The sequence below is a fragment of the Oryzibacter oryziterrae genome (genome assembly GCF_021864535.1).
GTDB classification, from domain to species: domain Bacteria; phylum Pseudomonadota; class Alphaproteobacteria; order Rhizobiales; family Pleomorphomonadaceae; genus Pleomorphomonas; species Pleomorphomonas oryziterrae.
The window spans coordinates 55052-169703 of sequence record NZ_JAKJIC010000011.1 but is presented as its reverse complement, the minus strand read 5'-3'; the positions used below and the strand labels follow the sequence as shown (position 1 = coordinate 169703).

Below are 114652 nucleotides of genomic sequence, written 5' to 3'. Positions count from 1 at the left end.
CGTTGCCGGCCCGCCGATGCTCGCCCACAAGGCCGAGCACGAAGGTGTGCTGACCATCGAAGCCATCGCCGGCAAGCACGTCCATCCCATGGACAAGCGCAAGATTCCGGGCTGCACCTACTGCAATCCGCAGGTCGCCTCTGTCGGTCTCACCGAGAAGAAGGCCAAGGAAGCCGGTTACGACATCAAGGTCGGCCGCTTCCCCTTCATCGGCAACGGCAAGGCCATCGCGCTCGGCGAGCCGGAAGGCCTCGTGAAGACCATCTTCGACGCCAAGACCGGCCAGTTGCTCGGTGCTCACATGATCGGCGCGGAAGTCACTGAACTCATTCAGGGTTTCGTCGTCGCCATGCAGTTGGAGACCACCGAGGAAGACCTGATGCACACGGTCTTCCCGCATCCCACCCTCAGCGAGATGATGCACGAAAGCGTGCTCTCCGCCTACGGCCGCGCGATCCACATCTGATCGCGCAAGGTCTGACGATCTGGACCACGAGGGGGCAGGTGAAGGCTTGCCCCCTTTTTCTATGCGCTTGTCATTTTTCAGGCGCATAATTGCAATCATGCAATTTTTCGTCGTGACTTGCAGGAAATGACCATAAACAGACCGTAAACCATGTTCAGGGGTGATTATCCCCGCCCAAACTGACCTATGGCCGTGCTTCTGCGTTGGGTCATCGGCCAAGGCAAGGACGTTGGTGCGGCTGCCCCTGGAGGGTCATGCCCGCCCATTCAAGGAAGAACAGGAGCGTCAAATGTCGTCCCAATCGCTGATCATGTGGATTGTTATCGGCCTCGTTGCCGGCTGGCTTGCGAGCTTCGTCGTTGGTGGCGGTGGGCTGATCCGCTACCTGATTTCCGGCCTCATCGGCTCCTTCGTCGGCGGCCTGATCCTGCAGTGGACCGGCCTCAACATCCCCGTCGCCAGCCCCTTCATTCGCGATGTGCTGGTCTCCGCCATGGGCGCGATCGTGGTCATCCTCATCGCCCGTGCAGTGGTCTGACAGCGGAATCATCTTGAGATATCAAAGGGGCGCTGAGGGGATATCCTCGGCGCCCCTTCGTCGTTCAGCCTCGGCCGCGATAGCCGGCAACGCCCTGGTCGGGCACCCACACGCCCTCGGGCGCGGTGCCGGTCTGCCAGAAGACGTCGATGGGAATGCCGCCGCGCGGATACCAGTAGCCGCCAATTCTCAGCCAGCGAGGCTGCAGGAGCGAGGTCAGCGCCTTGCCGATTTCCACCGTGCAGCCCTCATGGAAGGCGCCGTGGTTGCGGAAGCTGAACAGATAGAGCTTGAGGCTCTTGGATTCCACCAGCCAGTCGCCCGGCACGTAATCGATGACCAGATGCGCAAAGTCCGGCTGTCCGGTCACCGGACAGAGCGAGGTGAATTCCGGCGCGGTGAATCGCGCCACATAATTCACATCCGGATGCGGATTGGGGACCTTGTCCAATACTCCGGCATCGGGATGATCCGGGATGGCGGAAGGCTTGCCAAGCTTGACGCTGGCGGGGTCGATGGCTGTCAACGGTAGCACTCCTGATCAGCCCGGCTAACGGAGGAAGTCCGTTTTTTCCGGGCAAAAGTGATGTCTCGACATGAGCGCGCGAGCTAAATCCTGCCGCGCACGGCGCGTCAAGAGACGCCCTCGAATCCCTCCTGAAGCGCCTCGGGTGTGGGAACGATTTCAAATAACGCCATCCGTGCCTTTTCGCATCTTTGCAGCGTCATCTTTGGGGGGTATAGAACCGGCGGGCGAAGCAGATTTTCACCGGTTTCACAACGGAGCTTACCTCTATGACAGCCATCATCGATATCGTCGGGCGTCAGATTTTCGACAGCCGCGGCAACCCCACCGTTGAAGTGGACGTGACCCTCGAAGACGGCGCCTTTGGCCGCGCCGCCGTGCCGTCGGGCGCCTCCACCGGTGCGCACGAGGCTGTCGAACTGCGCGACGGCGGCAGCCGTTACCTCGGCAAGGGCGTGACCAAGGCCGTCGACGCCGTCAACGACGAGATCTTCTCGGCCATCTCCGGCCTCGACGCCGAAGACCAGCTGCACATCGACAAGACCATGATCGAGCTGGACGGCACCCCGAACAAGGCCCGCCTCGGCGCCAACGCCATCCTCGGCGTCTCGCTTGCCGTTGCCAAGGCTGCCGCTGAATCGGCCGGCCTGCCGCTCTATCGCTACGTCGGTGGCCCGAACGCCCACGTCCTGCCGGTTCCGATGATGAACATCATCAACGGCGGCGTGCATGCCGACAACCCGATCGACTTCCAGGAATTCATGATCCTTCCGGTGGGCGCCGACTCCATCGCCGACGCCGTCCGCATCGGCACGGAAGTGTTCCACACCCTGAAGTCGGGCCTCAAGAAGGCCGGCCACAACACCAACGTCGGTGACGAAGGCGGCTTCGCCCCGAACCTCGGCTCGGCCACCGAAGCGCTCGACTTCATCGTCGCTTCGATCGAGAAGGCTGGCTTCAAGCCCGGTCAGGACGTCTACCTGGGCCTCGACTGCGCCTCGACCGAGTTCTTCAAGGACGGCAAGTACCACTATGAAGGCGAAGGCGTTGTCCGCTCGATCGAAGAGCAGGTCGCCTACCTCGCCAAGCTGGCCGCCAACTATCCGATCATCACTATCGAAGACGGCATGTCCGAAGACGATTGGGAAGGCTGGAAGCTCCTGACCGACACCATCGGCAAGACCTGCCAGCTGGTCGGCGACGACCTGTTCGTCACCAACTCGACCCGCCTGCGCCGTGGCATCAAGGCCGGTACGGCCAACTCGATCCTCGTCAAGGTCAACCAGATCGGCTCGCTGTCCGAGACGCTCGACGCCGTGGAAACCGCCCACAAGGCCGGCTACACCGCCGTCATGAGCCATCGTTCGGGCGAAACCGAGGACTCGACCATTGCCGATCTCGCGGTTGCCACCAACTGCGGCCAGATCAAGACCGGCTCGCTGGCCCGTTCGGACAGAATCGCCAAGTACAACCAGCTGATCCGCATCGAGGAACAGCTCGGCCCGCAGGCTTCCTACGCCGGCCGCTCGATCCTCAAGGGCTGATTGCTTCTGTGATTGCAAACAAGAAGGGCTCGGGAGACATCCCGAGCCCTTTGTCATTGAACTGCTATCGACTTCGGCCGAGCTACGCCTCTCGGCGCACGGCCTAGCCTCAGGCCGCCCTGTTGGCGCCCTGCTTGCTCAGGGAGACAATGCGGGCACATTCGCCGGCAGAGAGCTTCTCGGCAAAGGCAACACCAAAGAAGTCGCCGTTTACCCAGGCAACTGTGCCGTCAACGGTCCGTCCGATCGGCAGATCGACACGCAAACCATCACCCACGTCGAGCGGCAGGCGGCACTTGATCTTGAGACCGCTTTGGCTGACGTCACACATCCTGGCCTCGACCGATTGGCCTTGCGCACTGATCTGGCAGGGCAGGGCAACTTCGGTCCGGACCGACTTGCGGCGATCGGCCCGGTCCATGGCGTTGCGAATGATCATCGGCACTTCTTGGCGCAGCGCATGTGACGATTGTTCAATGGTGGTGGCGACGTCGTTGACTTGTATTGCCACGCCATATGACTCGGTGATGGCCGATTCCACGGTTGCGGCATGGTCGGCTACTTCGCTGACGGCGACATTGGCAGCACGGATCGACTCTGCAAAGCCGTGAACCGTATCTCGCTGTCCCTGCACCTGTTGCAGCATTCCGACTGTGGCGTTCTCCAGGCTCACCACGTTTGAGTTGATCGCCTGCAACGCACCGACGACCTGGCTGGTCGCCGACTGGATCTCCTCGATCTTGGCCGTCACTTCCTGGGTGGAGCGCTCCGTCTGAACGGCAAGTGACTTCACTTCATTGGCGACAACGGCAAAGCCCCGACCGGCGTCACCGGCACGTGCGGCCTCGATGGTGGCATTGAGCGCCAGCAGATTGGTCTGCGCGGCAATCGAAGAGATGACCGAGACAATCTGCCCGATGTCGTTGGCGGCCTTGGACAGAGCCTCGACGGTCGTCTGCGAAGCGGAAGCGGCCTCCAGCGCTCCTCGGCTGATCTCTGCGTTGCGCTCGATCTGTTTGGATATGGTGCCGACCGTGGTGATTACCTGATCGGAGAGCTGCATGGCTCTGTGGTTGAGCTCGGAAGAGGTCTTTGATGCATCGGCAATGGCCTGGGAAGCCAGCCGCGCTTCAGATAGCCGGCTCGACATGTCGCTTGCCTGCGAGCGCATCCGTTCCGAACCCCCAACCACGTCTTCAAGACCGATGTCGGTGGAGCGTTCCACTTCCTCGGCCATCTTGATGAGGATGGAGCGGCGCTGCTCGTCTTCGCGCACTTGATCTTCTTCACGCGCCTTGGCCAGAGCCGCAAGTTCGGCGGCCTGTTCAGCGAGGCGGTGCTCAAGCTTGATCGCATCAAGCTTGGCTTGAGCGGCGCTTCTGCGTAGCAGGAACCAGACGAACGCCATGGTCGCGGACGCGAAAAGGATCACACCGTAGCCGATCCAGGAAAAGGTGCGGATGAAGCTCACATCGGCGCTGTTCAGGAAGTCGTCGTTCGGACGGCCGACCCATAGCTGCCAGGGATTGGCCGAGTCCGCGGACGGGATCTGCAGAACCGTAGAGAAGGCAAGGCTCGGATCCGGCTGGGCCTTGACGACATAGTCTGCGGAGGCGGTCACCTGACCAGGGTCCCTGGACGACGCCACATAATGATAGCCGGCGTTGACCAGCGCAAAGTCCTTGTTCGGCAGCAGATCCTGCAGCGCCCCATCGAGGATGATTGCCGCAACCACGCCGTTGAACTTCTTGTTGTCATCAAAAGTGGGCACGGTGAAGAGCATGCCGGAACGCCCCTTGTCGTCGGTGGCCGACGTCATGCGGGAGTTGTCGCAGGTGATCACCTGCGGTCCGCTCAGCATCGGCACATTGATGCCGACCGCCTCGGAAATCTCCGGAATCTGCGACTTGAACTGGGCAATCTGGTTGACCAGGAGGCGATACTCTTCGTCCTCAAGTTCCGGAACAGCTGCAATGGCGGGATCCTGAGGCGCCCCGCTTTCCTTGGCCTTGCCAAAGGCCGGGATCAGCTCGTCGAACATCAAGGACGGCGTCTCGGGAGCACCGGTAACTGGATCGACCTTTGCGGGATCGAAGGATGCCGGGACAAGGTAAACTTCGGACACCGACACCGACGACGCCAGATTGTTGTAGATCTGCTGAATGGACTCGCGCGCGTCATTATCCAGGTTTTCGCCATGCCGCTGCAGCTTGCGCACGCTTGGCAAGAAGGAAATGGTGCGGATGTTGCGATAGACGCTGACGAGCGATGACTCGATGCGATCGCGAGCAAGGTCGGCGTTGGCCGTCTCCCGTTCGCTGTAGGCGTGTAAGGCGCCCTGCATGTCAAGCGTCGCCTTGTGTGCAACGAAGCCGGCTGCCCCCAAGCCGCAAAGACCAATAAAAACATATCCAAAGAACGTCTGACGATCCATTTTTCCTACCCGCTATGAACCTGGGCGAATGTTTGAATCTGAGACCTTTATGAATTGTTTAAATGTGATGCGTGAGTCAGGAATTAGATGAAAATAGTTCTTTTCTGGGTTGTAATTCTCCCGACGGGGAGATGAAGGGGGAAGTTCACAATTGTCCGGAAAATACAATGAAAGCAATATGATATTGCTTTTCTTCCTTGGGGTGCCGGCGGGGCGCTGCCCCACCGGTGATCCAGGTGTCAAACTTAACGGTTGAGGCGAGCTCCGCTGTCCGAGCCAAAGAAATGCAACTTATCCGATGCGATGGCGATTTCGACCGTGTCGGAAAGGGGCTCGCTCGGCGAAATGGCCATTGTCAGCTGCTGCCCCTCCACGGTGCCATGCACGAGACGTTGCGCTCCGAGTTCCTCGATGTAGCTGATCTTCAGGCTGACGCCAGACGACGCGTCCCTGGCAAGAGTGACGTCCTCCGGGCGAACACCCAGGGTGACGGCGCCGGCGATCCCCTCGGGCGCACAGGAGGCAACCCGCGTCTGGCCGACCCGGATATCCTGCCCGGAAACTTCAGCCGGCAGGAGGTTCATCGCTGGTGAGCCGATGAACCCTGCCACGAAGGTGGAGGCCGGCGCGTGATAGACCTCAAGCGGTGTGCCGATCTGCTCGATCTGGCCGCCATTGAGCACCACCAGCCGGTCGGCCAGGGTCATGGCTTCCAGCTGATCATGGGTCACATAGACAGCCGTGGTGCCGAGCCGGCGCTGCAGCTGGCGGATCTCGCCGCGCATGGAGACGCGCAGCTTTGCGTCGAGGTTGCTGAGCGGCTCGTCGAACAGGAAGGCGTCCGGCTTGCGCACGATGGCACGCCCCATGGCGACGCGCTGGCGCTGTCCGCCGGAGAGGGCCCGCGGCTTGCGGGTGAGATAGGGTTCCAGCTGCAGCATGCGCGCGGCTTCCTGCACGCGCGCCTCGATCTCGCTCTTGGGCGTGCCGTGATTGCGCAGGCCATAGGCGAGATTTTCATAGACCGACATATGCGGGTAGAGCGCGTAGTTCTGGAACACCATGGCGATGTTCCGGTCGGCGGGGTCGAGCTTGTTGACCACGCGTTCGCCGATGGTGATCGTGCCGGACGTGATGGTTTCAAGGCCGGCGATCATGCGCAGCAGCGTGGACTTGCCGCAGCCCGACGGCCCCACGAGCACGATGAACTCGCCATCGGCGATGTCGAGGTCGACACCCTTGACCACTTCCAGATTGCCCGCATAGGTCTTGCGGACGGCTTCGAGGTGAATGCGGCCCATTGCGGCCTCCTTGACTGAAGAATGAAACGGACGGACAGCGCGCGGCAGGCGCGCCGGTCGGTCACTTGTCGCTTTCGGTGAGGCCCTTGATGAACCAGCGCTGGAACAGGATCACCACGAGAACCGGCGGCACGACGGCGAGGATCGCCAGCGCCATGGCTTCGTTGTAGGCCGGGATCTGATTGCCGCCGACCCACACCTGCAGGATCTGCTTGATGCCGCGGACAATGGTGAAATAGTGCTCGTCCGTCGTCATCAGGGTCGGCCAGAGATACTGGTTCCAGCCATAGACGAACATGATGATGAACAGCGCCGACATCATGGTGGTGGAGAGTGGCACCAGGATGTCGATGAAGAACTTGAACGGCCCGGCGCCATCGATGCGGGCGGCCTCAAGCAACTCGTCCGGCACCGACTTGTAGAACTGGCGGAAGAAGAACGTTCCGGTCGCCGAGGCGATCAGCGGTACGATCATGCCCGCGTAGCTGTTGAGCAGGCCGAACTTCTGCACCACTTCGTAAGACGGGATGATGCGCACCTCGAGCGGCAGCAACAGCGTCGAGAAGATCAGCCAGAACACCGCCGTCGCAAAACGGAAGCGGAAATAGACGATGGCATAGGCGGCCATCATCGAGATGACGATCTTGCCGATCGCAAAGCCGAGCCCGAGGATGAGCGAGTTCCAAAGCATTGTCAGTCCGGTGACTTCCTTGGTGAAGCCGCCGGAGTGAGCCAGCACCTTGTCATAGGTCGGCACGAACCGGTCACCAAAGGTGAACTGCAGTCCGCTCATGTAGATGTCCACCGAGTCATGGGTGGACGTGAGAAAGGCAACCACCAGCGGCCCCATCATGATGACGGCGCCGAGGATCAGGATGAGGTGGTCCCAGATCGTGACTTTGCGCAACTTGGCTCTCCGTCAGTTGTAGTGGACGCGCCGCTCGACAAAGCGGAACTGCACGATGGTGAGAGCGAAGACGACGATCATCAGAACGACCGACTGGGCCGAGGAACCGCCAAGATCGTTGCCGCGGAAGCCGTCGGCATAGACCTTGTAGACCAGCGTCACCGGGTTGTTGGCCGGCTCGTTTTTGGTCATCACGTCCACAAGGCCGAAGGTGTCGAACATGGCATAGGTGATGTTGATCACCAGCATGAAGAAGCCGGTCGGGGCGAGCAGGGGGAAGGTCACCGTCCAGAAGCGCTTGAAGGACGAGCGGCAGTCGATGCTGGCTGCTTCCTGAACCGCCTTGGGAATGCTCTGCAATCCCGACAGGAAATAGATGAAGTTGATCGGGATCTGGTTCCAGACCGCCGCAACCACCATGGCGAAGGCCGTGTCGTAATAGTTGACGCCAACCCGCATGTCCCAGCCGAAGTCATGGGCGAGATGGGTGAAGGGGCCGATGTTCACGTCGAACAGCATGGCACCGATCAGACCGGTAACCGGCGGTGCGACGGCGTAGACCCAGATGATCAGCGTCTTGTAGACGGTCGCACCCTTGACCACCTTGTCCGCCTTGACCGCCAGGAGCAGCGACAGGCTGAGCGCGAAGAAGGCCACCAGGAAGGTGAAGACAGCGGTGAAGGCCGCGGCCTTGAAATACTCCGGATCGCTCAGGATCGTCTTGAAATTGTCCAGGCCCACGAAAGTGGAGCCAAAGCCAAAGGGATCCTCAAGGTAGAAGGAGGACCGGATTGCCTCGCCGGCAGGCCAGAGGAAGAACAGGCACACAATGGTGAGCTGCGGCAGCAGCAGCACATAGGGTACCCATCGGGATTGGAATTGCACGCGTTTCATTGAGGATGACGCCCGCTGAGGTCTTGATGCAGGAAAAGGCGCAAGGGGGAACCTTGCGCCTTGTTGCTTTTGCTGAAGCGGTCGGGGCCTTTGACGACCCCGAACCTATCGGCCTCAGTTGCTGGCAGCGGTGGTCTTGGCGAACTTCTCGAGCAGGGCGTTGGAGTCCGTCTCGATGGTCGCAAAGGCAGCGTCGACGCTCTCGTCGCCGTTGAGCAGCTTGACGAACTCGCGGTTCATCACGTCGCGGATCTGGACGTAGAAGCCCATGCGATAGCCCTTGTCCCACTCGGCACCCGGCAGCGACAGCTGCTTGATGCCGGTCTCGGCGTCGGGGGTCTTGGCATAGTAGCCGTCGGCCTTGGCCAGCTCATAGGCCGCCTTGGTCACCGGAACGTAGCCGGTTTCCTTGTGCCAGTAATACTGGATTTCCGGCGAGGTCAGGAAGGAGAAGAACTTGGCGGTGCAGGCGTTCTCGGCAGCCGCCTTGCCCGACATGGCAAACAGGGCAGCGCCACCGATGAAGCTGTGGACGCCGGCGCCCTTGATCGAACCCCAATAGGGCAGGAAGGTCGAGCCGAAGGGCATGCTGGCCGTCTTGGCGAGACCGCCAAAGGCGCCCGACGAGGCGAGGAACAGGGCGACCTTGCCTTCTTCGAAGGGCTTCTGGTTGTCCGGGCCGGGCACGCCGTAGAAGCCGAACCAGCCCTTGTCCTTCCAGTCCTTCACATGGGTCCAGTGCATCTTGATCTCGGGCGTGTTGATCAGGATCTTGGTACCCTCGGCACCCTTGTAGCCATTGTCATTGCTGGCAAACTGGACGTTGTTGCGCGAGAAGAAGTTCTCGACGAAGATCCAGGGCATGTGCGACTGCACCAGCGGCACATAGCCGGCGTCCTTGAGCTTCGGCGCAATCGCTTCAAACTCTTCCCAGGTCTTCGGCGGCTCGACGCCAGCCTTGGCCAGGGCTTCCTTGTTGAAATACATGATCGGCGACGACGAGTTGAAGGGCATGCCGATGAACTTGCCCGAGGCGTCGGCGTAGAAGTTGCGCACGCCGTCGATATAGTCGTCCGGATTGAGCTTCACGCCTTCCTGCTCCAGCAGGTCCTGCGCCGGGATGACGGCACCCTTGGCGTTGATGATCGTGGCCGAACCGGCGTCGAACACCTGCAGGATGTTCGGTTGTTCGCCGGCGCGGAAGGCGGCGATGCCGGCCGTCAGCGTCTCTTCATAGGTGCCCTTGAAAGCCGGAGTCAGGTGGCAGTCGGCCTGCGAGGCGTTGTAGCGGTTGGCGATTTCGTTGACGACGTCGCCGAGCTTGCCGCCCATGCCGTGCCACCAGGTGATCTCGGTGGCGGCAAGAGCCGTGTTGGACAGAAGAGCGAGCGAAATGCTGAAGGAAACCAAGCGCTTGATCATACGGGCTATCCCAGGGTCAGAGAAAACGATGGGGCAGGGATAGTGGCGCTGCATGACACTTGCGCAAAGGAAACATGACAGAATTATCAATGCCTGCACCCGGAAAGCGGAAGGGCAGGGAGCGGGTACACGCAAAGCTGAGCCGGATAAACCGCCTCCACTCCACAATACGAAGGGGTAATGTGCCGGCGCATTTGCCGGATTCGCGCGGCTGGGATATGGACGGTCAGTGTCAGTTACCGCCAGAGGCATCATGCAGCCCAACGCTATCGCCCCAGATCCCGTCAGATCCGTTCTGGGTGTGGACAAGTCCGCGCTCGGCCGCCCCTGGCGCGATCGCCTCGGTGAGCGGCGGGCGGCATTGGCCCGGCAGATTGCCCAGAAAACCGGGCTTCCCGACATTGTCGCCCGCCTTCTGGCGGCGCGGGATGTGGCGGCCGAAGAAGCGGAAGCCTACCTCAATCCGTCACTTAAGTCCTTGATGCCAGACCCTTTTGTGCTGACGGGGATGGAGGCGGCGGCCGGCAGGATTGCCGATGCGGTGAAGCGGGGAGAACAGATCGCCGTCTTTGGGGACTATGACGTTGACGGCGCCACGTCGGTTGCGATTTTCACAAGATATCTCAAGGCCTTGGGGCTGAAGCCGAATGTCTACATCCCCGACCGTCTGGCCGACGGTTACGGGCCGAACCCGCGCGCCGTTGGGGAGCTGGCCGCAGCGGGAGCCACGCTGCTGGTGACGCTCGACTGCGGCACGTCGAGTTTCGAAGCCTTTGAAGAAGCTCGCCGTTTGGGTCTCGACGTCGTCACGCTCGACCACCATCAGGCAGGTGTCGAGCTGCCACCGACTGTGTCTCTGGTCAATCCCAACCGCCAGGACGATCTCTCGGGCCTGGGTTACATCGCTGCCGTGGGTGTCACGTTTATGTCGCTCGTGGCGCTCAATCGCGAGCTCAGACGTCGCGGTTTGTTCGCACATGTAACAGAGCCCGATCTCCTCGCGCTGCTCGACCTCGTGGCGTTGGGTACGGTGTGCGACGTCGTCCCGCTCATCGCTCTCAACCGGGCTTTCGTGACGCGCGGACTGCACGTCATGAAGGCGCGCACCAATCGAGGGCTTGCGGCTTTGGCCGACGTGGTGAAGCTCAGTGGCCCGCCGACCCCCTATCACCTCGGTTTCATGCTGGGGCCGCGGATCAATGCCGGGGGCCGCATCGGCGACTCGGCCCTGGGCGCCAGGCTGCTGGCGATGGACGATCCCGTCGAAGCCGGGCGCATCGCTGTCGAACTTGATCGCCTCAACCGCGAACGCCAGGTGCTGGAGGCCGAAGCGCTCGACCAGGCGGAAGCCATGGTGGCCGTTGAAATCGGCGGGCGGGCACCATCGATCATTGTGGCGGCGTCCAGCGACTGGCATCCCGGTATTGTCGGCCTGGTGTCGGCGCGCCTCAAGGAACGCTATCGCTGCCCCGCCTTTGCCATTGCAATTGGCGAAGACGGCAAGGGCGCTGGCTCCGGTCGCTCCATCCCGGGCGTCGACCTGGGATCGGTCGTCCGCGCGGCCGTCGACATGGGGCTGCTGGTCAAGGGTGGCGGTCACAGCATGGCGGCTGGCCTCACCATCGAAACTGGCCGCATCGCCGAGTTCCGCGCCTATGCTGAAACGCAGGTGGAAAGCGGTGTCGCCGCCGCCCGCGCCGCCGAAGCCCTGGAAGTGGACGGCGCCCTGACCGCCGACGGTGCAACGGTGCAGCTGATCGAGACCATGGAGCGCGTCGGCCCCTTCGGTTCGGCCCAGCCCGAGCCGTTGTTCGTCTTCCCGGCGCACAAGGTGATCTACGCTGATGTGGTCGGGCAGAACCATCTGCGTCTCACCATCGCCTCTGCCAACGGCGGCAAACTCAAGGCCATGGCCTTCCGCGCTGCCGACCAGCCGCTCGGCGATTTCCTGATGAAGTCGCGTGGTGCCCCGGTCCATATAGCCGGCCATCTCGGACTGGATCACTGGCAGGGTGAGCCGAGGGTGCAGCTGCGCGTGGTGGATGCTGCCCCCGTGGGGCGGGGACTTTGACCGCGTTTTGGGACGCGTTGAACCACGTCCTCGAATTGCCATGATCGCGGTGATACCTTGTTTGCAGCGATTTTCATTCGGGTTGCGGCTCCCCGGCTTTGCCGATAAGCTCGCGACCAATCGTTTGCTGATTTGTTTTTTTGGTTTGTCTGGATTCCGCGCGTCCCGGGGGATGGAACCGCCGGAAGTCCATGTTGGCGGGAGCTTTCACAATGTTGAATTTGAAGTGGACCGGGCGTCTCGCGCGCGTCGTGCTGCTGTCTTCGCTTGCCTTTGCTGCCTTTGGTGGTGTGGCGAGCGTGGAGGCGGGGCAGCGCAAGGCGGTGATCACCGAGGGTGCCGACTATTTCGGCCGCGATCTCGGCACCGTGAAGGACGTCAGCCTTGAGGATTGCCAAAAGGCGTGCGTCGACGACAAGGAGTGCGTCGGCTTCACCTACAACAGCAAGGCGCGCTGGTGCTTCAAGAAGTCCGAGATCGGTGATCTGCGCAAGTTCGCCGGTGCTACCTCTGGCAAGATCGTTGAAACCGACGAGCCCGATGTCAATGTGGAGGATACCCGCCTCTCCGAAATCGAGTTCGTGCCGCAGGATTACATCGACGCCGCCCGCCAGCTCTTCGGTGACGTGACCAGTCAGGCCGTCAAGGAAAAGCTCGACAAGCTCAATGCCGCTGCCGACAAGGCCATAGACGCCGGCAACAACCTGGACGCTGCCAATGCGCTGCGCAAGGCGCTGGCTCTCGATCCGGAGAACGGCTCGCTCTGGTCCAAGTTCTCCGATCAGGCCATTCTCGTTCAGTCCAACGACTATAATGTCCGCGACAAGATGGTCACCGAATCCACCGGTGCGGCCATCAACGCCTATACCCGCGCCACCACGGTCGATGCGCAGGTTGAAGCACTCAACTCCCTCGCCAACAGCTTCGTGACGCGCGAGCTGTGGGATTTCGCCATCAAGACCACCCGCTACCGCTTGTCGCTGCAGGACGATGACGCCTGGCGCAAAGCCTATGAGAAATGGGTGGCCGAACACGGCTTCCGCGTCACCGACAATTCGGTCGACACGGAGTCGGCGACGCCGCGCATCTGCGTACAGTTCTCCCAGTCGATCAACTCCTCCGATCCCAACATCACCAGCTACATGTCGGTGGAAGGCGGGGACCAGTTGGATATCGAAGCCTCGGCCGACCAGCTATGCGCCGTCGGCGTGCAGTTCGGCAATCGCTACCATGTGACGGTTCGCCAGGGCCTGCCGGCGCTCGACACGGAAGAGAGCCTGCTCAAGACCGTCGAGCTCGACATCTATGTCCGCGATCGTGATGCGTCCATGCACTTCATGGGCAAGGGCTACGTGCTGCCCAAGGGGCCGGACGCAACCATTCCCATTGCCTCCGTCAACGTTGATACGCTGGACGCCCAGGTTCTGAAGGTTGGCGACCGCAATCTGGTCAACCTCATCGGCGAGGAGCGTTTTCTGAGCCAGCTCGGCTCATGGGACGTTGACGAGATCACCTCCAAGCAAGGCAAGGAGATCTGGAAGGGGACGGTTTCGGTCAAGCGCGACACCAACAAGGAAGTGGTCACCGCCATTCCCGTGGGTGAGCTGGTCAAGAAGCTGGAGCCCGGTGTCTATGCGCTGACCGCGCGCGATGCGGCCAGCAAGGACGAGTATGACGTCGGTGCCACCCAGTGGTTCGTGGTGTCGGACTACGGCCTGTCCACCATGAGCGGCAACGATGGCCTGCATGCCGTCATCCGTTCGCTGTCGACCGCCAAGGCCATCTCCGGTGTCGAGCTGACGCTGCTGGCCACCAACAATGACATCCTTGGCAAGGCCACCACAGACGACAACGGCTATGCCCATTTCGACGCCGGCCTGATCAAGGGGACCGGTGGCGAGGCTCCCGCCGTGCTGCTTGCCATGGGCAAGGACGAAGACTTCGCCTTCATCGACCTCAACAAGGCCGCCTTCGATCTCTCCGACCGCGGCGTGGAGGGCAGGGCGCCTCCCAAGCCGGTGGACGTGTTCGTCACCTCCGAACGCGGCGTCTATCGCCCCGGCGAGACGGTGAACCTCACGGCACTGGCGCGTGACGCGGCAGCTGCGGCCACCGATCAGGTGCCGCTGACGCTGGTGGTCAGCCGTCCCGACGGCAACGAGTTCCTGCGCCGCGTGGTCGACGATCAGGGCGCCGGCGGCCGGTCGCTGTCCTTCGATCTGCCTGGTGAGGCCCAGCGCGGCACCTGGCGCGTCGCCGCCTATACCGACCCCAAGGGCGAGTCGATTGCCGAGACGTCCTGGCGTGTCGAGGACTTCCAGCCCGAACGCATCGACTTCACGGTCAAGACGGATGCCAAGGTGCTGCATTCGGGCGAGTCTGTTGACGCGACCCTGAAGGCCGACTGGCTCTATGGTTCTCCGGCGGCCAATCTCGCCATCGAGGGCGAGGTCTATGTGACCCCGGCCGAAAGCATCCCCACGGCTCCTGGCTATCGCTTCGGCCTTGCCGACGATGAGTTCACGCCCATTGCCGAGAATGTGCAGTCCGACGGCACCGCCGAAGACGGCACCGCCACCGTGACGCTGGTGACGCCGGATGTGTCGGAGACCACGCGCCCGCTGCAGGCGGCGGTGCATATTCGTGTGCTCGACACCAACGGTCGCCCGGTGGAGCGCCGGATGACCATGCCGGTCTCCGATGGGCGCACGCGCATCGGCATCAAGCCGCAGTTCGCCGACAACATGGTGGACGAGAACGGCAACGCCCGCTTCGACGTGATGGCGCTTGACGGCGACAACAACCCCACTGCAGCTGAGAAGCTGAACTGGACCCTGTCGCGCGTCACCACCTCCTATCAGTGGTACCGCCAGGACGGTTCGTGGGACTATCATGCCGTCAAGTCGACGGAGAAGGTTGCGGAAGGTACCGTCGACGTGACCGCCGACGCGCCGGCCAAGATCGAGGCTCCGGTGAAGTGGGGTGAGTATGAGCTCGACGTGGCCGATGCCGACGACGAGCTTGTTCCTGTCTCCACCACCTTCGAAGCCGGCTGGTATGTGCCGGTGACGGCAGAGGACACGCCGGACCTGCTCAAGGTCTCGCTCGACAAGCCGCGCTACAAGATCGGCGACACGCTGACGGCTCACCTTGAGTCCAAGTTCGGCGGCGTGGCCGTGGTGTCGGTGGTCGACGACCGCTTGATCACCATGAAGACGGTGGAAGTGGCTGAGGGCGGCGCCAGCGTCGAACTGCCGGTTACGTCTGAATGGGGCCCCGGCGCCTACGTTTCGGCCATGCTGCTGCGTCCGCTCGACATGCAGGCCAAGCGCATGCCCTCGCGGGCCATCGGCCTTACCTGGGCCACCGTCGATCCGGGCGATCGTCTGCTCGGCGTCAACATCGACGCGCCCATGGAAATGCGGCCGCAGAACGATCTCAAGGTCGACGTGAAGGTGGACGGCGTTCGCGCTGGCGAAGACGCCTATGTGACGGTGGCTGCCGTCGACGTGGGCATCCTCAATCTCACCCAGTTCGCGCCTCCGGCTCCGGAGGACTGGTATTTCGCCCAGCGTCAGCTCGGCATGGAGTTCCGCGACGTTTATGGTCAGCTGATCGACACCACCATCGGTGCCCTCGGTCAGGTGCGCACCGGCGGTGACGGCGGTGGCATTTCCAAGCTGCTTGGACCGCCGCCGACCGAACGCCTCGTCGCCTTCTATCAGGGCGTCACCAAGGCAGGTGCCGACGGCATGGTGCATGCGTCCTTCAAGATGCCGGACTTCAACGGCACCGTGAAGGTGATGGCGATCGCCTGGTCGAAGACCGGCGTCGGTCACGGCTCACGCGATGTATTGGTGCGCGACCCCGTGGTGATCCAGGCCTCGCTGCCGAACTTCCTCGCGCCCGGCGACCGGTCGCGCCTGCAGCTGAACCTGACGCATGTGCAGGGTCCGAGCGGCGCCTTCAAGCTGGACGTCACCGCTGCCGGTTCGCTGGTGGAAGTGGACGACAAGCTCGCCCACAAGACCATCGAGCTTGCCGACAAGGGCAAGGCGGAGGTGCTGATTCCGATCTCCGGCAAGGCGGTCGGCGATGAGACCATCACCGCTTCGCTCACCGGGCCGGACGGCACGGTGCTCACCAAGACGCTGACGCTCGGCGTGCGCAACAACGAGCCGCCGGTCGTGCGCGTCTCCGACGTGTCGCTGAAGCCGGGTTCCGGCAAGATCACGCTCAACGGCGATCTCCTCGCCGACATGCAGCCCGGCACCGGCTATGCGACGGTGACGGTCGGCACGGTGGCGGGCATCGATTTGCCGGGTCTCGTCCATGAACTCGACAAATACCCCTATGGCTGCACCGAGCAGACCACCAGCCGCGCGCTGCCGCTCGTCTATCTGGACGACGTCATCCTCGCCGCCGGTCTCAGTTCGGAAGAGCCGGTGCGCGATCGCGTGCAGGGCGCCATCGAACGCGTCCTGGTCAACCAGGGTTCGGACGGCTCCTTCGGCCTGTGGTCGCCGGGCGAGTCGCAGGATCTGTGGCTCGACGCCTTCGTCACCGACTTCCTGACCCGCGCCAAGGAGAAGAGCTACGACGTTCCGCCGGTCGCCTTCGATCTGGCGGTGACCAACCTGAAGAACCGCGTCGCCTATGCCTCCGACTTCACCAACGGCGGCGAGGACGTGGCCTATGGCCTCTATGTGCTGGCCCGCAATGGCCGCGCGTCCATCGGTGATCTGCGTTACTACGCCGAGACCAAGCTCGACAGCTTCGGCACGCCGCTGGCGCGCGCGCAGCTGGGCGCCGCTCTGGCTCTCTATGGTGACGCGCAGGGCGCTTCGAACGTGTTCCGTTCGGCCCTCGGCCTCCTGGCCGATCATCCGGACAAGGCCCGCAGCTGGCGCACCGACTACGGCTCCGACCTGCGCGACAGCGCTGCCATCCTGGCGCTGGCCTCCGAATCCCGCCTGACGTCCGTCGACTTCGAGGATCTCAGCCGGCAGGTCGGCCAGCTCTACAAGGACAGCAGCTACACCTCGACGCAGGAACAGGCCTGGATGCTGCTGGCCGCCAACGCCATGCTCAAGGACGGCCTGAAGCCGGTCCTCGATGTCAGCGGCGAAAAGCATGAAGGCGTGTTCACCGCCAGCTACGGCGCCGGCAAGCTCGCCTCGTCCGACGTGGTGGTGGCCAATGCCGGCTCCACGGCCGTCAACGCCCGCATCACCGTGCAGGGCGTGCCGGTCAAGCCCGATCCGGCCGGCGGCAACGGCTACAGCCTGAGCCGCACCTTCTATGACCTGGAAGGCAACCAGATCGACCCGGCCGCGGTGCCGCTCGGTCAGCGCATGGTGGTGGTGCTCGACGTCACCTCGACCGAAAGCGCCTGGGCTCACCTGATGATCGACGATCCGCTGCCCGCTGGCTTTGCCATCGACAATCCGTCGCTGGTGCGTTCGGGCGACGTCAGTGGTCTCGACTGGCTGAGCACGCTCGACAGCGCGGCCCATGTGGAATACCGCACGGACCGCTTCACCGCCGCCGTCGACCTGTCAGGCAACACCTCGCAGTTCCAGTTCGCTTACATGGCCCGCGCCATCGCCCCCGGCAGCTTCAACCTGCCGGCCGCGACGCTTGTCGACATGTACCGTCCGGAAAAGCAGGCCCGCACCGACGCCGGCAAGGTGGAGGTCGTCGGCGCGCTTCAGTAAGCGCCGGCCTCAAATAGAAACGACCAGCAGGGCGGGCCTCGGGTCCGCCCTACGCATTTTTGCTAGATTTGATGCGGAGACGATCTTTTTAAAGCATCCTGGATCTGCAAGGATGTCCGCAGGCGTCGAGGGGAGGGCTTGGGGATGGCCCTTCGGGAGGATCGGCGCGGGAGGAGGGCATGCGGGTATACAACAACAGGGGATGGCTCCTTGTCGCCCCGGCCGGACTGATCATCTTCTGCATCGGCATCGTGCCGCTGGTCACCATCTTCAACTATTCGTTCTTCGATATCTTCATCCTGAAGCAGGCCTATTGGGTCGGTACGCAATGGTATGAAGAAATCTTCGGATCGAGCCGCTTTGGCCTCAGCCTCGCGCGCAGCCTGTTGTTTTCCGCGATCGTCCTCAGCGTCCAGATCCCGCTCGGCATCGCGCTGGCGCTGCTGCTGCAACGCGCTGGCCGGCTGCGGACGGGCATGCTGATGCTGTTCGCCGTGCCGCTTGTGGTGCCCTGGAACATGATCCCCGTGCTCTGGCTATCGCTGGTCGACGCGCACACGGGGCCGGTCGGCAGGGCGCTTGCCTGGCTTGGCGCCGGTTTCGACTACAAGTTCAACGCCCTGCATACCTGGACGCTGATCGTGGTGATGGACACCTGGCACTGGCTCGGCCTGGTGATCATCCTCACCTATGCCGGTCTGTCCGGCATTCCCGGTCCCTACTACCAGGCGGCGGCCATCGACGGCGCGTCGCGCTGGGCCGTGTTTCGCTATATCGAGCTGCCCAAGATCGGTGGCGTGCTCTCCATCGCACTGCTGCTCCGCTTCGTCGACAGCTTCATGATCTACACCGAAGCCTTCACCATCAATGCCGGCGGCCCCAACAACGCCACCACCTTCCTGTCACTGGACCTCGGCGAGGACATCAAGGCCTATAACTATGGATCGGCCGCAGCCCGTTCCATCGTCTACTTCCTGATCATCCTGACGATCGCCTGGGCCTTCCGCACCGCCACCGAACGGCGCCGCGCCTTCTCCGGGGAGGTGCGCGCATGAGCCTGGCAACTTCGTCCCAGCCACGCCAAGGCTTCGGCTTCTGGCTGGCCCTGGCCGCCGCTGTGGTCTTCATCCTGCTGCCGCTCGGCGAGGCGGTGCTGATCAGCTTTACTTCGACGATCCCACGCGACGGCATCGCCGAAGGCAGCTTCAGCCTGATCAACTATCTCAACATCGCGCGCACGCCGGAACTGGTGGCATCCATCGGCAACTCGCTTGTCTACGTCAGTCTCAACGTGGCGCTCTGCCTTCTGACGGCGCTGCCCGCCGCCTATGCCTTTTCACGCTACGCCTTCATCGGCGACCGCCACTTCTTCTTCCTGCTGCTGACTTTCCGGATCACCCCGCCGGTGGTGCTGTCGCTGCCCATCTTCGTGCTGTTTGCCCAGTTCGGACTGGTCAACTCGCCTTTGGGCATTGCCCTGGTGCATTGCCTCTTCAACGTCCCCATCGCCATCTGGATCCTGGAAAGCTTCATCTCGGCGATCCCGCGCGAGTTCGACGAGACCGCCTTCATCGATGGCCACTCGCTGCCCTCCTTCTTTCTGAAGCAACTGCTGCCTGCCATCGCGCCGGGCGTCGGCGTCGCTGCCTTCTTCTGCTTCATCTTTTCCTGGGTCGAAGTGGTCTTCGCGCGCATCCTCACGGTAACAGCAGGCAAGCCGATCACCATGGCCATCACTGCCCTGTTCGGCTTTCAGACCGACATGGGCCTCGTCATGGCCATGACGGTCTTCTCCCTTTTACCGAGCGTGGCGCTGATCTATTTCGTGCGCAACCACATCGCTAAGGGCTTCGTCATCCGGACGTGACTTGCGGTGGCGCGCAGTACAAATGAAAAAGGCCGGAGGCATCGAGCCTCCGGCCTTTCTGTCTGTCTTTTCCTGCCGATCAGAACTTGGGCTCGACGTTCCACACGTCCTTGGCATAGCCGCGGATCGTACGGTCGGAGGAGAACCAGCCGACCTTGGTGGTGTTGAGGATCGAGCGTTCCGTCCAGCGATCGGTGTCGCGATAGTCAACGTCGACGGCGCGCTGGGCCTGGAAATAGGACTGGAAGTCGGCGGTAACCAGGAACCAGTCGGTATGCCACAGGCGGTCGGCGACACCGTGGAAGCGGTGGCTGTCGTCAACGCTGAAGGTGCCGCTGACCATGGCGTCGATGACCGCCTTCAGCGTCGGGTCGCTGTCGATGGTGGCAACGGGATTGTAGCCATGCTGGCGGATGCCGGCCACGTCGTCGGCGGTGAGGCCGAAGATGTATATGTTGTCCGGCCCGACCCGCTCGGCGATCTCCACATTGGCGCCGTCCAGCGTGCCAATGGTGAGCGCGCCGTTGAGCGCCAGCTTCATGTTGCCGGTGCCCGAGGCTTCCATGCCCGCGGTCGAGATCTGCTCGCTGAGATCGGCGGCGGGGATGATTACTTCGGCCAGCGACACATTGTAGTTGGGCAGAACCGCGACCTTCAGCCGATCGCCGACGATCGGGTCGGCGTTGATCACCTTGGCAATGTCGTTGGCCAGCTTGATGATCAGCTTGGCCATGTGATAGCCGGGCGCCGCCTTGCCGGCGAACACCTTGACGCGCGGCGTCCACTCGGCACCCGGTGTGCGGCGGATCGCCTGATAGAGCGCAATGGTCTCCAGGAGGTTCAGCAGCTGGCGCTTGTACTCGTGGATGCGCTTGATCTGGATGTCGAACAGCGCGGACGGATCCACCTTGAGGCCGATGCGGGTCTCGATTTCCTTGGCAAGACGGATCTTGTTGGCGCGCTTGGCGGCAGCGAACTTCTCACGGAAGGCCGCATCGGTGGCGAACTGCGAGGCCTCGTCGATCAGCTCGAGATTGTCGACCCACTTGTCGCCGATGGACTCCAGCAGCAGCGCGCGCAGGCCCGGATTGCACTCGTAGAGCCAGCGGCGCGGCGTGATGCCGTTGGTCTGGTTGACGATGCGATCGGGGTAGAGCGTGTGGAAGTCCTTGAACACCGTCTGCTTCATCAGCTCGGTGTGCAGCGCCGACACGCCATTCACCCGGCGCGAACCGACGAAGGCGAGGCTGCCCATCTTGATCTCGTTGCCCCACTCGATGATGCGGATGGCGTCGAGATTGATCGGCAGATTGCGGCCCTGCACCTCGGCGAGGTGATGGTAATCGATCCACTCGATGATCTGCATGTGCCGCGGCAGTACCTTGCGGAACAGGCCGGTGTTCCAGCGCTCCAGCGCTTCGGGCATCAGCGTGTGGTTGGTGTAATGCAGGCAGTGGCGGGTGATGTCGAAGGCATCGGGGAAGGTCAGCCGATGCTCGTCGGCGAGGATGCGCATCAACTCGGCCACGGCAATGGCCGGATGCGTATCGTTCATCTGGATAGCGATATGGTTCGGCAGGTCGCGAATGTCGTCATTCTTGGCCAGAAAGCGCCGCAGGATGTCCTGCAGCGAGGCCGAGGTGAAGAAATACTCCTGCTTGAGCCGCAGCTCCTTGCCTTCCGGCGTGGTATCGTCCGGATAGAGCACGCGCGAGATCGTCTCGGCGCGGATGGTCTTCTCGGCGGCCGAGACATAGTCGCCATGATTGAAGCGACCAAGGTCGAGCACCTCGACGGGCTTCGAGGCCCACAGGCGCAGCGTGTTGACGTGGCGCCCCTTCCAGCCGGGAATCGGCGTGTCATAGGCGACGGCGTTCACCGTCTCTTCGGCATGCCAGAAGGTGCGGCCGTGGCCGTCGAAGGAGATGTGGCCACCAAACTTGATGGGGTAGGCGACTTCAGCCCGCTCGAACTCCCAGACATGGCCGGATACCAGCCAGTCTTCCGGCTCTTCCACCTGCCAGCCGTCATGGAAGCGCTGGCGGAACAGGCCGTGCTCATAGCGGATGCCGTAGCCATGCGCCGGCACGCCGAGCGTCGACATGGAGTCCATGAAGCAGGCGGCGAGACGACCGAGACCACCGTTGCCGAGCGCGGCGTCGCTCTCCTGCTGCAGATGAGCTTCGAGGTTGAGGCCGAGCTCTTCGCAAGCGCCGGCCACTGCCTCTTCAAGGCCGATATTGGCGATGGCGTCCTTCAGGAGACGGCCGATCAGGAACTCCATGGAGAGATAGTAGACGCGCTTCTTCTGGCCGTCATAGGTGGCGCGCGTGGCTTCGAACCAGCGTTCAACCACATAGTCGCGCACCGCGAGCGCAAGCGCTGTGCTCCAATCCTTCTCCGTGGCGTGCCCGGGATCCTTGCCGACAAAATAGGTCAGCTTTTCAAGGATCGCCGCCTTGAGGGCGGCCGCAGTGCGCTCGCGGGACGGCACGGCTGGCTCGGTAATGGGTTCGATCTTGGATGTTGCGTTCATCGAAATCTCTTGTCTTACCGCACTGTGGCGGAAACCGATCCTTGCGGGGGACGGTCCCGACGGCAGCGTCAACGATCGCGCCAGGCTGGATGACAGTCGTCTGGCGACGAACTCATGGCTTGCCAGTGCTGCGAGATTTGACCTTACGCAAAGCGTCTGTCCATATCCAAGAAGACACACACGTGCAATTTACGCAAAAATCGCAGGTGATTTATGCGCCTAGTGCATGATGTTCGGCGTTTTGGCTTCCAGGTATGCGGAAATATGGGTCTTATTGCGCCCGGGCAATCAGATCGTCCGCATTGAGCCAGAAGACCTCGCCTTCGGATTCGGCCGTATCGAGCCACAGGAAGGGCAGGTCGGGATAGTCGAGCTCCAGGATCTCGCGCCCGGTGCCGATCTCGCACAACAGCCCGCCACCCGGGTTGAGATGCTGTGCGGCGCTGTCGAGGATGCGGCGGACGATGTCGAGGCCGTCGAAGCCGCCATCGAGCGCCATGGAGGGCTCGGCGAGATACTCCGGCGGCAAGGCTTCCATGGCCTCCTGATCGACATAGGGCGGATTGGTGATGATCAGGTCGTAGGTGCGGCCGGTCAGCGGGCCAAACAGGTCGCCCTCATGGAGGTGAACGCGGCCGTCGCCCAACTGATCCACGTTGATTGCCGCCACTTGAAGTGCCTCCGGCGAGAGATCGACAGCATCGACCTCGGCGTTGGGGAACACCATGGACGCCAGGATCGCCAGACAGCCCGAGCCGGTGCAGATGTCGGCCACCGACGCGACCTGCAGCGGCGAGGGGATCAGCGTCGAGCCGCTCTCCGGTCCGACGCGGTCGGAAAACAGGATCTCGCCGATGAAGGACCGGGGCACGATCACGCGCTGATCGATATAGAAGGGGATGCCGTGGATATAGGCCTTGTTGACCAGATAGGGCGTGGGCACGCGCGTCTGCACCCGCGTCTCGATGCGGTTGACGACCAGCTGCCGCTCGGTGCCGGTGAGGCGCGCATCGAGCCAGGGATTCACTTCGTCGATCGGCAGATGCAGCGTCTCGAGGATCAGATAGACCGCATCGTCCACCAGCCCCGATACGCCGTGACCGAACTCCAGTTCCGCTTCATTGAAGCGTGAAACGGCATAGCGCAGCATGTCGCGCACGGTCAGCAGATAGTCGGCGGGGTTCTCGGACACGGCAGAATCCTGAAGATATCGTGGGTGAGTCCGGTCAGCCTTAGACTATCGCTGTGCAAAGTGTAAGAGGCCGCCGTGAAATTCCACGACACACGCTGATCCGGTCTTTTCAGCCGTTTTGCAGGCTGGACTGCGATGCTGCCTGTCGACGATCGGCGGAAAGGCTGCGCAGCACCAGTGCGCAGAAGATGAGGCCGCAGCCGATCATCTGCGACGGGTTCATGCGCGTGCCCAGCCAGAGCGCGGCAATGGCCGTTGTCCAGACCGGCTCGAGGCACATGATCAAGGCCGATCGACTGACGGGGATGCCGGACTGTCCCTTGATCTGGATGAAGAAGCGCATGCTGGTGGCCAGCACGATGCTGGCGGTCATCCAGCTGATCACCGGCCAAGAGGGAATGTGTGTCGGCCAGGTTTCGAGAAGGGCCGAGAACACCAGATTGCAGACACCTGCCGTCACCAGTTGCACCGAGGTCAACAGCACCGGCGAGCGCGCCGAGGTCAGATGGGTGTTGATCACGAAGTTCAGCGAGAAGCCGACGGCGGACGCGAGAAACAGCCAGTCGGCCGGCTGCGGCTTCGCGTCCTGATGCAGAAACAGAAAGCCCATGCCCACCGCCGCCACGGCCAGTGCCATCCAGGTGGCGCGGTTGACCGGCCAGCGGAACAGGATCAGCCCGACGATCGGCGCCAGGAGATTGCCGAGGCCGCCGATGAAGGAACCGACGCCGAGATTGGTGGCGCGCGCCAGCGCCAGCACCCAGAAGGCCATGCCGAGTCCGATGCAGAGGCCGGGCACCAGGGTCCAGGGTTGCCGGATACCGAGCTCGCGCAAGTTCACCCTGCCGACCACGCCGACGATGATGCCGGCTGTCAGAAATCGCACGCCGACGAACAGCATCGGCGGCATTTCGCTGAGCGAGTTGAGGGAGAAGAACCAGCCAAACGCGGCAAGCAGGGTGGCCGACACGATCATCAGTTCGTGCCGGAAGGAAACGAGGACGCCGCGCATGAAGTTTGTCTGATCCGAGAAGGGCGGCCGGGGAGGTCCGGCGAGGAGGGCGAATGACACGCCTTGAGCCGGCGTCACGGCTATCACACTCGGGTTCGGAAGAGAATGCGGGAAACGAACTGCATGCAATCACATTCTGTCGAAGGCGGGGCGCCTTGCACAAGCCGGCGCCCAATGGCACAAGACGGCATGTCCAGATACCAAGCTCATAAATTCGCCGTCGCGCCGATGATGGAATGGACCGACCGCAACTGTCGTGTCTTCCATCGGCTGCTGTCCTCGCGCGCGCTTCTCTATACGGAGATGGTTACCTCGGCCGCGATCAAGCATGGTGATCGCAAGAAGCTCCTGGACTTCTCCGCCGTCGAGCATCCCGTGGCGCTGCAGTTGGGGGGCTCCGATCCGGCCGAACTGGCGCTGGCCGCCAAGGTTGGCGAAGACTGGGGCTATGACGAAATCAACCTCAACGTCGGCTGCCCGTCCGATCGGGTCCAATCGGGCCGCTTCGGCGCCTGTCTGATGCTGGAGCCCGAACTCGTGGCCGACTGCGTCGCGGCGATGAAGGCGGCGGTGTCCGTCCCCGTGACGGTGAAGTGCCGCATCGGCGTCGACGAGCAGGACCCCGAGCCCGCGCTCGACGCCATTGCCGACAAGTGCATCGCGGCCGGCGTCGATGCGCTCTGGGTGCACGCGCGCAAGGCCTGGCTCAAGGGCCTCAGCCCCAAGGAAAACCGCGACATTCCGCCCCTCGACTATGAGCGGGTGAAGCGTCTGAAGGCACGCTATCCAGACGTGTTCATCGGCATCAACGGCGGCATCGTCGATCTTGAGGTTGCCAAGTCGCTGCTGGAAAGCCTCGATGGGGTGATGCTTGGCCGTGCCGCCTATCACGAGCCGGCGCTGCTCGCGCGCGTCGATCGCGAGATCTATGGCGAAGAGCGCGAGGACGTGGACCTCTTCGAGGCGATCGAACGGTTGCGGCCCTTCATTGCCGAACACATCGCGGACGGCGGCAAGCTCAGCGCCTTCACCCGCCATATGCTGGGTCTCTTCCATGGGGTGCCCGGAGCGCGCGGCTGGCGCCGCATTCTCACCGAAGGCGCAATCAAGGATGGCGCCGGTTTTGAAGTTCTCGACGCGGCCCTCGCGTCCATCGTCAGGCGCAAGGCAGCGTGATCCTCATGAACATCTTCCGCAAGCTTAACATCGATCCCTTCCTGATCGGCCTGGTCGCCATGGTCGCGCTGGCTCTGATCTGGCCGACGCCGGGCGTCAGTGGCGGCGTGCTGCATTTCGACTATGCAACCACCTACGGCGTCTCGATCGTCTTCTTCCTCTATGGCCTGACCCTTTCGTTCGAGAAGATGAAAGCCGGCATCATGCTGTGGAAGCTGCACATCGCCGTGCAACTGGCCACCTTCCTGCTCTTTCCGGCGATCGTGCTGGTCGCGCGCTGGCTGGTGCCCGGGCTGATGTCCGACGATCTCTGGCTCGGCTTCTTCTATGTGGCGGCACTGCCGTCCACGGTGTCGTCATCGGTGGCGATGACCAACATTGCGCGCGGCAACGTGCCGGCGGCGGTGTTCAACGCGTCCCTGTCGAGCTTCCTCGGCGTGTTCCTGACGCCGATCTGGATGAGCTGGTACATGAGCCGCAACGGCATCGACATGCCGCTGATGCCGGTGATCCTGAAGGTGACGCTGCTGGTGCTGCTGCCGATCATTCTCGGCCAGGTCGCGCGTCACTGGCTGGCCGACTGGGCCAAGCGCAACGCGCGCTGGGTGAAGCTCGCCGACCGCACGACCATCCTGGCGATCGTCTACAACTCCTTCTGCGACAGCGTCGCCGCCGGCGTCTGGAGCTCCGGCGACCTGATCGACGTCTTGAAGATCGCCGCGCTGAGCGTTGCGCTGTTCCTGATCGTCTACGCCGTCATGGACGTGGTCTGCAGCCTGCTCGGCTTCGACATGCGCGACCGTATCGCCTGTCAGTTCTGCGGCTCCAAGAAGTCGCTGGCCACAGGCGCACCGCTGGCCAAGGTGGTGTTCGGCGCTACGCCGAGCCTTGGCCTGCTGATCGCACCGATCATGATGTTCCACTTCCTGCAGCTGGTCATGGTGTCCTGGCTGGCAGCGCGGTTCTCCCGACGCGTGACGGACTGAGCGTCAGACCTTGCCCGATCAGGCCGAGCGCGTCTCGGCCGTCGGGTCGAAATGCATGACTTCCGGATGGAAGTAGGTGTAGCCGGCGGCGAGCGCCGCGAAGATCGCCAGCCAAGCCGCGATGTGCCACAGCCGCGCGTGGATCCGCGGGCGACCGAATACCAGCGCCGAAGCAACCAGCAAGCCCCAGACCGTGAGGTAGCCGGCGCTGGCAAAGTCGTCAGGCGACAGCCCGAGGATCGCAGGCGACTTGCCGAACACCAGCAGCGTCAGCAGCGAAGCGGCCAACAGGACGAGAGCTATGCCGAAAACCGGGATCCGCATGGTCAGGGCCTTGTCTTTCTGAAGCGACCGGCAGTTTCCGAAGCCGGTTCAGGCCTCATATGTCGTCTCCGTTGCGCTCCTTGGCAAGGCGCCGCAGGATGACATCTCGTTCATCCGCGCTCATGACGATCCAGTTGGCGATCTCGTCGAGCGTGCGGCGACAGCCGCGGCACACCTCGGTAGCCGGGTCGATGACACAGACCTTGATGCAGGGCGACTTGATTGCGCTCATACGAGGATACCCAACAGAAACGCCGCTTCAGCCAGCACCTGGACCGCGCCGAGAATGTCCCCGGTCTGTCCGCCGATCTTCGATCGTGCCAACAGCCCCACGACGAGCGTGATCGCAGCCGCGAGGGCGAGCCCCAACAGCAGGTCGCCCGGATCAAGCACGAAGACGGCAGGAAGGCAGGCGGCGAGGGCGGCGATGGCAGCTTGCACGAAGGCGGTTTGGTTCGGGCGCATGAAGGAAGCGGAGAGGCCATTGGACCGCGCCGGCGGCAAGGCGGCCCACAGGCCCACCACCGCCAGACGGCTGACGGCAGCGCCACCCAAGAGAACGGCAAAGGCCGTGAAGGCACCCGTTTCTGCAAGGCCGCCGATCAGCGACGCCTTCAGCCCCAGCACCACGATCAGGGCCAGCGCGCCAAAGGCTCCGATCCGGCTGTCCTTCATGATGGCAAGTCGGCGTTCCTTGTCGTGCCCGCCGAACAAGCCATCCGCGGTGTCGGCCAAGCCGTCTTCATGCAGCCCGCCGGTCGGTGTGACCAGTACAGCCACCGCAAGGAAGCCGATGGCCAGCGGCGGCAGCGAGGTGATGGCGAGGAGCGCCAGCAGCAATGCCGCGGGCAGTGCGATGATCGATCCGGCAATGGGAATCATGGCTGCGGCCCGCGGCAGGGCGGGCGGAGCCATCGGATCGTCGAGCGCCATGAGGCGCGGAATCGGCAGGCGCGAGAAGAACCGCAAGCAGGCGGCCAGATCGGCAATTCGGATAAGAACAGTGCGTAACGACATTCTCTATTTGTAGGGCGAAAGCCGGCTCCTGTATAGAACCCACCCTAAATGTAGTAGTTGGGAGAGTCGCCATGAGCCACGCCAGATCCGGCAGCCCGTTTGATGATTTCCGTGCGCTGATCGCCAAGATGCCGCCGGTTGACGCGGAGGCGGTGGCCGCCGTGCGCAAGCGCGACGCCATGCTCACCAAGCCTGCCGGTTCGCTCGGCAAGCTCGAATCCTATGCCGAATGGCTGGCGGCCCACCAGGGCAAGTCCAAGCCCGTGGTCGAGCGGCCCATGGTCTGCATCTTCGCCGCCAATCACGGCGTTGCCGCCAAGGGCGTGTCGGCCTTTCCCGCTTCCGTGACCCATCAAATGGTGGCCAACTTCTCCGCTGGCGGCGCGGCCATCAACCAGATGTGCAAGAGCTTCAACTTCGGCCTGCGTGTCTTCGAGCTGGCGCTCGACGTGCCGACGCCGGACATCACCGAACAGGACGCCTTCGACGAAGCCGGCTGTGCCGCCACCATGGCCTACGGCATGGAAGCGGCGGCCGACGGCATGGACCTGATGATGATCGGCGAAATGGGCATCGGCAACACCACGGTCGCCGCCGCCATCTATCACGCCCTCTACGGCGGCACCGCTGCCGACTGGATCGGTCGCGGCACCGGTGTCGACGACGCCGGCCTCGAGCGCAAGCGCGCCGCCGTGACTGCCGCCGTGGCCCGCCTCGGCGACAGTCCGCGCGACGGCCTTGAGGTGCTGCGCCGGGTTGGTGGTCGCGAGATCGCTGCCATGGTCGGCGCCGTGGTGGCCGCGCGCCACCAGCGCATCCCGGTGATCGCCGACGGCTATGTGGCGACAGCAGCCATCGCCATCCTGCACGCCATCGATCCGCGCGCGGTTGAGCATGTGCTGATCGGCCATGCCTCGGTCGAGGGCGCCCATCGCGACGTGATCGCCCGCATGGGCAAGGAACCCGTCGTCGACTTCAATCTCCGCCTTGGCGAAGGCACGGGTGCGGCCATTGCCGGTGCCATCGTGCGCGCCGCTGCCGATACTCACAACGGTATGGCCACCTTCGGCGAGGCCGGGGTCGACGAGAAGGGCTGACCTCACATGGCCGCCGGGTGGGCAACCTCCGCCCGGCGGGTCGCACTTGAATCAAAGACTGAGCTTCGACCTGAAGTATAATATATTCAACAGGTTAGGAGCGTTCGTTGACTCTGGGTGATTCAATCTCTGAACGGCTGGGCGGTGCCGGAACACCGGCGCGAACGCGCAAGCGGAAACGGCGCGCCGCCAATAGCTTGGCGCGCCTTGCGGACTCACTTCCAAAACTTGAAGATCAGCTGACGCGGCTGATGCAGTAGAGGACTACTTCCTCAAGGGCATCTCGATGAGCACCCGCGGGCAGGGCGGCAAGGGCAGCGATGGCCTTGTCACCATAGCTGCGCGCGCGTTCCACAGTGGCCGCGATGGCGCCCTGCTTGCGCAGGATGTCGATGGCGCGCTCAAGGTCGCCGTCGTTGATCTCGCCATGCTCGATGGTACGGGACCAGAAGGTGCGGTCTTCGGTGGTTCCGGCGCGGGCGGCAAGCACGATCGGCAAGGTCACCTTGCCCTCGCGGAAGTCGTCCCCAACCTTCTTGCCAAGCGTCATGGACGATCCGCCGTAGTCGAGCGCATCGTCCACCAGCTGGAAGGCGAGGCCGAGCTGGGTGCCATACTCGGCCATGGCGCGGCGCATGTCCGCCGTCGACTGGGCGATGATCGGGCCGACCTCGGTTGCTGCAGAAAACAGCGCGGCGGTCTTGGCGTTGATCACCTTGAGATACTGTTCTTCTCCGGTGGCCAGATTCTTGGCAGCCACCAGCTGCAGCACTTCGCCCTCGGCAATCACCGACGCGGCCTTGGACAGCACGGCGAGCGCATCGAGCGAGCCCACCTGCACCATGGTCTGGAAGGCCTGGCCCAGCAGATAGTCGCCCACCAGGACGCTGGCCTGATTGCCCCAGAGCATGCGGGCCGACGGCTTGCCACGGCGCAGCTCGCTTTCGTCGACCACATCATCATGCAACAGCGTCGCCGTGTGCATGAACTCCACGGCGGCGGCGAGCTTCACATGGTTCTCACCGCTGTAGCCGCAAGCCTCGGCGCAGGCGAGCGTCAGCATGGGGCGCAAGCGCTTGCCGCCCGAATCGATCAGATGGCGGGCGATGTCCGGAATCATCTTGGCGTGCGAGCCGGCCATCTCCAGGATCAGCGCATTGACGCGCGCCATGCCCGGTTCGACAAGCCGCATCAGCGGCGCCACCGACGGCTCGCTGCCCTTGAGGGTGGCCTGCTTATCCTGCGATGCGACTGCGCCCACGCCCATCACTCCAACCTGTCCTGCTTCCAGACTGTATCTCGACGCCTGAACATTAGGCACTTCGCCTGCATGGAGCAAGCGGCCGTCCCGGTCATCAAGGTTCCGTCCCTTAAGGAGGTGACCTTTATGCCGAGTGCGCGGTAATGTCGAATCCGAAGCACCGGCAATTCAACGTTTTGCTGAGGGACCATGGAAGAATTGATCCGCACCAATGATCTCGTGACCATTTCCTTCGTCGAGGCGCTGCTGAAGGATGCCGATATCGGCTATCTTGTTGCCGATCAGGCCATCAGTGCCGTGGAAGGCTCCATCGGCCTGTTTCCACGCCGCGTTCTGGTTCTGGCCGAAGACCTTGAGGAAGCGCGCGCGCTGATGCGTGACGCCGATCTGGGCCACGAGTTGCGGCCGGAGAAGAAGCGGTGATCGAAACGACCGACGACGGCTTTCTCGGCGGTCGCCTGATGATCCGCCAGCCGGCGCGCGGGCCGCACAGGGCAGGGCTCGACGCCGTGCTGCTGGCCGCCTGCCTCGACGAGACGACGGCTGGGCGCGTGCTCGATCTCGGCGCAGGTGTCGGTGTCGCGGGATTGGCGATTGCCGCCCGCCTTGAGGGCGTGAGGGTGACGCTGGCCGAGATCGATCCCGACACAGCCGCCCTGGCGCGCGCAAATCTCGATCTCAACGCGACCGAGCTTGGAGGGCGGGCGTCGGTGCTGGTGGCGGACGTGTTGGCGCGTGCGCCCGATCGCGAGGCCGCCGGTCTTTTGGGCAACGCCCATGACCACGTGATCATGAACCCGCCGTTCCACATGGCCGACCGCGGTCGGTCCTCGCCCAACGACGATCGAGCACGGGCGCACGCGCTCGTACCATCCGACCTTGAGGCCTGGGTGCGCGCGGCAGCCGCGCTGGTGCATCCGCGCGGAACGTTGACGGTGATCTTCCGGGCCGACGAGTTGCCCCGCTTGCTGTCCGCCATCGGCACCCGCTTCGGCAGCTTGTCGCTGCTGCCTGTGCATCCGCGGACGGATGAGGCGGCGCACAGGCTCATCTTGCGCGGCCGGCCTCAGGGACGGGCACCGCTGCGCATGCTGCCGCCTCTGGTCTTGCATGAGGCAGATGGAAGCTGGACGACAGAGGCGGATGCCATTCTCAAGGGTGACGCCGTCCGCCGCAAATGGTGGCCGTGAACTTGCGGAGCGCGCCGCCAGCAACCATATGCCCCTGCGAGATCATCAGGAGGCCGCGACCTTGGCGCTTTTCAAACACCTGATCCCCAAGCCTTTCCGGAAGACGACGCCGGTGGTTCCGCTCATCCGGCTCGGCGGCGTGATTGGTGCGCGGTCTATGCTGCAGAGCGGCCTGTCGCTGGCCGGCGTGGAAAAGGCGATCAAGGAGGCCTTCGACGTCAAGGAAGCCGTGGCGGTGGCTCTGGCCATCAACTCGCCGGGCGGCTCGCCCGTGCAGGCGCATCTGATCTATCGTCGCATCCGCGCGCTCGCCGAGGAGAAGAAGCTGCCGGTGATCGCCTATCTCGAGGATGTGGCGGCGTCCGGCGGCTACATGCTTGCCTGTGCCGGCGACGAGATCGTTGCCGATCCGTCCAGCATCGTCGGCTCGATCGGCGTGGTGTCGTCCGGCTTCGGCCTCGACCGCGCCATCGGAAAGCTCGGGATCGATCGGCGCGTCTACACCGCCGGCAGCCGCAAGGCGACGCTGGACCCGTTTCAGCCGGAGAACATCGAGGACATCGATCATCTCAAGGATCTGCAGCGCGAGGTGCACACCATGTTCATCGATCTGGTGAAGGCGCGCCGCGGCGACAAATTGACAGGGGACGAGGCCGATCTGTTCTCGGGACTGTTCTGGGCCGGCGGCTCGGCGCTCGGTTTGGGACTGGTTGATCGTCTCGGCAATTTGCACGAGGACATCCGGGAAAAGTTCGGCGAAAAGGCAGAGATACGCCTGATGGGCCGCGAAAAGGGTTTCCTGCGCCGGCGTCTGTTCGGTTCGGCAACGCCTCGTTTACCGGCAAGCCTGTTATCTGGAGAGGAACTGCTTTCGGCAATCGAAAGTCGGCTTCACTTTTCGCGCTACGGTTTGTGATCATTTTCGACAAAATGAGGCTTGCCAGATTCCGCTTACGGTGTTCTCATGGCCTCGTCTGAATAGGAGATCCGCTGATGCCTCCTCTGGTTGGTTTGGCCCTGCTAGGCGCTGGCGCTTATGTTGCCGGCAAATTCATCAAGCGCGAAATGCTGCGCGTCGGTGAATATCTGAAGACGGCGAATGCCGAGCCCAAGCCGATCGAGATTCGTCTGGAGCGCGACCCGGTGACCGGCGTCTATCGCGACCGTCAGCGCTGATCTCCCAATACGATTTCTGCCTCCATCTGGAAGCAAAGAAGGCCGAAGCGGTGAGCTTCGGCCTTTTGCATTTTAGACAATCACTTGTGCCGCTTTGGCGCGCGGTCGCCGCAGGCAGCGGAAATCACAAAAAAGGGGAGGTCGCGACCAGGGTCGGTCATCAGTCGCGACCTTCAAAGGGTTACGTGATGAAAACTCAGTTCGAAGCGACCTTGGGCAGCTTGCGGATGCTGTCGCAGTTGTCGGCGACGATCTTGAGACTGATCAGGTCTTCGGTGCGGAAGTTGCCGCAGCGAACCTTGCCGACCACGGAGCCGTCAGCGGTCTTGATGCGGTTCTCGTGGCAATAGCAATCGCGCTCCGAAACCTTGCTCGGCACCTGCGGCTTGTTGCACTTCACCACGTAAGCAACTGCCGTGGTGTAGCACTGGACCGAGTAGTTGCTGCCGCCGCTGCTTTCCGAAGGCGTGGCGGTCGCGGAAATGCCGCTGCCGGGATTGTTGTTGGTGCCGTGGGTGAAGGACTGGGCACTGGCGCCAGAGGCGGCGGAAACCAGGGCGGCAACCGAAAAGGCGGCGATGGCGAAAGAACGAACCGACTGCAACATGATTTTCCCTCCTAATTTGGCGGCGCCGTGTATGTGGTCGGCGTCTGATGCAAGCTTACGGTCTGGCTTTGGAGGTGATTTGCGGTTGACGGGGGGGAGGGGCGCACATATTTTCGCGCCGCCTCGAATTTTTGGATTTCAAGATGACCGCGACCGTCGACGTCAATGATCCCCGCCGCTCCTTCCAGGGGCTCATCCTGACGCTGCAGCGTTTCTGGGCGGAGAAGGGCTGCGTTGTCTTGCAGCCCTATGACATGGAAGTCGGCGCCGGCACCTTCCATCCGGCCACCACGCTGCGCTCGCTCGGGCCCAAGCCGTGGAAGGCTGCCTATGTGCAGCCCTCGCGCCGTCCCAAGGACGGTCGCTATGGCGAGAACCCGAACCGCTTCCAGCATTACTATCAGTTCCAGGTGATCCTGAAGCCGTCGCCTCAGAACCTGCAGGAGCTCTACCTTGAGAGCCTCTATGCCATCGGCATCGATCCGAAGCTGCACGACATCCGCTTCGTTGAAGACGACTGGGAAAGCCCGACGCTTGGTGCCTGGGGCCTCGGCTGGGAATGCTGGTGCGACGGCATGGAAGTCAGCCAGTTCACCTATTTCCAGCAGGTCTGCGGCATCGAGTGTTCGCCTGTTTCGGGCGAGCTGACCTATGGTCTTGAGCGCCTCGCCATGTATCTGCAGGGCGTCGACAACGGCTATGAGCTGAATTTCAACGGCCGTGAGGGCGATGAGAAGGTCACCTATGGTGACGTCTTCCTGCAAGCCGAGCAGGAGTATTCCCGTCATAACTTCGAGTATGCCGACACCGACATGCTGATGCAGCATTTCAAGGACGCCGAGGCCGAGTGCCGCTCGCTCCTTGAAAAGGGCGCCGACGAGGGAAGCCTGCACAAGTGCGTTCTGCCTGCCTACGACCAGTGCATCAAGGCCAGCCATCGCTTCAATCTGCTGGACGCCCGCGGCGTGATCTCGGTGACCGAGCGTCAGGGCTATATCCTGCGCGTGCGCGAACTGGCGAAGGCCTGCGGTGAGGCCTGGCTGAAGACGGAAGCCGGCGGCGCCACCATCAGCCGCTGAGCCTGCCGCACAAAAAATGGCGATGACATCCGTCGTCATTTGAACACGGATTTAACGCTCGTTCCTTATCGTCCTGATTGAGTGGGCGGCCGCTGGCCGCCCTTTTGAATCGGGACGACTGCCATGGCCGAAGCGAACCGTTCGGAATTTCAAGCCTTTGACCAACCGTCTGTCGCTTCCGACGGCACGCTGTCGGCGGAGGCCTTGGCGCGCTTTGAGCGTGACGGCTTTCTCGATCTCGGCCGCATCGCCAGCGAAGGCGAGGTGCTGGCGCTCAAGGGCAACTTCGATCGCGTCTTTTCGGAGTTGACCGAGAACGGCTCGCGCGACTTTTTCAACTTCGGCGGCACTGCAAAGGATCCCAAGGCCTATCAGATGCCGCAACTCGAGCATCTGTCACAGTACATGCCCCTGCTGCCGACGCTCGATTGTGCCAAGCGCGCCCATGGCATCGCCCGTTCGCTGCTGGGTCCGACGGTGAAGCCGCTGTTCGAGTTCGGCCTCAACAAGGCGCCGCAAAGCCGGCTTGCAACGCCCTGGCATCAGGACATCGCCTTTGTCTACGACCGCAGCTACTTCGAGATGATCACCATCTGGATGCCGTTGCAGCATGTGGACATGGCCAACGGCTGCCTGCGCTACATGCCCGGCACCCACAAGGGACCGGTGGTGCCGCATCATTCTGTCGAGGGCAATCGCCGCGGTCTGGCGGCAGATGACTTTCCAACCGATGGTGCCATCGATTGTCCGCTGCGCGCCGGCGAAGCGGTGGTGCATCACTTCCGCACCTTACATGCCGCCGAAGGCAACGCCACCGACGAGCCGCGCCGCGCCATCGCCTGGGGCTTCGGCGTTCGCCGCGCCAAGCCAACCGTCGACGGTTTCTTTCCCTGGACCCGTGAAGCGCACGACAAGCAGGAAAAGCTGCGCTCCATCCTGCGGCATCCCATGCTTCTCGATCCGGTCAACCGACTGAAGCTGCTCCTGGGAATCAAGTAAGCGGGTAGGCAGGCCGCCGCTGATCGGCTATGGCAGGGAAAAAGGATCTCTGCCCATGTCATTTCGCCTGGTCCTCTTCGATTGCGACGGTACCCTGGTCGATAGCCAGGTGATGATCACCTCCGCCATGTCCGGTGCCTTCACCGCGCTTGGAGTGGCGCCGCCAAGTCGCGAGGAAACGCTCGCCATCGTCGGCCTGTCCTTGCCGATTGCCATGGAGCGGCTGGCAAAGGGGCGAACAGACCTTTCGCCGGACGCCCTTGCCGATGCCTATCGCGCCCAGTTCTTCACGCTGCGCCAGTCGCCCGATCATGCAGAGCCGCTCTATGACGGGGCTCGTGAGGCGATCGTGGCCTTGTCGGCGCGCGACGACACGCTGCTCGGCATCGTCACGGGCAAGTCGCGCCGGGGCGTTGACGCCATTCTGGCGATGCACGGCCTGACCGAGCATTTCAAGGTGATCCGCACCGCCGACGATGGCCCCTCGAAGCCGCATCCCTTCATGGTGGCCGATGCCGTTGCCGCCGTTGGCGCTGACGTCGGCAACACGGTGGTGATCGGCGATACCAGCTTTGACATGGAAATGGGCCGCGCCGCCGGAGCGCGCACGATTGGCGTTACCTGGGGCTATCATGCGAGAGGCCTGCTTGAAGCGACCGGCGCGGAAATGATAGCGGAGCGTTTCCACGACATTCCCTCCATGATCGATGAACTGATGGGGCAGGGCGCATGAGCGATCTCTTCGATGAACTGGCGAAGTCCGTTGGCTCGACCGACGCGACCGACCGGGCCAAAGCCAACATGCAGCGCGTTCTGCCCAAGCGCTTCTACACCGACGTCACCATTGGCAACACCGAGGGGAAGCTGAGCGTTCTCCTGGATGGCAAGCCGGTCCGGACGCCGACGCGCAACCTTCTTGCCGTCGCGGACCAGGCGGTGGCAGAGCGGCTCGTCGCTGAGTGGGCGGCGCAGGGCACCTTCATCGATCCGGCGACCATGCCCCTGACGCGGCTCGTCAACTCGGCCATCGATGGCGTGGCCGAAGCGGTTGAAGCGGTCAAGGACGAACTCAAGGGCTATGCCGGCAGCGACATGATCTGCTATCGCGCCGACGGCCCGGGACGGCTGGTTGCCCGCCAGACCGCAGCCTGGGATCCCGTCGTGGCCTGGGCTGAGGCGGGCCTTGGCGTGCGCATCGTGCTCGCCGAGGGCGTCATGCATGTGGCGCAATCGCCCGCCCTGCTGGACGCCGTCCGTGCCCGCCTGCCGGATGATCCGCTCCGCCTTGCTGCCTTCCATTCGGCCACGACGCTGTCAGGCTCGGTGCTGCTGGCGCTGGCGCTGGCCGAAGGTTTCCGCTCGGCCGACGACGTATGGACGGCCGCGCACATCGATGAGGACTGGAACATCGAACTCTGGGGCATCGACAGCGAGGCGGAAGCGCGCCGCACCTATCGCCGAGCCGAGTTCGACGTGGCGGCGCTCGCCCTTGGGCGGCCCTGAACGCGACACCTAGCGGCCAACGAGTCGGGACTGACGGTCACTTCAGTAGCTTGCCCGCGGCCGTGAGTGGCGGGTTGGCATTCTGCTTGGCCTGATAGCCCTGCGAAATGGTCCAGATGATCGCGCCACCCAAGGACTTGGACTTCACATAGGCCACCTTGGCGGCAATCGACTTCGGGTCCTCGTAGGAAATATAGGTGCAGCCGAGCGGACCGAGGCCGGCAGCGGAGCCGAGATAGCTGGCACCCGCCTGGCTGTCGAAGTGATAGTTGGCCGCCTTGTAGTAGCTGCCCATGATGGCGGCATAGCTCATCTTGCCGTCGTCGCCGGCAATGGTGGCCTCACTGGCATCCTGGCGTGGGGCGGTGACGCCGCCCGTCCAGCACTGGCCATAGAAACCCATGCCGATGCCGAGCTTGGCGGCGGGGATGCCCAGGGCCAGGATGGCATCGACGCTGCCGGTAACCGATGATGGCCGTTCCGGCGTCGCGCCCTTGAGCGCCGACGAATGCCAGGTCTGCGTCCAGCCCCAGTCGGAGCCGTCCATGCCGTAGGTCATCAGGTTGATCTGGTTGAGATAGGGCGCGGCCTTCTTCAGCCACACGAAATCGCCGGAGCCGATATTGGGATTGACCCAGTTGATCGGCATGGTGATGGTCATCGCCGGTCGCGCCTTGTGCAGGTCCTTCAGCAAGGCAACCAGATTGGCCCGGTCGGCCACTTGAACCGGTTCCCAGTCGACGTCGACACCATCGAACTGCAGCGCCTTAACTTCCTTGACCACATTGGCCACGAATCGCGCGCGGTTCGCGGAGCTGGCCGCGCCGGCAAATCCGTCGTGAGCGCCGGCACCTCCCAGGAAAAGGATGGCCTTCTTGCCGGCTGCGTGCGCCTTGGCGCCAACCGACTTGGCCCAAGCCGGACATTTGGCGGCGTCCCAATCGCAACTCTTGTCCAGGCTTCCATCGGCACGCGGCACGTAGCGGCCCACGGCGATATGCGACAGCGACGAGAAGTCGATCTTTGCCACCGGGTAGAGTGCCTGTTCATAGCCCGGCAGGTAGCCCATGACCCAGGGCTTGGCTGCCGAAGCACTTGTCGGGGAAAGGGCAAGACACGCGGAAGCAATTGCGGCAAATGCGCCGACGCGATGGAACGTCATGAATGGCACCCTTGAAATCCGAGGAGATCAAAATTGATGGTCGACTGAACTGAATGTCGACGGTACGCTGACAACAATCATGAGAGTGCCGGTGGCCTTTGCGTCTGTCAATCTGAGACTGGTCGGCGCTTGCGGTACAGCACGTGCCGACTGAGAACGTGTCCGGCCGGCACACGCGGATGGTCGAAATCATCAGCCGCATCGTGTGACATGCCAAGCCGGTGCATCACCGCCTGCGATGGCAGGTTGATGGTGGCCGTGAAAGCCACGATCTCAGGCAGATTGAGGGCGTCGAAACCATGGGCAAGCGCGGCGACGGCGCCTTCGGTGGCATAGCCTTCGCCCCAGAACGGGCGGGCCAGCCGCCAGCCGACTTCAACTGTCGGCTCGAAGGGCAGTCCGAGATAGTCCACGGTCGCGATCCCGATCATGCCGATGAAGGCCGCGTCTGCCTTGCGCTCAACCGCGCAAAAGGCGAAGCCGTCGCGGGCCTCGAACTCCAGAAGCTTGTCGACGAGTGCGTCGCTTTCCTCTCGGCTTCGCACGGCGGGAAAGTAGCGCATCACCTCGGGATCGGCATTGAGCGCGGCAAAAGGCGCGCGGTCGTCATCGGTCCAGGAGCGGAGAATGAGCCTAGTGGTTTCGATGCGCATGGAGACTCTCTGTAATCGGCGCTTGAACCTAAGCGAGCCTATCCCAAATAAAAATCATCACAAAGGTGGAAACCCGCGACGCCTTCGTGTACAACGCCGCCGGAAATGGAGGGCCTCGGTCCGCCATGCGCCGTCTTTGCGCGCGCGTCCGGTGCCTCCTCGAGAGTTTTGGGACTTACATGCAAACCGTTCTTCTCGTCATTCATCTGATGGTGGTTGTTGCCCTCGTCGGTGTTGTTCTGCTTCAGCGTTCTGAAGGCGGCGCGCTTGGCATCGGTGGCGGCGGTGGCTTCATGACCAGCCGCGGCACCGCCAATGCCCTGACCCGCACCACCGCCATTCTGGCCGCCATCTTCTTCGCCACGTCGCTGGCCTTGTCGATCCTGCCGCGTTTCCTCGGTACGCAGGGCTCGATCCTCGACAACGTGGCTCCGGCTCCCGCGTCCAATCCGGCGTCGGCTCCGATCGGCACCGGCACCGGCGGCGTGCTCAACCAGCTGAACCAGATGAAGAAGACCGAGCAGCCGGCCAACGCTCCGGTCGCTCCGGCCATCGACGTTCCGGCCCTGCCGACCACTGAAGCACCGGCTGCCCCGGCTGCCACTGCTCCGGCAGCCCCTGCTGCGACGACCCCGGCTCCGGCTGCTACTGCTCCGACAGCTCCGGCTCCTGCTGCGGCGACCCCGGCCACTCCTGCGCCTGCTGCAACGACTCCGGCTCCCGCTGCCACCGCTCCGGCGGCGACGACGCCAGCCGCTCCGGTGGCTCCGGCTCAGTAATAGACCGGTCAGTTCCGTTGCCCAAATGACAACGGTCGCGGATTCCGCGGCCGTTTTTGCGAATGAATATAAAAGTTGGAAATGATCCAGCCGGGGCGCGTATTTCGTCCAGCCGGCTCGGATTGTTTTTTGGTTGATAACACCGGCCCACCCCCTCCCGAATCGGGCCGACAGCAGATAGGTTGAAGGCCCATGGCGCGGTACATCTTCATTACTGGCGGCGTGGTTTCGTCCTTGGGCAAGGGGCTCGCAGCAGCGGCCCTGGCGGCGCTTTTGCAGGCGCGCGGCTACAAGGTCCGTCTCCGCAAGCTCGACCCCTATCTCAACGTCGATCCGGGGACCATGTCTCCGTATCAGCATGGCGAAGTCTTCGTGACCGACGACGGGGCGGAAACCGACCTCGATCTCGGCCATTACGAGCGCTTCACCGGTCGTCCGGCCAACAAGCAGGACAACATCACCACCGGTCGCATCTATCAGGAGATCATCGCCAAGGAACGCCGCGGCGACTATCTCGGCGGCACCGTGCAGGTGATTCCGCATGTGACGGATGCCATCAAGAGCTTCGTGCTCGAGGGCAACGACGACTATGATTTCGTGATCTGCGAGATCGGCGGCACGGTCGGCGACATCGAGGCCATGCCGTTCCTCGAGGCGATTCGCCAGCTGGGCAACGAGCTGCCGCGCCAGCATGCCGTCTACATTCACCTGACGCTGATGCCCTATATCCCGTCAGCGGGCGAGCTGAAGACCAAGCCGACCCAGCATTCGGTGAAGGAGCTGCGCTCCATCGGCATCCAGCCGAACATCCTGCTGATCCGCTGCGACCGTCCGATCCCGGAAGGCGAGCGCAAGAAGCTGTCGCTGTTCTGCAACGTCCGCCAGTCTGCCGTCATTCCCGGCCTCGACGTCGGCACCATCTACGAGGTGCCGTTGTCCTATCACGCCGAGGGTTTCGACGAGGAAGTGCTGGCCGCCTTTGGCATCAATGGCGCACCGGCGCCGGATCTCAGCCGCTGGCAGGGCATCGTCAATCGGATCAAGAACCCCGAGGGGCAGGTGAACATTGCCGTGGTCGGCAAGTACACCGTGCTCAAGGACGCCTACAAGTCGCTGATCGAGGCGCTGGTGCATGGCGGCATCGCCAACAACGTGCGCGTCAATCTCGAATGGATCGAAAGCGAAGTGTTCGAGAAGGAGGACCCGGCGCCTTATCTCGAGCATGTGCATGGCATTCTGGTGCCGGGCGGCTTCGGCGAACGCGGCTCGGAAGGCAAGATCAAGGCGGCCGGCTTTGCCCGTCAGCGCAAGGTGCCGTATTTCGGCATCTGCTTCGGCATGCAGATGGCGGTGATCGAGGCGGCCCGTTCGCTGGCTGGTGTCACCGGCGCTTCGTCCTCCGAGTTCGGTCCGACGTCGGAGCCGGTGGTCGGCCTGATGACCGAATGGCTGAAGGGCAACGATCTCGAACGCCGCAAGGCCGACGGGGACCTCGGCGGCACGCTGCGCCTTGGCTCCTATGAGGCCAAGCTCACCAAGGGCTCGAAGATCGCCGAGATCTACGGTTCGCAGACCATCCACGAGCGCCATCGTCACCGCTACGAGGTGAACATCGATTATCGCGACCGTCTGGAGGCCTGTGGCCTGCAGTTCGCCGGCCTGTCGCCTGACGGTGTGCTGCCTGAGACGGTGGAGATCCCCGAGCATCCCTGGTTCATCGGCGTGCAGTACCACCCTGAACTCAAGAGCCGGCCCTTCGAACCGCATCCGCTGTTCGCCAGCTTCATCGAGGCGGCTGTGGAGCAGAGCCGCCTGGTATGATCACCGTGCGCCGATCGTATCTGGCGTTCGGCGCCGCGATTGTGCTGGGTGTTGCGGGCACGGCCATCTGGTGGACCGGGCGTGATTTTGGGTCGTCGGTGCCACTCGGTGCCAAGGCCGATCGTATCGTGGTGGAAAAGGCTGCGCATCGCATGCGCCTCCTCGCTGGCGAAACGGTGCTGGCGACTTACGATGTCGCCATCGGTTCGGGCAGTCCCGGGCCAAAGCAGCGCGAGGGCGACCGGCGTACGCCCGAGGGGCACTATCGCATCACCTTCCACAACGCGCGCAGCGGCTGGCACCTGTCGCTGCGCACCAGCTATCCGGAAGCCGATGATGTGGCGCGCGCCGCAGCTGCCGGCGTCCCTCCGGGCAGCGACATCATGATCCACGGCATTCGCTGGGGGCTCGGCTGGATCGGCTCCTGGCACCGGCTTGCCGACTGGACAAACGGCTGCATCGCCGTCACCAACTCCGAAATGGACGAAATCTGGCGTGTCGTTGACGACGGGACGCCCATCGACATTCTACCCTGACGCCCTGGATCTGGTCGTTCAGATCATCGAACCCGCGTCCACACACCCGAATCCGTTGAGAACTGATCGGTGCCATCGAGGCGCACGGTAAAGCCGATGCAGCTGTAGGCATGCGTGTCGTCGGAGTAGTTCACGGCCACAAAGATCCCGCCGCCTTCATCATGGGCGGTGAAGATGCCGTGGCCTTCCCGGTCCTTGCAATCGTTGCCGATGCCGAAGCAGACCCGGCTCTGATACTCGAACAGGCCATCGGGAAAGAAGCGCTGAACCTGCACTTCCACATAGCCGTCCGCGGTCTTGTCGAACTGGTGTCGCCAGACGCCGGAAATGGCCGTCATCGCCGTCGGATCGGACGCGGCAAGCTGGTTCTTCCAATCGGCAGACAGCGCCGGATCATACTCACCATTCTGGTTGCTGCATTCGCGCTCCTGCGCAGCGGCAGGAAGCGAAAGGCACAAGCTTGCCAGGGCAATGGCGACGATCCGGCGCATGAACAGGCCTCAGTGAAGATCAAGGTTCAATGCGATATAGGTTCCCCTTGTCGGCGACGTAAAGCTGGTTGTTGGCGCCAACGCCAAAAGCGTTGAAATAGGGCAGGGAAAGCCCCAGCGCCGCGTCACCCACCGCCTTGTTCTTGACGAGGTCGGGCAGGAAGGTGCGGAGCTCGCCGGTGCAGAAGTCACCGTAGATATAGCGGCCCTTCAGCTTGGGCAGGCCGGGGTCCTGGATGATGACGCCACCGATGATAGCGCAGCGTCCATCCGTATGCCCGTAGGCCAGAGCCGGCATCGCCGCCGTGGCGGCACCAGGCCTCGTGGAATCGTGCAACGCGCGGCCTTCATACTGCGGCCAGCCGAAGTTCATGCCCCTGACGCTGGCGAACTTGCGAATGTTGACCTCTTCCCAAGCATCCTGCCCGACGTCGGCAAGGGTGAACACGTTGTCGGCGATCGAGAACCGGAAGGGGTTGCGCAGGCCATAGGCAAAGATCCGATCGTCACCGGCGACGCCGACGAAGGGATTGCCCGGCGGGATCTGATAGGCCTTGGTGCCCTTCGGCAACGGGTTGATCCTCAGGACCTTGCCGAGCATCGAGTTGAGATTGACAGCGAAGATGCCTTGCGGGTCAGTACTGCCGTCGCCGACCGAGATGTAGAGCAACCCATTCGCATCGAACTGCAACTGGCCGCCGTTGTGATAGATATACTGGGAGTGCGGAATGACCAGAACCTTGCGGCGCGAGGCCAGGCTGGCTTTGAGTTCGCTGCTCTTGTAGCGCATGAACTCGTCGATCTCGATGTCGCCCTTGAGATTGACATAGTCGATGTAGAAACGACGGCTGGTGGCGTAATCAGGCGCCAGGGCCATGGACAGCACGCCGCGCTCGCCCTCGTTCAGCACGAGGCTGGAGATGTCGATGAACGGCGTGGCCTCCCGCTTCTCGTTCTTCAGGACGTAGACTTGCCCCGACTTGTCGGTGACGAACAGCAGCTGGCTGTTGCCCGGCGCAAGGCGGATGTCCATGGCATCAGCGTAACCGCTGTCCACTTTCACCAGCTGATAGGCCGATGCCGCGGTGGGCAGGGCGCAGAGCGCAAGGCCCACAGCAGCACGGGACAGCCCGCGGGCAATCTTGGAAATGATCGACGGCATGTTTTCCTCCTCGGAATGCCTGGCGCTCTGGCCTTGTCTGCCCTGGCTCTTGGGAGAAATGATAAAGTCGGTCAGTGATTTACGACCGCTTGTTCATTTCGCCTCAAGCCCGGTCAGCGCGAAAGTCGCCTTGGCCCCCGAGGATGTTTCCATGCCTGACTGTTTCATGCAAGATTTGGCGACGCGCCCATGAAACATTTCAACGGTTCGTCGCCCGTCGCCTCACGCCACCTTGCGCACGGCGTTGAGCGCCCGGATCACGCCGCGCACTTCAGCGAGCCCGCGCAGTCGACCGACCAGCGGATAGCCGACCACATAGCCGCGATCGCGATCGATGGGCATTTCATGGCCATGGTCGGGGCGGAAGGGGATCTCCCAGTCGGCGCGTCCTTCGGCCTTGCGTCGTGCTTCTTCATCCAGCAGCGCTGCAACAAGGGCCACCATGTCCGTGTCACCGTCGAGATGGGCCGCTTCCTCGAAGGACCCGTCGGCGTCCTTGGCGACATTGCGCAGGTGGGCGAAATGAATGCGGTCGGCGAACCGTCTGGCAATCGCAGGCAGATCATTGCGCGGACTGGCGCCGAGCGAACCCGAGCAGAGCGTCAGGCCGTTGGCTCGGCTATCCACAGCATCGAACAGCCAGGCGATGTCCTCGGCGTCGGAGACGATGCGCGCCAGGCCCAGGATGTCGCGTGGCGGATCGTCGGGGTGCACGCAGAAGCGCATGCCGAGCTCTTCGGCCGCCGGGATGATCTCGTCGAGGAACCGCTTGAAGTTGGCCCGCAACTCGGAACGGCCCAGCCCTTCATAACCCTTGAGCGCCTTGCGCAAGCCGTCGATGTCATAGCGGTCGAAGGCGCCGGGCAGGCCCGACATGATGGAAGAGAGCAGCATGGCCCGGTCGGCTTCGGTCGAAGCCTTGAACCAGTGTTCGGCCTTCACCAGAACGTCCGGCTGATAGTCCTCCTCGGCACCGGCGCGCTTGAGCATGTGCACTTCGAAAGCGGCCATCTTGTAGGCCTCGAAGCGCAGGCAGGTGGCGCCGCCGCTGGTCGGGAAGGCAAGGTCGGTGCGTGTCCAGTCGATGAGCGGCATGAAGTTGTAGCAGATGCAGCTGACGCCTTCGGCAGCGAGGTTGGCCATGGACTGCCGGTAGTTGGCGAACAGGGTCGAGAGATCGCCTTCGCCGCGCTTGATGCGCTCGTGGATCGGCAGGCTTTCCACCACCACCCAGCTGAAGCCGGCCGCCTCAATGCGGGCCTTGTGGCTGGCGACCGTCTCGCGCTGCCAGACCTCGCCATAGGGGATCTGATGGAGCGAGCTGACGATGCCGCTCGCCCCGGTCTGTCCGATCTGGTCGAGTGTGATCTTGTCGAAATCGCCGTACCAGCGCCAGGACTCTTTCATTTCACTTATCCTCGCTCATGAGGGAAGCTGCGGCGCGCGCACCGAGCCGCAGGAGCAGCTCATAGGCACCGGTGATGCCGGGCCGGATGGTGGCCGCCAGCTCTTCGGGGAACACGGCTCGCACCGACAACAACGCATCTACACGGTCGGCTGGCGTCTGGGCGCCATCCGACAGAGCCCGCAGTTGCGCGGCCAGTGGATCCTTGACCTCGATCGGCCGTCCTCGCTCGTCGATGCCGCCGACGTAGCGCATCCACGCTGCGATGGCGAGCATGAGACCGGGGCAGGCGATACCCTTGGACAGGTTTGAAGCCAGCGTGCCCAGTAGACGTTGCGGCAGCTTCTGGCTGCCGTCCATGGCGATCTGCCAGGTGCGATGCCGAATGGCGGGGTTGGAATAGCGGGCAAACAGCGCGTCCGCATAAGCGGCGAGGGATTCCCCCGGCGGTGCGGTCACGGCCGGGATGATCTCACGGTGCCAGAGATGCTTCACAAAGGTGGCAAACACAGGGTCGGCCACCGTATCGGCAATGGTCTCGTGCTCGGCGAGATACCCCAGATAGGCGAGCGAGGAATGCGTGCCGTTGAGCATGCGCAGCTTCATGTGCTCGTAGGGCGTGACATCTCTCACCAGCCGGACACCAACCGCGCCGAGATCGGGGCGCGCGCCATCGACAAAATCGTCCTCCACCACCCATTGGCGGAAGGGCTCGTGCACCACAGGGGCCGCATCATGCGCCCCGATGAGCGCCTCGACACGCGCCATGTCCTCCGGCTTGGTGGCCGGCACGATGCGGTCGACCATGGTGGCCGGAAAGCGCCCCTCGGTGACAATCCAGTCGGCGAGATCCGGATCGATCCGGCGGGCCAGTTCGAGCACCACGCCGCGGACGACGCGCCCGTTGTTCGGCAGGTTGTCGCAGCTCAGGACGGTGAAGGGGCGGAGACCGGCTTGCCGGCGTCGCTGGAGGGCGCGGACGATATAGCCAGGGGCCGACACCGGCAGCGGATTGGTGAGATCATGCTGGATGTCGGCATGCTCCACATTCAGCGCCCCGGTCGCGGGGAGATGGCAATATCCCTTTTCCGTCACCGTCAGGGACACGATGCGCACGGCGGGATCGGCCATGGCCGCCAGCACGGCTTCGGCGCCCTCGCGCGCCACCAGAACGCCGGTGAGCACCTCGATCGGTCGGGCGATCTCTCCATCAGGACCAAGTTCGAGGGCCGTGTAGGCCCAACCCTGTGGCGCCAGCGCGTCACGCATGGTCGGGTTCTGCAGGCTGACGCCGAGAATGCCCCAATCGCCGCCGGAGCGGGCCATCGCCTCGGCCACATAGACCGCGCCATGGGCGCGGAAGAAGGCGCCGAGGCCGAGGTGAACGATCCCGGTCTTCGCGGCGGGGGCCGAACTGCGGGTAAGGCGCAAGGTCATAGCTTGTAGGCCTTCTTCACGAGCCGATAGGTGAGGTCTTGCACCACGTCGAAGGCTTCGTCCTCGTCGAGGCGGCCGCTGGCAACCAGCGTCGCCAGGAAGGCGCAATCGACGCGCCGCGCCACATCGTGACGGGCGGGGATGGAGCAGAAGGCGCGCGTGTCGTCGTTGAAGCCGACGGTGTTGTAGAAGCCGGCCGTCTCGGTGGTCATCTCGCGATAGCGCCGCATGCCCTCGGCGCTGTCATGGAACCACCAGGCAGGACCGAGCCGCAGGGCAGGGTAGACACCGGCCAGCGGCGCCAGCTCCCGCGCATAGGCCGTCTCATCCAGCGTGAACAGGATGATGGTCAGCTCGGGATTTTCGCCGACGGCGTCGAGCAGCGGCTTCAGGGCGCGGACATAGTCGGTGCGGGTGGGAATGTCATAGCCCTTGTCGCGGCCGTGCCGCCCCATGATCACCGGCGAATGGTTGCGGAAGCTGCCGGGGTGGATCTGCATCACCAGCCCGTCGTCGCAGCTCATGCGCGCCATTTCCGTCAGCATGTGACCGCGGAAGGCGTCGGCTTCCTCGGGCGTGATCGTACCGCTGAGGGCCTTGTCGAACAGGCTGGAGGCGACAGCTTGCGGCAGATCCTCTGTCCGCGCCGTCGGATGCCCGTGGTCGGAAGAGGTCGCACCATGGCTTTTGAAATAGGCCCGGCGGATGCGATGGGCTTCGAGATAGCCCTGCCAGCGCGTCGCGTCGACACCGGCCAATGCGCCGAAGGCTTCAACGTTGGCGGCGAAGCCTTCAAACTCGGGATCGACAACCGGATCAGGGCGATAGGCGGTCAGAACGCGACCGCTCCAGCCGCTGTCGCGGATCATCTGGTGCCAGCGCAGGTCGTCGAGCGGGCTTTCCGTTGTTGCAATCACTTCGATGTTGAAGCGTTCGAACAGCGCACGCGGGCGGAACTCCGGCTTGCCCAGGCAATCGGCGATCTGGTCGTAGACGGCGTCGGCATTGGCCTCCGACAGCCGTTCGCGCACGCCGAACACCTCTTCAAAGGCGTGCTGCAGCCATAGCCGCGAGGGCGTGCCACGCAGCAGATGGAAGTTGCGGGCAAACAGCCGCCAGATGACGCGCGGATCGCTCTCCACCGGCCCACCGTCGGCGCGCGGCACGCCAAGGGCGTCAAGCGGCACGCCCTGCGAATGCAGCATGCGGAAGACATAGTGATCCGGTGTCACGAAGAGGCGGGCCGGATCGGGGAACGGTTGGTTCTCGGCAAACCAGCGCGGGTCCGTGTGCCCATGCGGGCTGACGATCGGCAGATGCCGGACCGTTGCATATAGCGCCCGCGCCATGTCGCGCGCCTTGCCCTCGATCGGGAACAGCCTGTCTTCGGCAAGTGCCATGGAAACCTCCAGCCCGTCGCTGATCGGCTCTACCATCGGCCGACAAATATGCTAAACTGATATTCTAGTCTATCAGTTGAGTCAACGAGAGGGCAGGAGCGATGACCAGTCAGCCGGAGTTGCCCGACGTCAGCCAGCGCGTCTCCGTCGCCGATCAGGTGTTTGAGCGTCTCAAGGCGGAGATCGTCACCCTGAAGCTCGAACCGGGCAGCAAGCTCTCGGAATCTGATATCGCTACTCGCTATGGCGTCTCGCGTCAGCCGGTGCGCGACGCCTTCTTCCGTTTGTCGCGTCAGGGATTTCTGACGATCCGCCCCCAACGGGCGACAGTGGTGTCGAAGATCTCGGCCGCGGCGGTGATGCAGGCCCAGTTCATCCGAACGGCGCTGGAAGTGGCGACCATTGGCGCCGCGGCGACCCGGCTGTCATCCAGTGATCTAGATGCGCTTGAGGAGATTGTGGCCGCGCAGAAGGTGGCGATCGATACCGGTGACCACGTCGCCTTCCACCGTCTGGACGACGCCTTCCATCGCGAGATCGCAATACGCGCCGGGCTTGCCTTCTCCTGGGATCTCGTGCGCGATACGAAGGCGCACATGGACCGGGTGCGCCTTCTGTCATTGTCCTTTTCGTCGGACTTGGCCCATGCTGAGCACTGCGAGATCATGAAAGCCCTGAGGGCAGGTGATCCTGACGCCTCCACCAGGGCCATGCAGGCGCACCTCAGCCGCGTCTACGAGCACTTGGAGCAACTGAGATCCGGCAAGGCCGACTTCTTCGAAAATGCGGCGGTCTGACGCGAAAGCGTGCGCGGCCAGCCAGTCTCCAGCAACATGCGCTTTCAGTTGACCGTGAGCTCGATGGAGTCACTCGTACGGGGACGCTCGACGTAGAAGCGGTCGAAGTTGAGTGTGCTGAACCCAAAGCCGGAGAGCATGAGAGCGCCAATCGAGGTGGACGTGAAGGGATAGCTGACCTTCACGGTGACCAGCTGCACGCCATCCTCCAGAATGTTCGTGGCGATGGGGCCCAGCGGCTGCGCATTCGCCGCCTGAGCGGTGTCCTGATAGGCTCTCGACCACGCGACCTGCGCGGACGTCGCATTCATGCTGACCACAGAGACAACGATCGAGAGGTTCTGCGCCGGGAAGGGGCTGATGATCGAGGCCGAGCTGGTCATGATCCCATCGACCTGGCTGGTGTTGACGGCGTTACGCTGGGCAATGAGGTCCGCGATGGTGGCGCCGATCTGGTCCAGTTTGCGGCTGACCGTCAGTGCTTCATAGGAATAGGCGAGACCTGCCACGATCAGCAGCAGCAGAGGAAGCAGGAGAGCAAACTCGATGGCGGCGACACCCTTCCTGTCCCGCGTCAGCCTGACGAACTGAACGAGCCACTTCGTCTTCACTTTGGTCTGCTCAATTTTCATCATAGGGCTCATTTCGGAAAAACAGAGTTGAGCCAAGAAGGTAGCGACCATCCTTCAGTGTAATGCTGGTCGAGGTGAAGATGTTGAAGAACGACGACCACGGAAGGTAGACCTGCAGGATCACGAAATACTTTGCGCGCCCGATGTCGTAGATGTTGGCTTTGTTGATGTCGCCATTGACGATGGGATTGACTGGAGTGATCGAGGTGATGTCAGAGCTGGATGTTATGAAAATCTGCAGTTGGTTCCTGCAGTTGAAGAGATCGAGAACGCCGTCGCAAATCAAAGTCTTGGCGTCGGCTTTTGAGACGTTGGATACGTGGGCATGCCCGGTTCGGATCTCACGCGCCAGGGTATCTGCCGCGTGATCGAGGAGAGTGCCGGAAAAATACATCAGGCTGAGTTCGATGATGCCAAACACCAGCCCGAACAGAGGGATCGAGATGAAGGCAAATTCGACCGCCACGCTGCCGTCGGTACCGCGCCAGAACCGCTTCCAGTCGCAAAGACGCCTCTTGGCACGAGCGGTCATCTGGTGATCCTCACTTCGGAAATATAGTGTTTGAACAGGAGTCTCAGCCCATTGGTGATCTCGTTGACACTATTGGCGCTGAGGAAAAGGTCCGTGTTTGACGTACAGGCCTGCAAGGCTACGGGAATGTAGTCAAAGCGGAGGATGGATGAAGAATACCCACGCTCGAGAGAGCCGCCGGCTGCATACCAGTCCATCTTGCTCATGGGCCAGCCAAGCGTATCCATCCAGCCCCAGTCCTCCGGGACGGGGAGGTACTTTGTGTAGAGAATGCCGAAAGTCACGCCCTGATTTTTGACGACATTGCACCATGCCGGATTGAGGGGACCAACCGAGTAGGTGGACGGTCTCACCTGGCAAGTCGTTTCAGGATAGGCAACGCCGAGAAAATACCCCGTCGAACAGACAGAGCCTGTTCGCACCACTTTGTTGCGCTGTGAGGTGACTCCGTCCGTAACCATGAGGACCAGTTTGAGCGGCGACGCTGCGGTTCGCCCATCGCCCTGCTGTCCCACCAGTGCGGCCAGGTCCTTCATGGATTGTTGAAAGAAGGTTCCGTCGGTGGACGAGTCCTGGTCGAGACCTGAGTTGGGGCTGGTGAGCGCCGCCCGGGCTGAACCGATGTCAAAGGTGGGGTCCACTGCCTTTGTCACGTTCCGCGCGAGACGGTAGAGCCCGACCTTGATGCGCTCCCGCGTTGGATCAGCATTCTCGATTTCCGTCAGAACTGCGTTCGCGGAGTCTTGGAGGATATCCGCGCGCAACCTCACATTCAGGGCGCGCGCTTGTGGGTACAAGGGTTCCGGGCTGATGTGACTGTCGACGTCATGGCATGCGAAGACGCACCCGAAGTTGTCTCGCATGATATTCTGGTCTTCCGGTGTCGCAGCGAGCATCATCGATGCCGACTTGTCGAGCACGAGGTAGACGTTCAGATAGGATGTTGACGGGCCGCGGACGCTGGACGTCGCTCCCACCGTAATTTCATCGATGTGCGCCAGTATCATGAACGACGTTGGGACCGTTGCACTCGCAGAAGCAGAAATCTCGTAGTCTGTCTTTGTGACGGTTATTGCATCTTCCGTCAGGGAATACAGCTCCCACTTGTTGTTCTGTTTGAACCAGTTGATGACGAGTGTCTTGATCGCCTTGTCGTCAAGATTGTTGATTTTTTTGATGGCGGAAATCAGGGATATGTCGAGGTCGGCGCGTAGGGTCAGTTGCACATTGTAGGCGCGCACATAGTCCATCGCGACGCCGGTCGCCAACAGAAGGGGGATCACCATTAGCGCAACGATGATAGCCACAGCTCCGCGATCGCTGCGGTTGAATGTGCTCAGTCTTTGAATGCAATATGTCCTATATTTTTGTGTATACATAAATATAAAGTATTTTGAATTTGATATATGGCGAGAAAGATGGCGAGCAGTAGATTGCATTGTTTGCATGTATTCTGCGTGAGTTTTCGATATTACAGTACAGTATGGGCATATAGATCTGGAATAATTACAAATTAATGTATGGCTTTGCTGGAATTCGCGTGAAGTTTCTTTTGAAATCTTGGTGTGCATTGCTCGGTTTGTGCTGATCTCCCGTTGTATCGATCTCCAAGAACACAATTTCGAACGTTGATCGGCACAGGGCGGGGGCACAAACTTGCTTGCCGTGACAGGTGTCTAACCACTTGCAATCAAAACAAAAATCAAATCGAGGTCTGAACTGTCCTGATCATGTCGAGAGCCACAACGATCGGAGCGGCTCATTCCACTGAAAGCAGTTGTCGCGAGTCTGCATTTCCGGTGAGAGATTGTTAGGCAGACCGCAAATTATATTCTCTATGTTTTATGTAATTTAACATTGCGGAAACCAAGACCATGGGATCGAGTGGTTGTTGCGAGGTTGACTAGCAAGTCGCTCTAAAGAACTTGCCCGCTTTTGAACGCCAGGTCTTCAGGTCCGTCAGAAACAGAACTGATTCACTTGAGGAAAGACCAGTGTGAGGCGGCAACCACATGCACGGATTGGGGCGTGAGATGAGTGTAAGGCTTGAGAATGTCTGGCGCCGGTTTGCGATCAACCGCTCGGGTACGATCGCGATCATCTTTGCCATGACGCTGATCCCGCTGATCTCGGCGGTTGGCGCCTGCGTCGACTATGCCGTGGCGCTGATTGTCGAGGTTCAGTTGCAGAACGCGGCCGACGCTGCTGCGTTGGGTTCCATTTCGGCCGAGTCCGTGGCCGTTCGAACCGCTGCATCCAGCCAGACTACGGGCCGGATCACGGCCGCTGAGGCTGACGCGCTGAACATCGCCAACGCCAACTTCCAGGGCGCTACGATGGGGGCCATCACCGGAACGACCATCCGTGTGGACTACACCAACAACACCTTCACCTCGGACGTCAATCTGGTCGCAACCGTGCCGACCTACTTCATGCAGCTGATCGGCGTGCGCACTCTGACCGTGTCCGCCACATCGCAGAGCAAGTACACGCCCGTTCTCTATTTCAACTTCTACATTCTGGTCGACAACACGCCGTCCATGGGGCTGGGTGCGACCACCGCCGACATCACCAAACTGGAAAACGCCAACGGCGGATGTGCCTTCGCCTGCCACATCGACGGCAGCACCAACGATGCCTATGCGCTTGCCAAGAACATCGGCGCCAAGCTGCGTATCCAGGTCGTTGCTTCGGCTGTGCAGTCGATGGTCAACATGGCCAAGTCCAAGGTGCTCGCCACCGACCAGTACAAGATGGCCGTCTACTCCATGGGCACCTCAGCCGACTCCATGGGGTTGAAGCAACTGACCACCATGACGTCTGACCTGGACACCGTGGCCACCACGGCCTCCAAGATCGACATCATGAGCATTCCCTACCAGGGCTACAACAACGACCAGATGACCGATCTTATGCCCAACATGACGAGCATAAAGGACATCATCGGCACAAGCGGCAACGGCCTCAGCACAAGCAATCCCATCAAGGTACTTTTCGTCATCAGTGACGGCGTTGAGGATGCAAATCGCCCGACCAACTGCAAGAAGACGCTGACTGGCGGAACGCGCTGCCAGCAGCCGCTCGACTTCTCCGCCTGCACGCAGATCAAGAACAATGGCGTGAAGGTCTCGGTGCTCTATACCACCTACCAGAAGATCCCGAACAACGGCTGGTACAACAGCTGGATCAAGCCATTCTATCCTGAGATTGCCAACAACATGAAGTCCTGCTCCTCGGAAGGGCTTTATCAGGAAGTGGGCCCGTCCGGTGACGTCAGCGCTACGCTGCAATCTCTGTTCAACGCCGTCGTCAGCAAGACGCGTCTGACGGTCTGACCGGAAAGGGACCCGCGATGACCACCAAGGGCAAGCAGGCTGGCGGAAAGGAGAGGGGACGGCTGCTGCCGGCCTTCCTCCGCTCGAAGAAGGGAACGACGGCCGTCGAGTTCGGCATTCTGGCCGTCCCCTTCGTCCTGATCATCTACTTTGTTCTGGACGTCTCGATGATGTATCTGGCGGACTCGCTGCTGGATCGATCGCTGCACAAGGTGGCGCGCCAGATCAAGACAGGTCAGGCGCAGACCGCAGGCATGACGCAAACAACCTTCAAGTCATATGTCTGCAGCAACATGTTGAGCATGTTCAACTGCAACGACAACGTCTACATCAACGTGCAGGTCGTCACCGATATTTCCAATGTGAGCTTCCTGAACCCTGTCGACAGCAGCGGCAACTTCGATACCAACATGAATTTCAACACGGGCAATGCCGGCGACTACGTTCTGGCCCAAGGCTTCCTGAAGTGGACCAGTCCGATGGCTATCCTGGCGAATGCCGCCGGGCGCCTGGCCGACGGTTCGGTGATACTGTCGAGCGCCTCGCTCTTCCGCAACGAACCGTTCTGACAGGAGGGCTGAACATGCTTGGTCTCGGCAAACGAAGCTCTGGTGCAGGCAAGCGGTCGCGCATGGGCATGAAGGATCTGGTCTCCGACCAGCGGGGTGTCGCGGCAACGGAGTTTGCACTGATCATTCCGGTCGTGATCGTCCTGATGGCCGGTCTGATCGACGTGGCCCAGGCGCTGGCGGTCAATCGCAAACTGGTCGAGATCTCGTCGTCCGTCGCCGATCTGGTCGCTCAACGTAGCGATATCAGCACATCCGACGTCAATGCCATTCTCCAGGGCGCGCAAGCGATCCTGCTGCCCTACAACACGTCCGGATTGAAGATCATCGTATCCGTCGTGCACGTCGACACTCAAAACAAGGTGGTGTGGGCCGCCGCCTCTGGGGCGACAGCACCGGTTGCCAACAGCGTCTCCACCGCAACCATTCCGTCGGACATGGCCGTCAATGGTGTCGATGTGGTCGCGGCGCAGGTGCAGTACACCTTTTCGCCGACCTTCTCGAACCTGTTCGGCCAGTCTGTCAACTTCAACGAACAGGAACTGGCACGCCCCCGGCAGGGAACGACCGTCACCTTGAAGTGACGTCAACGGGCTCAGCCGTCGCTCCTCACGGCGCTCGCCCGCGAGACTGAAGCGCGCGCCTCGATCCAGGCATAGAAGGCGGCCATGCCTTCGCCGGTCTCGGCGGAGACCACCAGCGTCTGAATATGCGGATTGACCTTGATGGCGGCGGCCAAACAGGCGCCGACGTCAAAGCGCAGATGCGGCAACAGGTCCGACTTGTTGAGCAGCATGAGGTCGGCTGCGGCGAACATGTCCGGATATTTGAGCGGCTTGTCCTCGCCCTCGGTGACCGACAGAACCACCACCTTGTGCGCCTCGCCCAGATCGAAGCCGGCCGGACAGACGAGATTGCCCACATTTTCGATGAACAGCAGACCGCCGTTGTCGAGCGGCAACGCATCGAGTGCATGGCCGATCATCAGCGCCTCGAGATGACAGCCCTTGCCGGTGTTGACCTGGATGGCTCGAGCACCGGTGGCGCGGATGCGGTCGGCGTCGTTGGACGTCTGCTGGTCGCCCTCGATCACCGCCACCGGGAACTTCGCCTTGAGATCGTTGATGGTGCGGCAGAGCAGGGTGGTCTTGCCCGAACCGGGGCTCGACATGAGATTGAGCGCCAGCGTACCCGTCTGCTTCAGCCGATCGCGGTTGGTCCGGGCGAAGCCGTTGTTCTTCGAAAGAATGTCGCGCTCGATCTCGATGATGCGCGTCTGGCTGAGGCCGGCCACGTGTACGCCGGCAGGACCGGCACCGGCGTCGATCAGGCCATGGGAAATCTGGACACCATCGGTGTGGCTGTGATCATGGGCATCATGCGCGTGGTCGTGATCGTGGCCATGGTCATGCGTGTGATCATGGTCATGATGATGGTGGTGATGGCTGTAGCCATGGGCGTGGTCATGGCTGTGCACATGACCGTCGCCATGATCATGACTGTGCGCATGCCCATAGTGGTGGTGATGATCATGGCTATGTTCATGGCCGTGATCGTGAGGATGATCATGATCGTGTGGGTGGTCATGATCATGTGTGTGATCGTGGTCATGGGGATGATGGTCGTGCAGCTCCGACGGCAGCTTGCCGTTGATCCTGTAGCCGGCATCCGTACCGGTGCCGCATCCGCAAGTCTTGCACATCACTCCACCTCCAGTTCACGCACCTTGAGTTCGTCACCCGCCGTCATCTGCACGTGATGCTGCCCACACTCGGGGCAGGCACCGAACCTTTCGGCAAGCGGAACGGTCTTCGCACAGTCCATGCACCATCCCGCGCCGGGGATCTGTTCTATCACAAGCCTTGCCCCCTCGGCGACCGTCCCGCGACTGACCACGTCGAAACCGAAGGCGAGGGCTTGCGGATCCACGTGACCGAGTACGCCGACATCGACCATGACCGACTTGACGCGGGCAAAGCCGTGACGGCGCGCCTCTTCCGCAATCAGATCGACGATGCCTTCACAGAGCGACATTTCATGCATGGTCCAGGTCCGTGACTGTGATTGCGACAGCAACGCAAGGGCAGAAATCGGCCGCGAGGCGTGCGAGGGCGGTGTGCGCATCATTTGCGGGGCGACGCCCCACGAGTGATTTGGCAAACGGGCCGGACGGATGAAAATTCCATTCTGTCGGCGCCAGCACGCGCGCACCGACCAGGCGTCCGTCCGCGTTCACTTCAACCAGATAGCAAAGTCGCCCGCGTGGTGACTCTACGGCGGCAAAGCCCTGTCCCGGTCCAACGGCTATCGTGTGGGGGGCAAGCGCATTGAGACCGATCTCCGTCAGCGCCGCTTCCATTTCCGCGAGGCGGGCCGCGCGGGTCGCGCCAGGCATGGCCGCAGTTCCCATGAGCCGCGCGGCCGGGCCGACCTCTGGGCATCGACCGGGGAGCGACGGGTGGGCGAGAAAGCCTTCTGAGGCGGATAGGCCGGCAAGAATGACCAAGTCGTCGACGGCAGTGAGAGGATCCCTGGCGGGCGGTGCGGCGCCAGCCGACGCCGTGTCCCGCGCGATCTTGCGACCCAGTGCCGGCCACAAGGCTTCAGTCTGGTCGCGCAGCGCTTCGAGTTGCCGCGCATCCGCGCCGCCGCGCGCCAGGGCATGCGCCAGGGCGATCGCCTCGCGTCCCAGGGGGAGGGCGGCTTCGTCCGCTTGCTCGATCAGCAACTCGCGAAGATGCTCGCCGATCCGCTCCGCCGCCAATCGCACGGACCACTGGCGCTGTTCGTCAGTGGGCAGTGTCCGGCCAAGTGCTGCTTCTGCCGCAAAATGCAGGGCAGCCGCATGGGACTGGCCACAGACCGCGTGCAAAAGACCAACCGCCGCTACCGCGTCGCCGACCGGACGCCCCACAAGACGCGAAGCGAGCGACAAGGGCCGGTCGGATCGAATGTCCACCGAGGCCACCACGCCACCGGCGACGCCAACCGTGATCGCCAGCGTGCCCGGCGCGAGCCCGCTCATGCGCGGCTCTCCCGGCCACCCAGTCCAAACAGCAGCTTGCGCCGATCGAGCGTCCGATCGAAGGTGGCTGGTGGCGCGGGAGGCACGGACAGGAGGCTGTCCAGCAACGCGTCGGCAAGATCGGCAACGGCCGCCTGCTCGGAGAATTCGTCCATCGGCGAGAAAATGGGTACGGAAGCATAGGCACCGAAGCCATCGAGCGCTGCCGACACCGCGTCTACCTCACCGGCCGGCAACGGCAAGCGGAACCAGTCACCTATCGCCGGCAACATCGAGCCAGTGCCGGGAAAGGCGAACAGGTTCATGAACCAGGGCGTGGCGACGACCACCGCGGACCAACCCGCAATGCGCCGCACCTCCGTCACATGGACACCGAGGTGCGGATTGAAAACCGGCAAGTCCCGCATCTGATCGGCTGTGGCTTGCCAGTGCCGAACCAGCCGAGCGCCAAGATCGAGATCATCCGCAGCGGCGGCGGTCATCCCGAAATCCTCATGTACTTGTGCTTCGGGCCGTCGCAGGTGGGGCAGCGCCAGTCCTCCGGAAGAGCGTCGAAAGGTGTGCCGGAGGGGATCTGCGCCACGTCGTCACCCTCGGCAGGGTCGTAAACGTGCCAGCAGACGCCGCACTCGAACCGGACCGTCTCATCGTCAGTCACGGAAATAGGCCTCCTCGATTTCGCGCAGGCGCTCGGCGCTGTCGCGGAAATCCTCCTCGGCCGCCGAAGCAACCACCGGCACGCCGCCGATCTCCAGCGTATCGAGCAACAGCGTGTCCATGGCGTTGAAGAACTGCACGGACCAGACGTTATGGATGGCGGTGGCCTGGACGCGGCAGGTGCCATAGCCGCGTGAGACGATGCGCACTGGCCCCGTACCGAGGCTCGCCATCAGGAACTCGATGTCTTCAGGCGACATGGGCAGCAGGGTCAGCGAAATCGTGTGCGAGGGTGCGTCCGGTTCGTAGCGTCGGGCGCGGTCGGCGATCTCGGTGAGCACCGGCATCGCATTCATCAGCCCTGCGGGCGCGTCGCCAATGCTGAGTTCCGGCAACGTCATGGCAGCGGCCCGGCGGATCGCCTGTGGCACGGCAGACACTTCGGCATAGTCCGCCAGAAGTTCGCCCGTGGCGCTCGTGAAGCGCACCCGCCAGAGGCCGGCAAACACACTCTCCTGGATCTGCGCCACGACGCCGTCGGGCAGGGCGACCGTGGCCGCCACTTCGCCCTCGCCGAGCACTTCGGTGATCAGCAGCGCTTCGTCCGGATTGAGCGGCGACAGATCGAACAGGATCCCCGGCGCCGTCTCGGACTGAACCTCGAGAGCAGCCGTGATCTTCGGCAGCATGTCGGCAATGGCCGGACAGCGCGCGATGAGGGCCGCGGCATTGGATGTGGCGAGGAAGGAAAGAGCTCCCGTCCCCGTCACGCTGCCCTTGCGGATCTCAGCGCCGTCGCTGCCGATCGGCTGCATGGAAATGGCGGCATCCTCGCCTTCGGGGGCGACCCAGAACCCGGCTTTCATCCGTCGATCCTCCGGCTGGAATGGGTGATTTCCACCCGGTTGATGGCGTCCGACAGTACAGGCGCCAAGGGGTCGAGATAGGCTTCGAGCTGGCCGAGATAGTCCGACCAGTCACGAATGCGCGGCAGCACGCCGACCGGGTCAAGACCGCGCGTGGCGACCAGAGATGGGAAGACCTGCACCTTGAACCTGGCCTTCAGATCAGCCTCGGCCTCGCGTGCCACAACGGCGGCGCGGTAGCGACCGGCAAAGGTGCGCATCAACTCGGGCAGCACGACAGCCACGTCATTGGTATCGTTGCGCTGCTTCGGGTCTCCGGTGAAGAACAGGAGCGCATGCGGAGCCTCGCCTTCAGCGGGCGCAAGAAACGCGTCCACCGTGTCAACGTCGACCACGGGGTAGCCATATGTCTCGGAAAGGGCTGCGATCAGAGCGGACATGAGATCCTTGCAGAGTTGGAAGAGGTGAGGAGCGGCCGCAGCTTGAGGGGGCGAAAGCCCCTCTCACCCCCTCAGATGCTCGGGCAGTTCAGGCTCGCGATCGATGAGGTCGGCGAACAGGTGGTCGAAGGACTGCCCCGTCATGGCCGCCTCCAAACCGTCGATGGCCCGGTCGATGGCATCGGCCTCAGCTTGGTCGAGAATCCGCACGGCGTTGTCCACGTGGACCAGGACACGCGAACCCGGCTTCTGCGGCCCGACCAGTGCGAGGGAAATGCGCCGGACTTCCCCCTTGCGTTCGCAGAGGGCAGAAAAGTCACCGGCTTCCAGCACGGTCATGGGGATGCCAAGGCACACAGCGGAACTCCTCAGACGAGGGTGGGATTGGCAGCCCGCTCATAGGCAGCCTGACCGATGTCGTTTGTCAGAAGTCCTGCACTTTCCGGCAGCGGCACGACGCGACGGCGCGCGTCGATGCCCCAGCCGTTCAGGAGAGTGAGTGCGATGTCGATCGCCTCGCCGATCCGCCCGTTCACCGGCGCGGTCAGCGGACCGCCCCAGTTTTCCAGATCGAGCGGCTGGCAGCCGATCAGCGCGAGGCGGCTCGGATAGTAGCCGAGCAAGTCCGCCGCCGACAGAACTTCCTGAAAGCCGGTCTGGTGCAGGCTCATCTTCTTGGCACCGGTGAACTTCGGCACCTCGTCATTTTCCACCACCTTGAGCGTGCCCGGCTCAAGGCCATAATCGATGGCGTCGAACACCAGCAGGCTGTCGACGTCCTCAAGGAAGTTGACGAGGTAGAGCCCCTGCGTGCCGCCATCGAGCAGCGTCACGTCGTCGGGCAGCTCGACGGCGCGGTGGAAGGCCTCCACCGCGCGCACGCCAAAGCCTTCGTCTGCCCAGAGGATGTTGCCGATGCCGAGGATGAGCGTCTTGCCCATGCCTCAGCCCTCCCGCTCGTCGCGGAACTGGCGCTCACCGGAGATCATGGTCGAGATCATGGTCTGGCGGCTCATGATATCCTCGCGGATGGCCGCGTAGATGTGGATCATGGCGAAGATCACGATCACCCACATGCCCAGGTGATGAATCGTGTGCACGTCCATCGAGTTGGGGAAGAGGATGAAGACCCAGCCGAAGGCCTGGTCGGGCAGGCTTCCGCGACCTGCGCCTTCGGAATAGAGCGCAAAGCCCGTGATGATCATGCCGAGATTGAACAGCGTGAACATCATGAACATGGCGGCATGGGCCAGCGGATTGTGGCCGATATACTTGTAGGGTTCCTTCTCCAGGAACAGATACCAGCGCAGCTCCCGCTTCACGCCCTTCCACCAGGCAGCTTCCCACACCGGCAGATAGAAGATCTGGCGCGAGTATTTGTTGCCGAAGAAGGCCCAGAGGATGCGGGCCAGGAAGGCAACGGCCAGCACCTGACCGGACGAGAAATGGGCAAAGCGGATATAGCCCATGACGAAGCTGTCGGACGCCTCGCCCGGCATGGTCGGCAAGGGCGAACCGATGAAATAGCCGGTGATCGCCAAAATGGTGATGCACAGCGCGTTGACCCAGTGCCAGAGCCGCACCGGGGCCTCATAGACGTAGATGGACGGACCGGTGACGATGACGTTATCGCCGGCATCCATCACGCCGCGCAACATGTCCTGCTTATGCGTCATGACGAACCTCCCCCATTGGATGTGGCGCGCCGGGCCTGAGACCCGACGCGGCGCGGCGTCAGCGGACGGTCACGGTGGCCATGTCCTGGCCATCGGGTGACATCACGTGGGTGGAGCAGGCAAGGCACGGGTCGAAGCTGTGCAGGGTGCGCAACACCTCGAGCGGCTTCTCCGGATCGGCCAGCGGCGTGTCCATCAGCGCCGCCTCGAAGGCGCCGATGTTGCCGGCGGCGTCACGTGGCGAGCCGTTCCAGGTGGTCGGCACGACGCACTGATAATTGTCGATCTTGCCGTCCTTGATCTTGACCCAATGGGCAAGGGCGCCACGCGGAGCCTCGGTGAAGCCGACGCCCTTGACTTCCTTGTCCCAGGTCTCCGGCTTCCACTTGGTGGTGTTGGCCGTGTTGAGATCGCCGGCGGCAATGGAGGCCATCAGCTTGTCCTGGAAGTAGCGCAGCTGGTGCACGGCCCACTGGCATTCCAGCGCGCGGGCGGCGGTGCGGCCGAGCGTCGAGAACAGGGCGGTCACCGGCAGGCCGAGATCGGTGAGCAACTTGTCGGCCGGCTCCTTGAACTCGGGCTTGCCCTGGGCGTAGCCGATGATGTAGCGGGCGAGCGGGCCCACTTCCACGGCATTGCCCTTCCAGCGGGGCGACTTGATGAAGGAATACTTGGCCGCTTCGTCGAGCGCCTCGATATTGGTCTTGGTACCCTTGGCGTTCGGGCCGAGCACGAAATTCGGCTCGGTGACGCCGTCCCAGGGATGCAGACCCTTGGTCTCGTCCGGATATTTGTACCAGGAGTGGGTGACGAACTCCTGCACCTCGTCCGGCGCCGTCAGGTCGATCGGGAAGATCTCGCTGAGATTGCCGTTGAGGATCACGCCGCGCGGCATCTTCAGCGAGGCGTCCGTGTAGTCGTTGGCATGCTCGGGGATGTCGCCATAGCTCATCACCGACTTGCCGGAGAGGCCGCCGCCATAGAGCCAGTCCTTGTAGAAGGAACCGATGGCCTTGAGGTCGGGCAGGTAGACCTGTTCGGTGAAGGCGATCATCTGGTCGATAATCGAGGAGACGAGGTTGAGCCGCTCCATGTTGACGGCACCGACCGCGCCGATACCGTCCACATTGATGGCGCAGGGCACACCACCGACGAGCCAGTTCGGATGCGGGTTCTTGCCGCCATAGATGGTGTGGATCTTCACGATCTCCTTCTGAAAGTCGAGTGCTTCCAGATAGTGCGCCACGGCCATCAGATTGGCTTCCGGCGGCAGCTTGTAGGCCGCATGGCCCCAGTAACCGTTCTTGAACGGGCCGAGCTGTCCGCTCTCGACGAACTTCTTCAGGCGGTTCTGCAGATCCTTGAAATAGCCGGGCGACGACAGTGGCCAGTCGGAAATCGACTGCGCCAGCTGGCTGGTCGCCTTGGGATCGGCACTGAGCGCCGAGACCACGTCCACCCAGTCGAGCGCGTGCAGGTGGTAGAAGTGGACGATGTGGTCATGCACCTGCAGTGTCAGCTGCATGATGTTGCGGATGGTGTTGGCATTCTCGGGGATCATGATCCCCAGCGCGTTCTCCACCGCACGCACCGAGGTGAGAGCGTGAGTTCCGGTGCAGACGCCGCAGATGCGCTCGGTGAAGGCCCAGGCGTCGCGCGGATCGCGACCCTTCAGGATCACTTCGATGCCGCGCCACATGGTGCCGGTCGACACCGCATTGCGGATGACGTTGGAGCTGTCGACATTCACTTCGACGCGCAGATGCCCCTCGATGCGGGTGACGGGGTCGACGACGATGCGCTGGCCGGAGTTGTCGAGATTGAAGCCGTTGGGAGTCTGGATGCCCATGGACGGAATTCCCTGTCCGTGAATTGGAAACTGGATGAAGGACGGCTGTGGGGCGCCGGGCAGGCCGGCGCCACTCGGCGCTGTCAGCTGTCGGACTTGTGCGAGCCGGACGTCAGGCGCTTGACCACCGTGGCCGCGGTGTGCACCGCGACACCGGCAACCACAGCCCCGGCGGCGGCCATGCCGATCTGGTCAGCCGTCGCCTCGACGCCGAACTGGCGGATCGTCGTCAGCCGGTCGTAGAACGAGCCCTTGTCCCAGAAGCCCTCTTCCGAGCAGCCGATGCAGCCGTGGCCGGACTGGATCGGGAAGGACACGCCGCCGTTCCAGCGCACCGTCGAGCAGGCGTTGTAGGTGGTCGGGCCCTTGCAGCCCATCTTGTAGAGGCAATAGCCCTTGCGCGCGCTCTCGTCGTCCCAGGCCTCGACAAACTGGCCGGCGTCGAAATGCGGACGGCGGTAGCACTTGTCGTGAATGCGCTGGGAGTAGAACATCTCGGGCCGTCCCTGACGGTCGAGCGTCGGCAGCTTGCCGAAGGTGGTCACATAGGTGACCACGCCGGTCATCACCTCGGCGATCGGCGGGCAGCCCGGAACCTTGATGATCGGCTTGTCCTTGATCACCTTGTCGATGGGAACAGCCTGCGTCGGATTGGGCTTGGCGGCCTGCACGCAGCCCCAGGAGGCGCAAGCACCCCAGGCGATCACCGCCATGGCGTCCGCAGCCATTTCCTTGAGCTTTTCGACGAAGGGACGACCGCCGTCGATGCAGAACATGCCGTCTTCATTAAGCGGCGGATTGCCTTCGACCGCCAGAATATACTGGCCCTTGTACTTCTGCCGCGTCTCCTCGAGGATCGCCTCGGCCTGATGACCGGCGGCGGCCATGATGGTGTCGTCATAGTCGAGAGAGATCATCGACAGCACCACATCCTTGACCAGCGGATGGGCCGAGCGGATGAAGCTCTCCGAGCAGCAAGTGCATTCGAGGCCGTGCATCCAGATCACGGGAATGCGCGGCTTGGTCTCCAGCGCATGCGCCATCTCGGTCGCAGCCACAGGGCCGAGGCCCAGGCTGGCGGCTGTGAGGTTGCAGAACTTCACGAAGCTCCGCCGCGTGATGCCCTGGCGGCGGATCACGTCATAAAAGGTCTCAACGGCTGCGCCCATGTCTCCCCCCTGAATAAATCGGTCACGACCGATTCCGTCTTTCCAGACCGCTGCACCGCTCCGTGCGTTCGGTCCGGAACTCGGTTTCAGCATTTCCCCCCGGCTCCGCAGCGGCGGAGCCGATGATCAACCAGACGAACCCCTCCTCGGGATTCGCACGGCCAACCAATGGCAAACGGTGTGCCATTGAATCTCATCCGCCAAGTAATCAGAAACACCTATCGCTTGCATCTAAGGGGCAATGCGTATGCATATCTGCCATGGGAGTGGGAAGAAGAGGCAATTCAATATGATATATGCCCCTGGGGCGAAAACTCTACGGTATAATACGTACAGGTTATATTTTGATGGCGTGACATGTGTGGTCACGCTTGCCGCAATACGACCATTTGATAGTTGGGTGCGAGTGTCAGCTTTCTGACAAGCTCTGTCGCTGCAGCGTCACGGTTGTACAATCAAATTTCAATCTGATGTAAGTCATGAGCCCTAAAAGTTGTCGCCTATGAATGGAATGAACGATAGAAGGGGGGCGTAGCCTGCTGCCCAGACGGCGTTCACTCGGGATAGGGACTGAGATGGAGATCAAACCGGTTCTGTCAATCGGAACAACATTTTCGCGGTCACTCGACCTTGCAATTCAGGAAGCCCCCCGATTGGGGCCGGTTCTGCTGCTGGCCCAGCTGCCGTATTTTTCCCTCAGCCTGGCAGGAGTGCTTCTTCCTCATTCCCGGACTCTCGAGATCGTGTCCGTGATCATCACGCTGCTTGTGCTCCTTCTGCAGTCAGTCCTCAACAACATGACTGTTCATGCGGCCTTCCATGCGCTGATCGCGCGGCCGGTAAGTCTTGGGGAGTCCTATTCGGTCGGCAGGGATTTCCTCTGGCGCTCACTCGGGCTTGGCATATTGGCCAGTGTCGGCGTTGCGATCGGTTTCATGCTGCTCATCGTGCCGGGGGTGTGGTTGGTTGCAGGTCTCATAGCGACCTTGCCTGCGCTCGTTATCGAAGACCTTGGCGTGATGGCATGCTTCAAGAGAAGCTGGCAGCTGACGGAGGGCTATCGCTGGAAGATCATCGGCATATTTCTGGTGATAGTTGGCGTGGTTTTGGTCGCCCTGTTCGGCTTTTTCATTTTTGGCATATTGCTCGGCACCCTCAAGGGCGTGTTGCCTGTGGTGATCACGGTGGCCCTTGTTGGCGCGATACAGATGTTGATCAACGTTGCTGCAGCTCTTTTCGGATGCTGCCTTAGCGTCGTTCTCTACGAGTACCTTCGAGCCACCAGCCAACCAGCCGCGCTTGAGGCTTCCTGATCAACAAGGACGAGGGGAGGGCGCGTGGGCTCCTTCGCGCCACCTTTCAATGCCAGGCCGCCGAGACGGTTGGGAAATGCCGCAGCACGTCGTCGGCCAGCCGTGCAAAATCCTCGACGGCGCGCGCTTTGGGGCGATGGCGCAGAAGAGGTACGTGCTCGCCAAACGCTTCAGGCACGGCGGCGTCGATCCTGACGCCGTTGCACATCTGACTGAGGCCGAAGCCCGTGAGCATCCGACCCAGCACATCCTTCTGCATGTTGGACCGAAGGTCCACGCGCGTCGGAACCACCAGCAAGCCGGCAAGCCCCAGATTATGCGTGGCGACGACGCGGTGATAGGCGGCGACGAACTGCCGGACGCCATCCAGTGCCAAATGTTCGAGAAGCGTGGGAACAAGAACGCCGGTGCTCGCCATCAACGCCAGGATCAGAAGCTGCGGTGAAGCGGGCGGCGTGTCGATGAACACGAGGTCATAGTCTTCGCTCGCCTCGCTGAGTGTCTCCGCCAGGCGCCGCGGCTGGGATATCTGCTGTATGCTGTCGAAATCGCGTTCCGCCGGCAGCACGTCGATACCGGGCACCTGCGTCCGGCGAATGCCGATCTGCGTGCCCTGCAGGCGGTCGCGCATGGCCCGGTGAATGGTGAGGTCGCCGCGATTGGCCACGACGTCGAAGCCCAGCCCGGCGTGACCCTGTGGATCCAGATCAACAACCAGCACCCGCCGCCCACGCGTCGCAAATTCGCTCGCAAGGTTGACGACGGTCGTCGATTTGCCCGTGCCGCCCTTGCGGTTGGCGACTGCAAATATGTTGGTCTGCTGGCCCATGGTAGTCGTGATCCAGATGCGTCATCGGTCCGGCAGGCGAGCCCGAGACTTCAGAACAAGGCGGTCATCTCCCGTCGATTTCGGCCGACTCACAGAGTCAAGCGCCTAGAATAGCGCTTGTCAATAAGCCGTCATATAAGTCTTTGGAATAAAAGTGATTTTTCAATCATGCTACAGTTGCGAGGCCTTCGCACCTCCGCTGACAGCCGCTCGACAGATGTAAAGGCCTAGAAGGCAGCCGGGGGGACGCTGTGGTCCTGAAGGCATGAACGTGAACTTCCAGTCGAGAAACCTAGAGCGCTCCGGTTCCACCGTGGATTTTGACCGTCCAGGGCCGGAACTGGCGGTGATCATCCCGACCCTAAACGAGAGCGCCAATATTCCGCTGCTCTTCGAACGCCTTCGTGCAGTGCTCGGCGCCACCCGTTTCGAAGTCATCGTCGTCGACGACGACTCGCCGGATCGCACCTGGGAGGTCGCGCAGCTGTTGTCGCGCAGCGATTCTCGCCTTCGCGTTATCCGGCGGGTTGGCCGGCGCGGCCTTGCCGGTGCCGCCCTCGAAGGCATGCTGGCGACATCGGCACCCTATGTCGCCTTGATGGACGGCGACCTGCAGCATGACGAGACGCGCCTGCCGCAGATGCTGGGGCGGCTTCGGTCGCAATCGGTCGATCTGGTCGTCGGCAGCCGCTATCTGGATGCCGGGCAACTCGCCGCTGCCGGAAAGACACCCGGCTCGGCCGGCGCCGTAACCGGCCTGTCGCCGCTGCGCCTTGGCGGCAGTCGTCTCCTGACGCTGGCCGCTCGGCGACTTTTGAAGCTTGAGTTGTCCGATCCGATGAGCGGCTTCTTCATGTGCCGCCGCGAGGTGATCGAACGGGCCGCCCCTCGCTTGTCGTCGCAGGGCTTCAAGCTGCTGCTCGACCTGGTCGCTTCAGCGCGCGGGCTCCGCATCGAGGAGATACCGGTGGCCTTTCACGAGCGCCACGCCGGTGAAAGCAAGATGAACGTCCGTGTTCTCTTGGAATGTCTCGGGCTGATGCTGGCAAAGTTGTCCGGCGACCGCCTGCACGTCCGTTTCCTGGGATACGCCATGGTCGGATCGGTCGGCCTTGGCGTTCACCTGCTGACCTTGGCGGCGCTTCTGGGCGAAAGCCTGCACTTCGATCAGGCCAATGCCTTTGCCACGTTGGTGGCGATCACCTGCAACTACCTGCTGAACAACCGGCTGACCTATGGCGACCGCCAGCGCACAGGCTTCGCCTTCTTCTCGGGCCTGCTGATGTTCGCAGTGATCTGCGGCATCGGCTCCATGTCCGGCGTCGGAACCGCTGAACTGCTGTTTCACCAGAAGGTGCGCTGGTGGATGGCCGGGCTCGCCGGCGCTGCCGTCGGCATCTGGTGGAACTATGCGGTGACCTCCAGCCTGGTGTGGAGGGCACGATGAGTACGCTCCGCCCCTTGCCGCAGTCAGGCTTCGTCTCCGCCCCCGCGCCCTCGGCAAGGTCGCTCTTGCGCGACCACGTCTTCTCACAGTGGATCCCGATCCTTGTGGTGATCACCCTGGTCCATGCCGTCGCCGGGCACTATGCGGAAATCGTGCCCGACGAGGCCTATTATTGGCTGTGGTCGCGGGCACCCGCCTTCGGCTACTACGACCATCCGCCGATGATCGCGTGGTGGATTGCCGCCAGCACCTGGGTGCTTGGCGATGGCGCGCTTGCCATCCGTGCCTTGCCGATCCTGGCCGGCACCGCCGTGTCGCTTCTCTTGGTTGTCACCGCAGCCGAGCTCAGCGGCCAGTCTCCGTCGCTGCGCCAGGCAACACCGGCGGGGCGTCGGGCGGCACTCTGGCTTCAGGCAACACCTCTGGTTGGCGCAGGAGCCATTCTTGCCACACCGGATGCTCCCTCCGTCCTCTTCTGGACCTGCACCGTTTGGGCTCTGGCCAGATTGCGTCGCACGCAAAGACCGCAGCTCTGGCTTCTCGTCGGTCTGTTTGCCGGGTTGGGATGCGTGTCGAAATACACCAACCTCTTCCTTGGCGTGGGCATCGTCCTCTGGCTTCTGTCGACTCCGACCGGTCGGCGCTGGTTGTTCACGCCTTGGCCCTATCTCGGCGGACTTGCGGCGCTTGCCGCCTTCTCGCCGGTGATCGTCTACGATGGGCTGCATCACTGGGCGTCATTTTCCAAGCAGTTCGGCCGCATACCCGCCGGAAGTCCGACCCCGCGCTACCTGCTGGAGTTTCTTGGCGCGCAGTTCGGCCTTCTGAACCCGCTCGTCGCAATCCTCGCGGGGACCGCAGTGGTTGGTGCCTGGCGAGGCTGGAACTCCGCCGATTCGTCCCTGCGTTTCCTGGTCCTGCTGACGGCGCCGCTGGTCGCCTACATGGCGCTGCACGCCCTGCATGATCGCGTGCAAGGCAACTGGCTTGCCCCGGTCTTTCCGCCTCTGGTGTTGCTGGCGGCCCTGGTGTCCTCAAGACTTGTCCCAGACCGAACGCAGACCTGGGTCTTGCCGGTGGGCTTTGCTGCTTCCGCTCTCGGATTGCTGGTTCTCGCTGCTGCCGACGATTTGCCCGGATCGCGCATTCTGCCCACCGATCGCATCGCCGGCTGGAGCGCGATGGCCGATGACGTCGAGGCTGCACGCAAGGCGGCCGGCCTCCAATGGGTTGCCACGACGACCTACTGGATGACGGGTGAGCTGTCCTACCATCTGTCGGGCAAGGCGCAGGTGATCCCCGTGGCCGAACGCGAACGCTACGCCTTCACGGCCTTTGATCGCGCGACGGAAGCCGCGCCAGGGCTGCTGGTCAGCGTGGAGCCGGACGTGTCGCGCTTTGCGGCCTGCTTCGGGACCATCGAACCGCTCGGCTCCATTGATCGCATGCGCAAGGGCGTGCCCATTGCCAGGAGCTGGCTGTTTCGCGTCACCGGCGGCAAGCCGGACGAAATGGAAACGGGGTGCCGTCAGGCAGGGTGAAAGCCGGATTTGCAGGGAAACTAAAGGGACCCTTCAGAACTTGCGTCTTGGATTCCTGCGGTCTTGATATTATTTTCGGGGTGTAAAGAAAAGAGAGAAAGAGAGCCGGGATGGCCCGGTTCAGGAAAGGAAAAGATCATGTTCGCCACCCTCAAGCGCACCGCCAAGATGTTCCACATCCCCACCGCTGCCGAGCGTGAGCAAGCCTACGTGAATGGCGCGACGGACCGCTTCGACCTCGAAGCCCGGGAACGCGAAGTCGGTCAGGGCCGTTTCCAGCGGCGCGGGTTCGCCCTCTGACAGCTGAAGTCCGGCGATAGCCCGCCGGTGAAAATCCACCAGCCGCCGTCCCGGCTGGAAATCTCCAACGAAGAACCGTTGAGCGCTCGAATCCCCAAGGGGATTTCGGGCGCTTTGTCGTTCTTGGTCTTGCGTGAGGAAGTTGATGGCGGGGGAGGGGCATGCTGCAACCTGCGCAAACGCGGTTGCCGGTCTGCCGCCCTTTTCGCTCTGCAATCTGACTTGATTTCTGGTGGGCGCACATCAAGAAAACTACGGAAGGTTTATCCCTTACGCACATCGGTATTTATGCCTAGTTCGTAATCAGATTGGCGTTTAACCTTTTGAAAATGAAAGAACAAATGGGGTTCGGCATGGCGCGTTTGTGGGCGCTTCTGCTCATGCTGATTGCAGGGTTCGCGAAGGCAAATTGTCTATTGATGTCAGAAAGTGCGAAATCTGAGTTGCGCACCTCATTCGATTGATGCATGAATTCACCTGCGTAGCTGACGGGCCGCATGTTCGAAGATCAATCGTCGTCTCTGGGGAGTTGGAGCGGCGGTTCTCGAATGCAGTGATCGATGTGGTCCCCGCCTGAAGATAACCGTTGGCACACGACGGCACGCCCGCCGCATGGGCGCATCTGGAGGAAATGAAATGAAGAAGCATACTGTCATGTACGGCACGCTGACCGCGATCGCCCTCTGCCTGCCGCTGATTGGCACGGCCCAGGCGAGCCCGGAGCATCCCGTCATCGGCTTCTCGATCGACGACCTGCGCGTTGAGCGCTGGACGCGTGACCGCGAATATTTCACCGCCGCCGCCAAGGAGCTCGGTGCCGAGGTGGTCGTGACGTCTGCCGACGCCAACGAGCAGAAGCAGGTCAACCAGGTCGAAGACATGATCGCCAAGAAGGTCGACGCGATCGTCATCGTTCCGATGAACTCGCAGATTTTCGCATCGGTCATCGACGAAGCCCACGATGCCGGCATCAAGGTTCTGTCCTATGACCGCCTGATCCTCAACGCCGATGAAGATGCCTACATCTCCTTCGACAACGAGCGCGTCGGCTTCATGCAGGCCGAGGCCGTGCTGAAGGCCAAGCCGGAAGGCAACTACTACCTGCTCGGCGGCGCCCCGACGGACAACAATGCCAAGCTGCTGCGCGAAGGCCAGATGAAGGCCCTCCAGGGCGCCATCGACGCCGGCAAGATCAAGGTCATCGGCGACCAGTGGGTCCCCGAGTGGAGCCCGACCAACGCGCTCTCCATCATGGAAAACGCGCTGACCGCCGCCCAGAACAAGATCGACGCCGTCGTGGCCTCCAATGACGGCACCGCCGGTGGCGCCATCCAGGCTCTGGCCGCCCAGGGTCTCGCCGGCAAGGTTCCCATCTCCGGCCAGGACGCCGACCTCGCCGCCATCAAGCGCGTGATCGACGGCACCCAGACCGTCACCGTCTACAAGCCGCTGAACCTGATCGCCACGGAAGCTGCCAAGCTCACCGTCAAGCTGATCAAGGGCGAGAAGGTCGAATACCAGACCCAGCTCGACAACGGCCAGAAGAAGGTCGACTCGATCCTCCTGACCCCGATTGCCCTGACCAAGGACAACGTGATGAAGGTTGTGGAAGACGGCTTCTACACCAAGGACCAGGTCGAAGGTAAGTAATCGGACCTGCGTGACGGGGCGGTGATGCCGCCCCGTCTTCTTTCGGCTATGCTGGTCCATGAGGGAGGCGCTTCGAACTACCCCTCGCAATCAAGAAGAAAATCAGACTTGCCCCGTGGTCCGGCTTCCGCCCGGGCTCAGGGAGAGGAGGAGCATGATGTCGGAATACATTCTGGAAATGCACGACATCACGAAGGAGTTCTCGGGCGTCAAGGCAATCGAGGGTATCAATCTCAAGGTCCGGGCAGGGGAGTGTGTTGGTCTTTGCGGCGAAAACGGTGCCGGCAAGTCCACGCTGATGAAAGTCCTGTCAGCCGTGTATCCGCACGGCACCTGGGAAGGCACGATCACCTGGGACGGCAAGGAACTCAAGGCCGGCAGCATTCGGGAAACCGAGGAAGCCGGTATCGTGATCATTCATCAGGAATTGATGATGGTGCCGCATCTGTCCGTTGCGGAGAACATCTTCCTGGGATCGGAGCTGACCACCGCAGGCGGCTTCATGGACTATCCGCGCATGAACGCCCGCGCCGCCGAACTGATGGCGATGCTGAAGATGCCGGACATCAACGTGGCTCAGAAAGTCTCGGCCTATTCGGGTGGCAAGCAGCAACTGGTGGAGATCGCCAAGGCGCTCAACAAGAACGCCCGTCTGCTGATCCTCGACGAGCCGACCTCGGCGCTGACGGCGTCGGAAACCCGCATTCTCCTCGACATCGTCAAGGAACTGAAGGCCAAGGGCATGGCTTGCGTCTACATCTCGCACAAGCTGGATGAAGTGGCCGAGATCGCCGACACCGTCACCGTCATTCGCGACGGCACGCATATCGGCACCGCTCCCATGGCCGAACTCGACACCGGCAAGATCATCTCCATGATGGTCGGTCGCGAGATGAAGAACCTCTTCCCGCGCGAGGCGCACGACATCGGCGAAGTCGTCTTCGAGGCGCGCAACATCACCTGCTGGGATGCGACCAATCCCGAGCGCAAGGTGGTCAACAACATCTCCTTTGAACTGCGCAAGGGCGAGATCCTCGGCGTTGCCGGTCTCGTGGGCGCCGGGCGCACCGAGATGGTCTCGACCTTGTTCGGCTGCTACCCGGGCCTTTATGAGGCCGAGGTGATCCTCGAGGGCAAGAAGCTCAAGATCCGCGAACCGATCGACGCCGTGCGCAACGGCATCTGCATGGTGCCGGAAGATCGCAAGCGTCAGGGCATCGTGCCGCTGATGGGGGTGGGGCACAACATCACCATGTCGGTGCTGCCGCGCTTCATCACCGGCGGTCTGATCGATGCCGAAGCGGAGATGGCCCAGATCCAGCACGAGATCCTGCGCATGAAGGTGAAGACGGCGCAACCGCTGTTGCCCATCGCCTCGCTTTCGGGCGGCAACCAGCAAAAGGCTGTCGTCGCCAAGATGCTCCTGCCCGAGCCCAAGGTGCTGATCCTCGATGAACCCACACGCGGCATCGACGTCGGCGCCAAATACGAGATCTACAAGCTGATCTTCGAATTGGCCAAGCAGGGTGTCGCCATCCTCATGGTCTCCTCGGAACTGCCTGAGGTGCTTGGCATCAGCGATCGTGTCCTCGTGGTCGGCGAAGGTCAGCTCCGTGGCAACTTCATCAATGACGGCCTCACTCAGGAAACCGTACTGGCTGCCGCCATCGGCAAGCCCGTGACCGCCGCCGCCTGACCCTTTGCCTCAAGAACATCGGCAACCATCATGACCCTGACAAGCAAAGACATTCGGCACTTTCTCTCCGAATACAAGATCGTCGCCCTGCTCATCGTGATCGCCTTGATCTGGGCGCTGTTCGGCGTACTGACCTACACGCCTGAGACACAGACGTCGGAATTCCTGACATCGCGCAACTTCTCCAATCTGCTGCGTCAGATGTCGATCACCGGCATGCTGGCGTCGGCCATGGTGTTCGTGATCGTCTCCGGCGAAATCGACCTGTCGATCGGTTCGCTGCTCGGCATGGTCGGCGGCGTCGCCGCCATTCTCGACGTCACCTACGGCTGGCCGCTCGCCGGTACCATCGCCGTCTGCCTGCTGCTCGGCGTCGCCTCGAGCTGTCTGGTGGGCTATCTCTCGGCCTACCAGGGCATCCCCACCTTCATCGTCACCCTCGGCGGCATGCTGGTGTTTCGCGGTATCGTGCTCGGTCTGACCGGCGGCACCACGATCGCCCCGGTGTCCCCCGAGATCAAGTACATCGGCCAGGGCTATCTTCCCTCGGTCGTGGGCGACATCGTCGCCGTGGCCGTGTTCGCCATCCTGGTGCTGATAGCCATGCGCACGCGCGCCGGCCGCATCAAGCATGACCTGCCGGTGCCCTCCATGGCCAAGGAAGTCGGCAAGCTCGCCGCCTTCGGTGCCATCATCGTCGCCTTCGTGCTGAACCTGAACAACTATCACGGCGTTCCGGTGCCGGTGCTGATCCTGCTGGTCATCCTCGGCGTCTTCACCGTGATCGGCGACATGACCGTGTTCGGCCGTCGCATCTACGCCGTCGGCTCGAACCTTGAGGCGACCCGCATGTCGGGCGTCAACGTCGCCAAGGTCAAGCTGATGGTCTTCGGTCTGATGGGCCTGATGTGCGCCCTTGCAGGGCTTGCCACCACCGCTCGTCTCGCCGCCGGCACGCCGTCGGCCGGCACCGGTGCTGAGCTTGACGCGATTGCCTCCTGCTTCATCGGCGGCACGTCCATGCGTGGCGGTGTCGGTACGGTGGGCGGCGCGCTTGTGGGTGCCACCATCATGGCCAGCCTCGACAACGGCATGTCCATGCTGGGCGTCGATACCTTCTGGCAACAGATCGTCAAGGGCGTCATCCTCGTGTTCGCCGTCTGGATGGACATCGTCTCGTCCGGCACTCGCCGCTGACACGGGGCTGAAGAGACAAGAGGAGCCGCCGGCAACGCGTCGGCGGCTCCTTCGTTTGAGTATTGCCTGCAGCCAGGAACAAGAAAAGGGCTCCGGATCGTGCAAGATCCGGAGCCCTTTGGCATTCGGGGGTAAGGGAACCGCTGCTCAGCCGATCGGCAGGTTGTCCTTGATGACGATGTCGACGCCGATCTGTTCCTGTTCGGCGATGATGGATTCGTTGCGCCTCAGTGCCATCAGCACGCGGATCGCCGATCGGGCCTCGTGTCCCGGGTTCTGCGAAATCACCGCGTCAACAACACCATCTTCCAGGAAGCGGCGGGTCTGCGGCGTCACGTCATGGGCGACGAAAACCACTTCGCTGGCCCGCCCGGACTCGCTCAAGGCATTGCCGATGCCGGCGGTGCCGGCGCCGATGTTGTAGAGACCGACGAGATCGGGATGCTCCGCCAGCAGCTTGCGCGTCAGTTCGTAGTTGAGGTCGTCATTGTCCCGGCCTTCGACGGCGGGCAGCATCTGCAGCTTCGGGAAATCGCCGGAGATCACCTGCGAGATGCCGAAAAGACGCTCCACATGGTCGCGCAACGACAGCGAACCGACCACCACGGCCACCTTGCCCTCGGTTCGCCGCCCGACGAAACGGCCAAGCAGCGTGCCGGACGTGCGGCCTGCGGCCACGTTGTCGATGCCGACATAACGGGTGCGGCGCGACGTGGGGGCATCGGACACAAGCGTCACCACGATGGTGTCCTGCGCGACCAGCCGGTCGATGGCGTCGCGCACCTTGGGATGGTCGAGTGCCACCACGGCGACGCCGTCGCAACGCCCCGCGAGCCCGTCCAGCGTCTCCACCAGCGCGTCGGGATCGAACACGTCGGTCTTGACGATCTCCGTCCGCACGCGTCGGGCGCCCAGCGAGCTGCGCATCTTCTCGATATTCTCCATGAGTTCGGTCATGAAGAAATTGAGGTTTCGCGGCAGCACGAAGCAGAAATGATGGCTCTGGCCGCGGGCAAGCTCCGCAGCGGCGGCGTTGGGATGAAATCCGATCCGTTCGATCGTCTCCCGCACGCGCCGTATGGTTTCCTTGCGGACGCCAGGTCGGTCATGCAGCACGCGATCCACCGTGGCGGTGGAAACACCGGCCTCACGGGCAACGTCCCTCAGGGAAAGATGCAAAGGATTGGTTGGATCGCTCATGTTTGATAGATCGCTCAAAAATCTGAGGTGCGCAACTCAGTTCTGTGACATATGAGCAATACTACACTGAAGAATTTAAACGCCTTTTCCGCCGATGGAGCACGTTTCGCTCAATCAGCGCCACGTAGGGTCGAAGAGATCGGGAAGGGTTCTCCCAAGGTGGGCCGTTTGCGGAGCCTGAAGGGAAACTAAAGGGACCCTTCAGAACTTGCGTCTTGGATTCCTGCGGTCTTGATCTTATTTTCGGGGTGTAAAGAAAAGAGAGAAAGAGAGCCGGGATGGCCCGGTTCAAGAAAGGAAAAGATCATGTTCGCCACCCTCAAGCGCACCGCCAAGATGTTCCACATCCCCACCGCTGCCGAGCGTGAGCAGGCCTACATCAACGATGCCGTTGACCGCTTCGACCTCGAAGCGCGTGAGCGCGAAGTCTTCAAGGGCCGCTTCCATCAGCGTGTCGTGGGCTTCTGAAGGACCTGACGGCGCGACTGTCTCCCCTCGCGCCGTAACGAAGGCACCCGGCTCACCACCCCGGCCGGGCCGGACAACCAAGACCTGACCTCGATGATTGCGCTCGATCCCATTGGACCTCGGGCGCTTTGTCGTTTTGAGGAGATCGAAGGGTCACGGAGCCGGAGCTGCGGTGGCAATCGGTGCGCTGGCGAGCCCACCCTGGGCCTGCCAGGCGGAAATCGTCGGGCTCGGCACCAGTAGCTGGATGACGTTGAGCGTGAGATTGTCGCGCACCATCACGGCGGTGAAAATCTCGGCTGCCACCGCGAGGCCGACCGTCAGTCGCACCGGCAGAAACCGCGCCAGTGTCAGGCCGGAGAGCATGGCAAGGCTGTCGCAGACCGAGTTCAGCACGCTGTCGCCCGAATAGCCTTGTGCCAAAGCCTGAGCCCGGTAGCGGTCGATGATGAGGGGTGAATTCTCCAGCAGTTCCCAGCCGATCTCCACGGCCAGCGCCGCCGCCACGACGCCGATCAGCGGCAACTTCGGAAACAGCCAACGCAGAATGCCGTAGAACAGGAGGCCGTGGATCACGTGCGAGGGGGTGTACCAGTCGGTGATCTGCTGCGAGTTCTCCGGCGACAGGATCTCGCCGGACCAGAGGCGCACCGTCCCGCAGGTGCAGATCGGCGGTTGCCCGAAGGCGGCAAGCGTGATCGCCTGTATGGCGATCATGGCCAGGACAAGGACGGGAAGGCGAAGGCGTTCGGGCATCAAACTCGGTCTCCCAAGGGGAGGGCAGCGCATGCACTGCGCGCCACCCTCTCGGCGGGTTTACCCGGCTTGCCCAACGATATCCAGTACCGGCAACGCAGGACCGGTCCGGATCACCCCGCTCTTCGCAGAAGCGATCCGAACCGGTCTGGCCGCCGCCATCAAAGATTGAACCCCCGCCATCCCGTGGATATGGCTGCACAAATGAGAAGCTCTACTTGGCTCCCGCTGCGCAGTTGTAGTCGCCGCCCGCGGCAGCAAGCTTGCTGGTCAAGCCGCCAGTGACCGTCTTGCCCAGCACGAGGCAGACATCATAGGTGAGCTTGCGGGACGCGGGAAAGCCGTTGAACGGAGTTCCGGTGGTACCATCCCACGTCGAAGTCAGGCTGGTACCATAGTAGGGCGTCGATCCCCAGGCCATCTTTTCCGAGGTGGTTGGGGCGTTCTGGTTGTTATACGGCAGCTCATATTGTGCCGACTGATAAGGCCATTCGTAGTCGCAGGGCATCAGCTGCGTCTGTGAGGAACACCCGTTGCCGTCGTTGTAAGTGTCCGACGTCTTGCCCCGCGCATCCGAGTAGCCATCGTTGAGCGCGCTTTTCGAGAACAGGCGTGGCTCGATCAGGCCCATTTCATATCCGCCGGCAATCAGAGAGGAATACCGGGCCCCTTTGTTGGTCGCATTTCCGGTCCAGGTCGAATTGCGCGTAAGCGGCTGCGACGTCGTCACAAACAGAAACCGGTCGCCCCAGCGGACTTGCGAAATCACGTTGTTGCCGCTGTCGAAGTTCAGCTTTCCGTAGGGACCGCGCACATCGAAACTGACGCGGTCGGGCCCGGGCACGTTGGCGAGGGACACGATGTTTCGAATGCGCGGATAGTCCTTGCCGTCCTGGAACGACCAGTCGATCGTGACCGGCATCGCATACTTCTTGAAGGATGCCTGCGATGTTGGCAGGGGCGGCTTGTCTTCGCCGGTATCAGCGTTGATGCCATTGGCGTTGATCGTGCCGTAGTGAGAGTAGGTGGTCGCAAAACGGATGATCTTGCTGCCGGCCGGCGCGGTTGGCTGCGTCACGGTGACTGCAAATCCCCGGCCGAGTGGCGAGTCGTCCACATGGAAGATCTTGTTGGCGATGCTGGCGGTGCTGCCATCTGCAAACAGGCGTTCGCGTTCATGCGATACGAAGTAGCCAAAGCCGTCGCCCGAGGCACTCGGATTGATCGTGCGCGTGTAGGTCTTGCCGCCGGAAACGAAACGATAGGTAGCCTGCACCGCATAGCCGCCATGGCCAGGGTTGCCGTTGCCTTCCAGCTTGAGCGCCACGCTGCGCTTCATCCCCTTGGAATCCGTCCATTGGACGTTGAGGACCTTGAGACCATTGATGGTCGTCGTCTGGCTCGTGATGGCCGACGCCGCGCCGGTGAACAAACCCAGCAAGCAAAGCGCTGCTGATGTCAGGGCAATAGGTTTCTTCATCCAAATCTCCACTGTCGCTCAAGCCGGGCCACACGCCCGAATGCTGTCTGGAGGTCGTCCCGCTGCCTGGCAGGCAATCAACGTGCAAGTGCTGTCGCAGGAATGATGACGCGACATTGCGGCCCGACCAGATCTTCCCTCGGGTATGCAAGAAACATTTCGATCAAAGAATGTGGACTACAGTCCAGACGCAGACCACATGCATATTGGTTAGCAGGTCGCGCTGCAGCGGGAAATCACCCAAACGTGCCATGTCCGAGCCAAATGGCCTGACGCGAACGACGTCTGGTCACTCATACCGAGTGTCATTGAAAATGACTCTCGGCATCCCGCTTTCGAATGTCTCATGCTCTTGATGCAGATGAGAAATTCGAAATATCGGCGTTGAGCTGATGCGTCATCATCTCGGGCAGAGTTGGCATCAAGTGGTGGCGAACAGGCGCACCTGCTTGGAGAAGCGCGGGCAGGGGAGGCCGAACACGTGGTGCAGGATCGAGTCCACGTCTTCCGGGAAGAAGGGTTTGCGCAGGAAAGCGCGAGCTCCCACGTTGCGGGCTGCGTCGTCAAGCACGGCAGAGAACTCCGTGGACATCAGCACGATATCCGCCGCGCGGCTCAACCGACTGATCTCCTGCGCCATTTCGATGCCGGTCATGCCGGGCATGTTGAAGTCCGAGAAGATCAGGCGAAAAGACTTGGTCTTCACATGCGCAATTGCCTCGTTGCCGCTACCGGCTTCCGTCAGGTTCAGGCTGAAGATGCTGCGGGTGAGCACCTTGGTCACGATCCTGCGGACGGTGGCCGAGTCATCGACCACCAGCACCTCGAATGTGGTGTTGATCAGGTCATGCAGTTCAACGGCGCGCTGCACTTGCGCTTCGGTGAAAGGCTTGGGCATGAAGTCATAGGCACCGAACGACTTCAGCTTCTTCTCGGTCTCTTCGTCCAGCCGATCCGACATGGAGATGCACAGCGTCCGCTGGTTCAGCATCTGCACGGCCGCCATCACGCCCACGCCCGAGAACTGCGGCATGTTGATGTCGACGAAGGCAACGTCGAACTTGCGGGTATTCAGCATCTGCACGGCTTCATGACCATCCTTGGCCAGTGCAATGTCCAACTTGCGTCCAAGCCGCGCCAGCGCTCGCCCGATGAAGGTACAAATGAACTGCGAGTCATCGGCAATCAGAATGTTAACTGCGGCTTCCGTCATCAGACTTTACCCATGCGCACACCGATCGAGAACCCGATCCCCCACTTAAGGCGCTGGGATGATATATGCACATCAATGAATTAATTTTCAGCTGATGCAATATTTGACATCTTTGAAATTGTCGATGGGTATTATTTACCTGAAGATGTGGACTTGGTTTTTTCAATTTTTGATTTTAGCGAGGGCGCAGGCTGTTTGTGTGGGCTCTGACCGGGAAAGGTCAACGTCATTGACCTGCCCCCCCTGGCAGTCCCTCGCCATAATGTAGAGTCTGCCCTCCCTGAAGGAGCAGACAGCTGAGTTGCTGCCCTTGAACGGGAAAAGGACAGCTCCAACGGCACAAGCTGCGTGAAAGTCAGTGCGGCCTTCGCCGGATGCTTGGCATCGAAGTCGTCGAGAGAACAGACAAGGAAATCAAAGGCTTCAAGGTTCTGCCGAAGAGATGGGTCATCGAGCGCACCTTTGGATGGACAAACCGCGCGCCGCCTCGCAAAGGACTTCGAGCGAACGATCGCTTCTGCGCTGACGCTCTTCTAGATGGCGCTGGCCTTCCTCATCATTCGAAGATTGGCCCGAGAGTCCGTGTCATTCTGAATAATCATAAAGTATCAGATGGCTTAGTTTCTTGCTCCGTAGCCCTAATGTATTGATGAGTAGCCACCCTATACATCAATCGGCCGCACCTTTGACATTCTTGAGTTCTTCCGTCCACGATTAATTCGCGAGTTCCGCAGTCAGGGTGGCAAACCGCATATGAGACATAGATATCTTCTGGAAAATCGGCATCAACATCTGGATAATCCATGGGATCATTCTCCCATGTAACGAGGTTTCGAACATGAGACAAGAATTTCTCTTGCCGGGATTCACTACTTGAAAGTTCTCTGAAGCGCTGCCTTATTTCAGAAAATAGTGCCTCCCAGTTAGGATCTAACATGCTTTGTCTCCATGTAGTAACTAAAGTCTGTGACCTTGCCTGACGTTGGCGCTCAAGCTCTCGAACTTCGTCTTGGAAGCGATGCCCGCAGGTGAGGCACTGAAACTCGACTTCCGTCGGCATTGGCACCTTTGTTTCCGTAATGTTCCCTTCATTGGATCCGGGCACCGCGAGGGTGCCCGGACAGTCAGTGTTTATGCCTAGTCTTGCCTCTCAAACCGCGTCCGAAGCCGGGTGCGGCATCTTTTGCGAGGTAACGGCCACATACAGTGACGCGTCAGGAACAGTTCCAAGCTTGCGTCAGCTGCAGCCGCTCGTGCCGCCGCAGGTGTCGCACTTCAGGCAGGTGCCGTTGCGCACCATGGTGAAGTTGCCGCACTCGTTGCAGCTTTCGCCCTCATAGCCCTTCATGCGGGCCTGCGCCACGCGATAGGCATAGTCAGGCTGCGCCTGCGTGTTGCCGGCGGTCGGCGTTGTCGCCGGTGCTTCCTCGGTGTCCCGCTTCAGCGCCGTGGCCGTATTGCCGGCGATGGCCGACACGGCCGACGAGCCGCGGGCAGCGGCAAATGCCGAGACGTTGGAGCCAGTGGCGCCGGCCGTGGCCGAGCTCTTGGCGTCCCCCGAGACGAGCTTCAGCTGCTTGCCGCGCACGAGGCCCTTGGAGACGGCGGTCTCGGCGCCGCGCGGATCCTTGGCGCCCTCGGCAAGGCCGGCGGCGGTCAGGTCATCGGGCACCACATGCGCCAGTTCGTAGCGCTGCAGGTAGGAGACGGCGAGTTCGCGGAACACATAGTCGAGGATCGACGTGGCGTTCTTGATCATCTCGTTGCCCTGCACCATGCCCGCCGGTTCGAAGCGGGTGAAGGTGAAGGCGTCCACATATTCTTCCAGCGGCACGCCCCACTGCAGGCCGAGCGACACCGAGATGGCGAAGTTGTTGAGCAGGGCGCGCAGCGCCGAGCCTTCCTTGTTCATGTCGATGAAGATCTCGCCGAGGCGGCCGTCATCATACTCGCCGGTGCGCAGGAACAGCGTGTGACCGCCGATCTTGGCCTTCTGGGTATAGCCCTTGCGACGGGTCGGCAGCTTCTCCTGCTCGCGATCGCGAATGTGCTTCTCGATGATGCGCTCGACGATCTTCTCGGAGATGACGGTGGCCTTGGCCGACGCCGACATGGCGGCGAGCGCCTCGACTGCGTCTTCCGCATCGTCCTCGTCATCGGCGAGCAGCTGCGAGTTGAGCGGCTGCGACAGCTTGGAGCCGTCGCGATAGAGCGCGTTGGCCTTCAGCGCCAGACGCCAAGACAGCATGTAGGCTTCCTTGGCATCCTCGACGGTGGCGTCGTTGGGCATGTTGATGGTCTTGGAGATGGCGCCCGAGATGAAGGGCTGCGCCGCCGCCATCATGCGGATGTGGCTCTCCACCGACAGGAAGCGCTTGCCCGTGCGGCCGCAGGGATTGGCGCAGTCGAACACCGGCAGGTGCTCGGCCTTGAGGAAGGGGGCGCCCTCCAGCGTCATGGCTCCGCACACATGGGTGTTGGCGGCTTCGATGTCGGCCTTGGAATAGCCCATGTGCGTCAGCAGGTCGAAGCTCGGGCTGTTGAGGTCGGCGTCCGACACGCCGAGCGCCTTCATCTCTTCGTCGCCGATGGTCCAGCGATTGAAGACGAACTTGATGTCGAAGGCCGACTTCAGCGCGCCCTGAACCTTCTCGATGGCGGCGTCGGTCATGCCCTTGGTGCGCAGCGAGGTCGGGTTGACAGCCGGCGCCTGGGCGATCGAGCCGTGACCGACCGCATAAGCCTCGATCTCGGCGATCTGGGCTTCCGAATAGCCGAGCGTGCGCAGGGCCTCGGGAACGGCACGGTTGATGATCTTGAAGTAGCCGCCGCCGGCCAGCTTCTTGAACTTCACCAGCGCGAAGTCGGGCTCGATGCCGGTGGTGTCGCAGTCCATGACAAGGCCGATGGTGCCCGTCGGCGCGATCACCGACACCTGCGCATTGCGATAGCCGTGCTTCTCGCCGAGCGACAGCGCCTGATCCCAGGCCGCGCGGGCGGCGGTGATCAGGTCCTGATCGGGGCAGGAGGCATGGTCGAGCGGCACCGGTGCGGTGCGCAGCGCTTCATAGCCGGTCGACTCGCCATGGGCGGCGCGGCGATGGTTGCGGATGACGCGCAGCATGTGCTCGGCGTTCTTGGCATAGCCGGGGAAGGCACCGAGTTCGGCGGCCATCTCTGCCGACGTGGCGTAGGAAATGCCGGTCATGATGGCCGAGATGGCGCCGCAGATGGCGCGCCCTTCGGCGCTGTCATAGGCAATGCCGGAGGTCATCAGCAGGCCGCCGATGTTGGCAAAGCCGAGGCCGAGGGTGCGATACTCGTAGGAGAGCTGGGCGATGGCCTGCGAGGGGAACTGCGCCATGGTCACCGACACTTCCAGCACCACCGTCCACAGACGGCAGGCATGCTCGAAGGCGGCGATGTCGAACTTGCCGTCCTGGCCACGGAAGGGCAGGAGGTTCACGGACGCAAGGTTGCAGGCCGTGTCGTCCAGGAACATGTATTCCGAGCAGGGGTTGGACGCGCGGATTTCGCCCGAGGCCGGGCAGGTGTGCCAGTCGTTGATGGTGGTGTGATACTGGATGCCCGGATCGGCGGAGGCCCAGGCGGCATAGCCGATCTGTTCCCACAGGTCCTTGGCGGCCAGCGTCTTGACGGTCTTGCCGTCCTTGCGGGCGGTCAGGTGCCAGTTGCCACCGGTCTCGACAGCGCGCAGGAAGTCGTCCGTCACGCGCACCGAATTGTTGGAATTCTGGCCGGCGACAGTGAGATAGGCTTCCGAGTCCCAATCGGTGTCATAAACGGGGAACTCGATCTTGGTGTAGCCCTGCTTGGCGAACTGGATGACGCGGCGGATGTAGTTCTCCGGCACCAGCGACTTCTTGGCAGCGCGGATCTCGCGCTTGAGGCCAAGGTTCTTCAGCGGGTCGAAACGGTCTTCGCCGGTTGCCTCGGCAGCCGTGATGGCCGTCATGATGGCGGTCAGGTGCTTGGAGCAGGCCTTCGAGCCCGTGACCAGCGCGGCCACCTTCTGCTCTTCCTTGACCTTCCAGTTGATGTAGCTCTCGATATCCGGATGGTCGATGTCGACCACCACCATCTTGGCGGCGCGGCGCGTGGTGCCGCCCGACTTGATGGCGCCGGCGGCGCGGTCACCGATCTTGAGGAAGCTCATCAGGCCCGACGAGCGGCCGCCACCCGAAAGCTTCTCGCCTTCGCCGCGCAGCTTGGAGAAGTTCGAGCCGGTGCCCGAGCCATACTTGAACAGGCGTGCCTCGCGAACCCACAGGTCCATGATGCCGCCTTCGTTGACGAGATCGTCCTCGACCGACTGGATGAAGCAGGCGTGCGGCTGCGGATGCTCGTAAGCGGTTTCCGAGCGCTTGAGTTCGCCGGTCTTGTAGTCGACGTAGAAATGGCCCTGGCTCGGGCCGTCGATGCCATAGGCCCAGTTCAGACCAGTGTTGAACCACTGCGGCGAGTTGGGAGCGACGCGCTGGGTGGCGAGCATGTAGCGCAGTTCGTCGAAGAAGGCGCGGGCGTCGGCCTCGGACGAGAAATTGCCGGCCTTCCAGCCCCAATAGGTCCACGTGCCGGCGAGACGGTCGAACACCTGGCGGGCGTCGGTCTCACCCACATAGCGCTCCTTCTCGGGCAGCTTGGCGAGCTTCTTCTCGTCGGGCACGGAACGCCACAGCCACGAGGGAATGGAATTCTCTTCCACCTTCTTCATGACGGCAGGCACGCCGGCCTTGCGGAAATACTTCTGGGCCAGGATGTCGGAGGCAACCTGGCTCCACGCCGCGGGGACATGGATGTCGGCGGCGCGGAACACCACCGAGCCATCGGGATTCTTGATCTCGCTGACGGCAAGACGGAATTCGATGTCCGCGTAGGGAGACTGGCCGTCCCTGGTGAAGCGCCGTTCAATCCGCATGTCTTCTGTCCCTCAGCAAGCTAGGTAACCGGTGCCAAGACGGGCTTGGCCGGCAAAAATCAGGTCCAAATCACGTTTTCTGCGGTTTTCGCAAGTCTGAAGGATTTATCCGGGAAATCACTTCATCTTGTGTCCGTCGCTGGTCTCTGGCCCCTACATGTAGGGTTCTGCCGATTCCGTAAATTATGTCTTAACGCCTTTTCCCCAGCCTTCAGCGGCTATCAACAGGCTTTCGCGGCTCAGGGCGCCAATCGCAAAATTTACGCATCCCATGGTGGAAACGCTCTTGACGATCCTTCGCCGGAGAACCGATTCGGCGACCTCTCAATGGCAACTGTCCGGAACTCCGCGGTTTCCTGCGCGTTGACTGATTCGTTTCCGGCTGTGGCAAGACCCATGTTGGCGTCTGTGGCGCCCAGAGTCAGGGATTTGGTCCTGAAAAATCATTATATAGTGGATCGACGTATAGGAAAATCAATATGTGGTGATGTCGCCCAGCCCAGCACTGCGACGTCCGATATCGAAAAAAGCCGTTTGCTTACAATCTTATCAATTCCGTTGAGGTTGGATTGGGTGCGCGGGGGGTATGAAGGAGGCAACAAGGCTGCCGCGGGAAAAGTGTTCCGGGTTGGTCTCCACACCCCCAAAGTCAGAGCCCTGCCATGACCTATCACTCCTGTTTTGCCATGCCCCATGAGGCACTGGATGTTGTGGTGATAGACGACTCCAAGCCCATGCAGGGTATCCTCCGCTCGGTTCTGATCGCCCTCAAGGTCAAGCGCATCCGTGTGTTCGACAGTGCGGAAGACGCGCTGCACGCCATGCTGCGCGAACCGCCCAATCTCATCCTCACCGACTGGCGCATGGGCAAGATCGGCGGCTACCAGTTCCTGCGCATGATCCGTGCCCGTTTCATGGATCCGCTTTGCTTTGTGCCGGTGATCGTCATCACGGCCCACGCCACGCGCAACACGCTGGAAAAGGCGATGCGGGCAGGGGCCAGCCTCCTGCTGGTCAAGCCTATCGCACCAGCCGCCTTGATCGACCGGATCACCTGGCTGCAGAACGACGCCCGGCAGTTCGTGCTGGGCGCCAAGGGATTGTTCGAGATCGAGGGCGTGGCCGAGAAGCTGAAGATGCAACAGGACCGCAACGCCGCCTGGATGAAGGCGGCCACCGCGCAGTTGCAGAATGCCTATCCCAAGGATGGCTCCGACCCGTCCAAGCTGCGCAACAAGGTCAAGCCGGCCGTGGAATCCAATGCCGAACGTTGGGACGCCTTCCTCAAGCACAAGGAAGAGGAGGTGGCTCACCAGCCCGCCCGCCCCAAGTCGCCAGAGGAAACCCTGCGCAACATGCCCAAGACGATGCATTTCGCGGCTCTTCGCTCGGCTTGAGACGGCGTTCGGACTTTACTGTTGCGAGTCCGATTTTTTCCGCACGGCACTCTGGACATCGCCCGATTGCCTCGCCATAGTCCGCCCGAAATGGTGCGGTGCGACCCGCGCGGACCGGTAAGGGCAAAATGAAGAAACTCCTGCTTGAGCTTTTCACCTGGTGGAACGGACAGACCATCGGGACTCGCTTCTACACCTGGCGCAAGGGCATCCGTGTTGGCGAGGACGAGGCTGGCAACGTCTACTACAAGGACAGCACCGGCAAGCGTCGCTGGGTGATCTACAATGGCGAGGCCGAGGCGTCGCGCATTCCCCCTGGTTGGCATGGCTGGATGCATCACCGTGTCGACACCCCGCCCGTCGACGAGGCCTATCAGCCACGCGCCTGGCAGAAGCCGCATCAGCCGAACCAGACCGGCACCGCTGCCGCCTATCGCCCCCAGGGCTCGATGGCTTCCGGCTCCAGTCGTCCGTCCGTGACCGGCGACTATGATGCCTGGACGCCGGGCGCCTGACCGGTTCGCAGCTCTCTGAGCCGCATTTCCAGACCCATTCGACACCGAGTTGCGGGACGGACCGAGGTTCGTCCCGTTTGTCTTTTCGAGGAGCATGCAATGTCGCCGCGTTCCATCATCATCGATACCGATCCCGGCCAGGACGATGCCGTGGCGATCATGCTCGCCCTCGGCTTTCCTGAGAAACTTGAGGTGCTCGGCATCACCGCTGTCGCCGGCAACGTCGGTCTCGACAAGACCGCGGCCAACGCGCTGAAGCTCATCGAACTGGTCGGCCGGACCGACATTCCCGTGTTTGCCGGCGCAGCCGCGCCGCTGATGGTGCACCTGGAAACCGCCGAATATGTTCACGGCGAGACCGGCCTCAACGGCTGGGATTTCCCGGCCCCGGTCACCAAGCTGCGTCCCGAGTTCGGCCCGGACTGGATCGTCGACACGATCATGAGCCGCCCGGAGAAGACCGTCACGCTGTGCCCGTTGGGGCCGCTCACCAATATCGCTCTGGCGCTGGCGAAAGAGCCGCGCATCGCCTCGCGCATCGACAAGATCGTCCTGATGGGCGGTGCCCAGATCGAGGGCGGCAATGTCACGCCGGCGGCCGAGTTCAACATCTATGTCGATCCCCATGCCGCCGCGCGCGTCTTCGCCTGCGGGGCCGACATTGTCGTGATGTCGCTCGATGTCACCCACCAGGCCCTGATCAAGAAGGCCTGGCTGGCCGAGCTCAAGGCACTGGGCACCAAGGCAGCAGAAGCCTTCACCGGCCTCCTGTCCTTCTACGAGCGCTATGACGAGGACAAGTACGGCAGCGACGGCGGCCCGCTGCATGACCCGACCACGGTGGCCTGGCTGCTCAAGCCCGAACTCTTCGAGGGCAAGTTCGTCAACGTCGAGATCGAGACGACGCCCGGCCTCTGCTTCGGCCAGACGGTTGTCGATCGCTGGACGGTGACCAACCGTCGGAAAAACGCCACATGGATCACGAAAGTGGATTCCGACGGCTTTTTTGCGCTGATTCTGGAAGCTTTCCGCAAACTCTCCTGATAAACGCTCGGTGCCAACAGCTTGCCGCATTTGCGGTGTCTGGTGCGTTTGCATCGACACCGCACCTGCGGCGATGACCCGAATGTCTTGAGCCGGACCGCCGATCCCATGTCGACTTCCTTGCGTCTTGCCGTCCTGTCTGCAACCTTGCTGACTGCCTTTGCCGGGCCAGCACTCGCCGACAAGATCGCCAACAAGGTCGCCGTCTTCTCCGGCCTCGACAAGATCACCGGCCGAATCATCACCTTCGACGTCTATATCGACGAGACGGTGCAGTTCGGTGCGCTGCGCGTCACGCCCAAGGTCTGCTACACCCGTCCCGCGACGGAGGCGGCCGATACCGACGGTTTCGTGCAGGTCGACGAGATCACCCTCGACAAGCAGGTCAAGCGCATCTTCGACGGTTGGATGTTTGCCTCCAGCCCGGGCCTCAATGCGGTCGAGCACCCGGTCTATGACGTCTGGCTGACCGACTGCCGCATGGACAGCGACGTACCGCCACCCAGCGCCTCCGCTCAGCAGACGCCGCGCATCGCCACAGCCGAGCAGCCTGCAGGCGGCGCGACCGCGGGTGCCGCCGGCGGTGGCGAGGTCAACCTGACGCTGGTGGGCGGCATTCCCGTCCCGCCGCTGAAGCCGGCCGTGCCCGCCATGATCGACAGCACCGATCCGAACGCACCGTCGGAAGAGACGGTTGCTCCGGACACCGGCGCCGACCCGGCTGCCGACCCCGCCACTGCAGGCCAGATCCTCGATTGATCCAGCGTCCTCGGGACGCTGACAGCCGCGCCCTGCAAGGGCTCGCCGGCGGCTCGATCAATCGCCGGCCTGCGGCAACCACTTCATCAGCTCGACGCCGCTCACGCTGTCTCCCAGGGCATGAAAATCCCCATCGCTTCGTATGGCGGCAGCTAGCTGCTTGGCATAGATGACCTTCGGGATCTCTGCGCCACCAAAGCGGGCGAGATGGTCTGTCACGAACTGCGTGTCGAGCAGGCGATAGCCGCCGGCGCGCAGGCGGCCAACCAGATGGGCGAGGGCGACCTTGGAGGCATCGGTCTCGAAGGAGAACATGCTCTCCCCAAAGAAGGCGCCGCCGATCGACACGCCATAGAGCCCCCCCACCAGTCGCCCCTCGTGCCAGCTTTCCACGGTGTGGCAATGGCCCCGCTGAAACAGTTCGCCATAGAGCCGGCGGATGGTGCTGTTGATCCAGGTGCGTGTCCGGCCGGGGGCGGGGGCGGCGCAGCCGCTGATCACCCCTTCAAAATCGGTGTCGACCCGCACGTCAAAATGATCCTGACGGATCGTCCGGCAAAGGCGCTTGCCGGCATGAAAGCCATCCAGCGGGATCACCCCTCGCCATTCCGGCTCCACCCAGAACAGGTTCGGGTCATCGGCGTCTTCCGCCATGGGGAACATGCCCACCGCATAGGCCTTCAGCAGAATGTCTGCGGTCAGCGTCGTGTTGGACGAAGCCCTGTTGGCCATGTTCAAAATCCATCCCGGTGGCCGCGATCGGTCCAATTGCACGGAATCCGTTTACCACCGGCAAACCAAGCCTCCATGCTTGTCCTGCGAATAAACCCTTTCCTCACGCGCCGCAAATAGCATGTGCCCAAGCAGCAATCGGGGCGCAAGAGGCCAGCGAATGGGGCGCAAGTCCGAATACACAGTTTCCGTTGTGTCCGATGTCAAGTCGGTGGCGGCACAGTTCCGGACCGACACCAGCGAACTGCTCCGCTCGCCGTTCCAGCACCGCGCCTGGCTCGAAGCCTGGTTTCAGACCTTCCTGCCCCTGCATGATGACGACTGCCATGTGGCGATGATCCGCAGCGCAGCGACCGGCTTGCCCGTTTTCATTCTGCCGCTCGTCTACGAAGAGCGCGACGGCCTCAAGTTCCTGACGTTGCCCGATCGCGGCGTTACCGATTATCAGGCGCCGATGATCTCTCCCAGCTTCAATCCGACGCCGACAGAGTTCAGCGCTCTCTGGCATCGTCTGCTGAAGCATCTGCCGACCGCCGATGTCCTGGTTATCGAGAAGTGCCCCAAGCTCATCGCCGGCGCCCGCAATCCTTTCGTCGACCTCACAAGCACCCGGCCGTCTCGCTTCAATCGCCACCCCCTGCTGCTGGATGCCCCCTTCGAGGTGCTGCGCGAGAACCGTTTCGATGGCACCTGCATGCGTTCATTGGCCCGCAAGCGGCGCAAGCTCGAGAACAAGGGCAGGCTGGAATTCGCATTCGAACCCGCCAACAATGACCTCTTCGCTCTCGATCAGATCCTGAACTGGCGCGAGACCCGCTTTGCCGGTGAAAACTCACCGGAGAAGGCCGGCATCGATCGCAAGTTCTACCATGCGCTCTGCCGTCAACCCGATATCGCCCGTCTCGGCTGCCTGCGCCTCGATGGCGAACTCATTTCCGGCTGCTTCGGCACCGTGGTCGGTGACAGCTTCCAGCTGTTGATGATGGCCCATGCGGAGCCCTGGAAGAACTGGTCCCCCGGCTTGCTCGCCGTGGAGAGCGCCATCGAATGGGCCTGCAGGCAAGACCTGAAGGTGTTCGACTTCACCATTGGCACGGAGAGCTACAAGCATAGCTTCGGCGTGATGACCGAGCCATTGGTCGAGGTGCTGGAACCGCTCAGCCTGTCAGGCACAGCCTATGTCGCCATGCTGAAGGCCCGTCGCTTCGCAAGCGACACGCTGCGCAAGGCCCGCCATACCGTCGACGAAGGCCTGCATGCCGCCCGCTCGGTACAGGATCAGTTCCAGGCGGCCTTGGCCGGTCTGTTTGGCGCACCCGCCACCCATTGAGCAATGCCGCCAAAATGAAGAAGGCGGGGTTGCCCCCGCCTCTAGTCACGCCTGGAAAGGATTGGTGGCCAACCACTTTTCCAGCCAGTGGATGTCGTAATTGCCGTCGATGATGTCCTGCTGGGCGAGCAGATGCTTGAACAGCGGAATGGTCGACTGGATGCCGTCCACCACGAACTCGTCGAGGCAGCGCTGCATGCGCATCAGGCACTCGGCGCGGCTGCGACCGTGCACGATCAGCTTGCCGATCATGCTGTCGTAATAGGGCGGGATCGTATAGCCCTGATAGACGCCGCTATCGACTCGCACGCCGAGACCGCCCGGCGGATGCCAGTAGGTGATCTTGCCCGGCGAGGGCGCAAAGGTGGCGGGATTCTCGGCGTTGATGCGGCACTCGATGGCATGGCCATTGAAATGCACGTCCGACTGCCGGAACGTCAGGGCCTGACCGTTGGCGACCTTGATCTGCTCGTTGACCAGATCGATGCCGGTGATCATCTCGGTCACGGGATGTTCCACCTGCAGGCGGGTGTTCATTTCGATGAAATAGAACTCGCCGTCCTCATAGAGGAACTCGATCGTGCCGACGCCGCGATAGTTCAGTTCCGCCATGGCGCGGGCGACGATGCCGCCGATGCGTTCGCGGGCTGCGTCGTCGAGGGCAGGGGAGCGGGCCTCTTCCAGCACCTTCTGGTGACGGCGCTGCAGCGAGCAGTCGCGCTCACCAAGGTGAACCGCATTGCCCTGGCCGTCGCCCAGCACCTGCACTTCGATGTGCCGCGGCTTGAGCAGATACTTCTCGATATAGACGCTGTCGTCGCCGAAGGCGTTCTTGGCTTCCGAGCGGGCAGCGGACAAGGCGCCGGACATTTCCGAAGCGTCGAGCGCCACGCGCATGCCGCGCCCGCCACCACCGGCCGAAGCCTTTACCAGCACCGGATAGCCGATCTCGGCGGCGATGCGATGGGCGTCCTCGTCGGTGGTCACGGCTCCGTCCGAGCCGGGCACGACCGGGATGCCCAGGCGCTTTGCGGTCGCCTTGGCTTCGATCTTGTCGCCCATGATGCGGATGTGATCGGCGGTCGGGCCGATGAAGGTCACGCCGTGGGCAGTCAGGATGTCGGCAAAGCGGGCGTTCTCGCTGAGAAAGCCATAACCCGGATGGACAGCCTCGGCCCCGGTGATCTCGCAAGCGGCGAGAATGTTGGGGATGTTGAGATAGCTGTCCCGGACCGGTGGCGGCCCGATGCAGACCGACTCGTCGGCGAGCCGCACGTGCATGGCATTGGCGTCGGCGGTCGAATGGATCGCCACCGTCTTGATGCCAAGCTCCTTGCAGGCGCGCAGCACCCGAAGGGCGATTTCGCCGCGATTGGCGATGAGGATTTTCTCGAACATCTGAGCGTTCACTCGATGATCAGCAAGGGTTCGCCGAATTCCACCGGCTGTGCATTCTCCACCAGGATGGCGGTCACCTTGCCCGAGCGCGGCGCCTGGATCTGGTTGAGGTGCTTCATGGCCTCGATGATGAGCACGGTCTGGCCTTCCTTGACCGTATCGCCCACCTCGATGAAGTTCTTGGCGCCGGGCTCCGGCGCGCGATAGGCCGTGCCGACCATCGGCGAGGGCACCACACCCGGGTGGCTGGCCGGATCGGCGGCAGCCGGGGCAGCGGCCACGGCGGCGGGCGCAGCAGCAACGGGAGCGGCAACCGGAGCCGGGGCGGCAGCGCCCATGGGCGGCATCGCCGGATAGGCCCAGGGTGCAAACGCCTGCTGGGGCGCAGGAGCGGCGGCCGTACGGGCCACGCGGATCTTCAGCTTGTCGTGTTCGACTTCGATCTCGGTGAGATCGGTCTCGTCGAGGATCGTGGCAAGCTGGCGGATCAGTTCGTAGTCAATCGGGTTCTGGGGCATCGGTTCTCACCGGTAAGGTTGCCGGTCACTTGGACATGATCTCGGCAAGGGCTTCGAGCGCGAGCGTGTAGCCGCGGGGGCCAAGCCCGACGATCACTCCCGCCGCCACAGGCGACACATAGGAATGATGCCGGAAACTCTCACGCGCATGGACGTTGGATATGTGGACTTCGATCAGCGGAACACCGGTTCCCTTGATCGCATCATGCAAGGCAATCGACGTGTGGGTATAAGCTCCTGGATTGATCACGACGCCCGCCTTGCGGCGGCCTGCCTCGTGGATCCAGTCAATGAGCTGTCCCTCGTGATTGCTCTGGTGGAACTCAACCTCGCCAAACCCGACCTCGGCTGCCTTGGCACGGCAGGAGGCTTCGATGTCCGCAAGGGTCAGGGTTCCATAGACGCCGGGTTCCCGCGTTCCGAGAAGGTTCAGGTTTGGACCGTTCAGGATGAACACTTCAAGGGTCAATGGCGGCGGTTCCAGCTTCTACGCATTGTGTTTCGCCGGGGTTCGCCCCCGACGGTCGGCTTCCTTATAGGCATTTGCCGAACTGAAAAAAAGAGCCCAGATGTGAAACATCCCCGGTCCTGTGGCCCGGGGATGCCTGCATTTGTCGTTTTTCCGGCCAGTCGGCTCAGCAGGTGGCCTTGCCGCAGCTGCGCATGGACGCCACCTTCTGCGTCAGCTCATCGATTCCCACGGCGCCGAACACCACTTCTTCGCCGATCACGTAGGTCGGCGTGCCGGAAATGTCGAGCTTCTGGGCCAGGGCATAGGCTTCCTGGATGGTGTTGGCGATCTCCGGATCGTCAATCTTCTGCTTGAGCGCGGCAACGTCGACACCCACCTTGGCGGCGGCATCGAGGGCGCGCTTCTCGTCCGCCTGGCCCTTGGCGCCGAGCAGCTCGAAGTGGAAGGCTTCATACTTGGCCGGATCGACGATGTTGACGGCAGCTGCCACCTTCGCCGCTTCCACCGAACCGGGCCCGAGGATCGGAAACTCCTTGAGGACGATCTTCACGTCCTTGTCGTGGTCCAGCATGGCGCGGGTGTCGGAGAGAGCGCGCTTGCAGTAGCCGCAGTTGTAGTCGAAGAACTCGACGAGCGTGATCGGCGCCTTGGGATCGCCCAGCACCGCCTGCCGCTTGGAGGCATAGATGGTGTCCTTGAGCGAAGCGATGGTCTTCGACTGCGCCGCCGCCGCGTCCTGCTGCTTCTTCTGCTCAAGCGCGTCGAGCGCGTCCTGGATGACCTCCGGGTGGGCCATGATGTAGGCCTTCACCACGTCGCCGATTTCCGACTTCTGGGCGTCGTTGAATCCGCCGGCCATGGCCGGGACGGTGAGAGCTGCGCCGGCAATGAAAAGAGCGGCAAGGCGTTGGGCAAAGCGAAGGCGCATCCGAATCTCCAGTTTCGGGAAAAGGTCAGTTACGTACTTTATACGTGATGATGTCGTCGGCGCGTAGCCAGCCAGGGGAGCCGACCTTCAATTTTCCTTGAGCGCGCAGGGCATATTGCTTGGCCGCCTTGATGTCGCCGACGGCAAAGCTGCCTTGCGCGGTCGCAAGATCGGCCATGGCGGTATCGCCCGTCTTGGCATAGGCGATCGCCAGCTGCCGATAGCCGATGGGCTGGTCGGGATCGTCGCCGATGCCCTTGGTGAGCGCGGCGATGGCTTCGGGAACAAGCCTGTCGCTGCCGGTGCCTATCAGCGCCTGCCCGTAGAGCACACGGATCAGGCCGGCGTTGGGCGCCAGCGACACGGCCTTCTTGAGCGGCTCGACCGCCTTGGCCGGGCTGCCGGTCTCCAGCAGGATCTGCCCCTTCAACTCCCAGAAATAGGGATTGTTCGGCGCTGACTCGATGAGATCATCCACGCGCGCCGTGGCCGACGCCGGGTCGGCATAGCGATAGGTCATGATGGCGCGTGCATAGCGTGCCGGCAGGCTGGTATCCGTCGTCGGATATTGCCGGTTGATCTGCTGGGGGCTGGCGGTGAAGCCGAGGAACTTGGCGCGCACCAGATCGTAGCGCGCCTGCAGGTCCGGGCTGTCGGCCTTGCCGAAATACTTCGACTTGCGCGCCGCCTCGTCGATCTGCGCGATACGGTCCGCCGGCATCGGGTGCGTCTGGATGTAAGGATCCGATCCGCCGGCGGAAAACAGCTGCTGGTCGGCGAGGCGCTTGAAGGTCTCCAGCATGCCATTGGCCGATTGTCCGGTCTTGTCCAGGAACTTGAGGCCGGCCATGTCCGCGGAAGTCTCCTGCTCGCGCGCATAGGACAAGAGACTGCGTTGTCCGATCTGCATGCCGCCCATGGCCGCCGCCACACCCGCCCTGCCGTTTCCACTGGCGATGCCGGCCGCAGCACCGCCGATCATGGCGATCGCCGACAGGATCTGCATGCGCGAGATCTCCTTGCGCAGCTGCGACAGATGGTTGGCAGCCAGGTGCCCCGTTTCGTGGGCGATCACGCCGATGATTTCATTCGGCGTCTTGCAGTCGAGCAGGGCGCCGGAGTTGATGTAGATGTGCCGGCTGTCAGCGACAAAGGCGTTGAACATGGGATCGTCGACGATGCGCACCTGAATGCTGGCCGCACCGAGCCCCGCCGCCTTGAGGATCGGCCGCGCGAAATCGCCGATCAGCGTCTCGGCTTCGGCGTCACGCAGCAGCGCCGTCCGTTCGGCCGCCATCGCCGGTGCAAGGGCGTTGAACGCCAACGCCGCCACTGTCAAACCCGCCACCAGAGATCGCCGCAGACGTCGCGTCATCTTGCTCCCCCGACAAACCACCCTCGTCACAAAGCATTTTGCCTGATAAACGGCAAGCGCCCCCACACTAGTGGTTCGATTCTGACATTTGCATACGCCTGATACCACCCGTCGAGCAAATGTCAGAATCATGAGAACCACTAGCAAGTCACTGTTTCTAGTGGAGCTTTAGACTTTGACATTTGAGCGCGAGGCCGATGTCATCCGGGACTCAAATGTCAAAGTCGCTCCACTAGCCATGCCGGCCAATTTCGGCAGTATTGAGGTTATCCGGGGTCGGAACAGGGAAGGACAGCAACATGAGGCAGTCTCGGCGGGGCAATGTGCAGCCGTTCATCGCCATGGACGTTCTGGCGTCGGCCAACCGCCTCGAGCGGGAAGGGCGCTCGGTGGTGCACATGGAACTCGGCGAGCCTGGTGCGCCCGTCCCTGCCGCCGTGAAGGCTGCCGCTGAAGCAGCTCTGGCCCGCGGCCGGATCGGCTATACCGAAGCGCTCGGCCTGCCGGACCTGCGCAGCCGCATCGCCCGCCACTATGCCGACCGCTATGGTGTCAATGTGCCCGCCGAGCGTGTCGCCGTGACCGCCGGCTCCTCCGGCGCCTTCAACCTCGCCTTCCTCGCCCTGTTCGATCCGGGGGATCGCGTGGGCCTGCCGACGCCGGGCTATCCGGCCTATCGCAACATCCTCACGGCCCTTGGCCTGGAAGTGGTGGAGATCCCCACCACGGAGGCAACGCGCTGGCAGGCAACTCCCGAAATCATCGAACGGGTCCATGCTGAAAAGCCGCTGGCGGGTCTCGTCGTCGCCAGTCCCGCCAATCCGTCCGGCACCATGATGACGCGCGACGGCATCCGCGATCTGGTGCTTGCCTGCCGCGGCATGGACATCGCCCTGGTCATGGACGAGATCTATCATGGCCTCGTCTACGAAGGGGTCGAAGCCACCGCGCTTGAGTTCGGCGACGACATGGTGGTCGTCAACTCCTTCTCCAAATACTACTGCATGACCGGCTGGCGCATCGGTTGGATGGTGCTGCCCGAGGCGCTGGTTCGCCCGGTGGAGCGCATCGCCCAGAACCTCTTCATCTCGGCTTCCGAACTCTCCCAGCGCGCCGCCCTCGGCGCCTTCGAGGCCACCGATGAGCTCGAGGCCGTCAAGGCCGGATACGCACGCAATCGCGCGCTGCTGCTCGACCGCTTGCCCAGGATCGGCTTCGACCGCTTCCTGCCCGTCGATGGCGCCTTCTATTTCTACGCCGACGTCGGCCGTTTCACCAACGACAGCCTGGATTTTGCTCGCCGCATGCTGCTGGAAGCCGGTGTCGCCGCAACGCCCGGCCTCGACTTCGACACCGAACGCGGTGCCCGCTACCTGCGCTTCTCCTTCGCCGGCCGCCACGAAGCCATCGCCGACGCCTGCGACCGGCTGGAAGGGTGGCTGAACAACCAGTAGATGCATCAGGATTGTAGATATTCCATTGGTTACAATCTATCTTCGGAAATTGTTAATCTTCCGATGGATTGTCTTCATGAAAACAATGGTCAGCCTGATGGTTGCCGCGGCAGTCGGTGTCCTGTCTGCCGGCGCGGCAAATGCGTGTGACGCTCTCAACGGAACAACGACCTACGACAGCGTCTCCAATATAACCGGTGATCCGCTTCAGGGCGGCAACTGGTCCAATGCCGCCAATGGCGGCGCCTGGATGCAGCGGGTGTTGAACAAGCCCGCTTCCATTTTTGGCGTCTATCTGGGGTTGGCCGGCACGGACATCACCACGGTCGGCTCCAGGATCAAGATCTCCATGCGCCAGACCAACGGCGCGTGGAAGACCATCGTCGACCTGCGCGAGGCCGACATAGTCAGGCCCATCACAGGGCAGGGGACCATCATGGACCCGCTGACCATCCGTTTCCCGCCCATCACGGTCACCACCGTCCGCGTCGACATGAGCGGTCACGGCTGGTTCGCCTTTGACAAGACGATGTTCTTCGTCAGCGGCTGCACTGTCCGATAGCGACAGGGCTCGAAGCGGCCTCCCTCCGGGGCAGCGCCAATCACCGACACCTCAAAAAGCAAGCCGGCGGATCGTGGTGCGATCCGCCGGCTTTTCATTCAAGTCCTGGCTCAGAAGAAGGAGCGGCGCTGCCACCAACCGGTCTTCTTCTGCCGGTTGTCGTCTTCCGGCGGGGTCGGTTCGGGTTCCGGTTCGGGTTCCGGCAGGCTCGCGGCGGCCTCTTCGGCAGCATTGGCGACGGCCTTCTCGACCAGTTCGGCAACGCTTTCCATCGGCGCATGAACAGGCGGCGCAACCTCAGGAGCTGCGGGCTCTTCAGCGATCACGGCTTCTTCAGCCACAGACGCCTCAGGCTGTTCCGACGCCACTTCGGACACCGTCTCGTCCGACGCGGCAACCGGCTGCTCGGTCACATCGGCGGGAGCTTCGATCGACGCGTCCACCGCCTCGACGGTATCAGACGCTTCGCCATCGCCATCGCCAGCCTCGCCTTCGGCAACGACACCCTCATCACCGGCGGCAGCCTCGTCACCCTGGTTCCGGCGACGACCACCACGACGACCGCGGCGGCGCGACCTGCGCCGTGCTTCGCCGGCGGCATCGCCCTCAGCGCGATCCTCGCCCTCTTCAGAGCCTTCGCCTGCGTCTTCGCTGTCGCCAGCTTCCGCAGTGTCTTCAGCGCCTTCTGCACGGGCGTCAGCCGCCTCGGCGTCACCACCTTCGGTGCCATCCGGCCGCCGACGCCGACGCCGACGGCGCTTGCGACGGTTTTCGCTGTCCCGGTCGCCACGCTCTTCGCGGGCGGCCTTCGGTGCTGCGACCTCTTCTTCCTCGTCCTCCTCGACGACAACCTCGTCCTCGAAGTCTTCGTCATAGGGCTGCACGCTCTCCGGCGTCAGCGTGGTGATCGGCTGCGGCGGCAGCGGGTTGAGGATGATCTCACCGCGTTCCAGCGCGAAATGCTGCGTACCCAGATGCTCGTCGGCGGCGATCGTGATGGTCAGGCCGAAGCGGGCCTCGAGATCGGCCAGGTGGCGGCGCTTCTGGTTGAGGATGTAGAGCGCCACGGCCGCGCGGGTGCGCACGGTCAGGTGATGCGTCACACCCTTGAGCAGCTGATCTTCCAGCGCGCGCAGCACATGCAGCGCAACGCTTTCGGTCGAACGCACGATGCCGGCGCCCAGGCAATGCGGGCAGAGCTCGGTGGAGCCTTCCAGCACGCCGGTGCGGATGCGCTGGCGGCTCATTTCCATCAGGCCGAAATGCGAGATGCGGCCAACCTGGATGCGAGCCCGGTCGTTCTTCAGGCAATCCTTGAGCTTGCGCTCGACAGCCTTGTTGTTCTTGGCCTCTTCCATGTCGATGAAATCGATCACGATGAGGCCGGCAAGGTCGCGCAGGCGCAGCTGGCGGGCCACTTCTTCAGCGGCCTCCAGATTGGTGGCGAGCGCGGTGTCCTCGATGTTGTGCTCGCGGGTCGACCGACCAGAGTTCACGTCGATGGCCACCAGGGCTTCGGTCTGGTTGATCACCAGATAGCCGCCCGAGCGCAAGGTCACCTGCGGCGAGAACATGGCGTCAAGCTGCGGTTCCACCCCGAAGCGGGCGAACACCGGCACGTTGTCGCGATAGGGCTGGACGTTCTTGGCATGGCTCGGCATGAGCATGCGCATGAAATCCTTGGCTTCGCGGTAGGACTCTTCGCCCGCCACCAGGATTTCATCGATGTCCTTGTTGTAGAGGTCACGGATCGACCGCTTGACCAGCGAGCCCTCTTCATAGACGAGGCTCGGCGCAGCAGAACGCAGCGTCAGCTCGCGCACATTTTCCCAAAGGCGCAGCAGATACTCGAAGTCGCGCTTGATCTCGGTCTTGGTGCGCGCAGCGCCGGCAGTGCGCAGGATGACACCCATCCCCTCCGGCACTTCCAGCTCATGAGCGATTTCCTTGAGCCGCTTGCGGTCGACCACGTTGGTGATCTTGCGGGAAATGCCGCCGCCACGACCCGAGTTGGGCATCAGCACGGAGTAGCGACCGGCCAGCGACAGATAGGTCGTCAGGGCTGCACCCTTGGTGCCGCGCTCTTCCTTGACCACCTGCACCAGCAGAACCTGACGGCGCTTGATCACTTCCTGGATGCGATACTGGCGCATGCGACGCGAGCGACGCTCGGGCACTTCCTCAAGCGCATCTTCGGAGCCGACGCTTTCGACCTGATCGGCTTCGTCCTCATCGGCGTTGCCGCCGGAGAAGCCGCCATCATCATTGATGGTCTCGACCGAATGATCGTCGTTGATGTCGATGATCTCGCCCGAGGCTTCCGGCCCGTCATTGTCGCCTTCCGTCACCGGGGCGGCATAGTTCGTGTGGCCGGCTTCACCGTCGGTCTGGACAAAAGAGCCGTTCTCGTCGGAACTCTCGCCGGACCTCGACGCATCGTCGGCGTCTTCGCTGACAACGTCGGTCTGCGGGTTCTGCGCCGCACGCGCCGCCTGGGCACGCGCCTGACGGTCGCGATGATACTTGGCGCGCCGTTCGGCCTCTTCGCGTTCCTCGGCCTCTTCGGCCTCGATCAGCGCCTGACGATCGGCGAGCGGAATCTGGTAATAGTCCGGATGAATTTCCGAGAAGGCCAGGAAGCCGTGACGGTTGCCACCGTACTCGACGAAGGCAGCCTGCAGCGACGGCTCAACGCGCGTCACCTTGGCGAGATAGATATTGCCTCTCAGCTGTTTCTTGGTAGCCGACTCGAAGTCGAACTCCTCGACGCGGTGTCCGCGGACCACAACCACCCGGGTCTCTTCCGGGTGGGTGGCATCGATAAGCATCTTGTTGGCCATAAAACCTGAACTCCCGGCGATGCGCGGCCAAGGCCCTGCCGGGTATGCGCATTTCCTGGCGAAGCCGCCAAGGAACTGCGCGCGGCGAGCTGGCTCGAACGCGATCGACCGTCAATGTGTGTGAAGGGAAACGAGGTGAGATCCGGCGATGTCCAAGACGAAACCGAACAGGAAGCGGTTGCGATATGAACGCCCGCCTGCCTGTCGATCCTGTTCCGTCCCAATGCGAACACGTCCGGTACGTTCTTTCTGTTCAGCCGCGTTGCCCCATCCTGAAACTGCTCGGCAAAACCAATGCAGCGGGACAACGGTGAATGTCGTGCCCGGCGGCGAACCGCGCGGAGAAGCCTTCGTCTTTTCCGGCCCGCTACAGGCGCACATCCCACCAATGCCTCAATCCGGCCCGAATCGGGCTGGAAGCAGGTGACCTTGTGAGGTGTTTTGATCCGGTGCCCGCCGACAAAATGCCGCGCGTTGGCGCCGGAGACACCCCCGAAGGGGACGGGCGCGTGCTTTGATAAAACGCACGACCGTACCAATTGCACGTTCTCTAGTAGCGAGGACGAGGATTCGGACTCCTGTTGTTCTTTTACTTGCGTACCTGTCCAGATGCAAGGCGGCTCATCGTTCCATTCAACGATTCGTGACCCTTGCAAAGCACCGCGCCGATATGCACCGCGCGATAAGGTGTGGTTAACCATCATGCCCTAGCCAAGTTTCTTGCTTGGGTGGGTTTAGGGGCCTTGCACGTTGCAAAGCCTGCTGTAATGCCGTTCTTGTGCGCCGAGCCGTTTGCGGAGAGTTCGGGGTGAGGACAGTCGAGGTCATTGCAAAATCGGTTCTGTGTGTGGTTGCCGTCCTGATGATGGCGATCACCACAAGCGTTTCGAGCCTGGCAGCTCCCCCGGCGGCCATTGACGGCCGTGTCGTCGGCGATCAGTCCCGCACGCGCTTTGTTCTTGATCTCACTGCTGAAATCGAGGTCAACGCCTTCACGTTGGCGTCGCCTTATCGTGTCGTCATCGATCTTCCTGAAGTTGATTTCCAGCTGCCCGCCGGCAGCGGGGAGGGGCGGGGGCTGATCGCCAGCTGGCGCTACGGCGGATTTGCGGCCGGGCGTTCGCGCATCGTGCTCGACGCCACCGGCCCGGTGAAGATCGACAAGGCCTTCGTCCTGTCCGCCGTCGCGGGACAGCCGGCGCGCCTCGTGGTCGATCTCCTGAAAGCCACCGATGTCGAGTTTGCCGCTGAACAACAGCGCACCCAGCTGGCGCGCGAAACGGCCAACGGCGAACAGTCCGGTGGCAAGTCGGACCGTTTGCCCTCGCCGAGCGACAACTCCAGTCGAAGCAAGCCGTTGGTGATCATCGATCCCGGTCATGGCGGCATCGACGCCGGCACGGTCGCGGCCGACGGCACCATGGAAAAGGACGTGGTGCTGGCGCTGGCCAAGCGTCTGCGCGATCACCTCGAGGCGACCGGCAAGGTCGCCGTCATGCTGACGCGCGAGGACGACACCTTCGTTGCGCTCGACGATCGTGTGAAGTTTGCCCGCGACCACGTTGCCGATCTCTTCATTTCCATCCACGCCGACTCCGAACACGTCGGTGAAGTCCGCGGCGCCACGGTCTATACCCTGTCCGACAATGCCTCGGACCGCGAGGCGGCGGCTCTGGCCAGCAAGGAAAACGCCTCGGACAGCAACGCTGGCCTCAGCCCCACGCAGCGGACGGATGAGGTGAACGACATCCTCACCGATCTCACCCGCCGTGAAACCAAGAATTTTTCGGTCTTCTTCGCCAACGGTCTTGTCGGCGATCTCTCCTCCACCACTCGGATGATCAAGAACCCGCATCGCTCCGCCGGCTTTCGCGTGCTGCTGGCTTATGATGTGCCATCCGTCCTTCTGGAAATCGGCTATCTGTCCAACGAACAGGACGAGAAGCTCCTGACCTCGGACGAGTGGCGCAGTCGCATGGCCGACGCCATGACCCAGGCGATTCTCCGCTTTCTCAGTCAGAAGTCCGCGTCGCTTTCGCCCCACTGATCCGATGTAAAAGGCTCACGGCACGGTGGCGCTGTTGCAGATAGGCAACGCGGCGGCCCAGCCTTCGCCATAAATGCAGCCCACGATTATCAATGCGGCCAGAACATTCGCTTTCCGGCGCGAATTGAGGTATCCGCACGGTAACTTTGATCCTGTCGGCGGTGGACGACGGCTTGATGGGATCGGTGTCTGTCTGGAAAAATTGGGCTAGCGCGGCGCTTGCGCCCCGTCTTGGCCGATAGTGGGCGAAACATGATTTTTGTGCGGTTCTTCGGCTGGATATTTTCCATCGGCGCCCTGGTGTTTCTCATCGTGGCCGGTGGAGCGGCGATTTATATCAACTCGCTGAACCAGACGCTGCCCAATGTCGACCAGCTGCGCAACTATCAGCCGCCGGTGGTCACGCGCGTTCACGCCGCCGACGGCCAGCTCGCCGCCGAGTATGCCCATGAGCGGCGCCTGTTCCTGCCGATCCAGATGATTCCCGATCGCGTCAAGCAGGCCTTCATTTCCGCCGAAGACAAGGACTTCTACACTCACCCCGGCATCGACGTCGTCAGCCTCGGCGGCGCTGTGGTGAAGAACCTCGACACCCTCGTGTCGGGCAGCAAAAAGCGCATGGTCGGTGCCTCCACCATCTCGCAGCAGGTCGCCAAGGTGTTCCTGCTCTCCAACGAGCGCACCATGGATCGCAAGATCAAGGAAGCGCTGCTGACGCTGAAGATCGAGCAGGCCTATACCAAGGACCAGATCCTCGAACTCTATCTCAACGAGATCTATCTCGGCTTCCGCTCCTACGGTGTCGCCGCTGCCTCGCTCGCCTATTTCAACAAGCCGCTCGAGGACCTGAAGCTCGAAGAGCTCGCCTATCTCGCAGCCCTGCCCAAGGGCCCCGAGAACTACAATCCCTATCGCGACAACGCCGCCGCCGTCGAACGCCGCAACTATGTCATCGAAGAGATGGTGCAGAACGGCTATGTGACGCGCGCCGAAGGCGATGCGGCAAAGGTCAAGCCGCTCGTCGTGGCCCCGCGCGATCAGTCCGCCAAGGTCTTCGCCGCCGACTATTTCGTCGAGGAAGTCCGCCGCACGCTGCTCAACATGTATGGCGAGAAGGGCCTGTATGAAGGCGGCCTTTCGGTGCGCACCACCCTCGATCCGCAGATGCAGATCTTCGCGCGCGGCGCGCTGCAGAAGGCGCTCATTCGTTATGACGAGGCGCATGGCTGGCGTGGCCCGGTCAAGACCATCGACGTCAGCGCTGACTGGGGCGAGGAGCTGGCCAAGGTGCCGCCGCTCTGGGACGTCCCGGAATGGACCCTCGCCGTCGTGCTCGGCGTCGACGCCAACGGCGCGACGATCGGCCTGCAGCCGGGCCGGGATCCCTCGGGCAAGGTCGTCGCCGATCGCGTCAAGGCGATCATCACGCCCGACCAGATGAAATGGGCCAAGTGGGCGTCGTCGGCTCCCGATCGCAAGGCGGCCATCCTCAATGCCGGCGACGTCATCTATGTCGAGAAGACCGGCACCAGTGCCGAGGGCATGGACAACTACCGTCTGCGCCAGTTCCCGGCCATTTCCGGCGCGCTGATCGCCATGGACTCCGAGACCGGCCGCGTTCGCGCCATGGTTGGCGGCTTCTCCTTCGCCCAGAGCGAGTTCAACCGTTCGACCCAGGCGATGCGCCAGCCCGGCTCGTCCTTCAAGCCCTTCGTTTATTCCGCTGCGCTCGACAACGGCTATACACCGGCCTCCGTGGTGCTCGATGCGCCCATCGAGATCGATCAGGGCCCGGGCCTCGGCATCTGGCGCCCGCAGAATTACGGCGGCGGCTTCATCGGCCCGGCCACGCTGCGTCGCGGCATCGAGCAGTCGCGCAACCTGATGACCGTGCGTCTCGCGCAGGACATGGGCATGCCCCTGGTCGCCGAATATGCGCGCCGCTTCGGCATCTATGACAATATGCAGCCGGTTCTCTCCATGGCGCTCGGCGCCGGGGAGACCACGGTGATGCGCATGGTCAATGCCTATTCGATCATCGCCAACGGCGGCCGCCGCGTGCAGCCGACCCTGATCGACCGCGTGCAGGATCGCTTCGGCCGTACGATCTACAAGCATGACCAGCGCGTCTGCGCCAATTGCAACGCCGACGACTGGAAGGGCCAGGATGAGCCGCAGCTGGTCGACGAGCGCGAGCAGGTGCTCGACCCCATGACCGCCTATCAGATCACCTCCATGATGGAAGGCGTCGTCCAGCGCGGCACCGCCACGGTGATCAAGAGCCTCGGTCGTCCGATCGCCGGCAAGACCGGCACCACCAATGACGAGAAGGACGCCTGGTTCGTCGGCTTCACGCCGGATCTCACCGTCGGCATCTTCCTCGGCTTTGACCATCCGACGCCCATGGGCCATGGCTCTACCGGCGGCATGATGGCCGCCCCCGTCTTCCGCGACTTCATGGCCCAGGCGCTCGCCGGCCAGCCGCCGCAGGAGTTCAAGGTGCCCGAGGGCATGCTGCTGATCCCGATCGATCGCAAGACCGGCATGCGCGCCTCTGGTGGCGACAACTCCATCATCGAAGCCTTCAAGCCCGGCACCGGCCCGTCCGACGTCTACTCGGTGATCGGCGGCGACGGCGTCGCCTGGGGCGCTCCGACGGAAGTCAATCCGGAAGCCGACCGCGCCGCGGTCACCGGCACCGGCGGCCTCTACTGAGCCGCCGGCGGTCTGGGGACATAGTTTGGGTTCATTTCCGCGCGGCGGGTTGACGCCACCGGAAACGCAGTGGAAACTTGGGTCTTTGGTTCAGCTCCCGGGCACGTCGTGATCGTCCGTCGATCGTGTCTGCTCCGGAGCGAATGATCGGAGGCTTTTCCATGCGCTTGCAGTATGCCGTCTCATCGCTGGCCGTCCTGGCCTGTGTCGCCTCGTTGCCTGCGCAAGCCGCATCCGATCCCTTTTTTCCGACCTTCGGCAATGCCGGCATCGACGTCCAGCATTACGACCTGGCCCTGACCGTCGATCCGGTGCCGGCCCACATCGCCGGCAAGGCGACGCTTCTGGTCAAGGCGACTGCCAACCTCACGTCATTCAGTCTCGACCTGCACGCGTTGACGGTGAGCTCGGTGAAGGTCAATCTCAAGACCGCCAGCTTCAACCAGTCCAACGACAAGCTGACCATCACGCCCACCAAGTCGATCAAGTCCGGCAGTGTTTTCGCCGTCGAGATCGCCTATTCAGGCAACTCCGATCCCATCGCCGACCCCACCGCGCCTGACGGCTCCGGTGTCGTGCTCGGCTGGTTGACCTATGGAAAGTCGGCCTATGTGGTCAGCGAGCCGGTTGGCGCCTCCACCTTCTTCCCGGTCAACGATGATCTGAAGGACAAGGCCACCTACACCTTCCGCGTCACGGTGCCGGAACCCTACAAGGCGGCAACCAACGGACGTCTCCTCAACGTCAAGGATCTCGGTTCCAAGCGCCGCTACACCTTCGAAATGCTGCAGCCGATGGCGAGCTGGCTGGCCACCGTTCAGGTCAATCAGTTCAAGGTGGTCGAGGCCAAGGCGTCGGGCGGCATCAAGGTGCGCACCTATGCCACATCCGACACCACCAACGAAGCGATTGCCGGCTTCCAGGCCGCAAAGGACATGATTCCCTATCTGGCCGCGCGCTTCGGGCCTTATCCCTTCGAAACCTATTCCAGCGTCGCTATTGATGATCCGACGCTGGGATATGCTTTGGAAACCCAGTCGATTTCTGTATTTCCCAAGGACGTGTTCAGTTCAGACTTTGTTTCGCATGAACTGGCCCATCAGTGGTTCGGCGATTCGGTTTCGGTGAAGCAGTGGAAGGATCTCTGGCTCGCCGAGGGCTTCGCCACCTATGTCGAGGTGCTCTGGCCCAACCGCGCCGACAAGGCTGGCTACGACAAGGCCATGCTGGCCATCTACAACGACGTCAAGAAGAACGCCGTCGGCCCTGCCGTCGTGGACAAGCCCGAGGATCTCTTCTCCGATCGCACCTATAACCGCGGCGTCATGGTGCTTTACGCGCTTGAGAAGAAGATCGGTCAGCCCATGCTGTTCAAGGTGATGCGCACGTGGGCCACCGAGAATCGCTATCACAAGGTGACCACTGCCGACTTCGTCGACACGGTGGTGCGCGTCACCAGGAACAAGAGCCTTCGCGACTTCCTCAATCACTGGATCTATGACGCGACGGTGCCCACGCTCCCCGGGACGTCGGCCAGCGCTATCGCCAAGGCTGCGAGCGGCGCGAGCCTGCCGACGCTTGTCGAGAGCCACCGTCGCTGAGCGGTTCATAGACGCCTATTTACAGGGGCAGTCGTTGTCCCTATGGTCCCGCCGCCGCGAAAGTCGCTTTCGCGGCGGTGCCGTCTGGTGACGACGACCGGCGGAACGTGACCCGAACTTTGATCTTGGAGAGCATGTCCATGCGAGCCGAAGTCGAGGCCATCGTCGACGAAATCAAGCAGGGTATGGCCTTGCTGAGGAGGCATCTTTGACTGGGATGCCTCGCAGCAACGCATGGCCGAGCTGAACGGCTTCGTCGAAGATCCCAGCCTCTGGAACGACCCCGAACGCGCGCAGAAGATCATGCGCGAACGCACCGAGCTTGAAGGCCGAATCAACGGCTATCTTCAGCTTGAGCGCGATCTGCATGACAACGTCGAGCTGATCGAGCTGGGCGAGATGGAAGGCGACCAGACGGTCATCGACGACGCCGAGAACGCCCTCAAGGGCATGAAGGCCGAAGTCGTCAAGCAGCAGGTCGCCACCATGCTGTCGGGCGAGGCCGATGCCAACGATACCTTCCTGGAAGTGAACTCCGGCGCAGGCGGCACCGAGAGCCAGGACTGGACCAACATGCTCCTGCGCATGTACACGCGCTGGGCCGAGCAGCATGGCTACAAGGTCGAGATCCTCGAAATGCATGACGGCGAAGAAGCCGGCATCAAGAGCGCGACCATCCAGATCAAGGGCCACAATGCCTACGGCTGGCTGAAGACCGAGTCGGGCGTGCACCGTCTCGTGCGCATCTCGCCCTTCGACAGCCAGGCGCGCCGGCACACGTCCTTCTCGTCGGTCTGGGTCTATCCGGTCATCGATGACCGCATCGAGATCGAGATCAACGAAAGCGACTGCCGCATCGATACCTACCGCGCGCAGGGCGCCGGCGGTCAGCACATCAACACGACCGACTCGGCGGTGCGCATCACGCACTATCCCACTGGTATCGTCGTTTCCTGTCAGTCGGAACGCTCCCAGCACAAGAACCGCGCCACGGCGTGGAACATGCTGCGCGCCCGCATGTACGAGGCCGAGCTGAAGAAGCGCGAGGAGAAGGCCAACGCCGAGAATGCCGGCAAGACGGACATCGGCTGGGGCCATCAGATCCGCTCCTACGTGCTGCAGCCCTACCAGCTGGTCAAGGACCTGCGCACCGGCGAACAGAGCACCTCGCCGAGCGACGTGCTCGACGGCGCGCTGGACCCCTTCATGGAAGCCGCCCTGGCCCAGAAGGCCTTCGGCAAGCAGCCGGCCGATATCCAGGACGTCGACTGACCGTCCCGACGCTCCGCACCAAATGAAAAGGGCTGTGCCGAACATCTCCGGCACAGCCCTTTTTCATTGTTGAACGTCCGGTCAGGCGGTGTTGAGCGTCCGGACGAAGTCGTTCACTTCGCTGTCCGGCCTCTCAGCGTCTTCGGCGAGGGCCGTCTCACTGTTCCACTTGCAACGCGCCTTCAGGGCAAGATCGCTGCGAGTTTGATTCCGGCGTTGATATAGTTCACCGGGTTGATCGCGGTGCCGTTGACGCGCGTCTCATAGTGAAGATGCGGGCCTGTCGAGCGGCCTGTCGAGCCCACTTCGCCAATGATGCTGTCGGTGGTCACCCTGTCGCCCACCTGCACCAGGATCTTCGACAGATGCCCGTAGCGGGTGGTGATGCCATTGCCGTGGTCCACTTCCACCATGTTGCCATAGCCGCCAGCCCAGCTCGCATTGGTCACGACGCCAGCGGCCGTCGGGCGCACATTGGTGCCGACGGGCGAACGGAAGTCGATGCCGGCGTGAAAGGCGAGGGAACCCAGGAAGGGATCGCGGCGCGATCCGAAGTTCGACGTCATCTCGGCATTGGGAAGCGGGCGCGTCAGCGGCATCGCCGCGGCCGCCGATTTGACGCGCCGCAGCCGGTCGAAGGCCGCGCCTGCATCGGCAATTGCCGAGTTGAGCGCCTCGGCGCTCCCCATCGGGATGAACGGCCCACCGACGGCGGACTCGTCCTCGTCTTCACTTCCCTTCGGCAAGGTGACGGAAACGCCGAGGTTGTTGATGACGTTGACCGCTTGCTCCGCCCTCTGGTTGGCGGCAGTGGCAATGGCGGCAACGGTTTGCGCCTGTTCGCGGTCTACGGCGGCCAGCTGGATCGCCAGCGCCTTGAAATCCGGGTGGCCGTCGGCGCCGATCAGAGGGGCAGCCGCAGCCTGCTTGCCCGGGACGGTCAGACCGCGTGCCGAACTCGCGCCGTCGGTCGCCCGCAAGGCGTCGAACTGCTGGTCGATGAGCGATGCCCGCCCGTCTTCGGCATAAGCCGAGGCGGGGGAGGGCGTCGGCGTTGCCTCGGCGCGCTGGTCGGCGCTGCCGGCTGCCTTTCCGTCGATCAGCCCCATGCCGGAGGCCTTGTCGATCAGCGACGCCACCGCACGCTGCCGGTCTGCAATGCTCTGCTGAGCCGACATCAGGTGCTCGATCTTGTCGTCCATCGCCACCTGGTCGAGGATCTGCCGGCTCGACATCTTGTCGATCTCCGAGCGCAGCCGCGCGATGCGGTCCTCATAGGCCTGCTGCATGGAGGCATTGCGGGCATGGACGATGTCGAACAGGTCGTCACGGAAGATGAGATAGCTGGATGCCGCCAGCAGGCTGACCGACAGGCCGAGCCCGAGCACGACGCCACAGATCAGCAGCACGGGGCTGATGGTGTAGGTGCGGGTATTGTCACCACTGATGATGACGATCCGGCGCGAGGACTTCGGGCGATAGTAGCGGTCTTCGGCTCGAACTCTCGACATTTTACCAACAGCTCCAGCACGCGCTTCGGCGGCAGTTTTCACGATCTTCTGATCGTTGACGCAACACACTCAGGAGCATCATTAGAAACTGTTAGGGTTAATGTTCGCTTATCACCAGCGTCCCCGCGGCCGGAAATCTGCGTAGCCAGCACGTCCGGAAGCGTGGAGAACCGCAGAAATGCGCGTGTTGCGCTGCACATTCGCCCCACATGTGCGACGAGTTGCAATTTGCAACTCGGTTCAGCCTGTGATGCGGGCCAGCGGCTTGTAAAAGCCCGGTGTTAGCCCCGCCTCGGCCCGTGCCCGATCATTGAAGGGCGGCTTCAGGGCGCCGCGGAAGCAGCGTCGGACGATCTCGTGGAACGTCGGTTCCGGTGCCCGGCGCTGCCGGTCGCACAGAAAGCGGAACCATTTTGAGCCGAAGGCCACATGGCGCTTTTCATCGCGGTAGATGATGTCGATCAGCGCCGCCGTCTCCTCGTCGCCGTTGAGGCGCAGGTTCTCGGCCATGCCGGGCGTGACGTCCAGTCCGCGCGCCTCCAGTACCATCGGAATGAGGGCGAGGCGTGCCGTCAGGTCATCGGCCGTCGCCTCCGCCGCCTCCCACAGCCCGCCATGCACCGGCAGGTCGCCATAGGCGGCGTTGAGATCGGCTAGCCGGGCCGAGATCATCGCAAAATGCTTTGCCTCTTCCAGCCCGACCTGCACGAAATCGTCGAAGAAGGAGCGCGGCACCTGTTCGTCCACGAAGCGGCCGACCAGATCCCAGGTGAGGTCGATGGCGCTGAGTTCGATATGGGCGAGCGAATGTATGAGCGCCACGCGTCCCTGGCCGCGCCCGCGCGTGCGCCGTGGCAACTCGCTCGGGGCCACCATCTCCACATGCTCGGGTCGTCCGGGCGCTTTCGGCATGGGCGTACCCACAAGGCCGGTGCCGCGCGCCAGCCTCCGGCCAAACCAGTCGGACGCCGTCTGATAGGCGAGGGCGACTTTCTCGTTGAGGTCGGGCGTGGCGACGATGTCGCGCGCCCGCTCCCGCAGACTGTCCCCGAGCGGCCCCTTGGGCGCGCCTGCCGGACAGACCTCGACGTCCTGTGTCACGCCAGTTCCTTCACCGCCTGCAATACGGCCTCCACATGGCCGTCCACCTTCACCTTGCGCCAGACGCGGGCAATCTTGCCGTCGCGGCCGACGAGGAAGGTGGAGCGCTCGATGCCCATGTAGGTCTTGCCATAGTTGGACTTCTCCACCCAAACGCCATAGCGGTCGGCCACCGAGTGGTCCTCGTCGGCGCCCAGCTCCACCTTCAGCTCATGCTTGCTGCGGAACTTGCCATGCTTGGCGGCCGTATCGGTGGAGATGCCGATGATCACGGCGCCGAGGGCGTCGAACTCGTCCTTGGCGCAGGAGAAGCCGATGGCCTCCTTGGTGCAGCCCGGTGTGTCGTCCTTTGGGTAGAAATACACCACCACCGGCTTGCCGGTCTGCGCCGACAGCGTGACGCTGCCGGTGTCCGTGGCAAGGGTGAAGTCCGGCGCCGGTGCGCCGAGGTCAACGATTTCGGTCATGGAGCTCTCCGAACTCAGGCAGGGTGTTTCCTTCCCCTAGTTTGGCAGCGCGCGCAAGCCGCGGCAAGGCGTCTGGAGCACCCGCCGTTCATGTTGAAACAACATGATCGAAAAGCGGCTGCTCAGGTTATCGATCCTGGAGCGATTTCCAATCGACCTGATGACTCCATCAGGTCGGAAAGCGCTCTAGGCCAGTTCGTCAAGGCAGCGTAACGGCGCCTGTTTGAGAATGAATGTGACAATCATATGCAATATAAAATATGACATCTGAGTTTACTTATTATTTTTATGAGATGATTTTTGCGCCATTCGACTAAATAATAATCGGAAATACGGATAAATAAGTATATATACGTAAGGTTGTTTGACTATCATATGTCAGAATGGCTCTGAAGAGGGCAGGTTGCTGCTGCCTCTCGTGCGCAAGTCAATTGCATTGCCGCGAAAGTCAGCAGGCTATGACACTTCGTTGGGGGACGAAGGCCTTCTCGATACCGTCCGCTCTGCCGGATGGCGGCAGCGGTTCCACAGAAAGCCAGCCCGAAGAAAGCCAGCAAGGACACACGATGCAGTCTCCCCACAATGCCACACAAACGATGCGCGTTCATCGTATCGAATGGGCGGCCGAAGGCACCATCATCATCGACCTCCGCAATCCCGATGGATCGCCCGTCACACCGTTCACTGCCGGTGCGCATATCGAACTGCTGATGCCCTCGATCGGCATCACCCGCGCCTACTCTCTCGCCAACGACCCGGCCGAAACCCATCGCTACGTCCTCGGCGTCGTGCTCGAGCCCAAGAGCCGCGGCGGCTCGCGCTTCCTGCACCGCGAGTTGCGTGTCGGCGACACCATCGACGTGCAGGGGCCGCACAACCATTTCCCGCTCGACGACACCAACGACCATTCCGTACTGATCGCCGGCGGCATTGGCGTCACACCGATCCTCACCATGGCTCACCGGCTGAAGGCCATGGGCAAGTCTTTCGAGTTCCATTTCGCCGTCCGCGACCTCAGCCGCGCCGCCTTCCTCGACGAGGTCAAGGCTGTCTGTGGCGATCGCCTGCATCTGCACATCGACGCCGAAGTTGGGCGGCCGCTGAACATTCCCGGCATTGTCGCCAAGGCGCCGGCCCATTCGCATTTCTATTGCTGCGGTCCGCTGCCCATGCTGCACGCCTATGAAGAGGCCACCAAGGACCTGCCCGACGACAACGTCCACCTTGAATACTTCAAGGCCCCGCCGCCGGCCGTCGGTGGCGGCGCCTTCGAAGTGGAGATCGCATCAACGGGCGAGGTCTTCACCATCCCGCCGGAGAAGACCATTCTCGAAGTCCTCTCCGACGCCGGCGCCTATTTCGGCAGTTCCTGCGCCGAAGGCGTCTGCGGTTCCTGCGAATGCAAGGTGCTGAAGGGCGAACCCGATCACCGCGATTCGGTTCTCACCGCCCGTCAGAAGGCCACCAACAAGGTGATGATGATCTGCGTCTCCCGCGCCAAGAGCGAGCGTCTGCTGATCGACGTGGATTGATGGGAGTGGGTGAGGCGGCGGCCGGCGATCCCGCCCGGCCGCCTCACCACAAGTTCCGCCCGTCCACCGTATCGACCGGCACGCTTCCCAGGTCGAAATCGTCGAACAGCCGCGCGTTGATGCCGACCTTGGGATTGTCGAAGTCCGGCCGGCCGTTCGACCAGTCCGGCGAGATCGAATGGGTCCCGCAGCCGCAGGTCGCACAGAAATGATGCGCGACTGTCTTCGAGCGCCAGCGATAGGTGGGCAACGGATCCGGCTGGCGAGTCACCTTGACCTCGCTTGGCTTGTAATAGGCCCACAGCGCCCCGCGCTTCGAGCAGAACGTACAGGTGCATGCCGTTACCTTTTCGGGGGAATGGTCCACCTCGATCCGGATGGCACCGCAATGGCAGCTTGCGATCAAAGGCATGTCAGCTCCTCCTCCCAATGGAAGATCTGAGCCTATCTTGCGCGAGGTCCGTTTCTGTCAGGATCGTCGCAGGCCAGCCCCAATGAAAAAACGGCGCCCGCGAGGACGCCGCCTTTCCTGTCTTGCTATCTTGAGACCAATCAGGCGATCTGCGGGTCCAGCGAGCCGGAGGCATAGCGCTTGGCCATGTCGGCGAGCGGGATCACCTTGATCTTGGAGCCCATGCCGGCGGCGCCGAACTGCTCATAGCGCTCCTTGCAGACCTTCTGCATGGCGACCATGGCGGGCTTCATGAAGCTGCGCGGATCGAATTCGGCCGGCTTTTCGGCGAAGAACTGGCGGATCGCACCGGTGATGGCCATGCGGCAGTCGGTGTCGATGTTGACCTTGCGCACGCCGTGCTTGATGCCGTTGACGATTTCCTCGACCGGCACGCCGTAGGTCTCGCGCATGGCGCCACCGAACTTGTTGATGATCTCGCGCAGTTCTTCGGGAACCGACGAAGAACCGTGCATCACCAGATGCACGTTGGGCATGCGCTCGTGGATTTCCTTGATGCGGTAGATAGCGAGAACGTCGCCGTCCGGCTTGCGCGTGAACTTGTAGGCGCCGTGGCTGGTGCCCATGGCGATCGCCAGGGCGTCGACCTTGGTGCGCTTGACGAACTTGACGGCTTCGTCCGGGTCGGTCAGCAGCTGCTCCTTGGAGAGCTTGCCCTCGGCACCGTGGCCGTCTTCCTTGTCGCCCATGCCGGTCTCGAGCGAGCCGAGCACGCCGAGTTCGCCTTCCGTCGAGGCGCCGACCATGTGGGCCAGCTCGGCCACGCGGCCGGTGACATTGGCGTTATAGTCGAAGTCAGCCGGGGTCTTGCCGTCAGCCTTGAGCGAGCCGTCCATCATCACCGACGAGAAGCCGTTGGTGATGGCCGAAAGGCAGGTGGCTTCCGAGTTGCCGTGGTCCTGATGCATGCAGACCGGGATCTCGGGATAAAGCTCGACGGCAGCCTGGATCAGGTGCTTCAGCACGATGTCATTGGCAAAGGCGCGGGCGCCGCGCGAAGCCTGCATGATCACCGGGCTGTCGGTTTCCTTGGCAGCTGCCATAACCGAGAGCATCTGCTCCATGTTGTTGATGTTGAAGGCGGGCATGCCGTAACCGTGTTCGGCAGCATGATCCAAGAGCTGCCGCAAAGATACCAGCGCCATGACGCTCACTCCTCATATGATCAAGATGGTCGAGCTGACTGCGTTGCGTTTGGCAGAAAGTCTCCGCAATCACAAGCTCGGATGGCTGCAGAAAACATGATTTCGCGGGGGCTTCCTTGATTCAGCTCCGGTCCCTCATGCAATTTTCGGCCGGCGCTCGGTGCAGATGCCATGGCGCCGCCGTATACGGATCTAGCTCCCGGAGGTCGGGCTCAGATCGCGGATCTGGACCTGTCTGGCCATGGCGCGCACGTCGTCCGGTTCGGGCAGACGCGGGCCGATGAAGCCGAGTTTGGCGGTTGCGAAGGCCACGGCCCGGCGGGCCAGGGCTTCGAGCGAAAGATTGTCGGCCAGCGAGGTCGCGATGCCCGCCACCATGGCGTCACCGGCACCAACGGTGCTGAGCGCCTGCACCACCGGCAGCTTGGCCGCCAGCACATGGTCGCCGCGCAGGAAGATCGCGCCTTGCTCGCCGAGCGACACGACCACCAGTTCGATGCCGCGCGACGCCAGCTGGCGTGCAGCGGCGACGATGGCCTCTTCGGTCTTCAGCGGCTCGCCGAAATAGGTCTCGAGTTCCAGCCGGTTCGGCTTGATGGCGTAGGGCAGATCGGCAGGCTTGGCCGCCAGCGCTTCCGCAAGCGGCGCGCCGGACGTGTCCAGCACCACGCGCACCTTCAGCTTGTTGAGATCGGCAATCAGCGCCGCCCATGTCGAGGTCGGCAGACCCGTGGGGACCGAGCCAGCCAACACCACGAGGGCGCCGGGCGTGATCTCGCGGGTCAGGTTGGCCACCACGCGGCCTTGCGTCTCCGCATCGAAGGGCAGGCCGGGCAGGTTGATGTCGGTGGTGGTGCCGGTCGAAAGGTCGGCCAGCTTGATGTTGGTCCGCGTCTCGCCGGGATAGCGGATGAAGCGGTCCTCGATGCCCTTGTCGGTGAAGAAGTCGGCGAATCGGCTCTCGTTGGCGCGGCCCAGCACGCCGGTGGCGATCACCGGAATGCCCCAATCGGCCACGCAACCGGCCACATTGATGCCCTTGCCGCCAACGGTCATCAACGCATCATTGGCCCTGTGCACCTTTCCGGGCCGCAGCACGTCGAGGGTGACGGTCAGGTCCACGGCCGGATTGAGCGTGACGGTGGTAATGGGCGGGATCATTTTCGATCTCCGATCTGCAGGCTGCCTGTGAAGTGCCCGCAGTCTAGCCTCGTTCCAATGTTTGCCCAGTGGTCAAAATGGCCAATTTCCTCGCGCCGCGCGCAGGCGGCATCGCCGGACACGACGGAAAGTGGCAAACATTTGGACCTATCACTCATGACGCCGGGCTCTGGAACGCGGGAACTCATCATTCCCGTGAAATCAATTTCAACGCTTGTGCCGTTACTATCACAAGCCAAGTTACCAAAAACTCGGCACTAACGCGTATCGTCACCGTCCCATATTTATCAACCGCAGAATTCTGCCTGAAATCGATTTCAACACTTCTACGAAGAACACCCGATGACGGCCCCTAGCGGCCATCGGGAGGCTTTGCGGCTACCGTCAACAAGGCGAGTCAGCGCTGCAGAAGGGGCGACGGCCGCGGTCGCCGCCAGATTCGCACCGCAATGCATGCCTCAGAGCGGCCGACCAAGCTTGCGCTCCACCATGCGCTTCTCCCAGTCCGCCGTCAGGAACGGCACCTTGTCGAAGACCATGAGCCCGTGGAAGGCGATGCCGACACCCCATCCCAGCGCCGGCCAGGCCGCCCAGATGTAATGCGGGTTGGTCAGGATGTTCACCACGAACAGTACGGTGATCACCAGGACATATTGCATCAGGTGAACATAGAACCGTTTGACGCGGCGGACGTGGGCGAAGGCCAGCGCTTCCTCGTTCTGGCTGGAAATGGGCGAAGCGGCGATCATGTCTGTCTCCTGTTGCAGCAAGTCGGAAATCTCGACCTCAAGGACAGACGCGAGCGCCTTCTGGCTTTCCAGGCTGGCTTTGTCTCCGCTTTCAATCCGCTGGATTGTTCGCACGCTGAGCCCGCTGACGGCCGCCAGTTGTTCCTGCGACCATCCCTTTTGCAGTCTGAGCTTTTGAACCAGCATGGCATCTGTCCTCTCGTTCGACAGCCAGGAGATAGAGGCAGAAGACACGCTGCCACCACGTCAGCCACCCGTCAAACCCGCCACTGTCATGACGATGGCGGGTCC

The 114652-nt window shown here is 62.5% G+C and carries 101 protein-coding genes and 1 pseudogene (1 of these 102 only partly in view); 46 read left to right on the top strand and 56 right to left on the bottom strand.

What is annotated here, in order from left to right:
- On the top strand, nucleotides 1-466 hold the 3' end of the coding sequence (gene lpdA / locus L2I41_RS13530) for a dihydrolipoyl dehydrogenase (protein ID WP_237154099.1). 950 nt of this gene lie to the left of the window's left edge; 466 of the gene's 1416 nt are visible here — the last part of the coding sequence; its start codon lies beyond the left edge, outside the window; it ends in the stop codon at nucleotides 464-466.
- Nucleotides 467-755: 289 nt separating this feature from the next.
- The gene (locus L2I41_RS13525; RefSeq protein ID WP_237154098.1) at nucleotides 756-1004 is read left to right on the top strand and encodes a GlsB/YeaQ/YmgE family stress response membrane protein; all 249 of its coding nucleotides are present in this window, start codon (nucleotides 756-758) and stop codon (nucleotides 1002-1004) included.
- A 64-nt stretch (nucleotides 1005-1068) separates the two neighbouring features.
- On the opposite strand, the gene queF is transcribed toward L2I41_RS13525, so the two are convergent.
- Entirely contained in the window at nucleotides 1069-1482 is a 414-nt protein-coding gene (gene queF, locus L2I41_RS13520; protein WP_390634216.1) for a preQ(1) synthase, read from the bottom strand.
- Nucleotides 1483-1799: 317 nt separating this feature from the next.
- Here queF and eno point away from each other — a divergent pair, with 317 nt between their 5' ends.
- Nucleotides 1800-3074 carry a phosphopyruvate hydratase gene (eno, locus tag L2I41_RS13515; RefSeq protein ID WP_237154097.1) on the top strand — a complete coding sequence of 425 codons (1275 nt, stop codon included), beginning with the start codon at nucleotides 1800-1802 and terminating at the stop codon, nucleotides 3072-3074.
- A gap of 109 nt (nucleotides 3075-3183) precedes the next feature.
- On the opposite strand, the gene L2I41_RS13510 is transcribed toward eno, so the two are convergent.
- The 5 genes from L2I41_RS13510 to L2I41_RS13490 all read right to left on the bottom strand — a co-directional run bounded on the left by L2I41_RS13510 (nucleotide 3184) and on the right by L2I41_RS13490 (nucleotide 10032).
- Nucleotides 3184-5418 (bottom strand): methyl-accepting chemotaxis protein, encoded by a 2235-nt coding sequence (locus L2I41_RS13510; RefSeq protein WP_237154096.1) that lies wholly within the window; start codon nucleotides 5416-5418, stop codon nucleotides 3184-3186.
- A gap of 335 nt (nucleotides 5419-5753) precedes the next feature.
- Nucleotides 5754-6809 (bottom strand): sn-glycerol-3-phosphate import ATP-binding protein UgpC, encoded by a 1056-nt coding sequence (locus L2I41_RS13505; protein WP_237154095.1) that lies wholly within the window; start codon nucleotides 6807-6809, stop codon nucleotides 5754-5756.
- A 61-nt stretch (nucleotides 6810-6870) separates the two neighbouring features.
- A complete protein-coding gene (gene ugpE / locus L2I41_RS13500) occupies nucleotides 6871-7716 on the bottom strand; it encodes a sn-glycerol-3-phosphate ABC transporter permease UgpE (RefSeq protein ID WP_255720210.1) in 846 nt (281 codons plus the stop codon).
- 12 nt (nucleotides 7717-7728) lie between these two features.
- Nucleotides 7729-8610: an ABC transporter permease subunit gene (locus L2I41_RS13495; protein ID WP_237154094.1), complete on the bottom strand. Its 882-nt coding sequence runs from the start codon at nucleotides 8608-8610 to the stop codon at nucleotides 7729-7731.
- Nucleotides 8611-8724: 114 nt separating this feature from the next.
- Nucleotides 8725-10032: an extracellular solute-binding protein gene (locus L2I41_RS13490; RefSeq protein ID WP_237154093.1), complete on the bottom strand. Its 1308-nt coding sequence runs from the start codon at nucleotides 10030-10032 to the stop codon at nucleotides 8725-8727.
- Nucleotides 10033-10285: 253 nt separating this feature from the next.
- Between L2I41_RS13490 and recJ the strand changes: the two genes are divergently transcribed.
- The 4 genes from recJ to L2I41_RS13470 all read left to right on the top strand — a co-directional run bounded on the left by recJ (nucleotide 10286) and on the right by L2I41_RS13470 (nucleotide 19687).
- Nucleotides 10286-12103 carry a single-stranded-DNA-specific exonuclease RecJ gene (gene recJ / locus L2I41_RS13485; RefSeq protein WP_237154092.1) on the top strand — a complete coding sequence of 606 codons (1818 nt, stop codon included), beginning with the start codon at nucleotides 10286-10288 and terminating at the stop codon, nucleotides 12101-12103.
- A gap of 212 nt (nucleotides 12104-12315) precedes the next feature.
- Nucleotides 12316-17820 carry an alpha-2-macroglobulin family protein gene (locus tag L2I41_RS13480; RefSeq protein ID WP_237154091.1) on the top strand — a complete coding sequence of 1835 codons (5505 nt, stop codon included), beginning with the start codon at nucleotides 12316-12318 and terminating at the stop codon, nucleotides 17818-17820.
- A 179-nt stretch (nucleotides 17821-17999) separates the two neighbouring features.
- Complete coding sequence (locus L2I41_RS13475; protein ID WP_237154090.1) at nucleotides 18000-18875, top strand: carbohydrate ABC transporter permease; 876 nt, start codon at nucleotides 18000-18002, stop codon at nucleotides 18873-18875.
- Nucleotides 18872-19687 (top strand): carbohydrate ABC transporter permease, encoded by an 816-nt coding sequence (locus tag L2I41_RS13470; RefSeq protein ID WP_237154089.1) that lies wholly within the window; start codon nucleotides 18872-18874, stop codon nucleotides 19685-19687. The genes L2I41_RS13475 and L2I41_RS13470 overlap by 4 nt, the downstream gene beginning before the upstream one ends.
- A 79-nt stretch (nucleotides 19688-19766) precedes the next feature.
- On the opposite strand, the gene L2I41_RS13465 is transcribed toward L2I41_RS13470, so the two are convergent.
- The 3 genes from L2I41_RS13465 to L2I41_RS13455 all read right to left on the bottom strand — a co-directional run bounded on the left by L2I41_RS13465 (nucleotide 19767) and on the right by L2I41_RS13455 (nucleotide 24427).
- Nucleotides 19767-22223: a glycogen/starch/alpha-glucan phosphorylase gene (locus L2I41_RS13465; RefSeq protein WP_237154088.1), complete on the bottom strand. Its 2457-nt coding sequence runs from the start codon at nucleotides 22221-22223 to the stop codon at nucleotides 19767-19769.
- Nucleotides 22224-22494: 271 nt separating this feature from the next.
- Nucleotides 22495-23415, bottom strand: coding sequence for a 50S ribosomal protein L3 N(5)-glutamine methyltransferase (prmB, locus tag L2I41_RS13460; RefSeq protein WP_237154087.1), 921 nt, complete (start codon nucleotides 23413-23415; stop codon nucleotides 22495-22497).
- A 109-nt stretch (nucleotides 23416-23524) separates the two neighbouring features.
- Nucleotides 23525-24427 carry a DMT family transporter gene (locus L2I41_RS13455; protein WP_237154086.1) on the bottom strand — a complete coding sequence of 301 codons (903 nt, stop codon included), beginning with the start codon at nucleotides 24425-24427 and terminating at the stop codon, nucleotides 23525-23527.
- Between the two features lie 189 nt (nucleotides 24428-24616).
- Here L2I41_RS13455 and dusA point away from each other — a divergent pair, with 189 nt between their 5' ends.
- Together dusA and L2I41_RS13445 are read left to right on the top strand one after the other, a co-directional pair.
- Nucleotides 24617-25603, top strand: a complete 987-nt coding sequence (gene dusA, locus L2I41_RS13450) for a tRNA dihydrouridine(20/20a) synthase DusA (RefSeq protein ID WP_237154085.1) — start codon at nucleotides 24617-24619, stop codon at nucleotides 25601-25603.
- A 5-nt stretch (nucleotides 25604-25608) separates the two neighbouring features.
- Complete coding sequence (locus L2I41_RS13445; protein ID WP_237154112.1) at nucleotides 25609-26589, top strand: bile acid:sodium symporter family protein; 981 nt, start codon at nucleotides 25609-25611, stop codon at nucleotides 26587-26589.
- Nucleotides 26590-26607: 18 nt separating this feature from the next.
- Here the strand turns inward: L2I41_RS13445 and L2I41_RS13440 are convergent, their stop codons facing one another.
- Genes L2I41_RS13440 through cobS form a run of 3 tightly spaced genes read right to left on the bottom strand, consistent with a single transcriptional unit; the run spans nucleotide 26608 to nucleotide 27930 of the window.
- Nucleotides 26608-26913, bottom strand: coding sequence for a hypothetical protein (locus tag L2I41_RS13440; protein WP_237154084.1), 306 nt, complete (start codon nucleotides 26911-26913; stop codon nucleotides 26608-26610).
- A gap of 55 nt (nucleotides 26914-26968) precedes the next feature.
- Nucleotides 26969-27145: a DUF1289 domain-containing protein gene (locus L2I41_RS13435; protein WP_237154083.1), complete on the bottom strand. Its 177-nt coding sequence runs from the start codon at nucleotides 27143-27145 to the stop codon at nucleotides 26969-26971.
- Complete coding sequence (gene cobS / locus L2I41_RS13430) at nucleotides 27142-27930, bottom strand: adenosylcobinamide-GDP ribazoletransferase (RefSeq protein ID WP_237154082.1); 789 nt, start codon at nucleotides 27928-27930, stop codon at nucleotides 27142-27144. Before cobS ends, L2I41_RS13435 begins: the two co-directional genes overlap by 4 nt.
- A 71-nt stretch (nucleotides 27931-28001) precedes the next feature.
- Between cobS and cobT the strand changes: the two genes are divergently transcribed.
- Complete coding sequence (gene cobT / locus L2I41_RS13425; protein WP_237154081.1) at nucleotides 28002-29027, top strand: nicotinate-nucleotide--dimethylbenzimidazole phosphoribosyltransferase; 1026 nt, start codon at nucleotides 28002-28004, stop codon at nucleotides 29025-29027.
- 235 nt (nucleotides 29028-29262) lie between these two features.
- Here cobT and L2I41_RS13420 read toward each other — a convergent pair whose 3' ends face one another.
- The gene (locus L2I41_RS13420; RefSeq protein ID WP_390634210.1) at nucleotides 29263-30288 is read right to left on the bottom strand and encodes a polyprenyl synthetase family protein; all 1026 of its coding nucleotides are present in this window, start codon (nucleotides 30286-30288) and stop codon (nucleotides 29263-29265) included.
- A 189-nt stretch (nucleotides 30289-30477) separates the two neighbouring features.
- On the opposite strand from L2I41_RS13420, the gene L2I41_RS13415 reads away from it, so the two are divergent.
- The 4 genes from L2I41_RS13415 to L2I41_RS13400 all read left to right on the top strand — a co-directional run bounded on the left by L2I41_RS13415 (nucleotide 30478) and on the right by L2I41_RS13400 (nucleotide 32654).
- Nucleotides 30478-30711, top strand: coding sequence for a putative signal transducing protein (locus tag L2I41_RS13415; RefSeq protein WP_237154079.1), 234 nt, complete (start codon nucleotides 30478-30480; stop codon nucleotides 30709-30711).
- Complete coding sequence (locus L2I41_RS13410) at nucleotides 30708-31478, top strand: tRNA1(Val) (adenine(37)-N6)-methyltransferase (RefSeq protein WP_237154078.1); 771 nt, start codon at nucleotides 30708-30710, stop codon at nucleotides 31476-31478. Before L2I41_RS13415 ends, L2I41_RS13410 begins: the two co-directional genes overlap by 4 nt.
- A gap of 61 nt (nucleotides 31479-31539) precedes the next feature.
- Nucleotides 31540-32394: a S49 family peptidase gene (locus tag L2I41_RS13405; RefSeq protein ID WP_237154077.1), complete on the top strand. Its 855-nt coding sequence runs from the start codon at nucleotides 31540-31542 to the stop codon at nucleotides 32392-32394.
- A gap of 77 nt (nucleotides 32395-32471) precedes the next feature.
- On the top strand, nucleotides 32472-32654 hold the full coding sequence (locus L2I41_RS13400; protein WP_237154076.1) for a hypothetical protein: 183 nt from the start codon (nucleotides 32472-32474) through the stop codon (nucleotides 32652-32654).
- Nucleotides 32655-32850: 196 nt separating this feature from the next.
- Here the strand turns inward: L2I41_RS13400 and L2I41_RS13395 are convergent, their stop codons facing one another.
- Nucleotides 32851-33261 (bottom strand): hypothetical protein, encoded by a 411-nt coding sequence (locus L2I41_RS13395; protein WP_237154075.1) that lies wholly within the window; start codon nucleotides 33259-33261, stop codon nucleotides 32851-32853.
- 143 nt (nucleotides 33262-33404) lie between these two features.
- On the opposite strand from L2I41_RS13395, the gene L2I41_RS13390 reads away from it, so the two are divergent.
- The 4 genes from L2I41_RS13390 (at nucleotide 33405) to L2I41_RS13375 (ending at nucleotide 36842) form a co-directional block, all read left to right on the top strand.
- On the top strand, nucleotides 33405-34340 hold the full coding sequence (locus L2I41_RS13390; RefSeq protein WP_237154074.1) for a glycine--tRNA ligase subunit alpha: 936 nt from the start codon (nucleotides 33405-33407) through the stop codon (nucleotides 34338-34340).
- 123 nt (nucleotides 34341-34463) lie between these two features.
- A complete protein-coding gene (locus L2I41_RS13385; protein ID WP_237154073.1) occupies nucleotides 34464-35339 on the top strand; it encodes a phytanoyl-CoA dioxygenase family protein in 876 nt (291 codons plus the stop codon).
- Nucleotides 35340-35394: 55 nt separating this feature from the next.
- A complete protein-coding gene (locus tag L2I41_RS13380; protein ID WP_237154072.1) occupies nucleotides 35395-36072 on the top strand; it encodes an HAD-IA family hydrolase in 678 nt (225 codons plus the stop codon).
- Nucleotides 36069-36842, top strand: coding sequence for an ATP12 family chaperone protein (locus L2I41_RS13375; protein WP_237154071.1), 774 nt, complete (start codon nucleotides 36069-36071; stop codon nucleotides 36840-36842). Before L2I41_RS13380 ends, L2I41_RS13375 begins: the two co-directional genes overlap by 4 nt.
- A 37-nt stretch (nucleotides 36843-36879) precedes the next feature.
- Here L2I41_RS13375 and L2I41_RS13370 read toward each other — a convergent pair whose 3' ends face one another.
- Together L2I41_RS13370 and L2I41_RS13365 are read right to left on the bottom strand one after the other, a co-directional pair.
- Nucleotides 36880-38004 carry a glycoside hydrolase family 18 protein gene (locus L2I41_RS13370; protein WP_237154070.1) on the bottom strand — a complete coding sequence of 375 codons (1125 nt, stop codon included), beginning with the start codon at nucleotides 38002-38004 and terminating at the stop codon, nucleotides 36880-36882.
- 107 nt (nucleotides 38005-38111) lie between these two features.
- Nucleotides 38112-38657 (bottom strand): GNAT family N-acetyltransferase, encoded by a 546-nt coding sequence (locus tag L2I41_RS13365; RefSeq protein ID WP_237154069.1) that lies wholly within the window; start codon nucleotides 38655-38657, stop codon nucleotides 38112-38114.
- A gap of 179 nt (nucleotides 38658-38836) precedes the next feature.
- Between L2I41_RS13365 and secG the strand changes: the two genes are divergently transcribed.
- The 3 genes from secG to L2I41_RS13350 all read left to right on the top strand — a co-directional run bounded on the left by secG (nucleotide 38837) and on the right by L2I41_RS13350 (nucleotide 41793).
- Nucleotides 38837-39436, top strand: coding sequence for a preprotein translocase subunit SecG (gene secG, locus L2I41_RS13360; protein ID WP_237154068.1), 600 nt, complete (start codon nucleotides 38837-38839; stop codon nucleotides 39434-39436).
- A 192-nt stretch (nucleotides 39437-39628) separates the two neighbouring features.
- Complete coding sequence (gene pyrG / locus L2I41_RS13355) at nucleotides 39629-41257, top strand: CTP synthase (RefSeq protein ID WP_237154067.1); 1629 nt, start codon at nucleotides 39629-39631, stop codon at nucleotides 41255-41257.
- Nucleotides 41254-41793, top strand: coding sequence for a L,D-transpeptidase family protein (locus L2I41_RS13350; RefSeq protein ID WP_237154066.1), 540 nt, complete (start codon nucleotides 41254-41256; stop codon nucleotides 41791-41793). The genes pyrG and L2I41_RS13350 overlap by 4 nt, the downstream gene beginning before the upstream one ends.
- A 23-nt stretch (nucleotides 41794-41816) precedes the next feature.
- On the opposite strand, the gene L2I41_RS13345 is transcribed toward L2I41_RS13350, so the two are convergent.
- The 5 genes from L2I41_RS13345 to uxaC form a co-directional block, all read right to left on the bottom strand.
- A complete protein-coding gene (locus L2I41_RS13345; RefSeq protein ID WP_237154065.1) occupies nucleotides 41817-42284 on the bottom strand; it encodes a hypothetical protein in 468 nt (155 codons plus the stop codon).
- Between the two features lie 19 nt (nucleotides 42285-42303).
- Nucleotides 42304-43446, bottom strand: coding sequence for a PQQ-dependent sugar dehydrogenase (locus tag L2I41_RS13340; RefSeq protein WP_237154064.1), 1143 nt, complete (start codon nucleotides 43444-43446; stop codon nucleotides 42304-42306).
- Between the two features lie 222 nt (nucleotides 43447-43668).
- Entirely contained in the window at nucleotides 43669-44853 is a 1185-nt protein-coding gene (gene uxuA / locus L2I41_RS13335; protein WP_237154063.1) for a mannonate dehydratase, read from the bottom strand.
- Nucleotide 44854: 1 nt separating this feature from the next.
- Nucleotides 44855-46288: a mannitol dehydrogenase family protein gene (locus tag L2I41_RS13330; RefSeq protein ID WP_237154062.1), complete on the bottom strand. Its 1434-nt coding sequence runs from the start codon at nucleotides 46286-46288 to the stop codon at nucleotides 44855-44857.
- Nucleotides 46285-47688, bottom strand: coding sequence for a glucuronate isomerase (gene uxaC, locus L2I41_RS13325; protein WP_237154061.1), 1404 nt, complete (start codon nucleotides 47686-47688; stop codon nucleotides 46285-46287). The genes L2I41_RS13330 and uxaC overlap by 4 nt, the downstream gene beginning before the upstream one ends.
- A 101-nt stretch (nucleotides 47689-47789) precedes the next feature.
- Between uxaC and L2I41_RS13320 the strand changes: the two genes are divergently transcribed.
- Entirely contained in the window at nucleotides 47790-48485 is a 696-nt protein-coding gene (locus L2I41_RS13320) for a GntR family transcriptional regulator (RefSeq protein WP_237154060.1), read from the top strand.
- A 44-nt stretch (nucleotides 48486-48529) separates the two neighbouring features.
- Here L2I41_RS13320 and L2I41_RS13315 read toward each other — a convergent pair whose 3' ends face one another.
- Genes L2I41_RS13315 through L2I41_RS13305 form a run of 3 tightly spaced genes read right to left on the bottom strand, consistent with a single transcriptional unit; the run spans nucleotide 48530 to nucleotide 50956 of the window.
- A complete protein-coding gene (locus L2I41_RS13315; RefSeq protein WP_237154059.1) occupies nucleotides 48530-49096 on the bottom strand; it encodes a TadE/TadG family type IV pilus assembly protein in 567 nt (188 codons plus the stop codon).
- A 10-nt stretch (nucleotides 49097-49106) separates the two neighbouring features.
- On the bottom strand, nucleotides 49107-49649 hold the full coding sequence (locus tag L2I41_RS13310) for a TadE/TadG family type IV pilus assembly protein (RefSeq protein WP_237154058.1): 543 nt from the start codon (nucleotides 49647-49649) through the stop codon (nucleotides 49107-49109).
- On the bottom strand, nucleotides 49646-50956 hold the full coding sequence (locus L2I41_RS13305; RefSeq protein WP_237154057.1) for a hypothetical protein: 1311 nt from the start codon (nucleotides 50954-50956) through the stop codon (nucleotides 49646-49648). Before L2I41_RS13305 ends, L2I41_RS13310 begins: the two co-directional genes overlap by 4 nt.
- A gap of 726 nt (nucleotides 50957-51682) precedes the next feature.
- Here L2I41_RS13305 and L2I41_RS13300 point away from each other — a divergent pair.
- The 3 genes from L2I41_RS13300 to L2I41_RS13290 are packed head-to-tail and all read left to right on the top strand — an operon-like array spanning nucleotide 51683 to nucleotide 54137.
- A complete protein-coding gene (locus L2I41_RS13300) occupies nucleotides 51683-52984 on the top strand; it encodes a TadE/TadG family type IV pilus assembly protein (protein ID WP_237154056.1) in 1302 nt (433 codons plus the stop codon).
- A gap of 17 nt (nucleotides 52985-53001) precedes the next feature.
- The gene (locus L2I41_RS13295) at nucleotides 53002-53553 is read left to right on the top strand and encodes a TadE/TadG family type IV pilus assembly protein (RefSeq protein ID WP_237154055.1); all 552 of its coding nucleotides are present in this window, start codon (nucleotides 53002-53004) and stop codon (nucleotides 53551-53553) included.
- A gap of 14 nt (nucleotides 53554-53567) precedes the next feature.
- Nucleotides 53568-54137 carry a TadE/TadG family type IV pilus assembly protein gene (locus L2I41_RS13290; protein ID WP_237154054.1) on the top strand — a complete coding sequence of 190 codons (570 nt, stop codon included), beginning with the start codon at nucleotides 53568-53570 and terminating at the stop codon, nucleotides 54135-54137.
- A gap of 11 nt (nucleotides 54138-54148) precedes the next feature.
- Here L2I41_RS13290 and hypB read toward each other — a convergent pair whose 3' ends face one another.
- From hypB to L2I41_RS13230, 12 genes are all read right to left on the bottom strand, one after another.
- Nucleotides 54149-55255, bottom strand: coding sequence for a hydrogenase nickel incorporation protein HypB (gene hypB / locus L2I41_RS13285; RefSeq protein ID WP_237154053.1), 1107 nt, complete (start codon nucleotides 55253-55255; stop codon nucleotides 54149-54151).
- Nucleotides 55255-55596 carry a hydrogenase maturation nickel metallochaperone HypA gene (hypA, locus tag L2I41_RS13280; protein ID WP_237154052.1) on the bottom strand — a complete coding sequence of 114 codons (342 nt, stop codon included), beginning with the start codon at nucleotides 55594-55596 and terminating at the stop codon, nucleotides 55255-55257. Before hypA ends, hypB begins: the two co-directional genes overlap by 1 nt.
- Nucleotides 55589-56578, bottom strand: coding sequence for a hypothetical protein (locus L2I41_RS13275; RefSeq protein ID WP_237154051.1), 990 nt, complete (start codon nucleotides 56576-56578; stop codon nucleotides 55589-55591). Before L2I41_RS13275 ends, hypA begins: the two co-directional genes overlap by 8 nt.
- Nucleotides 56575-57060 carry a [NiFe]-hydrogenase assembly chaperone HybE gene (gene hybE, locus L2I41_RS13270; RefSeq protein ID WP_237154050.1) on the bottom strand — a complete coding sequence of 162 codons (486 nt, stop codon included), beginning with the start codon at nucleotides 57058-57060 and terminating at the stop codon, nucleotides 56575-56577. The genes L2I41_RS13275 and hybE overlap by 4 nt, the downstream gene beginning before the upstream one ends.
- Nucleotides 57057-57242 carry a rubredoxin gene (locus tag L2I41_RS13265; protein ID WP_237154111.1) on the bottom strand — a complete coding sequence of 62 codons (186 nt, stop codon included), beginning with the start codon at nucleotides 57240-57242 and terminating at the stop codon, nucleotides 57057-57059. Before L2I41_RS13265 ends, hybE begins: the two co-directional genes overlap by 4 nt.
- Complete coding sequence (locus L2I41_RS13260) at nucleotides 57229-58101, bottom strand: hydrogenase expression/formation protein (protein WP_237154049.1); 873 nt, start codon at nucleotides 58099-58101, stop codon at nucleotides 57229-57231. The genes L2I41_RS13265 and L2I41_RS13260 overlap by 14 nt, the downstream gene beginning before the upstream one ends.
- Nucleotides 58098-58541, bottom strand: coding sequence for a thioredoxin domain-containing protein (locus tag L2I41_RS13255; protein ID WP_237154048.1), 444 nt, complete (start codon nucleotides 58539-58541; stop codon nucleotides 58098-58100). The genes L2I41_RS13260 and L2I41_RS13255 overlap by 4 nt, the downstream gene beginning before the upstream one ends.
- Before the next feature lie 63 nt (nucleotides 58542-58604).
- The gene (locus L2I41_RS13250) at nucleotides 58605-58898 is read right to left on the bottom strand and encodes a HypC/HybG/HupF family hydrogenase formation chaperone (protein ID WP_237154047.1); all 294 of its coding nucleotides are present in this window, start codon (nucleotides 58896-58898) and stop codon (nucleotides 58605-58607) included.
- Between the two features lie 11 nt (nucleotides 58899-58909).
- Nucleotides 58910-59482: a HyaD/HybD family hydrogenase maturation endopeptidase gene (locus L2I41_RS13245; protein WP_237154046.1), complete on the bottom strand. Its 573-nt coding sequence runs from the start codon at nucleotides 59480-59482 to the stop codon at nucleotides 58910-58912.
- A 3-nt stretch (nucleotides 59483-59485) separates the two neighbouring features.
- Nucleotides 59486-60199: a Ni/Fe-hydrogenase, b-type cytochrome subunit gene (gene cybH, locus L2I41_RS13240; protein WP_237154110.1), complete on the bottom strand. Its 714-nt coding sequence runs from the start codon at nucleotides 60197-60199 to the stop codon at nucleotides 59486-59488.
- Between the two features lie 76 nt (nucleotides 60200-60275).
- On the bottom strand, nucleotides 60276-62066 hold the full coding sequence (locus L2I41_RS13235; protein ID WP_237154045.1) for a nickel-dependent hydrogenase large subunit: 1791 nt from the start codon (nucleotides 62064-62066) through the stop codon (nucleotides 60276-60278).
- Between the two features lie 83 nt (nucleotides 62067-62149).
- Nucleotides 62150-63235 (bottom strand): hydrogenase small subunit, encoded by a 1086-nt coding sequence (locus L2I41_RS13230; RefSeq protein WP_237154044.1) that lies wholly within the window; start codon nucleotides 63233-63235, stop codon nucleotides 62150-62152.
- A gap of 575 nt (nucleotides 63236-63810) precedes the next feature.
- Between L2I41_RS13230 and L2I41_RS13225 the strand changes: the two genes are divergently transcribed.
- The gene (locus tag L2I41_RS13225; RefSeq protein WP_237154043.1) at nucleotides 63811-64548 is read left to right on the top strand and encodes a glycerophosphoryl diester phosphodiesterase membrane domain-containing protein; all 738 of its coding nucleotides are present in this window, start codon (nucleotides 63811-63813) and stop codon (nucleotides 64546-64548) included.
- Between the two features lie 46 nt (nucleotides 64549-64594).
- On the opposite strand, the gene L2I41_RS13220 is transcribed toward L2I41_RS13225, so the two are convergent.
- Nucleotides 64595-65377 (bottom strand): ParA family protein, encoded by a 783-nt coding sequence (locus L2I41_RS13220; protein WP_237154042.1) that lies wholly within the window; start codon nucleotides 65375-65377, stop codon nucleotides 64595-64597.
- 265 nt (nucleotides 65378-65642) lie between these two features.
- Between L2I41_RS13220 and L2I41_RS13215 the strand changes: the two genes are divergently transcribed.
- The 6 genes from L2I41_RS13215 (at nucleotide 65643) to L2I41_RS13190 (ending at nucleotide 73208) form a co-directional block, all read left to right on the top strand.
- Entirely contained in the window at nucleotides 65643-66824 is a 1182-nt protein-coding gene (locus tag L2I41_RS13215) for a glycosyltransferase (RefSeq protein WP_237154041.1), read from the top strand.
- On the top strand, nucleotides 66821-68365 hold the full coding sequence (locus tag L2I41_RS13210) for a glycosyltransferase family 39 protein (protein ID WP_237154040.1): 1545 nt from the start codon (nucleotides 66821-66823) through the stop codon (nucleotides 68363-68365). Before L2I41_RS13215 ends, L2I41_RS13210 begins: the two co-directional genes overlap by 4 nt.
- Nucleotides 68366-68503: 138 nt before the next feature.
- Complete coding sequence (locus tag L2I41_RS13205; RefSeq protein WP_237154039.1) at nucleotides 68504-68665, top strand: DUF3563 domain-containing protein; 162 nt, start codon at nucleotides 68504-68506, stop codon at nucleotides 68663-68665.
- 636 nt (nucleotides 68666-69301) lie between these two features.
- A complete protein-coding gene (xylF, locus tag L2I41_RS13200) occupies nucleotides 69302-70315 on the top strand; it encodes a D-xylose ABC transporter substrate-binding protein (RefSeq protein WP_237154038.1) in 1014 nt (337 codons plus the stop codon).
- A 157-nt stretch (nucleotides 70316-70472) separates the two neighbouring features.
- Nucleotides 70473-72011, top strand: coding sequence for a xylose ABC transporter ATP-binding protein (locus L2I41_RS13195; protein ID WP_237154037.1), 1539 nt, complete (start codon nucleotides 70473-70475; stop codon nucleotides 72009-72011).
- Between the two features lie 30 nt (nucleotides 72012-72041).
- Entirely contained in the window at nucleotides 72042-73208 is a 1167-nt protein-coding gene (locus L2I41_RS13190; RefSeq protein ID WP_237154036.1) for a sugar ABC transporter permease, read from the top strand.
- A gap of 147 nt (nucleotides 73209-73355) precedes the next feature.
- Here L2I41_RS13190 and L2I41_RS13185 read toward each other — a convergent pair whose 3' ends face one another.
- Entirely contained in the window at nucleotides 73356-74408 is a 1053-nt protein-coding gene (locus L2I41_RS13185; protein WP_237154035.1) for a LacI family DNA-binding transcriptional regulator, read from the bottom strand.
- Between the two features lie 306 nt (nucleotides 74409-74714).
- Between L2I41_RS13185 and L2I41_RS13180 the strand changes: the two genes are divergently transcribed.
- The gene (locus tag L2I41_RS13180; RefSeq protein ID WP_237154034.1) at nucleotides 74715-74876 is read left to right on the top strand and encodes a DUF3563 domain-containing protein; all 162 of its coding nucleotides are present in this window, start codon (nucleotides 74715-74717) and stop codon (nucleotides 74874-74876) included.
- Between the two features lie 153 nt (nucleotides 74877-75029).
- Here the strand turns inward: L2I41_RS13180 and L2I41_RS13175 are convergent, their stop codons facing one another.
- From L2I41_RS13175 to L2I41_RS13165, 3 genes are all read right to left on the bottom strand, one after another.
- Nucleotides 75030-75632, bottom strand: a complete 603-nt coding sequence (locus L2I41_RS13175; RefSeq protein ID WP_237154033.1) for a DUF2585 family protein — start codon at nucleotides 75630-75632, stop codon at nucleotides 75030-75032.
- A gap of 214 nt (nucleotides 75633-75846) precedes the next feature.
- Nucleotides 75847-77112 (bottom strand): hypothetical protein, encoded by a 1266-nt coding sequence (locus L2I41_RS13170; RefSeq protein WP_237154032.1) that lies wholly within the window; start codon nucleotides 77110-77112, stop codon nucleotides 75847-75849.
- 421 nt (nucleotides 77113-77533) lie between these two features.
- Nucleotides 77534-78325, bottom strand: a complete 792-nt coding sequence (locus L2I41_RS13165) for a response regulator (protein ID WP_237154031.1) — start codon at nucleotides 78323-78325, stop codon at nucleotides 77534-77536.
- 383 nt (nucleotides 78326-78708) lie between these two features.
- Here L2I41_RS13165 and L2I41_RS13160 point away from each other — a divergent pair.
- Nucleotides 78709-78862 (top strand): annotated as a pseudogene (locus L2I41_RS13160) (transposase); the annotation flags it as partial.
- Nucleotides 78863-79562: 700 nt separating this feature from the next.
- Here the strand turns inward: L2I41_RS13160 and L2I41_RS13155 are convergent.
- Nucleotides 79563-83264 carry a vitamin B12-dependent ribonucleotide reductase gene (locus tag L2I41_RS13155; protein WP_237154030.1) on the bottom strand — a complete coding sequence of 1234 codons (3702 nt, stop codon included), beginning with the start codon at nucleotides 83262-83264 and terminating at the stop codon, nucleotides 79563-79565.
- A gap of 662 nt (nucleotides 83265-83926) precedes the next feature.
- On the opposite strand from L2I41_RS13155, the gene L2I41_RS13150 reads away from it, so the two are divergent.
- The 4 genes from L2I41_RS13150 (at nucleotide 83927) to L2I41_RS13135 (ending at nucleotide 86979) form a co-directional block, all read left to right on the top strand.
- Nucleotides 83927-84661 carry a response regulator gene (locus tag L2I41_RS13150; protein WP_237154029.1) on the top strand — a complete coding sequence of 245 codons (735 nt, stop codon included), beginning with the start codon at nucleotides 83927-83929 and terminating at the stop codon, nucleotides 84659-84661.
- A 128-nt stretch (nucleotides 84662-84789) separates the two neighbouring features.
- Nucleotides 84790-85176, top strand: a complete 387-nt coding sequence (locus tag L2I41_RS13145) for an NADH:ubiquinone oxidoreductase subunit NDUFA12 (protein ID WP_237154028.1) — start codon at nucleotides 84790-84792, stop codon at nucleotides 85174-85176.
- Between the two features lie 99 nt (nucleotides 85177-85275).
- A complete protein-coding gene (locus L2I41_RS13140) occupies nucleotides 85276-86220 on the top strand; it encodes a nucleoside hydrolase (protein WP_237154027.1) in 945 nt (314 codons plus the stop codon).
- A gap of 108 nt (nucleotides 86221-86328) precedes the next feature.
- On the top strand, nucleotides 86329-86979 hold the full coding sequence (locus L2I41_RS13135; protein WP_237154026.1) for a DUF2155 domain-containing protein: 651 nt from the start codon (nucleotides 86329-86331) through the stop codon (nucleotides 86977-86979).
- A gap of 57 nt (nucleotides 86980-87036) precedes the next feature.
- On the opposite strand, the gene aat is transcribed toward L2I41_RS13135, so the two are convergent.
- Nucleotides 87037-87711 (bottom strand): leucyl/phenylalanyl-tRNA--protein transferase, encoded by a 675-nt coding sequence (gene aat / locus L2I41_RS13130; RefSeq protein ID WP_237154025.1) that lies wholly within the window; start codon nucleotides 87709-87711, stop codon nucleotides 87037-87039.
- 160 nt (nucleotides 87712-87871) lie between these two features.
- Here aat and L2I41_RS13125 point away from each other — a divergent pair, with 160 nt between their 5' ends.
- Entirely contained in the window at nucleotides 87872-89041 is a 1170-nt protein-coding gene (locus tag L2I41_RS13125; protein WP_237154024.1) for a GNAT family N-acetyltransferase, read from the top strand.
- Nucleotides 89042-89086: 45 nt separating this feature from the next.
- Here the strand turns inward: L2I41_RS13125 and accC are convergent, their stop codons facing one another.
- The 5 genes from accC to L2I41_RS13100 all read right to left on the bottom strand — a co-directional run bounded on the left by accC (nucleotide 89087) and on the right by L2I41_RS13100 (nucleotide 93732).
- Nucleotides 89087-90439 (bottom strand): acetyl-CoA carboxylase biotin carboxylase subunit, encoded by a 1353-nt coding sequence (gene accC, locus L2I41_RS13120; RefSeq protein WP_237154023.1) that lies wholly within the window; start codon nucleotides 90437-90439, stop codon nucleotides 89087-89089.
- Nucleotides 90440-90447: 8 nt separating this feature from the next.
- Nucleotides 90448-90957 (bottom strand): acetyl-CoA carboxylase biotin carboxyl carrier protein, encoded by a 510-nt coding sequence (gene accB / locus L2I41_RS13115; RefSeq protein ID WP_237154022.1) that lies wholly within the window; start codon nucleotides 90955-90957, stop codon nucleotides 90448-90450.
- Between the two features lie 25 nt (nucleotides 90958-90982).
- Complete coding sequence (gene aroQ, locus L2I41_RS13110) at nucleotides 90983-91426, bottom strand: type II 3-dehydroquinate dehydratase (protein WP_237154021.1); 444 nt, start codon at nucleotides 91424-91426, stop codon at nucleotides 90983-90985.
- A 166-nt stretch (nucleotides 91427-91592) separates the two neighbouring features.
- Entirely contained in the window at nucleotides 91593-92357 is a 765-nt protein-coding gene (locus tag L2I41_RS13105) for a DsbA family protein (protein WP_237154020.1), read from the bottom strand.
- A gap of 25 nt (nucleotides 92358-92382) precedes the next feature.
- Nucleotides 92383-93732, bottom strand: coding sequence for a M48 family metalloprotease (locus L2I41_RS13100; RefSeq protein ID WP_237154019.1), 1350 nt, complete (start codon nucleotides 93730-93732; stop codon nucleotides 92383-92385).
- Nucleotides 93733-94031: 299 nt separating this feature from the next.
- On the opposite strand from L2I41_RS13100, the gene L2I41_RS13095 reads away from it, so the two are divergent.
- Both L2I41_RS13095 and L2I41_RS13090 read left to right on the top strand, forming a co-directional pair.
- The gene (locus tag L2I41_RS13095; RefSeq protein ID WP_237154018.1) at nucleotides 94032-95186 is read left to right on the top strand and encodes a pyridoxal phosphate-dependent aminotransferase; all 1155 of its coding nucleotides are present in this window, start codon (nucleotides 94032-94034) and stop codon (nucleotides 95184-95186) included.
- A gap of 76 nt (nucleotides 95187-95262) precedes the next feature.
- Nucleotides 95263-95748 carry a hypothetical protein gene (locus L2I41_RS13090; protein ID WP_237154017.1) on the top strand — a complete coding sequence of 162 codons (486 nt, stop codon included), beginning with the start codon at nucleotides 95263-95265 and terminating at the stop codon, nucleotides 95746-95748.
- A gap of 110 nt (nucleotides 95749-95858) precedes the next feature.
- Here the strand turns inward: L2I41_RS13090 and L2I41_RS13085 are convergent, their stop codons facing one another.
- Entirely contained in the window at nucleotides 95859-98588 is a 2730-nt protein-coding gene (locus L2I41_RS13085) for an Rne/Rng family ribonuclease (RefSeq protein WP_237154016.1), read from the bottom strand.
- A gap of 808 nt (nucleotides 98589-99396) precedes the next feature.
- Between L2I41_RS13085 and L2I41_RS13080 the strand changes: the two genes are divergently transcribed.
- The 4 genes from L2I41_RS13080 (at nucleotide 99397) to prfB (ending at nucleotide 106223) form a co-directional block, all read left to right on the top strand.
- On the top strand, nucleotides 99397-100635 hold the full coding sequence (locus L2I41_RS13080) for an N-acetylmuramoyl-L-alanine amidase (protein ID WP_237154015.1): 1239 nt from the start codon (nucleotides 99397-99399) through the stop codon (nucleotides 100633-100635).
- Nucleotides 100636-100887: 252 nt separating this feature from the next.
- On the top strand, nucleotides 100888-103350 hold the full coding sequence (locus L2I41_RS13075) for a penicillin-binding protein 1A (protein ID WP_237154014.1): 2463 nt from the start codon (nucleotides 100888-100890) through the stop codon (nucleotides 103348-103350).
- 161 nt (nucleotides 103351-103511) lie between these two features.
- The gene (locus L2I41_RS13070; protein WP_237154013.1) at nucleotides 103512-104951 is read left to right on the top strand and encodes a M1 family metallopeptidase; all 1440 of its coding nucleotides are present in this window, start codon (nucleotides 103512-103514) and stop codon (nucleotides 104949-104951) included.
- Nucleotides 104952-105091: 140 nt separating this feature from the next.
- Nucleotides 105092-106223 (top strand): peptide chain release factor 2 gene (gene prfB / locus L2I41_RS13065; RefSeq protein WP_237154012.1). Its coding sequence is split into 2 segments (ribosomal slippage): nucleotides 105092-105160 and nucleotides 105162-106223, totalling 1131 coding nucleotides; the frame shifts between segments, so codons are not numbered across the junction.
- A gap of 182 nt (nucleotides 106224-106405) precedes the next feature.
- On the opposite strand, the gene L2I41_RS13060 is transcribed toward prfB, so the two are convergent.
- From L2I41_RS13060 to bcp, 3 genes are all read right to left on the bottom strand, one after another.
- Nucleotides 106406-107734, bottom strand: coding sequence for a M23 family metallopeptidase (locus L2I41_RS13060; protein WP_237154011.1), 1329 nt, complete (start codon nucleotides 107732-107734; stop codon nucleotides 106406-106408).
- A 240-nt stretch (nucleotides 107735-107974) separates the two neighbouring features.
- Nucleotides 107975-108835: a ferritin-like domain-containing protein gene (locus tag L2I41_RS13055; RefSeq protein ID WP_390634197.1), complete on the bottom strand. Its 861-nt coding sequence runs from the start codon at nucleotides 108833-108835 to the stop codon at nucleotides 107975-107977.
- Nucleotides 108832-109302 carry a thioredoxin-dependent thiol peroxidase gene (gene bcp / locus L2I41_RS13050; protein ID WP_237154010.1) on the bottom strand — a complete coding sequence of 157 codons (471 nt, stop codon included), beginning with the start codon at nucleotides 109300-109302 and terminating at the stop codon, nucleotides 108832-108834. The genes L2I41_RS13055 and bcp overlap by 4 nt, the downstream gene beginning before the upstream one ends.
- 596 nt (nucleotides 109303-109898) lie before the next feature.
- Here bcp and L2I41_RS13045 point away from each other — a divergent pair.
- A complete protein-coding gene (locus tag L2I41_RS13045) occupies nucleotides 109899-110834 on the top strand; it encodes a PDR/VanB family oxidoreductase (RefSeq protein ID WP_237154009.1) in 936 nt (311 codons plus the stop codon).
- A gap of 43 nt (nucleotides 110835-110877) precedes the next feature.
- Here the strand turns inward: L2I41_RS13045 and L2I41_RS13040 are convergent, their stop codons facing one another.
- From L2I41_RS13040 to L2I41_RS21700, 4 genes are all read right to left on the bottom strand, one after another.
- Nucleotides 110878-111246, bottom strand: coding sequence for a GFA family protein (locus tag L2I41_RS13040; protein WP_237154008.1), 369 nt, complete (start codon nucleotides 111244-111246; stop codon nucleotides 110878-110880).
- A 140-nt stretch (nucleotides 111247-111386) separates the two neighbouring features.
- Nucleotides 111387-112451, bottom strand: coding sequence for a class II fructose-bisphosphate aldolase (gene fba, locus L2I41_RS13035; protein ID WP_237154007.1), 1065 nt, complete (start codon nucleotides 112449-112451; stop codon nucleotides 111387-111389).
- 192 nt (nucleotides 112452-112643) lie between these two features.
- Nucleotides 112644-113612, bottom strand: coding sequence for a 1-phosphofructokinase (gene pfkB / locus L2I41_RS13030; protein WP_237154006.1), 969 nt, complete (start codon nucleotides 113610-113612; stop codon nucleotides 112644-112646).
- A gap of 458 nt (nucleotides 113613-114070) precedes the next feature.
- On the bottom strand, nucleotides 114071-114547 hold the full coding sequence (locus L2I41_RS21700) for a 2TM domain-containing protein (protein WP_476191809.1): 477 nt from the start codon (nucleotides 114545-114547) through the stop codon (nucleotides 114071-114073).
- Nucleotides 114548-114652 lie beyond the last annotated feature (105 nt).

Bases quoted from the DNA above. Each gene is read 5' to 3' on its own strand.
- L2I41_RS13525 (WP_237154098.1), top strand. From the start codon at position 756: ATGTCGTCCCAATCGCTGATCATGTGGATTGTTATCGGCCTCGTTGCC.
- eno (WP_237154097.1), top strand. From the start codon at position 1,800: ATGACAGCCATCATCGATATCGTCGGGCGTCAGATTTTCGACAGCCGC.
- L2I41_RS13510 (WP_237154096.1), bottom strand. From the start codon at position 5,418: ATGCAGGGCGCCTTACACGCCTACAGCGAACGGGAGACGGCCAACGCC.
- L2I41_RS13505 (WP_237154095.1), bottom strand. From the start codon at position 6,809: ATGGGCCGCATTCACCTCGAAGCCGTCCGCAAGACCTATGCGGGCAAT.
- L2I41_RS13495 (WP_237154094.1), bottom strand. From the start codon at position 8,610: ATGAAACGCGTGCAATTCCAATCCCGATGGGTACCCTATGTGCTGCTG.
- L2I41_RS13490 (WP_237154093.1), bottom strand. From the start codon at position 10,032: ATGATCAAGCGCTTGGTTTCCTTCAGCATTTCGCTCGCTCTTCTGTCC.
- recJ (WP_237154092.1), top strand. From the start codon at position 10,286: ATGCAGCCCAACGCTATCGCCCCAGATCCCGTCAGATCCGTTCTGGGT.
- L2I41_RS13480 (WP_237154091.1), top strand. From the start codon at position 12,316: ATGTTGAATTTGAAGTGGACCGGGCGTCTCGCGCGCGTCGTGCTGCTG.
- L2I41_RS13475 (WP_237154090.1), top strand. From the start codon at position 18,000: ATGCGGGTATACAACAACAGGGGATGGCTCCTTGTCGCCCCGGCCGGA.
- L2I41_RS13470 (WP_237154089.1), top strand. From the start codon at position 18,872: ATGAGCCTGGCAACTTCGTCCCAGCCACGCCAAGGCTTCGGCTTCTGG.
- L2I41_RS13465 (WP_237154088.1), bottom strand. From the start codon at position 22,223: ATGAACGCAACATCCAAGATCGAACCCATTACCGAGCCAGCCGTGCCG.
- L2I41_RS13455 (WP_237154086.1), bottom strand. From the start codon at position 24,427: ATGCGCGGCGTCCTCGTTTCCTTCCGGCACGAACTGATGATCGTGTCG.
- dusA (WP_237154085.1), top strand. From the start codon at position 24,617: ATGTCCAGATACCAAGCTCATAAATTCGCCGTCGCGCCGATGATGGAA.
- L2I41_RS13445 (WP_237154112.1), top strand. From the start codon at position 25,609: ATGAACATCTTCCGCAAGCTTAACATCGATCCCTTCCTGATCGGCCTG.
- L2I41_RS13440 (WP_237154084.1), bottom strand. From the start codon at position 26,913: ATGCGGATCCCGGTTTTCGGCATAGCTCTCGTCCTGTTGGCCGCTTCG.
- L2I41_RS13435 (WP_237154083.1), bottom strand. From the start codon at position 27,145: ATGAGCGCAATCAAGTCGCCCTGCATCAAGGTCTGTGTCATCGACCCG.
- cobS (WP_237154082.1), bottom strand. From the start codon at position 27,930: ATGTCGTTACGCACTGTTCTTATCCGAATTGCCGATCTGGCCGCCTGC.
- cobT (WP_237154081.1), top strand. From the start codon at position 28,002: ATGAGCCACGCCAGATCCGGCAGCCCGTTTGATGATTTCCGTGCGCTG.
- L2I41_RS13415 (WP_237154079.1), top strand. From the start codon at position 30,478: ATGGAAGAATTGATCCGCACCAATGATCTCGTGACCATTTCCTTCGTC.
- L2I41_RS13400 (WP_237154076.1), top strand. From the start codon at position 32,472: ATGCCTCCTCTGGTTGGTTTGGCCCTGCTAGGCGCTGGCGCTTATGTT.
- L2I41_RS13395 (WP_237154075.1), bottom strand. From the start codon at position 33,261: ATGTTGCAGTCGGTTCGTTCTTTCGCCATCGCCGCCTTTTCGGTTGCC.
- L2I41_RS13390 (WP_237154074.1), top strand. From the start codon at position 33,405: ATGACCGCGACCGTCGACGTCAATGATCCCCGCCGCTCCTTCCAGGGG.
- L2I41_RS13385 (WP_237154073.1), top strand. From the start codon at position 34,464: ATGGCCGAAGCGAACCGTTCGGAATTTCAAGCCTTTGACCAACCGTCT.
- L2I41_RS13380 (WP_237154072.1), top strand. From the start codon at position 35,395: ATGTCATTTCGCCTGGTCCTCTTCGATTGCGACGGTACCCTGGTCGAT.
- L2I41_RS13375 (WP_237154071.1), top strand. From the start codon at position 36,069: ATGAGCGATCTCTTCGATGAACTGGCGAAGTCCGTTGGCTCGACCGAC.
- L2I41_RS13370 (WP_237154070.1), bottom strand. From the start codon at position 38,004: ATGACGTTCCATCGCGTCGGCGCATTTGCCGCAATTGCTTCCGCGTGT.
- L2I41_RS13365 (WP_237154069.1), bottom strand. From the start codon at position 38,657: ATGCGCATCGAAACCACTAGGCTCATTCTCCGCTCCTGGACCGATGAC.
- secG (WP_237154068.1), top strand. From the start codon at position 38,837: ATGCAAACCGTTCTTCTCGTCATTCATCTGATGGTGGTTGTTGCCCTC.
- pyrG (WP_237154067.1), top strand. From the start codon at position 39,629: ATGGCGCGGTACATCTTCATTACTGGCGGCGTGGTTTCGTCCTTGGGC.
- L2I41_RS13350 (WP_237154066.1), top strand. From the start codon at position 41,254: ATGATCACCGTGCGCCGATCGTATCTGGCGTTCGGCGCCGCGATTGTG.
- L2I41_RS13345 (WP_237154065.1), bottom strand. From the start codon at position 42,284: ATGCGCCGGATCGTCGCCATTGCCCTGGCAAGCTTGTGCCTTTCGCTT.
- L2I41_RS13340 (WP_237154064.1), bottom strand. From the start codon at position 43,446: ATGCCGTCGATCATTTCCAAGATTGCCCGCGGGCTGTCCCGTGCTGCT.
- uxuA (WP_237154063.1), bottom strand. From the start codon at position 44,853: ATGAAAGAGTCCTGGCGCTGGTACGGCGATTTCGACAAGATCACACTC.
- L2I41_RS13330 (WP_237154062.1), bottom strand. From the start codon at position 46,288: ATGACCTTGCGCCTTACCCGCAGTTCGGCCCCCGCCGCGAAGACCGGG.
- uxaC (WP_237154061.1), bottom strand. From the start codon at position 47,688: ATGGCACTTGCCGAAGACAGGCTGTTCCCGATCGAGGGCAAGGCGCGC.
- L2I41_RS13320 (WP_237154060.1), top strand. From the start codon at position 47,790: ATGACCAGTCAGCCGGAGTTGCCCGACGTCAGCCAGCGCGTCTCCGTC.
- L2I41_RS13310 (WP_237154058.1), bottom strand. From the start codon at position 49,649: ATGACCGCTCGTGCCAAGAGGCGTCTTTGCGACTGGAAGCGGTTCTGG.
- L2I41_RS13300 (WP_237154056.1), top strand. From the start codon at position 51,683: ATGAGTGTAAGGCTTGAGAATGTCTGGCGCCGGTTTGCGATCAACCGC.
- L2I41_RS13295 (WP_237154055.1), top strand. From the start codon at position 53,002: ATGACCACCAAGGGCAAGCAGGCTGGCGGAAAGGAGAGGGGACGGCTG.
- L2I41_RS13290 (WP_237154054.1), top strand. From the start codon at position 53,568: ATGCTTGGTCTCGGCAAACGAAGCTCTGGTGCAGGCAAGCGGTCGCGC.
- hypB (WP_237154053.1), bottom strand. From the start codon at position 55,255: ATGTGCAAGACTTGCGGATGCGGCACCGGTACGGATGCCGGCTACAGG.
- hypA (WP_237154052.1), bottom strand. From the start codon at position 55,596: ATGCATGAAATGTCGCTCTGTGAAGGCATCGTCGATCTGATTGCGGAA.
- L2I41_RS13275 (WP_237154051.1), bottom strand. From the start codon at position 56,578: ATGAGCGGGCTCGCGCCGGGCACGCTGGCGATCACGGTTGGCGTCGCC.
- hybE (WP_237154050.1), bottom strand. From the start codon at position 57,060: ATGACCGCCGCCGCTGCGGATGATCTCGATCTTGGCGCTCGGCTGGTT.
- L2I41_RS13260 (WP_237154049.1), bottom strand. From the start codon at position 58,101: ATGAAAGCCGGGTTCTGGGTCGCCCCCGAAGGCGAGGATGCCGCCATT.
- L2I41_RS13255 (WP_237154048.1), bottom strand. From the start codon at position 58,541: ATGTCCGCTCTGATCGCAGCCCTTTCCGAGACATATGGCTACCCCGTG.
- L2I41_RS13245 (WP_237154046.1), bottom strand. From the start codon at position 59,482: ATGGGCAAGACGCTCATCCTCGGCATCGGCAACATCCTCTGGGCAGAC.
- cybH (WP_237154110.1), bottom strand. From the start codon at position 60,199: ATGTTGCGCGGCGTGATGGATGCCGGCGATAACGTCATCGTCACCGGT.
- L2I41_RS13235 (WP_237154045.1), bottom strand. From the start codon at position 62,066: ATGGGCATCCAGACTCCCAACGGCTTCAATCTCGACAACTCCGGCCAG.
- L2I41_RS13230 (WP_237154044.1), bottom strand. From the start codon at position 63,235: ATGGGCGCAGCCGTTGAGACCTTTTATGACGTGATCCGCCGCCAGGGC.
- L2I41_RS13225 (WP_237154043.1), top strand. From the start codon at position 63,811: ATGGAGATCAAACCGGTTCTGTCAATCGGAACAACATTTTCGCGGTCA.
- L2I41_RS13220 (WP_237154042.1), bottom strand. From the start codon at position 65,377: ATGGGCCAGCAGACCAACATATTTGCAGTCGCCAACCGCAAGGGCGGC.
- L2I41_RS13215 (WP_237154041.1), top strand. From the start codon at position 65,643: ATGAACGTGAACTTCCAGTCGAGAAACCTAGAGCGCTCCGGTTCCACC.
- L2I41_RS13210 (WP_237154040.1), top strand. From the start codon at position 66,821: ATGAGTACGCTCCGCCCCTTGCCGCAGTCAGGCTTCGTCTCCGCCCCC.
- L2I41_RS13205 (WP_237154039.1), top strand. From the start codon at position 68,504: ATGTTCGCCACCCTCAAGCGCACCGCCAAGATGTTCCACATCCCCACC.
- xylF (WP_237154038.1), top strand. From the start codon at position 69,302: ATGAAGAAGCATACTGTCATGTACGGCACGCTGACCGCGATCGCCCTC.
- L2I41_RS13195 (WP_237154037.1), top strand. From the start codon at position 70,473: ATGTCGGAATACATTCTGGAAATGCACGACATCACGAAGGAGTTCTCG.
- L2I41_RS13190 (WP_237154036.1), top strand. From the start codon at position 72,042: ATGACCCTGACAAGCAAAGACATTCGGCACTTTCTCTCCGAATACAAG.
- L2I41_RS13185 (WP_237154035.1), bottom strand. From the start codon at position 74,408: ATGAGCGATCCAACCAATCCTTTGCATCTTTCCCTGAGGGACGTTGCC.
- L2I41_RS13180 (WP_237154034.1), top strand. From the start codon at position 74,715: ATGTTCGCCACCCTCAAGCGCACCGCCAAGATGTTCCACATCCCCACC.
- L2I41_RS13175 (WP_237154033.1), bottom strand. From the start codon at position 75,632: ATGCCCGAACGCCTTCGCCTTCCCGTCCTTGTCCTGGCCATGATCGCC.
- L2I41_RS13170 (WP_237154032.1), bottom strand. From the start codon at position 77,112: ATGAAGAAACCTATTGCCCTGACATCAGCAGCGCTTTGCTTGCTGGGT.
- L2I41_RS13165 (WP_237154031.1), bottom strand. From the start codon at position 78,325: ATGACGGAAGCCGCAGTTAACATTCTGATTGCCGATGACTCGCAGTTC.
- L2I41_RS13155 (WP_237154030.1), bottom strand. From the start codon at position 83,264: ATGCGGATTGAACGGCGCTTCACCAGGGACGGCCAGTCTCCCTACGCG.
- L2I41_RS13150 (WP_237154029.1), top strand. From the start codon at position 83,927: ATGACCTATCACTCCTGTTTTGCCATGCCCCATGAGGCACTGGATGTT.
- L2I41_RS13145 (WP_237154028.1), top strand. From the start codon at position 84,790: ATGAAGAAACTCCTGCTTGAGCTTTTCACCTGGTGGAACGGACAGACC.
- L2I41_RS13140 (WP_237154027.1), top strand. From the start codon at position 85,276: ATGTCGCCGCGTTCCATCATCATCGATACCGATCCCGGCCAGGACGAT.
- L2I41_RS13135 (WP_237154026.1), top strand. From the start codon at position 86,329: ATGTCGACTTCCTTGCGTCTTGCCGTCCTGTCTGCAACCTTGCTGACT.
- aat (WP_237154025.1), bottom strand. From the start codon at position 87,711: ATGGCCAACAGGGCTTCGTCCAACACGACGCTGACCGCAGACATTCTG.
- L2I41_RS13125 (WP_237154024.1), top strand. From the start codon at position 87,872: ATGGGGCGCAAGTCCGAATACACAGTTTCCGTTGTGTCCGATGTCAAG.
- accC (WP_237154023.1), bottom strand. From the start codon at position 90,439: ATGTTCGAGAAAATCCTCATCGCCAATCGCGGCGAAATCGCCCTTCGG.
- accB (WP_237154022.1), bottom strand. From the start codon at position 90,957: ATGCCCCAGAACCCGATTGACTACGAACTGATCCGCCAGCTTGCCACG.
- L2I41_RS13105 (WP_237154020.1), bottom strand. From the start codon at position 92,357: ATGCGCCTTCGCTTTGCCCAACGCCTTGCCGCTCTTTTCATTGCCGGC.
- L2I41_RS13100 (WP_237154019.1), bottom strand. From the start codon at position 93,732: ATGACGCGACGTCTGCGGCGATCTCTGGTGGCGGGTTTGACAGTGGCG.
- L2I41_RS13095 (WP_237154018.1), top strand. From the start codon at position 94,032: ATGAGGCAGTCTCGGCGGGGCAATGTGCAGCCGTTCATCGCCATGGAC.
- L2I41_RS13090 (WP_237154017.1), top strand. From the start codon at position 95,263: ATGAAAACAATGGTCAGCCTGATGGTTGCCGCGGCAGTCGGTGTCCTG.
- L2I41_RS13085 (WP_237154016.1), bottom strand. From the start codon at position 98,588: ATGGCCAACAAGATGCTTATCGATGCCACCCACCCGGAAGAGACCCGG.
- L2I41_RS13075 (WP_237154014.1), top strand. From the start codon at position 100,888: ATGATTTTTGTGCGGTTCTTCGGCTGGATATTTTCCATCGGCGCCCTG.
- L2I41_RS13070 (WP_237154013.1), top strand. From the start codon at position 103,512: ATGCGCTTGCAGTATGCCGTCTCATCGCTGGCCGTCCTGGCCTGTGTC.
- L2I41_RS13060 (WP_237154011.1), bottom strand. From the start codon at position 107,734: ATGTCGAGAGTTCGAGCCGAAGACCGCTACTATCGCCCGAAGTCCTCG.
- bcp (WP_237154010.1), bottom strand. From the start codon at position 109,302: ATGACCGAAATCGTTGACCTCGGCGCACCGGCGCCGGACTTCACCCTT.
- L2I41_RS13045 (WP_237154009.1), top strand. From the start codon at position 109,899: ATGCGCGTTCATCGTATCGAATGGGCGGCCGAAGGCACCATCATCATC.
- L2I41_RS13040 (WP_237154008.1), bottom strand. From the start codon at position 111,246: ATGCCTTTGATCGCAAGCTGCCATTGCGGTGCCATCCGGATCGAGGTG.
- fba (WP_237154007.1), bottom strand. From the start codon at position 112,451: ATGGCGCTGGTATCTTTGCGGCAGCTCTTGGATCATGCTGCCGAACAC.
- pfkB (WP_237154006.1), bottom strand. From the start codon at position 113,612: ATGATCCCGCCCATTACCACCGTCACGCTCAATCCGGCCGTGGACCTG.
- L2I41_RS21700 (WP_476191809.1), bottom strand. From the start codon at position 114,547: ATGCTGGTTCAAAAGCTCAGACTGCAAAAGGGATGGTCGCAGGAACAA.